The sequence below is a fragment of the Geobacillus sp. WSUCF-018B genome (assembly GCF_002809985.1).
Classification (GTDB): domain Bacteria; phylum Bacillota; class Bacilli; order Bacillales; family Anoxybacillaceae; genus Geobacillus; species Geobacillus thermophilus.
The window spans coordinates 1-98,432 of sequence record NZ_PIJF01000009.1; the positions used below are offsets into that span (position 1 = coordinate 1).

The window sequence follows — 98,432 nt, forward strand, 5'->3', positions numbered from 1 at the left end:
ATGCAACCCCAAGTCAAGGAAGGAGGACGAAGTCCGTTTGCACTTCTGGGGAGTTGCAAGCCCCCACTTCAAGCGTTAGCTAAGTGGGGGTAGTTGACGTGGTACGTAACCCCCTATGTATAGTTGGCCCCTATGCCCCCGCGCATCGGTGCAACGCTGGCTGCGCCGATGCGCCGATGCATATGGGCATAAAAAACAGCCCCTTTTCGGGACTTAGTTTGGCATTTTTGATTTCAGATTCAAGATTTCTTTTTCATGATCGATCAGTTTGTCGAACATCACATCGGATCGGCGCTGCAAGTACGAGACGGTGACATCGACGGATTTTCTTATGCTGGTGACATCGTTTAAAATGAGCGCTTGATTGTGTTTGGAAACGCGCAGCTCTTCGAGGATTCGCTCTTGCATCTGCTTCATGCCGGCCATCTCGTGTTCTACTATTTGTTGGCCTTGTTGCAGCTGGGTGATGTCTTTTTGGATTTGAGAGACCGTCGTTTCCAATGTCCGTTGGCCTTCTTGCAGTTGGGCGACATCACGCTGCAACGCATTCTGGCCTTCTTGCAACTGGATAATGTCTTTTTGAATTTGGGAAACCGTCGTTTCCAATGTCCGTTGACCTTCTTGCAGTTGGGTGACTTCCTTCTGAAGCTGGGATACATCTTGCTGCAGCTGCGATACGTCTTGACGAATGTGCCCGACTGCGCCTTCCAACCGTTCGAGCCTGTCGTGGACTGGTTTCAGTTCTTCTTGCAAGACGGAACGAAGCAATTCTTTCAGCTCTTGGCTCATGGCTTCACCTCCTTGACGCCATTATAGCATGGCGCGGCAGGGAAACGTTACAACGTGTATTCTCCTTGTCCGGAGTCATTCAGTGGAATGCGTTGTTGAGGAACTTCATGCCCCAATTCGAGGTTATTCATCCTCTCCATCCTCTTCCCCGATCTGGAATGCATACGTCTCTTCATTCAACTGCCAAATGACTTCATTGAACGTTTCCGCCGGAAAGCCGTTTTCGGTCGGAATGAGCGGCGTGATGATCGTGTCTTGGCCTTGCATGCGGAACTGGTACGCCCTCACCTTTTTCGGATCAATCGCGTCCTCATCGACATAGCCATACGTTTTCATCAACTGTTCTCTCTTTGGATGCTGGTGAAGTTTGATCAAATTGTTCACCTGTTGGAACAAAATATCGCTATGGGTGGTCAACCACACCGGCATGCCTCGGTTGGCCAACTTGACAAGCGCTGTCGCTAATATGCGCTGGACGCGTGGATGCAGATGCGCTTCTGCCTCTTCAAAAAAGAGTGAACGGTACGTTGCTTTTGATTTTAAAAACAAAATGAGCGGCGACAGTTCAGTTACAAGCGACGATGTGACGTATAACGGCAAGCGCTCTTGTTTGCCTTGTGGGCAATAGTAGAACGATGGAATCGGTCCTTTTTCTTGGTCCATGGTTCCGTTGGCAATCTCGGTTTCAATAAATCGTCCGATGTCCGCATATTTCGACTGTCCGCTTTCCTCCAAACGCAACAACGCTTGCAAGAATCGATAGACAGGCAACGTGAAGTCAAGGGATGGTTCCTCATGTTCTTCGTTGATCATCCGTTCCATCATCTCTTGCACCAGCGCCTTGTAAGACAACATGAACCCTGTTCTCGAAGCGGGCAAATACAGCGCTTCGCCAATGGCCCGCCCTTGGATGCCGCCTTGTCTGGATGGTGGGTAAAACGGCGATGTAAGTCCATCCATCAGCAAATTCCACGTAATGTATTGAGCCATGCGATACCGCTCTGTCGCTTGTCCCTTGCTTCGATCCGTATACGGGATGCGAATATAGTGTTTCCCCGTCGAAAAACGAGCGCCTTGGAGCGAATCTTTCTTTTCAAAGATGATTCGCAGCGGTTCAGAACGGCGGTACCGCTCGATGCTTAACGAACCGATCGGGATTTTGCGCCGAAAAATCGTTCGAACCAACTCGCTTTTTTTGTTTCTGAGAACATCATTAAACCATTGGACAAACAGTTGCGCTTCACGGTCTTGGATGAGGCAGTCATCGCCGATAGACGATTCAAGAAAGCGATCGATTTCCTTGTACGTGGACGTGTTCGGAGGGTCTTTTGGAAACAGCTTGCGCCCCTCGGACAACACCCCCCAAAGAAGCGACATCAGATAGCTTTTCCCACTGTTGTTGTCGCCGACAAACAACATCAACGGGGCAATATCGATTTCCCCCTGTTTGATCTTTCCAAATCGCTCAACCTTTAACGCCCAAGTTTGTTCCATGCGCGTATCGCCTCTTTTCACAGATTACGGATCCTCTATCTTTCTATTATAAACGATACGCCTGACTCATAATCACTGAATTAGATAAAAACGAGTGAAAAATCGGGCATCTAACCCGCCCTCACGCCACACCCTCGACGACTAGCGTCTAAGGTGCCAGGACCGTCATCGTCCCCACCCACGGCATGGCCGAGTGCCTCCGTTGATAACGGTAAGGAGACATCACCGAAGGAGATCAAGCAGAAAGGCCCTTCTTGAAGAAAGGGCCGCTACGGGGCGGCCGTACTTGAGCCGCCAAACGACACTATCACGCATGGCTCTGCAGCAAAACAAGCCATATTTCGACACCGAAAAGGCAAAAGAAGACGCCCTTTCTTCGCCTGTTCATGTTGCGCCAAGAAAGGGGGTCAAAAGAGGCCGAGGAGCTTTTTCTTTTTCACCCGCTGTGGTTCGTCGCGGAACACGGCTTGGCCGCGAACGAGCAGCTCGGCGTTCTCTTGGAAGTAGTACACCATGTCTGTCCCGTATTCTTTCCGGATCACCTCGTACGCCTCGCAGAGACGAAACGGCCGCGTTTTCGTGTTGTGGGCGTCCGAGGCGATGAAATGGGCCAAGTTCGCTTCGATCAGCTGAAACGAGAACGTTTTGATTTTCTTGCCGAAATGGCCCGTAATGCTTGATGTCGTCAGCTGGGACAAGGCGCCGCGTTTGACGAGCTGGTAGAGCCGCTCGGGGGTTTCGATGATCTCGGCGTTTCGCTCCGGATGGGCGATGATCGGGATAAACCCTTTCACTTGGGCATCAAAGAGGAGTTGCTCCGCATATTTCGGCACATGATCGGGCGGAAATTCGATCAACATGTATGATGTGTCGGCAAGCGTCATCACCTCGCCTCGGGCAAGGCCGTCAAGCAAGTCGCCGTGGATGCGCACTTCTTGGCCTGGAAACACGTTCAAGGCGATGCCGCGCCGTTTCAATTCGTCATTTAGTTCCGCCGCCAAGGAAAGGACGGCTGATCTTGGGTTGTCATACGTTCCATTTTGATGATGGGGAGTGGCGATGATCGTCGTGATTCCTTCCTTGGCTGCAGCCTGCGCCATGGCGATGGCGTTCTCCATCGCCGCCGCTCCGTCGTCAACGCCGGGCAAAATATGGCTGTGAATGTCGATCATCGTCCACTCCTCCTTTTTTCGCTCTACTAAACACCTATTATGTTAACATAGAAAAAACAAGCTATCAATGGGCGATATTTGTCGAACATTATCGAAATAGAAGGCAAATTCCACCGATTAGTGGGCAAGCTGGAACGCCCGCCAATGCGGCTGTCAGTTGTCTTCTTTTCGAAAACGGTCTATAATCGAAATGGTATGCACGAAAATTTCTGAATGGAAAAGGAAGAGTGCGCATGAGAGCAGAACGTCGAAAAAAGAAGAAAACATGGCTCCGCTGGGTGACGGGATTGCTCGTCGTGTTATTCGCTGGAGCAGGAATATTCGCCTATTCCATTTATCATCATGTGAAACAGACGGCGAACCAAATGCACGAGAACGTCAACTGGAAGTCGGAGAAGCGGAAAGAAAACGTTTCGTTTGAACGGAAGACGCCGATTTCCATTTTGTTGATCGGCGTTGATGAACGGAAAGGGGATAAAGGACGCGCCGATACGCTCATCGTCATGACGGTGAATCCGAACAAGCAGTCGATTGAGATGGTGAGCGTGCCGCGCGATACGAGAACGGAGATTATCGGAAAAGGGACGAAAGATAAAATCAACCACTCGTACGCCTTTGGCGGAGTGGAGATGACGATGGCGACGGTCGAGCATTTCTTAGATATTCCGATCGATTATTACATTAAAGTCAATATGGAAAGCTTCCGCGACATCGTGAATGCCGTCGGCGGGGTGACGGTGAACAACCCGTTCGCGTTTACGTATGAAGGAACGCACTTCCCGAAAGGCGAGATTACGTTAAACGGCGATGAAGCGTTGAAATATTCGCGCATGCGGAAAGAGGACCCGCGCGGCGATTTCGGGCGCCAGGACCGGCAAAAGCAGATCATTCAAGCGATTATTGAGAAAGGCGCCAGCTTCTCGTCGCTCACGAATTACAGCGATGTGCTCGCAGCGATCGGGAAAAACGTGAAAACGAACTTGACGTTTGAGGAAATGAAAGAAATTCAAGCGAATTACAAAGACGCCCGCAAGCACATTAAGCAGCTGCATATTACGGGACAAGGGACGAAAATCAATGGCATTTATTACTTGATCGTGCCGGAGAGCGAACGGCTGGCGATTTCGAATGAGTTGAAAGAGCATCTGGAGCTGAAAGCGACGGCGGCGAAGTAAATGAGACGCGCACCTTAAGAGGTGCGCGTTTTCATTGGGCGATGAAGCGCTTGGCGAGCGCATCGGCCCACACTTTGGCGCCTTCTGCAGTCGGCAAGTCGGTTTGCGGGTCGACGTAGCGGTTCAGCTCTTCGCTTTGATCGTCAGGCCAGGCGGGCCAATGGTTGAGGTAAGGATAGCCGTTCTCTTTGGCAAACGCTTCAAGCTGCTCGACTTGGCGCGGGTAGTAGGTCGCGTTGTAAATCGGGTTCGGCGGCTGCAAGATCACGACCGCATTCGGGGCCGCCGATTTGAGCCCGGCGAGGATCGCTTGGATGTGGGCGAGCGTGTCGTCGATCGTCACGACTCCGTTGTCGTTTAATAAAAACGGTTCAAGCAAGACAAGATCCGGCTTGTCCTTGACCCAGTCGGCGGCGATGCGCTGCCGATCGGCGTCGGCGGTCGTCAAACCCTCGTATTCGTGGACGGTGATGTGAAACACGCCTTTCCCGTACGCTTTGTCGAGCGCCTGTTTTAATAAATCAGGCCAGCCGCCGTTCTCTGGCGTTGATTCGGAGCCAGCGATGACAAGGCGGATTGGGCGATTCTCCTCCACCGCCCGCCTGATGGCAGCTTGTGCGGCCGCGGGCAGCTGCCTAGCGCGGGCGAGGATCGCTTCCGTTTGGCTCGTCTCCGTTTCCTGCTTGGCGGATGTTTCGACTTTCGCCCGCGCCGCCTGCACGGTGGCGTCGATTTTTCGCTCCCAGTACAAATGCCCGGTTATGATGAAGGCAAGGCAAGCGGCGGTGAGCAAAAGGATGAAGACGAAGTTTCTCAACGGTTCTCTCCCCTTTTCTCTATCAGAACGGCTTCCCGCGGTCGGGAAGCCGTTTGTGGTTACTTGTATTGATAGTAGTAATAGTACCCGCCGTCACGGTGCTTCCGCTTGTTCAAGACAACGCCGAGCAGTTTGGCGTTGGCCGCTTCGAGCAGTTCTTTCGCCTTGACCGCCGCTTCGATTTCGGTGCCGCCGCTTTCGATGACCAAGACGGTGCCGTCGCATTGATTGGCTAAAATTTGCGCGTCTGTCACGGCCAAGACAGGCGGAGTGTCGAAGACGACAAGGTCAAACGTCTCATACAGCTGTTCGAGGCATTGCGCCATCGCTTTCGAGCTGAGGAGCTCGGCAGGGTTCGGCGGAATCGGGCCAGACGTTAAGATTGATAAGTGGTCGATTTCGGTCGCTTGGCACGTCGACAACAGCGGCGCCGAGCCCGTCAAAACGTTCGTTAATCCCATGTAGTTGTTTAACCGGAAGGTGTAATGGACCGTCGGTTTGCGCAAATCAGCATCAACAAGTAGCGTCTTTTTCCCTTGCTGGGCGAAGACGACCGCCAAGTTCGCCGCGGTGGTCGTCTTTCCTTCGCCAGGCCCCGTTGACGTGACAATTAAGGAACGAAGCGGCGCATCAATGAATGAAAATTGGATATTCGTCCGGATCGTCCGATATTGCTCTGCGATGGGCGATTTCGGATTGTCAAATGTGATCAGCCTCCGCTCCGCTTTGCGGATCGATGTTGCTGGTTTACGAGCCAATGGTTTCACCTCTTGTTTGTGGAATGGCGGATTCGCGTCTCGCTTTTTGGCCGCCTTCAGCCGTGATCAAACTGACCGCGCCGAGCACCGGCAGGCCGAGATGTTTTTCGACGTCTTCTTCCGTCTTGATCGTGTTGTCCAAATATTCAAGCAAGAACGCAAGCCCTACACCCGTCATCAAGCCGACGACAAAGGCGATGGCCATGTTCAGCAATGGCTTCGGCTTGACCGGGGCTTGATGTTCTTTCACTTCCGCTTTCGAGAGAATGGTGACGTTGTCGATGTTCATGATTTTGACGATTTCGTTTTTGAACACTTCCGCGGTTTTGTTGGCGATCTCAGCCGCCAAGGCAGGATCGGGATCTTGGACGGTGACGGAGAACACTTGCGAGTCTTTTTCGCTTGAGACTTGAATCTGTTCGTTCAGCTCGTCGATCGTCCGGTCAAGGCGGAGCTCGTCTTTCACTTTTTCCAAAATGGTCGGGCTTTTGATAATGACGCTGTACGTGTTGATGAGCTGCACGTTCGTTTGGATTTCATTGAAGTTGTAGAGCTGCTGCTCCGATTTCGCTTGGTTGACGAGAATTTGTGTCGATGCCTGATAAATCGGCGTTAATAGAAAATAGCTGACCACACCGCTTACAACAGTCGCTAGCGCGGTGATCAGGACGATGAGCCAAAGCCGTTTGCGCAACGTTTCGAACAGTTCGCGCAGGCTGATTGTTTCTTCCACCAGTATTCCCCCTCTCTTGTCTGTCTCCTTCTTGGTTGACGTTCGCGGTACGTACGCCCCCTCTGATGCAAAAGGGAAGGTTGTACTGCTGTTTCCTCCGCAAGAACATCCCGATGTTCGACCTCTGTCCCGATCTTTCGAACATGAATCGACATTCCCATTATAGCGAATGAAGCGAAACATATCTAGCCGAAATCGGTACTAATTTTGGCGAAACGAAAAGGCCGCCTCGATCGGCAGCCTTTTTTCGTTATTCGTCTTTATTGTCTTTGTCGTTAGCGTCTTGCGGGTCTTCAATTGGGTCTTCGCGGTCCGGAACAGTATCGCGCTCATCGTCGCCCGGTCCGTTGTTCGTGTCGTCTCCCGGCGGGAGTTGATTGTTTTGGTTGTCGTTCAAATCGGTATCGCGGTTGTCCGGGATACCGTCATTGTCTTTGTCGTTGTCGACGTCATCGTTTTGGTTGATGTCATCGGCCGGGTTCACGTCTTGGTCGTTGACATCGTTTTGATTGTTGTTTGGCGGCGGCGGATTGTCGTTGTCGTCATTGCATCCGGCCGCTAAAAAGAGGGCGACAAGAGCGCTGAACAGTTTGAACAGCAACGCCTTGTTTTTCATGGCACCTTCTCCTTTCTTCGTGTTGTTGTGACCTTATGTAAGACCGGTCCTTGTTTATCTTTCCCAGAAGAGCGCATTTCATGCAAGGGGAATGAAACAAATGCGGGGGTGGCGTTTAGGGGAATGAACATACGCGCCCCGCAAAGGAGCGCGCGTTGGTCAGCCGTTTGTTTTCTCACCAAGGGCGAACATGAGCTCTGTTTCGCAGACGAGTTCGCCGTCGACGGTGGCGGTGCCTTTGCCTTTGCCGATGGCGCCGCGGGCGCGGAGGATTTCGACTTCCAGGCGAATTTGGTCGCCTGGTTTCACTTGCCGCTTAAAGCGGCAGTTGTCGATGCCGGCGAAAAAAGCGAGGCGGCCGCGGTTTTCTTCGCTTTGCAGGAGGACGACGGCGCCGACTTGGGCGAGCGCCTCGACGATCAACACGCCGGGCATGACCGGGTATTCGGGGAAGTGGCCGGCGAAAAACGCTTCGTTGGCGCTGACGTTTTTGATGCCGACGGCGCGCTTTCCTTCTTCGATTTCCAGAATGCGGTCAACAAGCAAAAACGGATAGCGGTGCGGGATGATCGCTTGGATTTGTTGGATGTCAAGCATAGAAACACTCCTTTTTCATGATCATCAAGACGATGACGCGGCGAGGTGCTGCTTACGTCCCTTTTTCGACAAAGTCGAGGATGTGCTGCCACGTCGAGGGGCGGAACACGTCAATCCACGCTCCGTCGCCGATGGCGCTGTAGCCAACGACCGCGCCGGCGGCGAGGCTTAAGGCCATCAAGGCGGCGACGATGATGAGCCGAAGCCCAATCCGGATGAGCCGGGTGCGCGCGAAACGGCGCGGCGCGGCCGCCTCCTCTTCAGCCGGAAGGGCTTGGGCTTCCGGTTCGGCGGGAGTCGGCGGGCTCTTTCTTACTCGGCCTTTCCGCCTCGCCATCCGGGAAGACGGCGAGCGCATAGGTTCTTGATGCCTCTCGTCACTCATCGCGATCCTCCTTATGAGGAGCGCATGCCGTTAATCAGCCCGAGCATTTGTTCCGAAATGGAAATGGCGCGGGCGTTCAGCTGATACGCTCGGCTTGTCGCCATCAGGCCGACCATTTCCTCGCCAAGGTCGACGTTCGACTGTTCCAAGGCGCCTTGCTTGACGCCGATTTGGCCACGCAAATTGCCGTTGAGCTCCCGAGCGGCGCCAGGGACATCCGGCAAGGTGAAGACGTTGTCGCCCTGGGCTTCGAGAAGCTGCGGACGATCAATGGCGGTGACGCCAAGGTTCACGCGGGCAACAACCGCACCGCTGGCATCAGTGGCCGTCAGCGTTCCGGTTGGGGAGAGCTGAAAGCCGGTTGTGCCGGTGGGAAATTCGATGGGCCGATTCGCTTCATCGAGCACCGGGCGGCCGTCGCTTGTCACGAGGGCAAGACGCCCGTCCATAGGAGTGACAGAAAAGTTGCCAGCGCGGGTGTAGCCGATCGTTGTGTCACCGTTGGCATTGGCGACTTGAACGCGAAACCATTGGTTGGCGGCGGTGAAGGCGAAATCGAGCGCGCGGCCGGTCTCGACGAGCGTTCCTTGAGCAGACACAAGCATTGTCGAAGCGAGGCGCGCCCCGTTGCCATAGCGCACGCCCGCTGGCGTCTCACGTGGCGCTTCGTCGGCGGGGAGGCGGTCGACTTGCTGGGCGAGGAGCTCAGCGAAGCTCGCTTCGCGCCGTTTAAAGCCGACGGTGTTGCTGTTGGCGATGTTATGGCTGATCGTATCGAGCCGCTCTTGCAAGGCGTTCATCGTGTTGGCGGCGGTGAGCATCGAACGAAGCACGGGCTTGTCCTCCTTTTGTCATCATTTCAGGCGGCCGACTTCATTGACGGCCTTGTCCAAGCTGCGGTCGTACGCTTGGATGATTTTTTGGTTTGCTTCAAACGTTCGGTAAGCCGCGAGCAAGTCGGTCATCGTCCGCTCAACGTCCACGTTCGACCGTTCGAGAAACCGCTGCTTGACGGTATACGTGACATTGCCGGGCGCCTGCGGCAACGGCCCTGCCGTGCTGCGGAACAGGCCGTTTCCTTCCTTCACCAATGTTTGCGGGTTGGCGGCGAAGGCGACGCCAAGGCGGGCGATTTCCCGGTTTCCGGCGATGATCGTCCCGTCGTCGCGGACGGCGAACGTTTCATTCGGAACGGCGATGCGCTCGCCGTTGCCATCGAGCACATACCAACCGTCTTGCGTGGTTAAATAGCCGTCCGGGCTCACGGTGAAATGGCCGTTGCGCGTGTACCGGATGTCGCCTTGGCCGTTTTCGACGGCAAACAAGAGCGCCCCGCGCTGCCCGCTTGCCGGGTCGACCGGGACTTGTCCATCGACTAAGGCTACATCAGTGGAGAGACCGGTTTCTTTAATATCCCCTTGGCGGAAGTTCGGGATGAGTTCTTGCATATAGACACCCGTCTGGAGCGGCCCGATCGCCGTTTGCGTCAGAATGGCGCGCGGCGGGGCGGTCGGGATCGGCTCGTCCTCGAGGCGGCTCATCAACAGTTCCGGAAACGCTCTCATCGCTCCTGCATCAGCTTTGTATCCCGGCGTTTCGGCGTTCGCCAAGTTGTTGGTCAGCATCTCGACGCGCCGCTCCTGGGCGAGCATGCCGCTCGCGGCGGTATACAATCCTCTTAGCATGACAGCTCCCTCGCTTGTCCATGAAAATTCGTGGCAGAAAGCCGCTGCCGGCGTTGGCGGGCGGCTTGTTGATTCCATTATAGGCGGGCGGGGGCGGCAGCCGCATCCCCTGCTTTTCCTTTTTTACACCAACTGCGATTTCGGCGCGCGGTCGATGTTCTCAAGCATCAGCCCGGTGCCAAGGGCGACGCAGTCCATCGGATTTTCGGCGATGAACACCGGCAGCTTCAGCTCTTCGGCAAGCAACTGATCGATGCCATGCAAGAGGGCGCCGCCGCCCGTTAAGATGACGCCTCGGTCGATGATGTCGGCCGACAGTTCCGGCGGCGTGCGCTCGAGCACGCTTTTCGCGGCTTGTACAATCAAGGACACCGGCTCGCGAAGCGCCCGTTCGATCTCCTCCGAACGGACGGTGATCGTGCGCGGCAGTCCGGTGACGAGATCGCGGCCGCGGACGTCGATTTCTTCGGTCCGTGCGCCTGGGAATACCGTTGCGACTTTGATTTTAATCTCCTCGGCCGTTCGTTCCCCGATGAGCAGCTTATATTCACGCTTAATGTAGTTTAAAATTTCCATATCGAACTTGTCCCCGGCCATTTTAATGGAAGAGGCGGTGACAATGTCCCCCATCGAGAGAACCGCCACGTCGGTCGTGCCACCGCCAATATCAACGACCATGTTTCCGCACGGCTGAAAAATGTCCATTCCGGCGCCAATGGCTGCGACTTTCGGCTCTTCCTCCAAGTACACTTTTTTGCCGCCGCTTTTTTCTGCTGCCTCTTTGATCGCTTTCCGTTCGACCGATGTCGTGTTCGTCGGGCAACAAATCAAAATGCGCGGTTTGGCGAAAAAGCCTTTTAGGTCGAGCTTGCTTAAGAAATGCTTCAGCATCGCTTCCGTAATGTCAAAGTCGGCGATGACGCCGTCTTTGAGCGGCCGAATGGCAACAATATTCCCAGGAGTACGTCCGACCATTCGTCGTGCTTCTTCGCCCACTGCGAGCACTTTGTTCGTGTGTTTATCGATCGCCACGACGGACGGCTCATTGAGCACGATGCCTTTGCCTTTGACGAAAATGAGGACGTTCGCCGTGCCTAGGTCAATGCCGATATCTCGTGAGAACATACATGCTCCTCCTTGCCTCTGCCCTAAAATCATTCCTAATAGATTATTCTACCATATTTGCCTCCCGGAATGATACTGCAAACGGCAGATGGCAAGGAAAAAGTCAGTTGTTTTTCACTGCTTGCTTTTTATACTTTTTCTTCGTTGCTTCCCCGCCGCGCAAATGGCGGATCGATTTATGGTAATCGAGGATTTGCTTCACTTCTTGGGCCAGTTCCGGGTTGATTTCCGGCAGCCGCTCGGTCAAGTCTTTATGCACGGTGCTTTTGGATACGCCAAATTCTTTCGCGATGACGCGAACGGTTTTCCTCGTCTCCACGATATACTTGCCAATCTTGATCGTACGCTCTTTGATGTAATCGTGCACACCACTCGCCCTCCCTAAGTTGGATGTGAGAAGTGAGAAGTGTGAAATGAGACTCGTCTTGCCAATGATGGGCGCCGCTTTCGTTGGATGTCTTAGAAGCGTCTTCATCGCGTCGCTTGCCGGTTGTGAACGATCCCCACCTCAACCACTCTCATTGCTGTTCAATTTGTAACATTTTATTAGACAAATCGGGCATATATACCAGAAATATCAAGGCGGACAACGGTTTTTTCACAATTTTTTTGCGGTTTGTAACGGAAGGGAAATGGGAAACGACTATATGTATAGAGAGGAAAAAAGGAGGAGCTGGCATGGGCAAAGGAAAAATGATCGGCGTCGCAGCCGTGTTGGCCGGGGTGGCGGCGGCGAGTGCGCTGTTTATGTATAATAGCGGCAACGAGCGCCCGCAGGCGAAAGATGATTTGCTTGGCCCCGCTCCAGCGGGCAAACCAGCGCCCGCAGGCGGGAAAGGGATCATCGCCGGAACGTTGGAGCCGTCGCTCACATACGAAAAGCAAAACGATGCTTACGTGTTTACGTTTACGGTCAAAAACCAAACGGAGCGCGTGCAAACGGTGACGTTCACGAGCTCGAAAAAGTATGACTACATTTTGTACCGCGATGGCCAAAAGGTGAAGCAGTACAGCGAAGGGAAGATGTTTGCACAAATTTACGAAGAGCGCACGTTAAAACAAGGGGAAGAACTGTCCTTTCAGGAAACGTTCCGCGGCCTGGAGCCCGGAACGTATACGCTTGAGTGGTGGCTCGCCGACCAAAACTGGCCGAACGCGCGGGCGAAAGTGACGTTTACGGTGCAGTGAGGCTTCGGGCGAATGACAAGTCAAACGGCCGGCCGCATGCGGCGCATGCCAAACGCCGCTCGTGCCGAGTTGGCCAACAGCCCGGTGAGAGAGGGCGCCCGTTCGCCTGTCAACGGCAACAATGACGACAAGAGGGAGGCTTCCGTCACTGTGAGGAAGCATCCCTTCCATCTTTCTTTAGCCATAGAGGCCATTCATGGCGAGAGAAACACCGCCCCGTACACGAGCGCCAAGGCGATGACGTACGCCGGATGGAGGCGCCATTTGCCGAACATCAACAAGGCGCTGGCGGCAGCGAGACACACCATTTGGACGAGCCCGGCTCCTTCGTACGACTCGCGAAAAAAGTCGATCGCCATGATCCCAAGCATGACGGCGATCGCCGGGCGGATGTAGGCGGTGAGCCGCTTTACTTGCGGCGCGTCTTTCCATTTGTACAAGAGCTGCAAAAGAGCCATCAGCAAAATAAGCGACGGGGCGACGCTCGCAAACACGGCGACGGCGGCGCCAAGAATGCCGGCTTGTTCATAGCCGATATAGCCGGCCATTTTCGTCGCGATCGGGCCGGGCAACGAGTTGCCGATCGCCAGCACTTCACTGAATTCATTGACCGTCATCCACTGATAGCGATCGACGACTTCGTGCTCGACAAGCGGGATGGACGCCGGGCCGCCGCCATAGCCCAAAATGCCGGGCCAAAAAAAGGCGAGAAACAGCTGCCAATAAATCATGACGACGCCCTCCTTTCTCCGCCTTTGTCTCGATCCGCCGCCTTGGGCTTGCTTCGGCCGACAAACGCCGCCACCAGCAAAATGGCGACGACAAGCGCCGGATGAAGGCCGAGCCACTGCAAGGCCAAAAAGCAGGCAAGAAGGAGCAGAGCGGCCGGCCAAATGCCGAGGGCGGCGCGCGCCTGCTTGGCGAACTGCCACGTCATTTCCGCCAACATGACCGCCACGACCGGCAACACCGCTTTTGTCATCCCGGCCACCCACGGCGTGTCTTTGAACGACGACAGCGCGGCCAGCAGCACGATCATCAGCACGACCGTCGGGGCGGTCGTCGCCAAGACGGCGTTCACTAAGCCGAGCGCGCCGCCGACACGGTAGCCGATATAGCCAGCGAGCTTCGTCGCGATCGGGCCGGGCAAGGCGTTGGCAATGGCGAGAATTTCCGCAAACTCTTCATCGGTCATCCACCGGTATTTTGTCACCACTTCGGCGCGCACGAGCGGGATCGAGGACGGCCCGCCCCCGTACCCGAGCATGCCGACGCGGAAAAAAGCAAGAAATAAATGCCATTGGTTCATCGAAGTCATCCCTTTATCGTGAGTCTCACCAAGCGGCGACCGCCCCGTCCGTGCGCGGCTCCGTCCCGGCGGCAAGCACGCCGGTGTCAGGATCGCGCCAAATGATTTGTCCGCGGCCGAACGGACCTCCGTCTAAGGCAAAGCGAATGTCATGCCCTTTGCGGGCGAGCGCTTCGGCGATATGGCGCGGGAAGTGCGGCTCAACGAGCACCGTTTTTCCTTCCATCCACTGCCAGCGTGGCGCATCGAGCGCCGCTTGCGGGTTCAAGTCAAAATCGATGGTGTTCATGATCACTTGCAAATGCCCTTGCGGCTGCATAAATCCACCCATGACGCCGAACGGGCCGACCGGCGTGCCGCCTTTGGTCAAAAAGCCAGGGATGATCGTATGGTACGGCTTTTTCCGCGGCGCCAGCCCGTTCGGATGGCGTTCATCGAAGACAAAGTTATGGCCGCGGTTGTGCAAGGCGATGCCCGTGCCTGGGACGACGAGGCCGGAGCCGAAGCCCATGTAATTGCTTTGAATATAGGACACCATATTCCCTTCGCCGTCGGCGGCGGCTAAATAGACCGTGCCGCCTTTGGGCGGCGTCCCCGGCTCCGGCGTGAGCGCCTCCGCGCCGATTTGCGCCCGGCGCATGGCGGCAAACGACTCCGACAACAGCTCGTCTGGGCTGCAGCTCATATAACGGCGGTCGGTGATGTACGCTTTGCCATCGGCAAAGGCCAGCTTCATGGCTTCGATTTGCCGGTGGTGCGTCTCGACATCCGGGACGCTTGGCACGTCAAACCCGCTCATGATGTTGAGCGCCATCAACGCGACAAGCCCCTGCCCGTTCGGCGGGATTTCCCACACTTCATAGCCGCGATAGGAAACGGAGATCGGCTCGACCCATTCCGGTTCGTACTCGGCGAGGTCGTCCGCCGCCAAAAAGCCGCCGTATTGCTTCGAGAAGGCGGCGATTTTTTCCGCCAGCTCGCCGCGGTAAAAGCTTTCTGCCTCCGTTTCGGCAATGGAGCGGAGCGTCGCCGCATGATCCGGAGACGCCCACACTTCCCCGATCTTCGGCGCGCGGCCGCCCGGCGCAAACGTCGCAAACCACGAGGCGAACTCCGGCCCATTCAGCGCTTCTTTGTACACCCGATAAGCGTTCGCCCAGTATTTGCCCAGCACCGGCGATACTGGGTAGCCGTTTTCCGCATAGGCGATCGCCGGAGCGAGCGTTTCGGCAAGCGGCAGGCGGCCGAAGCGCTTCGCCAGCGCTGCCCACGCCGCCGGCGCGCCCGGCACCGTCACCGGGGCAAAGCCGTACTTTGGCATCTCGGTATAGCCGCGCTCTTTCAACGCTTCGATTGAGATCGCTTTTGGCGCATAGCCGCTCGCATTCAGCCCGTACAGTTTCCCATTCGTCCAGACGAGAGCGAACGCATCGCCGCCGATGCCGTTCGATGTCGGTTCGACGACCGTCAGACAGGCGGCGGCGGCAATGGCAGCATCGATGGCGTTGCCGCCCTTTTTCAGCACGTCAAGCCCCGCCTGGGCCGCCAGCGGCTGCGACGTTGCGACGACGCCGTTTTTCGCAAACACCGTCATCCGCTGCGATGGGTAGGGGTGGTATAAGTAGTCCATGGCCGGCATGCCCCTTTCTTTTGTTAAGCAAATTGGATCAAGTTCTTAACAAACGGAGTATTTCCTCTTTCCATCCATTTTAAAAGAACACAGGCACTATTTCCAGCATTGTTTAAAAAATAGATCTAATATTCTGATAAAGTTTTTTGCTTCATAGCCCGCTACAACTTCAACCCCGTCCGGCTCTTGAAGCGGCGAAGCAAAATATGACTCTCCACTCTCGTGATGCCTTCTAACGCATACAGTTCATTGTTGATGAATTTTTCGAGGGCGGCAAAGTCTTCGACAAGGACGTGCATATGGAGCGTGCTTGGGCCGGTCATTTGGTAGCAGCTCGCCACGTTCGGATTCTCCGCCAGCTTTTGCGCCACTTCGACCAAATACGCCGGCTCGCAGTCAACCTCGAAAAACGCCGACACTTGTTTGCCGAATTTCTCCGAATTGATGACAACGGTAAACTTTTCAATGACGCCGTGTTTGACGAGCTGGTTGACCCGCTCGCGGACGGCGACGCGCGAAAGGTTCAGCTTTTTGCCGATGTCGACGTACGACATGCGGCCGTCTTCAATCAACAGTTCCAGAATTTTGCGGTCAATGTCGTCTAGTTTCACTGCCTTGTCACCCGCCTGCGCATCCATTTTTCTATCATTATATCGGTTGAAGCGGTGCGTGGGAAACCTTTTCTTTCCGTTGCGCTCCTCTTGAACGAGAAAAAGACCCTCTGTTTGTCTTGCAAACAGAGGGTCTTTTCCTTTTGTCAGGCGCTATGTCGATCAAGCTCTCGCCATGCCGATCGAGGCATCTGGCGTTTTGTAGGAAGACGTGTCATCATGTTGGTCTTGCTCATGGTCGCTTGGCGCCGTTTTGTTGTCATCAGCCGGCGTTTGTTCGGTTTCCTCGGCCGGGCTTTGTTCACTCGGCGCGGTTTCGTCGCTTGGCGTCACGTTCTTCTCTTCGCTTGCGTTGGCGTTATCTGTTCCAGCGTTGTCTTCGGCTTTGTCGGTCAAGGCGGTCAACGGTTGATCAATATAATCGATCGGGTTAACCGGTTGGCCGTCTTTGCGAATTTCAAAGTGGACGTGGATGCCTGCTTGTTTGTTAAACTCGCTTTGCCCTGCCTTGCCGATCACTTCGCCTTGTTTCACCGTATCGCCTGCTTCCACTTTCACGTCAGCGAGCGATTGATAGACGGTCGTGACCCCTTGTTCATGATTGATTTCCACAACGTAGCCTAAAATCGGATCTTTTTCCGCTTTCGTTACCGTGCCGCTTAACGCAGCCGTAACGTCAAACGTTTTGCCGTCTTGGCGCACAAGGTCGATCCCTTGGTTCGGATGGTACGTATGATCGTAAAAGACGAGGGCTGCTTCCTGTTCCTGTTCTGATGATTTGTCATCATAGAACGGTGTTTTGACTTGCACGGCGTTCGGGTCAAGCACAGGCATCGCGATGTTTTCGACCGTTTCATTGACCGGAACAGCCGGGTTTTCCTGCTGGGCGGTGCCGTTTTTCACGGTGTCGTTTTCACCCGACTTCTCTTGTTTGCCCGCTTGAAACCAAAGTGCGCCCGCGACGATCAACGCTGCGCAAGATAGATAAATAGCCGGAAATACCCAACGCTTGCGGAAGAAACGCTTCAGCGACGGTTGTTTTTGTTCCTCTCTCATGTTCATCACCTCAGCAACCATTTTGAACAGAAAGAGGAAAAGATATACACGCCGAATACAATTTTTTTCACTTATTTTTTGATATTCCCCCGCATTTTATGCAAAAAAAATCGGAGCGGACGCCCCGTCATTGTTTGGCGGTCAACTTGTTCAAAAAGGCGGTCGCTGAAGAGATGCGGACGCCTCGGTAATAATGCTTCACGATGTCGGCGTACGTTTTTCCTTCCTGGGCCATAAAATTGGCGCCGTATTGGCTCATGCCGACGCCATGGCCGTAGCCTTTCGTCGTGATGATGATGTTCTCGCCTTTCCGCACCCACGTAAAGTCGGTCGACGGCAAACCGAGCCGTTCACGCACTTCGCGGCCCGTGAACGTCTTTCCGCCGATTTTCACCTCACCGACTCGACGGCCGGGCGTGCGCGACAAAATGACACCGACGGATCCGTCTTTTGGCAGCACGATTCCGAGCCTCTGCTCAAATTCAACGACAGACATCGTTTTTCGCTGATAAAACTTCGGGGATTGTTTGTCCCATGGGCTGGCGACGCTTTTTAAATACGGGATATCGTTTTGCCAGTACGATTCGGAATTTTCTGTATACCCGTTGCTTGTGGAAAAGAAGAGCGCTTCAATCGGTTCGTTGTTGTACGTTAAAATTTGCCCGCGCGTATCCAGAACCGCTTTGGTCACTTTTTTGATCTTCCAGTCGTAATCGCTTCCCCATAACTTCCGCAGTTCGTCATCGCTGTAATACACTTGGTGCGCCACTGTGTCGGTCACATTCGCCCCTTGCGGCAGGCGGAACGGCTGGTTGGCGAGCATCTGTTTGACGATGTACGTTCGTGCCGTTAAGGCCTGCGCCCTTAACGCCTCGAGCTCAAATTCGGCCGGCATTTCCGCCGCCACCACTCCGATGACGTACTGTTCAAGGGGGATTTTTTCCACGCGCTGTTCTTTGCTTCGGTAAACCGCCACGTCAATGGACGGCCCTTCGGCTGCCTGCGAACGCTGGAGTTGTTCGTGCTTCTGCAACTGTTCCGTCAATTTCGCCACCTTCCCGTCGTAAAACGGCAGGACAAGCGCGGCAGGAATGACGAGGATGGCCACAAACAGGCATAGTGCAAGTACGATGACCGGTTTCAGTCGTTTCACCATAGCCGAGCCCCCAATATGCATTTTCTAAGCCCAAGCGGACATGATCAATCAATGCCTGCATGGCTTCCGTTCGTTACTTATAGTTATGGGCTCGGACAAGTATATATGACTGTTTTCTTTCGCGTCTCCTCCTGTCCTTGAACGAGCGGATGCGCGCCCTCCTCCGTGCAGCGGAAAGCGGAGAGCCGGCATTGGCCGGCCAAGCGGGGGGAGAGAATGCAAAAAACGACCGTTCGATAAGCGTCAATTCCCGTTTTTAAGTCTGGGCGTGAGAGAATGCAAAAAAAAAAACGACCATTCCCCGCCGAAACAAGCAGTTCACGGTCGTTTTTTCGCCATTATCCGTTCCATTCGATCGCTTGGATCGGGTCGAGTTGTTCTGTTTCGTCCCGAACGCGTTCAATGTCAGCGCCGAGCGCGGCCAGTTTTTCATGAAAGCGGACATAGCCGCGGTCAAGATGACGAAGCTCGGTCACGCGCGTGTAGCCGTCCGCCGCAAGTCCAGCCAAAATCAAAGCGGCGGCAGCGCGCAAATCGGTGGCCGCTACTTCAGCGCCTTGCAGCTGGCACGGACCGTTAATAATGACAGAGCGCCCTTCAATTTTAATATCAGCGTTCATCCGGCGGAATTCTTCCACATGCATGAAGCGGTTTTCAAAGACGGTCTCGGTGACCATGCTCGTGCCTTCCGCTTTTAACAGGAGCGCCATCATTTGCGATTGCATGTCAGTTGGAAAACCTGGGTATGGCATCGTTTTAATGTCGACGGCTTTCAACGTTTCCGGACCGATGACGCGCACACCGTTTTCTTCTTCGATAATCGTCACGCCCATTTCTTCCATTTTGGCAATGAGCGAACTTAAATGCTCGGGAACCGCTCCTTGCACGAGGACGTTGCCGCCGGTGATGGCGGCTGCCACCATAAAGGTGCCAGCTTCAATGCGATCCGGGATGACGGTGTGGGACGTGCCGACGAGCTCGTCGACCCCTTCGATGCGGATCGTGCCGGTCCCGGCGCCGCGCACTTTGGCGCCCATCGCGTTCAAAAAGTTCGCCAAATCGACAATTTCCGGCTCTTTGGCGCAGTTTTCGATCACAGTTGTACCTTCCGCGAGCACCGCGGCCATCATAATATTTTCCGTTGCCCCAACGCTTGGAAAGTCCAAGTATACTTTGGAGCCGCGGAGACGGCCGTTCACTTCTGCATCGATAAAGCCGTTGCCGACTTTCACGGAGGCGCCCATTGCTTCAAATCCTTTTAAATGTTGATCGATCGGGCGCGAACCAATGGCACAGCCACCCGGCAAGGCGACGCGGGCGCGGCCGTTGCGGGCCAACAGCGGTCCCATGACGAGCACGGAAGCGCGCATTTTCCGCACATATTCAAACGGCGCTTCCACCGTCAGCGGAGCGGTCGCATCGACCGTTACCGTATTGCCGGCGATTTGCACATCGGCGCCTAAATAGCGGAGCACCTCACTGATTGTATATACATCGGAAAGAGCAGGCACATCATGAATCGTGCTAGTTCCTTTTGTCGCTAATAAGGTGGCAGCAATGACGGGCAAAACGGCATTTTTTGCGCCTTCCACTTTGACGGTGCCGCTCAACCGGTTTCCGCCACGGACGATGATCTTTTCCAAGGTATTCCCCTCCGCGTCCAATTTCTCTATATTAATATTCAATGGTAATGATTGGGGTTCCAACAACGACGCGCGTCTTGCCGCCCAATCTTTCCCTCAAGGCGAGTTGCAGGTTGATCGGCTGTTGCTTGGCGGCCGGGAGAACGTTCTTCCACTGCCCAGTATATGCAGACAGGGAAACGAATGACTCTTCCCGCAGCCACTCGACCGGTTTCGCTTGAAAGTCGCGCACCAGCCGAGAAGCCTGATCGAACAAACCACCTTTCATATTACCATTGAACTCGCCTTCAATACAAGCATAAAATGTAGGGTCGTTCACAAATAGGCCGTTCGTCTTCATTTGAATGCGGCGTGCTGCTTCTTTCCACCCAATCCGGCTCCATTTGGGGCCCGTTGCTTCATAGAGGATATACGTTTGCGGCGTGCCGTTTGTGACGGTCATCACGAGCTGGATTTGTTCTTGGAAGAAGGCGTGCTCGTTTTTGCCGATCGCTTTTTGCCAATGTCCGCTTTTGGCAAACGACCAGTGAAACGAACGATATGTTTGTTTCAATTCCTCCATTTTTTTGAAAAAGTCCGCATCATTTTGAATATCGTGGGCATACTCTCTTGTGTAAATGACCCAGCGGCCAAGCGAAGCACCGTGTTGCGCCAGCGTGTGCGCCATCGTTTCCATCGGTTTTGACCATTCGTCCCCCTGCGCGCCTTCCGTCCGGTATTGCCAGGCGGCGAAAAACAGGCTGGCCAGCATGAGCGCCAACAGCCATTTCATCCGGTTTTTTCTCATCTTCGTTCCCTTCCTCTCCTTACTTGTTATTGTTGCCACCAGGACAGGGAACATACGTCCAAAAAATCGACAACCGGCGATTTTTGAAATCGTTTTCATGCATAAAAATAGAGTGGACGGATCGTCCACTCGGCCGAAAAAGACCCGACCACCCATGCAGATCAATGGCGCCATATGGAAGATGCGTCGGCAGCGCGCGGCCGATCGCATAGCCTGTTGCGGCCAAAACGAGCGTGTCGGCGGCATGAAGCCTGCCCTGCCGCGGACGGGGCGCTGCTAGTCGCGAAACAAATACGGCAAATCGGTCGACCATGCCCAATAGTCGAGGAAAAAGTTCGCAACCGTTGAGCCGATCGCAATCGTCAATAAAATGTACAGCAGCCGCCCTTGGACGACGCGGTTCGGCTTCAGAAGCACTTCAAGCCGGACAGCTTGCAGCGTCCACCACGTCACCGCCATGAACACTAAATGAATGATAATCGACAGCAGCGCCTGTTGACCGATGATGGGCATCACCGCGCTCCACCTCCTCCTAAATCATGCAAACGTCCCCCATCCTCTTGATGAGGCGCTTTCCCCTCTGTTTAACCAAAAAGAGGAGAGGGTTCCCTCTCCCCTTATTGTACCGTTACGGCAAAAAATCGCCAAAATGCCCAAATTGGGCGAGCACATCGTAGGCAAGCCCCGGCATCCAGCCGATCGCCAGCGTTCCGAGCGCGCATACGACGACAGCGGCCGACAGCCCGGCCGGCAGCCGGCCAAGCGGCGCGAGGGAAGCCGGACGGAAAAAGAGTTGAACGAGCAAATTGAAGTAGTATACATACGAGATCACCGTCGTCACCGCCATCACCGCCGCGAGCACGTAATGGCCCGGCTCGGTGACGACAAGGCCGATGAACAAATGGAGCTTGGCGATAAAGCCGGCCGTCCCCGGAATGCCGGCGAGCGAGAGCAAAAACAGCCCGAGCGCCGCGGCCAAAAGCGGACGGTGTCGGTATAAGCCAGCGAGCCCAGCTAAATCATCAGAGCCGGTTTCGTTAACGATATGCGCCACGATGGCAAATGCCCCGATATTCATAAACACATAAGCAAGCAAGTAAATCCAAAGCGAATCGATCATCGCCCACGACATCGCGGCAACCCCGGCGAGCAAGTAGCCGGCGTGGGCGATGCTTGAATAGGCGAGCAGCCGCTTTAGGCTCCGCTGCCGGAGCGCTACAACGTTGCCGACGATCATCGTCAATCCGGCCAAAACGGCGATCGCCGGCTGCATCGACAACAAGAGCGACGACGGATCCCGACCGGCAGCCGGCGCGGCGGCAAACATCGTCACAAACAGGCGGAGCAAAAGGATGAAGCCCGCCGCTTTCGACACGACGCTGAAAAACGCTGTCGCCGGAACCGGCGCCCCTTCATATACATCCGGCGCCCACATATGAAACGGAACGGTCGCCAGCTTAAACGAAACGCCGATCAACAAAAGGAGAAAGGCGAAACCGAGCACGTACGGCTCGTTCGTCTCTTGCAGCCGGCGCGCAATGTCGCCCAGGTTTGTCGTTCCAGTCAAACCGAACACATAGCTCATGCCAAACAGCATGATAGCGGTGGCGATGCCGCCGTTAATGACGTATTTGAGCGCCGCCTCGTTGGACGCCGTTGCCGTTTTGCGCAAACCGGCCAAAATGTAAGACGAGACCGTAAGCAGCTCGATGCTGACAAACAGTGTCAACAAATCGCCGCTTGAGGCCACCATCATCGCCCCAAGCAAGGCAAACAGCATCATGTAGGCAAATTCGCCGCGGTAGCGGCCGCCTTCTTTCGGCTCCCAATCGGCGACCAGCAGCAAGGCGAGCGCTCCTCCAGCCAGCAGGATGAGCTTGAATGCCTTGGCAAACCCATCGAGCCGGAACGTATCATGCAAAATCGAAACCGGATCGGCCGGAATCATCGCCGCCGTCGCCGCCAACGCAATGACAGCGGTAGCCGCCGCGCCCCAGGCGAGCGGGCGGCGGCTTCTTTCGCTCGGCATCGCCAAATCGATCAACAACAGCACAACCGCCGCCGCAAGGATGACCCATTCGGGCGCCATCATGCCCCAATCTGCCTGCCATACGTCGTTCATATCGATCAACCTCCTAATCCGTTCATCATCGTCTCAAGCGCGGCGGCGAGCGGCGCCGCCAACAGCTGCGGATAGACGCCAACCGCCACAATCAAGGCGACGAGGATGAACGCTGGCACGGCTTCTTTTGCGCGCAAGTCGGCAGCATCCCTTTGCGCTTCACGCAAACTGGGCGCCTGCGGCTCACGAGTGCGGCCGAACGTAATCTCAAGCACGGCCCGCAGCGAATAGACGGCGGCAAAAATCAGTCCGAGCGCCCCGGCGGCCGCCAACGCCGGCTTCGTGGCAAACAGCCCGAGAAAAGCGGTGAATTCGCCGACAAATCCGGCAAGGCCCGGCAAGCCGAGCAAGGCGAGCGCGGCGGTTAACAAGTACCCGGAAAAGACCGGCATCGCTTTCGTCAGCCCTCCAAGGCGGTTCAGTTCGGTCGTCCGCATCCGCTCCGTGAGAATGCCAACGAGCAAAAACGACAAGGCGGCGATCAGCCCGTGGGCGACCGATTGAAAGACCGCTCCTTGGATGCCGGCTTCATTGAGCGCCCCGAGTCCGACGAGCACCACGCCCATGTGCGACACGCTTGAATAGGCGAGCACATGTTTCAACTCGCTCTGCCGGAGCGCCAACAGCGCGCCGTACAATACGTTTATGACTCCCACCACCGCGATGGCGCCAGCAAACGTGCGAAACTCGTCCGGAAACAAGCCGATCCCGAAGCGGATCATCCCGTACGCCGCAATCTTCAACAGCACCCCGGCGTGAAGCATGACGACCGGCGGCGGCGCTTCGACGTGCACGCGAATGAGCCAGCGGTGAAGCGGAACGGCCGGCAGCTTGACGGCAAACGCCAACAACAGCCCGCCAAGCAGCCAATGCCGCCCCTCTTCGGTGAGCGGGGCGATCAGCTGCCCTTGAGCGACCGGGTTATGTAACATCTCACGGAGCAACGCGAAGTTTGCGGTCCCGGTGCGGGCGACAAGGACGGCGATCACAACAAGCAGCAGCGCCGAGCCGAGCCCGTTATACACCAAGTAGCCGTAGGCCGCCCGTTCGCGCTCAAACCCGCCCCATTTGCCGACGAGCAAAAACATGGCGACAAGCGTCACTTCGAGGAAGAGGAAAAACCAGATGAAATTGGCGGCTGCAAATACGCCGAGCATGCCGATCTCCAATGCGAGCAGCCACATAAAATATCCTTTTTTCTCCGCTTTGACCAACAAGGACGCGGCAGCCGCCAAAGTCGCCAACACGGCGGTCAAGACGAGAAACACAAGCGACAGCCCATCGATGCTGAGCTCATAGCGGATCACATACGCTGCATCCGTTAAAAACGGAAGGTTGGCAAGCCGCACCCAATCGTGCGCCTCATCGAGCTGCTCAAGGCGAAAGCCGCGCCCCGACTGGATGAAGGCAAACAGCGCCAAAAAGAGCGGCGGCACGGTGGCGGCGGTTCCGAGCCATTGAATCGTTTTCGTATCCGTTTTGCGGACAAACGCTAATAAAAGGATGCCTAACAGCGGTGAAAAGACAAGCAGCGATAAAAAGATCATAGCCAGTCTCCCCCTGTCAACGCGAAGATGACGACCAAAATCGCCAATCCGGCCACCGTCACCGCCCCATACGTCTGCGCCTGCCCGTTTTGCCCGCGCGACCCAGCCGAGGCGGCCGCGCCGACAATGCCGGCGGCAAGCCGGGCGAGCCCTTCTACAAGGAAGCGGTCGACATACGCAAGCAGGCGGCTAACGAATGACACGAACGCCACAATCGTCCACCGGTATAGTTCATCGATGTAATAGCGATGGCGCAACAATTCATACGTGTGCGGAGCGCGCGCCGACAGCCAGTCGCGCGGCACTGCCCGCTTCCCATACATGAGCCAGGCAAGGAAAATCCCGGCGAGCGACACAATGGTCGCCACCACCGCGATCCATCCTGGCGCCGCTTCATGATGGTAGGATCCGTCCGTCAGCCACTCGCCGAGAAACGAACCGAACCACGGCGTTTGAATGTACCCAGAAGCGACCGACAGCACGCCGAGCACCGCCATCGGCCCGACCATGGACGCCGGCGCTTCATGTGCCTCGCCTTGATGACGCGCCGGCCCGGCAAAGACGAGGAAAAAGAGCCGGAACATATAAAACGACGTCAACAATGCGGCCGCAACCGCGAGCCAAAAGAGGAGGCGCGGCCCGTTCGTCCAGGCGGCGGCCAAAATTTCGTCCTTGCTGAAAAAGCCGGCAAACAGCGGAACCCCGCTGATCGACAGCGCCCCAATGAGGAATAGCGGCGCGGTCCATGGCAGCCGCTGCCAAAGTCCGCCCATTTCCTCGATGTTTTGCGTACGGACGGCATGAATGACGCTCCCGGCGGCCAAAAAGAGGAGCGCTTTAAAGAACGCATGCGTCGTCAAATGGAAGATGGCCGCGACATAGCTGCCGGCGCCAAGCGCCAACATCATATAACCGAGCTGGCTGACGGTCGAATAGGCGAGAACGCGCTTAATATCCGTCTGCACCAATCCGATCGTCGCGGCAAAAATGGCCGTCACCCCGCCGATCGTCGCCACGGTCATCATGGCTGCATGGCTTGCCTCATACAGCGGAAACAATGCCGCCACAAGGTACACACCGGCCGCCACCATCGTCGCAGCGTGGATGAGCGCCGACACCGGCGTCGGGCCTTCCATCGCGTCTGGAAGCCATGTATGGAGCGGAAATTGCCCCGATTTGCCGATGGCGCCGATGAAAATCAAGATCACAGCGAGCGTCGTCATCCCCGGCGACAGCGTGCCGTCGCCGACGGCGCGGAAAATGTCATCGTAATCAAAGCTGTGCGTTTGCCAAAAGAGCAACATCATGCCGATAAAAAAGCCAACGTCGCCGATGCGCGTCATGATGAACGCTTTTTTCGCCGCCGCTTTTGCTTCTTCCTTATAGAAGTAAAAACCGATCAGCAAAAACGATCCAAGCCCGACGAGCTCCCAAAAGATGTACGCCTGCAGCAAATTCGGCGACAGCACAAGCCCAAGCATCGCAAACGTAAACAGCCCTAAGTACGCATAAAAGGTCGAAAACCGCTCGTCTCCCGCCATATACCCTTGCGAATAAATATGGACGAGCCAGCTGACAACCGCGACGACTGCGAGCATCCAGGCGTTTAACGCCGTAACGGAAACCCCGGCTGTGAGCGTCACGTCGCCGACGGTCATCCATGTCCAATTCACCTCATGCGTCGTCCCGCCGAGGCGGTCGGCGAGCACACCAATGGCCGCCAACATCGACAGCAACGTAGCCGCGATGCCGACATAGGCGCTCGCTTTCTTCCATTTCCGCCCAAACAACAGCAGCAAGACAAATGAACAAAGCGGGAAGAGCGGCACAACCCAAGCTAGGTTCATCATCGTTCCCCATCCCCTTTTCTAATGTTTCAATGAATTGGCTTCATCGACTTGAACCGTCTTCCGGTTGCGGTAAAAAGCGATGAGCGCCGCCAAGCCAACGGCTGCTTCCGCCGCCGCCACGGCGATCGCAAACAGCGCGAATACATGCCCGTGAACGCCGGGATGGGGGCCGTATTTGGCAAAAGCCACGAAATTGAGGTTGACCGCGTTTAACATCAGTTCAATACATATGAGCACAATGACCGTATTTCGCTTCGTCAGCGCCCCATACAAGCCGATGCAAAACAAGATGAGCGCCAACGCCAAGTAAGCCGATAACGTCATTCGTCCCCCGCCTCCTTGCCGTCTTTTTTCGCCAGCACAATCGCCCCGACCAAGGCGACGAGCAAAATGACGGACACGATTTCAAACGGAATCGTATAATACGAGTAAAGCGACTTGCCGATCGCCTTCGCGTTGTCGCCCGAAAGCGCGCTGCCGTCAGCGCCGAAGTCGAGCTGGCGGATGCCGAAGTAGACGGCAAGGCCAAAGGCGATAACCGAGATGGCGGCAACAGCCCGATGCCAGACGCCGCCGGTCGTTTGGCGCTCCCTTTCGTCTGTGTGATGGCGCGTCAACATGATGGCAAACAGCATGATGATCGTGATGGCTCCGGAATAGATAAGCACTTGCACAACAGCGACAAATTCGGCGGACAACAGCACGTACAGCCCGGCAATGCCTACAAATGTCATGACGAGGGCGATGACCATATGGACGACGTTCGTCAGCTGGAGCATCGTCACCCCGCCGGCAATCGCCGCGAGGGCGAGCAGGAAAAAGGCGATGTCGGTTCCGCTCACGGCTTATTCTCCCTTCTTACGTTCGTATCGTTTTCATCCAGCCAGGCCAAATCTTTGTACAACGCATCGCGGCTGTATTCGGCGAGCTCGAAGTTGTTTGTCATGACGATCGCTTCCGTCGGACACACTTCAGTGCATAAGTCGCACAAAATGCAAATTTCGAAGTTAATATTGTACGTCTCAATCACTTTTCCTTTTTTCGTCGGATCCGGATGCTTCTTCCCAGTCAGCTGGATGCATTCGGTCGGGCAAATGTTCACGCATTGGTTGCAGACGATGCATTTTTCCGGATAAAATTTTTGAATGCCGCGAAACCGGTCCGGGAGCGGGAGCGGTTCGTGCGGGTAATCGTACGTCACTTTTTCACGCGTCAACTCTTTTAACGTATACGCCAATCCTTTCATTAATCCGATCATCGGTCTCCCCCTCTCATGGGAACATGGCGTTCCGGCATAACCGTCCCCTAAAGCGCAGGGCGGCCATGCACATCAGCGCGGCTGCCTCCTTGCCTAAGCCGGATTGGGCCTCGTCCACTTTTCGATTTAGAAGGCCGGTGACAAACTGCTGTTACGAGCAAATCAACGGCATTTCGCCAAAAAAGAAGGCTGATTCCACAGTTTTTCTCTAATTGAGAAACAGGTGGAGCTAGCAGTATTTTGTACTAAATCACCAACCTCTTAGAAAAACCACGACTTGATCAGCGCCGTCAGCACAATGTTGACGAGCGAAAGCGGAAGCAACACTTTCCAGGCGAACTCCATCAGCTGGTCGGCGCGCACGCGCGGAAACGTCGCCCGAAACCAAATGAGGACGAAAACAACTGCACAAAATTTCAACGCAAACCAAACCGCTCCGGGAATCCAGCCGAGAAACGCGACCGGATGCCAGCCGCCGAGAAACAAAATCGTCACAAGCGCCGCCATGGCAAACATGTACACATACTCGGCAAGCATGAAAAACGCCCATCGGAATCCTGAATATTCAACATGAAACCCTGCGACAAGCTCGGACTCCGCCTCCGGCAAGTCAAACGGCGTCCGGTTCAATTCCGCCACCGCTGCCACAAAGAAAATCAAAAAGGCGAGCGGTTGGGCGAAAATGAACCATAGATCGTCTTGCGCTTTCACAATGTCCACTAAGTTCATGCTTCCGGCCAAAAGCACGACGCCAAGCGCTGACATGACGAGCGGAATTTCATACGAAATCATTTGCGCCGCCGCGCGCATGCCGCCAAGCAGAGCGTATTTGTTGTTCGACGCCCAGCCGCCGGCGACAACGCCGATGGTCGTCAAGCCGGAGACAGCGATATAATACAGAAGGCCGACGCCGATATCGGCGAACCGGAACGAATCGGTAAACGGCAATACCGCCAGCACCATAAACGACGGCGTAAAGGCGATGATCGGCGCCAACACGTACAGCGGACGGTCGGCTGCTTTCGGGATCGTATCCTCTTTCAAAAGCAGCTTCAACACATCGGCAACGGTTTGCAACAGTCCGAAGCGGCCGCCGACTTGGTTTGGGCCGATGCGCCCTTGCATAAACCCCATCACTTTCCGCTCGGCCAAAATGCCGTATGTGACAAACCCGAGCACGACCGCCAAAAGCAACGCCCCAAGCCCGAAAAACAGGGCGATGTTCGACCAACTTGGCGTCGATTCAAGCCATTGCTCCATCATCCATCGACCTCCCCGAGCACAATGTCAATCGACCCGAGAATGGCAATGACATTGGCCAAGTTTTGCCCTTTGAGCAACTTCGGGAGTATTTGCAGATTGTAAAACGACGGACGCCGGAATTTGAGGCGGTACGGCTCCTTTTTGCCGTCGCTCGCAATATAGCAGCCGATCTCGCCGCGCGGCGCCTCGATGCGGACGAACGTCTCGCCCGGCGGCGCTTTAATGATGCGGGGCACTTTTCCCATGATCGGCCCCTCAGGCGGAAATTGCTCGCACGCCTGCTCGATGATGCGAAGCGACTGCTCAATTTCCGCCATCCGGCATTCATAGCGGGCAAGGCAGTCGCCGCCCTCGCGCACCGGCACATCAAACTCAAAGCGGTCATAGATTGAATACGGTTCATCTTTGCGCAAATCCCATTTGACGCCGGTCGACCGCAAGTTGACGCCGCTGAGCGAATAGCTGATCGCTTCTTCTTTCGTATACCGCCCGACGCCTGTTACGCGCTCGCGGAAAATTTCATTGCCGGTGACGAGGTCGTGGTAGCCGGCCAATTTCTCCCGCATGTACGGGACAAACTGCTTCACTTTGTCGATCCAGCCGTCCGGCGCGTCCCATTTAACGCCGCCGATGCGCATGTAGTTGAACGTCAGCCGCGCCCCGGACAGCTCATTTAATAGATTAATAATCATTTCGCGTTCGCGGAATGCGTACAAAAACGGGCTTGTCGCACCAAGATCGAGCAAATACGTCCCCCACCAAACGAGGTGGCTGGCGATCCGCCCGAGCTCCATCGCAAGAACGCGCAAATACTCGGCCCGCTCCGGCACTTCAATGCCCATCATCGTTTCGACCGCATGGCAAAGCACATAGTTGTTCGTCATCGCCGACAAGTAGTCCATCCGGTCGGTGTACGGGATGATTTGCGTGTATTGCAGCCCTTCGGCGATTTTTTCCGTCCCTCGATGCAAGTAGCCGATGACCGGCGTCGCCTCTTGAATGATCTCGCCGTCAATTTTTAAAATGAGGCGGAACACCCCGTGCGTGCTCGGATGCTGAGGGCCGACGTTTAAAATCATTTCTTCTGTGCGCAGCATCATCTACACCTCCGCATCATACGGCTCGTAATCTTTGCGCAACGGATGCCCGACCCATTGTTCGCCGAGGAAGATTCGAATCAAGTTCGGGTGTCCGCGGAAACGGATGCCAAGCAAATCGTACGCCTCACACTCCGGCCAGTTCGCCCCCGGCCAAAGCGGGACGAGCGAATCGACTTCCGGGTTGTCGCGCTCGATTTTGACTTTCAACGCCACCGGCTGCCGGTTCGGATAGGAATACAAATGGACGTACACTTCCATGTGCGTCTGAAAATCGGTTCCGTGCAGCTCGGACAAGTAGTCAAACCGGAGCTGTTCATTGTATTTTAAAAACTCGGCTACTTTGTAGTACGCCTCTTTTTTCACGACAAGCGTCGGCACGTCTTTCGCCAGCCGGTTGATATACGCGTCTTCGAGCACATCCGGCCCGAGATGTTCCTCAATGATCCGGACATATTTTTGCAGCAGCGGATCGTTCGGCGATGAAGCAGATGGCTTCGCCGCCCCGCCATCCTCCCCAGCGGCTGCGGCCTTCGCCCGGGCAGCCGCTGCCGCTTTTTGTTTCGCCCCCTCATCGCCAGCGCCGCCTTGTTGCTTCGCCAAGGCCGCCGCCCGCGCTTTTGCCGCGGCCGCAGCTTTTGCTTTCGCCGCGGCGGCCGCTTTTTGCTTGGCTAGCTCGTCATCGTCGCCCGACGCTTCAGCGGCTTTTTGTTTGGCTAATGCAGCAGCTCTCGCCTTCGCGGCCGCAGCTGCCTTTTTCTTCGCCAACTCAAGATCATCCTCCGCACCGCTTTCCGCCGCCTCGCGCTGACGACGCAGTTCGGCCGCTTTCGCCCGCGCTTCTTCCGCCGCTTTCTTCTTCGCCGCCTCAAGGTCGTCCCCGGCCCCCGCTCCCGACGCCGCCTCGCGCTGACGACGCAGTTCCGCCGCCCTCGCCCGCGCTTCCTCCGCTGCTCGTTTTTTCGCTGCTGCGAGATCTTCAGCTGATGCCGGCTGCGCTGCATCCGTCTCTTTGTTTGCCGGTTGGGTGGACAAATCCGAAGGCGCTTTCACACCGTCGTCAGGGACGCTGTCGGATGACTTGGCTTGTTCAGTTGCTTGCCTGGCGGCGAGCTTTTCGCGCGCCAACTGCTTCGCCCGTTCCGCCGCTTCTCTTTTTCGCTGGGCCAAATCTTTTTCCTCATCCATCGGTTACAACACCTTCTTCCCTGTTTTGGCTTCAAGGCGAATTTTTTCTTTTAATTTATGAATGCCGTAAATGAGCGCCGCAGGGTTTGGCGGACAGCCAGGTATGTACACGTCAACTGGGACGATTTGGTCAACCCCTTTGACGACGCTGTATGATTTCACATACGGCCCGCCGGCTGTTGCACACGAACCCATGGCGATCACCCATTTCGGCTCCGGCATTTGCTCGTACAACCGGCGCAACAGCGGCGCCATTTTTTTCGTCACCGTTCCCGAGACGATCATGACGTCTGATTGCCGCGGCGAGGCGCGGAAAAACGAGCCAAACCGGTCGAGATCGTAATGGGCGCCGCCGACCGCCATCATCTCAATCGCGCAACAGGCAAGGCCGAACGTCAGCGGCCAGAGCGAATTGCTGCGCGCCCACCCTTTTAACTGCTCGAGCGTCGTCAAAAAAACGTTGCGCTTCACTTCTTCCATTTCCGCTTGCGAGAAGCCATCCCATTTTACATCCATCGTAACACCTTCTTTTTCCAAGCGTAGATCAAACCAATGGCAAGCAAGAAGATGAAGATCACCATTTCAATCAAGGCAAACAGGCCGAGCTGGTCGTAAACAACCGCCCAAGGATATAAAAACACCGTCTCGACGTCAAAAATCACAAATAGCAAGGCAAATAAATAATAGCGGACTTGAAACTGGATGCGCGAGTCGTGAAAGGGTATGTTACCGCTTTCATAGGTCGTTGCCTTCGCCTCGTCCGGCACATGCGGCCGCAACAAGCGTCCAACCGCAAGCGCCCCGATCGGCAGCAGCACCCCGAGGCAAAGGAAGACGAAAATAATCAAATAACTGTTCGCATAGACGTTGCTCAACACGCTCGCCCCCCTTCCGGTTTACTACATACGTATGGTGTTAATGATGAAATTTTTCAATAATTCCTTCGATTTCATTATAACATTTATATCCAGCCGTGTCAGCAAAACTTCGGGTTATCTCTATCAACATGATGGCAAAGCTCTGCGGAGTATGATGCCAATGCCATGGCTGCAATGATGCCCCTTGATCGTTGCCGCCTCAAAGGGGAAAGGAGGAAAGGACGAGGAATGACGCATGTTTCGGCTTGCAGAAAGACCGCAACGCAGAGAAGAAAGCCGCGGCTTCAAGTGATCTGGCAATAAAAAAAGCAGAGGAACATCCGCTCCTCTGCTTACTTCATTTCCGCTACATTCAAGCGGTTCAAGGCGCGTTTTAACGCCAGTTCGGCCCGCTTGAAGTCGATGTCATCCTGCTGGCTTTGCAGGCGGCGCTCCGCCCGCTCTTTCGCCGCTTTGGCGCGGAGGACGTCAATGTCCTCCGCCCGTTCAGCAGCTTGAGCCAAAATCGTCACGTTGTCCGGGCGGACTTCCAAAAAGCCGCCGCTGACGGCAATGTATTGCGTTTTGCCGCCTTTTTTCAGCCGGGCCGCGCTGATCTCGAGCGGGGCGACAAGCGGAATGTGCCCCGGCAAAATGCCGAGCTCGCCGCTTTTCGCTTTGACGCTGACCATCTCAACATCGTCTTCGTACACCGGGCCATCAGGAGTAACGACGCTCACGTGGATCGTTTTCATTGTCCAATCCCCCTATCCCGGGTCACACTTCGACACCCATCGCTTTCGCTTTTTCAACGACTTCTTCAATGCGGCCGACTAAGCGGAACGCATCTTCCGGAAGATGGTCGTATTTGCCTTCCAAAATTTCTTTAAAGCCGCGCACTGTTTCTTTCACCGGCACGTAGGAGCCCGGTTGGCCCGTGAACTGCTCCGCCACGTGGAAGTTTTGCGACAAGAAGAACTGGATGCGGCGGGCGCGGTGGACGACGAGTTTGTCTTCATCAGACAGTTCATCCATCCCCAAGATGGCGATGATGTCTTGCAATTCTTTATAACGTTGCAGCGTTTGCTGCACTTTGCGGGCGACTTGGTAGTGCTCCTCGCCGACGATTTCCGGCGCCAACGCACGCGATGTCGAAGCGAGCGGGTCAACGGCCGGATAAATCCCCATCTCCGCGAGCTTCCGCTCCAAGTTCGTCGTCGCATCCAAGTGCGAGAACGTCGTGGCCGGAGCCGGGTCCGTATAGTCGTCGGCCGGGACGTAAATCGCTTGAATCGAGGTGATCGATCCTTTCGCCGTCGACGTGATCCGCTCTTGCAATTGACCCATCTCCGTCGCCAATGTCGGTTGGTAACCAACAGCCGACGGCATGCGGCCTAACAACGCCGACACTTCCGAACCGGCCTGCGTGAAACGGAAGATGTTATCGATAAAGAGCAACACGTCTTGGCCTTGTTCATCACGGAAGTATTCGGCCATCGTCAAGCCGGTCAAGGCGACGCGCATCCGCGCCCCCGGCGGCTCATTCATTTGTCCGAACACCATGGCCGTTTTGCTGATGACGCCGGAATCTTTCATTTCATGGTACAAGTCGTTCCCTTCGCGCGTCCGTTCGCCGACGCCAGCAAAGACGGAAATCCCGCCGTGCTCTTGGGCGATGTTGTGGATGAGCTCTTGGATCAAGACCGTTTTTCCTACGCCAGCGCCGCCGAACAAACCGATTTTTCCGCCTTTAATATACGGGGCAAGCAAGTCAACGACTTTAATCCCCGTTTCCAAAATTTCGACTTCGGTCGCCAATTCCTCGAATTTTGGCGCCGGACGGTGAATCGGGTCGCGGCGGGCGTCAGCCGGAATGTCGCCTTCGAGGTCGATCGGCTCTCCCAAGACGTTGAACACGCGGCCAAGCGTCACTTCGCCGACCGGCACCGAAATCGGTGCACCGGTATCGATGACTTCCATGCCGCGGATGAGGCCGTCTGTGGACGCCATCGCGATCGTCCGTACTGTATCATCGCCAAGGTGCAAGGCGACTTCCAATGTCAAGTCGATGTCGACTTCGTTTTCGTTGCGCGCTTGATGTTGAATTTTCAGGGCGTTGTAGATCGCCGGCAAGTGGCCGTTCTCAAACTTGACGTCTACAACCGGACCCATGACTTGGATAACGCGTCCTCTTGTCATCGTTTTCCCTCCTAACTTGCTAGTCCGCTATTGCAAGGCGTTTGCTCCGGCGACAATTTCCGTAATTTCTTGCGTAATCGCCGCTTGGCGAGCGCGGTTGTAGGAAAGCGTCAATGTGCGAATGAGCTCGTTCGCATTGTCCGTTGCGTTCTTCATCGCCGTCATGCGGGCGGCGTGTTCGCTTGCTTTTGCATCGAGCAATGCGCCGTAAATGAGGCTTTCCGCATACTGCGGCAACAAAACGTCCAAAATTTCTTCTTGCGACGGTTCAAATTCGTACACCGTGCGCTGCTTATTCTCCGCCAAGTCAGTGAGCGGCAGAAGCTTCCGTTCCGTCACCTCTTGCTGGATCGCGCTCACGTAATGGTTGTAATACATATACAGCTCGTCAAACGTACCGTCGGCGAATAACCCAACCGTTTTGCGGGCGATTTCTTTAATATCAGCAAACGACGGCTGGTCCGGCAAGCGCGTGATGTCGAGAATGACCGGCATGTTCCGCTTGCGGAAAAAGCTCAACCCGACGCGGCCGATGACGATGATCGCATATTCGTCCGGAGAAGCATGGCGTTTTTGGATCGTTTGGTACACGAGGCGCAGCACGTTGCTGTTGTACGCGCCAGCCAGACCGCGATCCGACGTGATCACGAGATACCCGGTCTTTTTCACCGGGCGCGAAACGAGCATCGGATGCGAAGCCCCCCCGGCGCCAAGCGCGACGTTGGCCACGACTTCTTGAATCTTCTCCATATATGGAACGAACGATTTCGCGTTTTGCTCCGCTCGGTTCAGCTTCGACGTCGAGACCATTTCCATCGCTTTTGTAATTTGGCTTGTCTTCTTCGTCGCATTGATGCGCGTTTTAATATCGCGTAACGATGCCAAAGGTTTCACCACCTTTTTGCTGCACGGGTTCTAACAGGCATGAGGGGGCGATATGCCCCCGCCGGCCTTATTGTGAAACGACAAACGTTTTCTTGAACGCTTCGATCGCTTGATTGAGATCGTCTTCGTTCGGAAGATCTTTCGTCGTGCGGATGTGCTCAAGCAAGTGTTGGCCGTTTTGGTCGAGCCACAAGTAAAACTCTTTCTCGAAACGGCGCACATCTTCAACCGGAATGTCGTCCAAAAAGCCGCGCGTCAATGCATAGATGATCAACACTTGTTTTTCGACCGGAATCGGCTGATGCAAATCTTGCTTCAGCACTTCGACCGTGCGCGCCCCGCGGGCGAGCTTCGCCTGCGTCGCTTTATCGAGGTCGGAGCCGAATTGGGCGAACGCTTCGAGCTCACGGTAAGCGGCCAAGTCCAAACGGAGCGTCCCGGCTACTTTTTTCATCGCTTTGATTTGCGCTGCCCCACCGACGCGCGAAACGGACAACCCTGCGTTGATCGCTGGGCGGACGCCGGAGAAGAACAAGTCCGATTGCAAGAAAATTTGCCCGTCCGTAATCGAGATGACGTTCGTCGGAATGTACGCGGAAATATCGCCCGCTTGCGTTTCGACGAACGGAAGCGCGGTCAAGGAACCGCCGCCTTTGGCATCGCTCAATTTCGCTGCGCGCTCAAGCAGGCGGGAGTGCAAGTAGAAAATATCCCCCGGATACGCTTCACGGCCCGGCGGACGGCGAAGCAAGAGCGACAATTCACGGTATGCCGCGGCTTGTTTCGATAAATCGTCATAGACCACTAACACGTGTTGGCCTTTATACATGAAATACTCGCCCATCGCCACACCGGCATACGGCGCCAAGAACAAAAGCGGAGCCGGCTGCGACGCCGAAGCGGTGACGACGATCGTATAGTCGAGCGCGCCGTGTTTGCGGAGCGTTTCGACAACGGTGCGGACCGTCGATTCTTTTTGCCCGATGGCGACATAAATACAAATCATGTTTTGGTCTTTTTGGTTGATGATCGTGTCAATGGCGACGGACGTTTTCCCCGTTTGCCGGTCGCCGATGATGAGCTCGCGCTGGCCGCGGCCGATCGGCACGAGCGCGTCGATCGCTTTAATCCCGGTTTGCAGCGGCTCATGCACCGATCTCCGGTCCATAACGCCCGGCGCCGGGCTCTCGATCGGGCGCGTTTCGGTCGTTTCCACCGGGCCTAAGCCATCGACAGGCTGGCCGAGCGGGTTGACAACGCGGCCGATGAGCGCCTCCCCGACCGGCACTTCCATGATCCGGCCCGTACGGCGCACTTCGTCTCCTTCTTTGATGCCGGTATACGGCCCTAAAATAACAATCCCGACGTTGTTTTCTTCCAAGTTGAGCGCCATGCCCATCACGCCGTTGGCAAATTCAACAAGCTCGCCGGACATGACGTTATCAAGCCCATGAGCGCGCGCGATCCCGTCGCCGATTTGGATGACGGTGCCGACATCGCTCACTTGGATTTGCGATTCGTAGTTTTCAATCTGCTGCTTAATGAGCGCGCTGATTTCTTCCGCTCTAATGCTCATGCCTTTCACCCCTGTCTCCAAATGTTAACCAATGAGCTGCCGCTGAATCCGTTCAAGCTGCCCGCTGACGCTGCCGTCATAAATGCGGTTGCCGATGCGCAGCTTCACGCCGCCAATCAGTTCCGGGTCGACGATATTTTCAATGTGGAGCGTTGCTTTGCCAACCTTTTTGGCAAACACGTCAGAAAGCGCCTGCAGTTCTTCGTCCGTCAACGGGCGCGCCGAATAGGCGATCGCTTCAGCGATGCCGCGCGCATCGTTGGCAAGGGCGATAAACTGGTCGGCCAGTTCAGGCACAAGGCCGAAGCGATGGCGCTCAAGAAGAAGCAAAAGCGTGTTTTGCACCGGAGCAGAAACGCCGGCGAACACTTCACGAACAAGCGCTTTTTTCTTTTCTAAAGAAAGATTCGGGTTGGAAAGAAGCGATAAAAACTCGCCGTTTTCCGCCAACGCTTGGCGTACGGCGCGGACGTCTTCCTCGATCCGGTCAAGCTGCTGTTGTTCGAGCGCGATTTGGAACAAAGCGGATGCATACCGTTTGGCGATCACTTCTTGGTTCATCGCGCTCCTCCTACCTCTTGCACATCTTTAATGTACGCTTCGATCAGCTTGCGTTGATCTTGCTCGGTCAACTCTTTTTCAATCACTTTCGAGGCGATGAAGACAGACAACGACGCCACTTGTTCGCGGAGCGCGGCCATTGCCTGTTCTTTTTCGCGCTCGATTTCTTGTTTCGCCGTTTCTTTTACCCGTTCCGCTTCCGCACGGGCCGAGGCGACGATTTGTTCTTTCTGCTCTTCGGCAAGCTTGCGCGCATTTTCGATGAGCGCTTGCGCTTCTTGACGCGATTGCTTCATCAGTTCACGCTGCTCTGCCAGCAGTTTTTCCGCTTCTTGGCGGCGTTTTTCCGCTTGGTCGATTTCGTTCGCGATATGCTCCTCGCGCTGTTTCATGACGCCCATAAGCGGTCCCCATGCAAACTTGCGGAGCAAAATCATCAGCAAAATGAAAGCGACAAGCTGAAAAATGATGTCCCCGCTATTGACCGCCCCAGCAGTTGCGCCGAGCGCCCATGTTTGTCCTGGTGCCAACATGTTTCGTTCACTCCTTTCGGCCTTATCTCCTGACCGGACATTCCTTTCGCGCAGCTATGCATTAGGTGAATATACAAAAACTGATACATATACATAAAGCAATGGCGAAGGTTTCCAACTAATCTTCGCCATTTATTTTTTAATCTTCCATGTTGTGGAAGGCGCTTGTTAACATTCCGTTAACAAGCGCTCCTCATCCGTTATTGTCCTTGCACCATAAACGCGATAACCACCGCGATGATCGGAATCGCCTCAACAAGCGCAACCCCGATAAACATTGTCGTTTGCAACATGCCGCGAGCTTCCGGCTGGCGTGCAATTCCTTCAACTGTACGAGAAACGATTAAACCGTTGCCGATACCCGCGCCGAGCGCGGCAAGACCAATAGCGATTGCTGCAGCTAATACACCCATCTGTGAAATCCTCCTTATTGATCAAAAGTTGATATTTAAAAAAAATATTATCATTAATGGTCATGGCTGACTTTATGCGCCATATAAACCATTGTCAACATTGTAAAAATAAACGCTTGAATAGCCCCGACGAAAATACTGAACGCCTGCCATACCATCGTCGGAATGATCGCGGCGATCGTTCCGCCAACACCTGTAGCCAAGCCGCCGACAAGCAATGCAAGCAAAATTTCGCCGGCAAAAATGTTTCCATAAAGACGAAGACCGAGCGTCAATGTGTTGGCAAACTCTTCAATGATTTTAAGAGGAAACATAAACCACATTGGGCTCGTAAAACCTTTTAAATACTCGGAAACGCCGCGCAACTTAATGCCATAATAGTGGGAAAGGGCTACAACCATCATGGCCAGCGCCAATGTAATGGCCGGGTCAGCCGTCGGTGATTTCCACCATAGTTCATCATGGACAACGACAGAAAATGGAAGACCTAACATATTAGCGACAAATACATACATGATCAACGTTAAGCCAAGTAAATGGAAGCGTCCCCCTGTCTCCCAGTCCATGTTGCTTTTGATAATTCCTTTCACAAAATCGACAACCCACTCCAAAAAGTTTTGCAAGCCTGTTGGTTTCATGGAAAGGTTGCGCGTCGCCGCAATGGCGATAACCAGCACGATGACACAGGTGATGGTCACCATTAATACGTTGGCCAAGTTAAATGTAAGGCCAAACAGTTCGTAAAGCGGCGCCTTATGATCCACCAATACTCACCTCGCTTTCTACACAGCTGATTAGTCATTATGTAAAAAATGATTTGCTACCAATAGGATATATGGGGTGGCCAAGCCGATGACGACCGGCATAACGGACAAATGTTGGGGATACCGGGACACAAACAGCGCAACGGCGGCAGCCAGCGCAAATCGAATCATGGTCCCAAGCGAAGGAGGGCGCCGTCCCTCGGCCATCGCTTCTCCTGCTTTTATGACACGCCGGGCCAGCAAGCGAATGCTGTACAGCCCTGTTGCTGTTCCAATGAGCAAACTAAAAAACCACGCTTCATAACTGGTCAATATCCATCCTACCGCATAACCCACCATTAGCACCGACGATTGCTTTTGTATTCGTTTTATGATCCTATCAATCATTGCTTCTTATTCCCCAAAAAAACGCCGAATTGTTTTCAGCGTGGCGAACACTCCCGCTGCTAAGCCGAGCAACAAACCAATAACAAGGAAAAGCGGTTCACTGTCCAATTGTCGGTCAACCCATCTGCCGCCAAATAAACCAACTAATGTACAGCCGACTAGCTGTGATGTGATCGCTGACATCAAGCCGATGGCCCGAAAAGGATGACGGTTATTTTTTTTCATAATGGTTACCATACCTCGCCCGTTTAGACCAGAGATCATTTCCGACAGTGAAAGCCTTCTCAATCTACCCCTTGTAAGCATACAATACCGCTTGGTCAATGTCAATGTGTTCCCACATAAAACATCATTCACACAGAGCAAATATTAATAATTTGTGACAATTTCTCATTTTCTTTTCACAAAAATGGTGTATAATGATATATTTTTGTTTTTGGACACTTCCCTGCCTACAGCAACCGACTCACTCTGGACGCGTCCCTGTTTCGATGTCGAAAGAGGGGCTCCGTTTGGACGCGGCCCCCTCTTTCGACCGTACAGGCAACGGCCTGCTTCGGGTTATTTCGTGCCAAACAACCGGTCGCCGGCGTCGCCGAGGCCGGGGACGATATAGCCGTGGTCGTTCAGCCGCTCATCAAGGGCAGCGATGTAAATGTCCACATCCGGGTGCGCGGTTTCCACCGCTTTAACCCCTTCCGGCGCGGCGATGAGGCACATGAACTTAATGCTTTTTGCCCCTCGCTTTTTCAGCGCTTCGATCGCCGCCACCGCCGAGCCGCCGGTCGCGAGCATCGGGTCGACGATGATGAAGTCGCGCTCCTCAACATCGCTCGGCAGTTTGACGTAGTATTCGACCGGCTTTAACGTTTCCGGATCGCGATACAAGCCGATATGGCCGACTTTCGCTGCCGGGATGAGCTTCAAGATGCCGTCGACCATGCCGATGCCGGCGCGCAAAATCGGGATGACGCCGAGCTTTTTGCCGGCAATCACTTTCGCTTTCGCTTTGCTGACGGGGGTTTCGATCTCGACTTCCTCAAGCGGCAGATCGCGCGTAATTTCAAACGCCATCAACGTCGCCACTTCATCAACCAGCTCGCGAAACTCTTTCGTGCCGGTGTGCTTGTCGCGAATATACGTCAATTTATGCTGGATGAGCGGATGGTCAAACACATACACTTTTCCCATAAGTCATCTCCTCTTCCGTATGTATGCGGTACACTTCTATACATTCTACTGGAAAACGAGCGCCTGTTCAACTGGCGAACGAATGAAAAAGGCATACCGCCAGGCTGATGCGGCGGTATGCTTTCATTTGCCCCATTTTTAGTCTTGGTAGAGCGGGAATTTTTCCGTTAAAGCCGCGACGCGTCGGCGCGCTTCTTCAAGCGCCTGTTCATTGTCCGTGTTTTTCAGCACAAGACCAATAATGGCGGCGATTTCGTCCATTTCTTCGAGGCCGAAGCCGCGCGTCGTCACCGCAGCCGTGCCGATGCGGATGCCGCTCGTGACAAACGGGCTTTCCGGATCGTACGGAATGGTGTTTTTATTCACTGTAATGCCAACTTCATCCAACACTTTTTCCGCCGTTTTTCCGGTCAGCTGCTGCGGGCGCAAATCGACAAGCAATAAATGGTTGTCCGTGCCGCCGGATACGAGGGTGAACCCTTCGTTTTGCAGGGCGGAGGCAAGCCGTTTGGCGTTATCGACAACGCGCTTCGCGTACGCTTTAAAGTCGTCCTGCAACGCTTCGCCGAACGCCACCGCCTTGGCGGCAATGACATGCATCAGCGGCCCGCCTTGAATGCCAGGGAAGATCGATTTATCGATTTGTTTCGCAAACTGTTCTTGGCATAAAATCATCCCGCCGCGCGGGCCGCGCAACGTTTTATGCGTCGTCGTCGTGACGAAATGGGCGTACGGCACCGGGTTCGGATGGAGACCTGCCGCAACAAGACCGGCAATATGGGCCATGTCGACCATTAAATAGGCGCCGACTTCATCGGCGATTTCCCGGAATTTGGCGAAATCGATAATGCGCGGATAGGCGCTCGCGCCGGCGACGATCAGCTTCGGCCGATGAAGGCGCGCTTTCTCGCGCACGTCGTCATAATCGATGACATGGGTTTCCGGGTCGACGCCGTATGCGACAAAGTTGTATTGCACACCGCTGAAGTTGACTGGACTGCCGTGCGTCAAATGGCCGCCGTGCGACAAATTCATGCCAAGCACCGTGTCGCCGGGTTTCAGGACGGTGAAATAGACGGCCATGTTCGCCTGCGCCCCCGAATGCGGCTGGACGTTCGCATGCTCCGCCCCGAACAATTGCTTCGCCCGCTCGCGCGCCAACTCTTCGACGATGTCGACGTACTCGCAGCCGCCATAATAGCGGCGGCCCGGATAGCCTTCCGCGTATTTGTTCGTCAGCACCGATCCTTGCGCTTCCATCACCGCGCGGCTGACAAAGTTTTCCGAGGCGATGAGCTCAATCTTGGCATGCTGCCGTTTCCGCTCTTGCTCAATGGCCGCAAACACTTGCGGATCTTGTTGTGGCAAGTAGTTCATCAATAGCTCCCCCTTATGCGAAATCAGTGAATATTCGTTTTTATTTTATCAGCTTCAGCTAGGCAAGTTCAAAGGAAAAATGAATGAAATTGTTAGAAAGAACAGAAATTGTTCGGGTTTTCTAACGTATAGACGGCGCGGGCGCCACCGATCAGCTTTGGCCGCGTCTTCGCCAGCGTGACGTACGCATGGCCGACATGTTTCACCGAAACACGCACTGGGACGGCGACCGGTTTTAGATGCATGCCGATCAACGTATGCCCGATATCGATGCCGGCATCGGCGCGGACCGCTTCGACAACAACGGGATCTTCCAGCTGCCGGTAGGCATACGCGGCCATCGCTCCGCCCGCTTGCGGCACTGGGATGACGGACACGATCTCGAGGCCATGGACACGCGCCGTTTCCCGTTCGACGACGAGCGCCCGATTCAAATGTTCGCAACATTGAAAGGCGAGCTCGATCCCCGTTTCGCGCCGCCATGCATCAAGTTCAGCAAACAACATGGCTGCCACATCCGTCGACCCGGCGGTGCCGATTCGTTCACCGAGCACTTCGCTCGTGCTGCAGCCGACCACCGCGATCTGGCCGCGGCCAAGCGGCGCCTGCCGGCGAAATTCGCGCAAAATCGTTTGCCATTGCTGCTGCCATTCGGTCAATCGTGCGTCCATGTTCCCCCTCCTTCTCTTCGGGCGCGCTGCAAACGCCCGCTCATTCCGCCCAAACAGCCAAGCCTCGACCGTTTCTTAGCGTCCGTTTTCATACTCGGCGATTTTGCCGATCCGCCGCGCGTGGCGGCCGCCTTCAAATTCCGTTTCGAGCCACGCTTTGGCAATTTCGCGTGCCAATCCCGGCCCGATGACGCGCTCGCCCATCGCGAGGATGTTGCTGTCGTTATGCATGCGCGTCAGTTTGGCGCTGTAGACGTCATGGCAAAGGGCGCAGCGCACTCCTTTTACCTTATTGGCGGCGATCGTCATGCCGATGCCGGTGCCGCAAATCAAAATGCCGCGGTCAAATTCGCCGCGCGCCACTTTTTCCGCGACAGGGAGCGCGTAATCCGGATAATCGACCGATGTTTCGCAATCGCAGCCGAAATCGGTGTACTCGATTCCCATTTCATCCAACAGTGCTTTAATTTCCTCACGAATGCGAACTCCACCATGGTCAGAAGCAATCGCAACTTTCATCACGTTCGGGCGAGGAACCCTAGGCTTCGCCGTGATAGCGAAAGCCAGGGAGGAATCGCCCTTCCTCCTTTCGATAAATCATATTTGCCTGTGCATCAACGGGTGCGAAACCGGGCGACAGCCGCCTGCAATTGTTCGGCCTGTTCCACCAACTCGCCAGCCAGTTTATGCACATCGTTGATCGATGCAGCCTGCTCCTCGGTCGCCGCCGCCACTTCGAGCGCGCCGGCGGACGTCTGCTCAGCAATCGCCGCCACTTCTTGCGTTTGCGCCGCGGCCCGCTCCATATGCCCCATTTGACGCTTCGCCAGCTCAGCGATGTCATGGACGGCGCGGATCACTTCATCAGCTGAGGCCGCCATGGCCGCAATGGCCTCATTCGTGCGCTCCCCTTTCGCCGCCTCAGCGTTGGCAGCAGCCACCTGCTTGTCCATTTGCGCCACCACACGGGCGACTTCATTTTGAATGTTGCCGACCAGTTCCGCGATTTTCTTGACCGCCTTGGCGCTCTCATCCGCCAGCTTGCGCACTTCCTCGGCGACAACGGCAAACCCCCGGCCGTGCTCGCCGGCGCGGGCTGCCTCAATGGAAGCATTGAGCGCAAGCAAGTTCGTCTGTTCGGCGATGTCCGCGACAAGCAACGTAATGTTGCCGATTTGATTGGCGTGTGCTTCGAGCTGCTTGACAGCCGCCCGCGACCGTTCTTGATCGTCAGCCAGCTGATCGATGCCGCTAATGAGCGAATCGGTGATATCGCGGCTTGCCTTCAACGTTTCGGCCATCCCATATACCGACTGTTCCGCTCGCTCGGCTGTTTCTTTGACTTGCACGGCGATAGCAAGCACATCCTCGGCCGCCGCAGCCGCTTCTTGGATCGCCTCGGCCGAAGACGCCGCCCCTTTGGAAATGTCGTCAATCGTCGCTGCAATATCGCGTGCACGGCTTGACGCTGTTTCGGACGCCTGCCTCATTTCCGCTGTCTTTTCCGTCGTGCGCGCTGCGCTCTCTTCCACATTGGCGACGACGGCGCGCAAATGGCCGAGCATCCGGTTGAACGCGACAGCCAGCGAGCGGATTTCATCATGGGAAGAGGGCAGCGGAACATCCTCATCGATATGCCCTTCTGTCGCCTTTGCCGCCGCTTCCTCGAGCCGTTGCAGCGGCCTTGTAATCCAGCCAGCGGCCAAATAGGCAAGCACTCCGGACCAAAAGATGCCAAGGAGCAGCACGATCATCGTGAACACGCTTTTGTTCCATGAGGCGAACCACTGATCATACAAAACGTACAAGAAAAAGGCGCTCGTTGAATACGTGATCAGCGCCAACGCTGTCGTAAAAACGATGAGCTTCAGGCGCAAACTGAACTTACGACTTGTCCCCCCCATTTGTGTTCCCCCTCACTTCTTTACCTCATTGTTCTGTTTGCAACTTTTCCGCCAAGCGGTCAATGAGCGTCTCCAGCTCATCGCGCGCCGCCCGGTACACTTCAATCGGCCCGCCGAACGGATCGGCGATGTCGCCGTCTGTTCCCGAGACGAACTGCTTCAACGTAAACGTTTTGTCCTTCGCTTCTGGGAAACGCTCGACGATCATGTCTTTATGGCCGGATGTCATCGCCAGCACGTGCGTCGCCCAGTCGATATGCTCTTTTTTCAGCTGCGAGGAGCGGTGGGCCGCTTCGATTCCTTTTTCCTTCAACACCGTCTTGGCGTGAACCGACGCCTCGCTCCCTTCCGCCGCAAACACGCCAGCCGATTTCACCTCGACGCCTGGCAGCTGCTTATTCTCCAGCAGCGCAGCGGCCATCGGGCTCCGGCATGTATTGCCCGTGCAAACGAACAAAATGCGATATGGCATACAACCACCTCTTCACATCAATGACTTACCATCAATATACCATAGGGAAAAGAGCAAAAAAAAGCAGGCAGCCCGCTTTTTCCCCGACTGGGAAGAAAAAACCGGTCCGTCCCGTTTGTTAAGAAAAAAGCAGCTTCAGCCCGAACGCGAGCAAAATGCTGCCGCCGAGCGCTTCGCTGTACGAGCCGAGCCATTGCTGAAAATGACGGCCGACAAAGAGCCCAAGCCATGTCAGCACCGTGCTGAACAGGCCAAACAGCAAAATCGTCACCATCGTCCGCGCTCCGAAAATGCCGAGGCTCAGCCCGACGGAAAAGCTGTCGAGGCTGACGCTGAACGCAAAAAAAAGCAGCCCGGCGCCGTGCGGAAATAGTTGCGACCCGTCCTCCCGCTGGAACGAAGCCATAATCATCTGCGCGCCCAGCCATAGCAACAGCACCCCGCCCGCATATGTCGCGATGCTTCCAAACTCGCGCGACAACAAACGGCCGACCAACATGCCGATTAGCGGCATTACAATATGAAATAACCCGATCGTCACCCCGATATAAAAAATTTGCCGGAGCCGAAGGCGCAGCAGACCCATCCCTAGGGCGACCGAAAAAGCATCCATCCCTAACGCCAGCGCCATCAGCGACAGGGCGATGATCTCGCCGATTAACGCGCCCATTTCTCTTCCCTCCCGGACTGGCCTTACTGCTAGCATATGCGCGTCCGGAGCTCTTTAGAAGCGGCGCGTGGCCCAGCCGCTTCCTGCCAACCCAAAGGCGAATGGCGGCGTTGTCCCGCCCTGCACGCCCACGGAACGGCCGCAGCCCGGCAAAGCAGCGATGGACAAAAAAACGACGATTTCCAAAGGCCGTTGCCACCGCCCTTGAAAACCGTCTCCATTTTGTTGCGAGCCGCGCGGATGAAAGATAGACCGCCCCCAAACCGTCTCCGTTTTGTTGCCGGTTCAGCCCGGCGGCGCCGCTTTTTCTCGCCTGCCGGCCGCGTCATCCATCATCTAGCCGCTGATCACGCGCCCCCCGGCCGCTTTGCGCAGCCGGTTCATAATCGCCGCGCCGAGGCCTTCTTCCGGAAATGCCTCGCTGTAAATGAGATCGACATTCGTTTCATCAAACCGACGCAGCGTGTCGTACAGGCGATGGGCGACGGTCGTCAGCTCGCGGCGCGTTCCGCACGGCAGCACGACATCGGCCGCATACCGGTCCTTGTTTTCCTCGGTCGTCAACACGCCGACCGTTTTCCCTTCCGCCCGGCTTTCGTCCACGAGCTGCTGCAAAAACGCCGGTGGGCCGGCGACAATCCAAAGCGGCGCTTTCGGGGCATAATGCGTATATTTCATGCCGGGCGCTTTCGGCGCTGCCTGTTCGTCCCCGCCGCCGGCCGCCTCGGCGACATGACCAATCACTTCGCTTAACATTTCTTTTGTCACCCCGCCCGGACGCAAAATCACCGGCACGTCCCCGCTGCAGTCGAGCACGGTCGATTCCACGCCAATGCCCGTCGGACCGCCGTCAATCACCCCAGCGATTCGCCCGTTTAAGTCCGCGAGCACGTGCGCGGCTGTCGTCGGGCTCGGCCTGCCGGAGCGGTTCGCGCTTGGAGCGGCAAGCGCCAGACCGCTCGCTTCAATCAAGGCGAGGGCGAGCGGATGGTCCGGCATGCGCACCGCCACCGTCGGCAGCCCGGCCGTCACTCGCTCGGACACGGCCCCCGCTCGTTTCGGCAAAACGAGGGTGAGCGGCCCCGGCCAAAACCGCTCCATTAACGTCTCAGCCACTGGCGGAAGCGGCGTGGCGACCGCCTCCGCTTGCGCACGGCTGGCGACGTGGACGATGAGCGGGTTGTCGCTTGGCCGCCCTTTGGCTTCAAAAATTTTCTCCACTGCCGCCGTATTGGCGGCATCCGCTCCTAAACCGTACACCGTTTCCGTCGGGAATGCGATGACTTCCCCCGCCCGCAGCCATTCGGCCGCCTCTCGTATTTGTGGATAAACTTGCTGTTTATCAACAATATTATCCACAATCCAAACACGTGTTTTCACTCGTTTCACCTTCTCCATCGCCGTGATTCATCTTGAAAATGGCGGATTTTTTTACAAGCGTCAGATCGCCGCCCGATTTCTTTCCACAGTTATTCACAAATTGTGAATAAACTTGTTATTTTTGTGGATAACTTTGTGGATAGATGCTTATGGAATGAGATGGCTGAGCCATTCTTTGAAGAAAAATTTGACTTCCACCGGCTGTTCCGGCTCGGCCATGACGACGAAGGACGATTCTTGACCATCCGTATCCCCTTTGTCCTTCTCGCCATCCGCATGGATGGACGGAACGGCGCGATCTTCGGTTTCCGCCATCGCATCCCTCTCCTCTTTCGGTTCGTCCTGCTCGATGGCCTGCTCGCCGCTTCGCATCGCCTCAGCTTCCGCTTCGGCGGCCTCGCTGTTTTGCGTCGACCCGGCTTCCATTGACCGGACGCTCTCAGCCGACACCGGTTCATTCGTTCCGGCAGGCGATCGGTTCGCCGCCATCATGACCGCATCGCCGTTGGAAAAATCGAGAAAACAAAGCGGTGGAAACAAGACGCACCACCAGTTTGCCCCTTTTCCTTCCCCGAGCGTAATGAGAAGGGCATCATACGTGCCGGCTGGATACACATAATTGCCGTACACTTTCGTCGGAAACTGAACTGAGCCAAACTGCACATGGTACGACTGGCTGCTTTGCTCTTGGCGAAGCACGCGGGCAACTGTTTGCTCGATCTCCGGCAAGTGCGAGCGGATGACGCGCTTCGCTTCGTCCACCGACGTAAGCTCCGCCACCCAGCCGTTGATTTGCGCATTGACCGCATCGCGCACTTTTCGCTTTAGCTGTTGGTCTTTGTCGGCGTCACTGTTCGCCAAGATGCGCAGGCGAATCGCCTCATCGGGAATGGCGACAACGGTGTTTGCCCCGGCGTTCGTCTGCTGGCCGTACAAGTGAACGAGCACACCTGTGATTAATAGAGTGATATATAAACAAATCGCGAGCGAATGTCCCTTGATCACCATGATCGGCACCGTCCTTTCATCTTCCATTGTGGACGGCGCCGCTTCATTTTAAACCTATCAATCTAATTTTTTTCTTGTCATATATACCATCCGCTCTTTGCCGTTCAAATCAACGGCGACCTCAATCTCAGCATCTGGAAACGCTGCAGCCAAGAGCGCCGCCACCGCTTTTCCCTGCCCGGCACCGATTTCAAATGCCGCGAGCGAAGGGACACCGAGCACAAGCGGGAGCTCGCGGGCAAAGCGGCGGTAAAAGTCAAGCCCATCACGGCCGCCAAACAGCGCCGTATGCGGCTCATGCTCTTTTACGACAGGCGAAAGGACCGCCGCATCCATCTCCGGGATGTACGGCGGGTTGGACACGACAACATCAACCGTCTGTCCGCCTTGTATAAACGGCTGCAGCAAATCGCCGCATCGAAATGCGACGCGCGCGCCAAGCCGTTCGGCGTTTTCCTTGGCGACAGCGAGCGCTTCTTTGGAAATGTCGGTGGCGGTCACGGACAGCCGCTCGTTTTCAAGCGCCAGCGTGATGGCGATCGCCCCGCTGCCGGTGCCGACATCAACGACATCGATCCGTCGGCGGCCGGCAAACAGGCGGGGAAGGCGCTCGAGCACCCCGAGCACAAGCTCTTCCGTTTCCGGACGTGGGATCAACACGTGGCGGTTGACGAGAAACGGCCGGCCATAAAACCATTCATAGCCAATCAAATATTGAATCGGCACATGCTCCATTGCATGGCGACGCACATCGGCCGCAAACCGTTCGTACAACGCTTCCTCAACCGGCTCCCGCCAGCGAGCGAACAGCCCGGCCCGATCGACGGCCAAATGATGGCACAGCAGCCACTCCGCCGCCCGTTCTTCTTTTCCATGGGCGCGCAAAAAAGAAGAAGCCCAGGCGAGGACTTCGTGGACGTTACGACGCATCGTTCGCTTGCTCCAATTTTTTCGCCTGATCGTCCAAAATGAGCGCCTCGATAATTTCGTCGAGGTGGCCATCGAGCACTTGATCGAGCTTTTGGATCGTCAATCCGATGCGGTGGTCCGTGACGCGGTTTTGCGGGAAGTTGTACGTCCGGATGCGCTCGGAACGGTCGCCGGTGCCGACTGCCTGCTTGCGCGTTTGGTCATATTCGGCGCGCGCTTCTTGCTGGTACTTGTCATAAATGCGGGCGCGCAATACTTTCATCGCTTTTTCTTTGTTTTTGATTTGCGATTTTTCGTCTTGGCACGTGACAACAATGCCGGTCGGAATATGGGTGAGGCGCACGGCCGACATTGTCGTGTTGACGCTTTGCCCACCCGGTCCGCTTGAGGCGAACGTGTCGACGCGAATGTCTTTTTCATTGATTTCGACTTCGATTTCTTCCATCTCCGGCAGGCAGGCGACCGTCGCCGTCGACGTATGGATGCGCCCGCCTGACTCCGTTTCCGGGACGCGCTGGACGCGATGCGCGCCGTTTTCAAACTTGAGCTTCGAATATGCGCCTCTTCCGTTGACCATAAAAATGATTTCTTTATAGCCGCCGAGGCCGGTCGGGCTCGCTTCGATCACTTCCGTCTTCCACCCTTGCGATTCCGCATAGCGCGTATACATCCGGTACAAGTCGCCGGCAAACAGCGCTGCCTCTTCACCGCCGGCGGCCGCGCGGATTTCCATAATGACGTTTTTCTCATCGTTCGGGTCTTTCGGCAAAAGCAGCACTTTCAGCTTTTCAACAAGCGCCTCTTCCCGTTCTTCCAGCTCGTCAATTTCCTCTTTCACCATCTCCCGCAGCTCCGGATCGAGCTTTTCCTCAAGCATCGCCTTCGCTTCCGCGAGTTGGTCGCGAACCGATTTGTATTCACGGTACGTTTGCACCGTTTCCGCCAAATCAGCCTGCTCTTTCGAATAATCGCGCAGTTTTTTCGGATCATTGATGACTTCCGGATCCATTAAAAGTTCATTCAGCTTCTCATACCGTTGTTCGACAGCTTCCAACCGGTCAAACACATCACTCACCTCTGTTTTTCCACACAGTCTAATTTCAAATTATACCATGAAAAAAGGCCAAACAAAAACTCCCGCTGTTCGCAAGCGGGAGCTTTTAGTTCAAGCGCACAACAATTTCGTATGTCGGAATCGCTTTTGTCAACAATTTGTCGATGCGGCTCGCCTCGCGCCGCCGCTCTGCAGCAGACAACTCATCCGGCACATCGACGGTGACATACATATTGCCGCCGTGAAACCAAACGGAAACGGGGCGATAGTCGGTGTGCCGCTCGATCAGCTGCATTGCTTTGCGCGTATCGGCGCGCTGATTTTCGCTTCCTTCGGTCAAACTGATGAAGTTCGGATTTTGCCGCGTTTTTTCCGGATCGTCAAAGTTGTTGTACAAGTCGCGGTCGGCATCGATTTTCGGCCGTCCATCCGTCATCAGCCGCGTGCCGTTTTTGTCTTCGCTTTGCTGACGGTAGGACGGGTGATCCGGGTTGAGCGAGCAGGCAGAAAGAAGCAAAACAACCCCTAACAGCCAGATGCGTTTCATCATTTCGCCTCCCTGCTGTTAGGATGTCCGCAACAGGCAAGAATATGTACGCCTTCATTCGCCTGCCCGTTCGGAAAGCGGGCGGCCGTACCATTTGTTCTGTTTGCCCGGCACTTCATGGTGATGGCGGCAGCGCGGTTCGTACGCTTCGCTGGCGCCGACCAAAATGACCGGATCATCATAAGAGGCAGGCGCCCCGTTAATGAGCCGCTGCGTCCGGCTGGCCGGGGAGCCGCACACCGTGCATACCGCTTGCAGCTTCGTCACCGACTCGGCGATCGCCATCAGCGCTGGCACCGGCCCAAACGGTTCGCCGCGGAAATCTTGATCCAACCCGGCGGCGATGACGCGATAGCCGCGGTCGGCGAGCGTTTGGACGACGTCGATAATGTCATCAGAAAAAAATTGCACTTCATCGATGGCGACGACATCGGTGGCGGCGGAAATGTAACGAAACATTTCCGCCGGCGTCGCGACCGGAATGGCGATCACCGAATTGCCGTTATGCGACACGACGGCATCTTCGCGGTAACGGTTGTCGATCGTTGGTTTGAACACCTTCACTTCCTGTTTGGCAAACTGAGCGCGGCGGATGCGGCGGATCAGCTCTTCCGATTTGCCGGAAAACATGCTGCCGCAAATGACTTCGAGCCAGCCGGACTGCGTCATCACGTACATCGGGCCCTCTCCTTTCGCTCCACACTGTCATCGAAACGATGAGCGCCCCTGCCAGGCCAGGCCAAAACGGCCGGGGCACCCTGACGACAGGGGCCGTCCATCTAGTTTCACGAAAAAGCAGGCAAGCGGTGCGCTTGCCTGCTTTCGTCCGTCCTTGGTTACTTAAGGCCGTATTTTTTATTGAATTTATCGACGCGGCCCGCTGCCGAAACGAATTTTTGTTTGCCCGTGAAGAACGGATGGCATTCCGAGCAAATCTCAACGCGCAGTTCGTCTTTGACCGAACCGCTTTCGAACTCGTTTCCGCATGCGCAGCGGACGATTACTTTTTTGTACGCTGGATGGATCCCTTGTTTCATCGTTTTCATCTCCTTCCGCCCTGTATCTCATCGAAACAGAGTTATTCGTTCGTGCGGGCTCAGCCAAGCCAAGACTTCTCCCGGTTTGGCCGGGCACCGCGCATGGAACGGCCGGGGCTTCGCGGAAGCGGCCCGGCCGGTGCAGACGGTTCATCGTATGAACACATCGATGTTGGTCCAAACACACATGTTAAGATTATAACAGCTTTTCCGCTCATTTGCAACGGGCGATTCCCGACAAATTCCGCCAGCTTGTTATAGGCGAAGCGGGCCGCCGTTTCTCCATTCTTGCTCAAGCAGCGCGAAAAACTCTTCGTTTGATTTTGTGCGGCGCAGTTTGTTCAAAAACCGCTCGATAAAATCCGGCGAGTCGGCCATCGTTTTGCGAATCGCCCACAGTTTTTCTAAATGTTCTTTCGGGATGAGCAGCTCCTCTTTGCGCGTCCCGGAGCGGCGAATGTCGATGGCCGGGAAAATGCGGCGCTCGGCGAGCGAGCGGTCGAGATGGAGCTCCATGTTGCCCGTCCCCTTGAACTCTTCGTAAATGACGTCATCCATGCGTGACCCGGTGTCGATGAGGGCGGTCGCCAAAATCGTCAGGCTGCCGCCTTCTTCAATGTTGCGCGCCGCGCCGAAAAAGCGCTTCGGCCGATGAAACGCCGCCGGATCGATCCCGCCCGAGAGCGTGCGCCCGCTCGGCGGAATGACCAGGTTGTACGCGCGGGCGAGGCGCGTGATGCTGTCCATCAAAATGACGACATCGCGCTTATGTTCAACAAGCCGCATCGCCCGCTCCAAGACGAGTTCAGACACCCGGATATGGTTTTCCGGCACCTCGTCAAACGTCGAGCTGACGACTTCTCCTTGCACCGACCGCTCAATGTCGGTCACTTCTTCGGGCCGCTCGTCAATGAGCAAGACGATCAACTCGACATCTGGATGGTTCGTCGTAATGCTGTTGGCGATTTCTTTCAGCAGCATCGTTTTCCCGGCTTTCGGCGGCGCGACGATCAATCCGCGCTGGCCGAAGCCGACCGGCGCGATCAAGTCGATGATGCGGGTCGACAGCTTGTCCGGGGTCGTTTCGAGCTTCATTTGCCGGTTCGGATAAAGCGGTGTCAACGCCGGAAAGTGGACGCGTTCCTTGGCGATTTCGGGGTCTTCGCCGTTGACCGCTTCGACATGAAGCAAGCCGAAGTAGCGTTCGTTCTCTTTCGGCGGCCGCACCTTGCCGGATACTTTGTCTCCATTGCGCAGATCAAAACGACGGATTTGGGAAGCGGAAATGTAAATGTCTTCCGAGCTCGGGGAATAGCCGACCGGACGCAAAAAACCGAATCCTTCCGACGGAATGATTTCGAGAACGCCTTCCATGAACGAGAGGCCGTCTTGTTCGGCACGCGCTTTCAAAATGGCAAAAATAAGCTCTTTTTTCGTCAACTTGCTGTAATAAGAAATTTTGTATTGCTTGGCGAGCTCATACAGCTCTTTGAGCTTCATGTTTTCTAAAGCCGCTAACGTTAATTCCATTTTGACACCACACTTTGCAAAGTTTCCTATTCTCCCATCGTGTTTGTTCGGGCATCGTTCGACAGGCGAAGGGATCTCATTTCGTATTAAGAAGATAATGAAGGCTGAAATGAAGTAGAATGGCAGAGCTTATTTTTGCATAAGCAACACGACTATTTTACCCTTTTTTCCGCTTTTTAATCAATCTTTTTTTCGTTCCGGGCAAAGCGGCGCCTCTCGATGCCGGCGCCGCCAAGACGGATGGAAAGGAAAGCCGCGGGATTGTTGTCGTTTGATTCCAATGAGCGGTGTAGGCGCTCCGGCCCGTCGGCGGAACGTCTCACTTAAAGACCAAATTCGGTTTTTTCTTCAAGCTGTGCCGCCCTTCGATAAAGCGGACGGTGCCGGATTTGGCGCGCATGACGACCGAGTGGGTGAGGCCGTACGCCCCCTTGAGCTGAACGCCGCGCAACAGTTCGCCGTCCGTGACGCCGGTGGCGGCAAAAATGGCGTCGTCCCCTTTCACCAGGTCGTCCATGCGCAGCACTTTGTTGACGTCAATGCCCATTTTCTTGCAGCGCTCGAGCTCGGCCTCGTTTTGTGGCAGCAGTTTTCCTTGCAGCTCGCCGCCGAGGCATTTTAACGCAACCGCCGCGAGCACTCCTTCCGGCGCGCCGCCCGAGCCGAACAAAATGTCGACGCCGGTATGGTCGAACGCCGTGTTAATGGCGGCGGCGACGTCACCGTCATTAATCAGCTTAATGCGCGCACCGGCTTCGCGCAGTTCTTGGATGAGCCGCTCATGGCGCGGACGGTTGAGGACGATGGCGACGACGTCTTCAATATCCTTATTTTTCGCCTTCGCCACCGCTTTTAAATTGTCGATGATCGGCGCCTCAATATCAATCATGCCGACCGCTTCCGGGCCGACCGCGATTTTCTCCATGTACATATCGGGCGCATGAAGCAAATGGCCGTGGTCGGCGACCGCGACGACCGCCAAGGCGTTCCAGCCCCCGGACGCGACGATGTTCGTACCTTCGAGCGGGTCAACGGCGACGTCAACGCGCGGGCCGTAGCCGTTGCCGAGCTTCTCCCCGATATACAGCATCGGCGCTTCGTCCATCTCCCCTTCGCCGATGACGACCGTCCCTTTCATCGGCACGGTGTCAAACACATCGCGCATCGCTGAAGTAGCGGCCTCATCAGCTTCATTTTTTTTCCCGCGACCCATCCAGCGGGCGGCGGCGAGCGCCGCCGCCTCGGTCACGCGCACGAGTTCCATCGATAAGCTTCGTTCCATCGCTGTTCTCCCCTTCCCCTTTGCTGTTGGACTATCAAACATTTTTCACTTGCTCGATTTCTTCATCCGTCATTTTTTCGCGCCAAATGGCGGCGCCGAGTGCGGACAGCTTCTCGACTAAGCCGCTGTAGCCGCGGTCGATATGCTCGACGCCGGTAATTTCCGTCACCCCATCAGCCATCAGTCCGGCAATCACAAGCGCGGCCCCGGCGCGCAAATCGCTCGCCTTCACTTTCGCCCCTTGCAATTGGACCGGGCCGGTGACAATGGCCGAGCGGCCTTCCACTTTTACGTTGGCGTTCATGCGCCGCAGCTCATCGACGTGTTTGAAGCGGGCGCTGTAAATGGTATCCGTGACGATGCTTGTGCCGTTCGCTTTTGTCAATAAGGCGGTAAACGGCTGCTGCAAATCGGTTGGGAAACCGGGGTAGACGAGCGTCTTGACGTCAACCGCTTTCAAAACATCAGAGCCGCAGACGAGAATTTGGTCTTCTCCCGTCTCGACGCGCACGCCCATTTCGCGCAGTTTGGCCGTCAGCGATTCGACGTGCTGCGGGATGACGTTGTCGACGACGACTTCATTGCCCATCGCTGCAGCGGCAATCATGTACGTGCCGGCTTCAATCCGGTCCGGAATGATGGCGTGGCGGCAGCCCGATAATTTTTCGACGCCGTCGATGCGGATGACATCGGTGCCTGCGCCTTTAATTTTCGCGCCCATGTTGGAGAGCAGCGTCGCCACATCAATGATTTCCGGCTCTTTTGCCGCGTTTTCGATAATCGTCCGCCCTTTGGCGCGCACCGCCGCCAGCATGATGTTGATCGTCGCGCCGACGCTGACGACGTCCAAAAAAATGCGGGCTCCGCGAAGCTCCTCAGCGCGCAAATAGATGGCGCCCTGCTCGTTCGTGACGGTGGCGCCGAGCGCTTCAAACCCTTTAATGTGCTGATCGATCGGGCGCGGTCCGAGGTGGCAGCCGCCCGGCAGGCCGACAACCGCTTTTTTGAAGCGTCCGAGCATCGCGCCCATCAAATAGTATGAAGCGCGCAGCTTTTTCACCTTTCCGTTCGGAAGCGGCATGGAAACCATGTTCGTCGGGTCGATGACCGCCTTCTTGCCGTCAAATGAAAACGAACCACCGATTTCTTCGATCAAGCTTCCTAAAATGCGCACATCGGAAATGTCCGGCAATCCTTCGATCGTCACCGGCGACTCGGCCAAAATCGCTGCCGGAATCAAGGCGACCGCGCTGTTTTTCGCGCCGCTCACTTTGATTGTTCCCTGCAGCCGATCCCCGCCGATGATTTTGATTTTATCCATCGTCGTCTCCCTTCTTTGCTCGGAAGTGGCTTCACCTTTCGGATGAGAAGACAAGGCCGGGCGGGCTCAGCACCCCACCCCGGGCCGGGCGGGGTGAGCCCGCTTGCCTTTAGAGGCAAACGCCTTATTTTCATTGTTGCCGATTCCAGTCGGCAAGAAACTTCTCGATTCCTTGATCGGTGAGCGGATGGTGGAACAATTGCATCAGCACTTTGTACGGGACGGTGGCGATGTGCGCCCCGCGCAACGCTGCTTCCGTCACATGGTGCGGGTGGCGGATCGAAGCTGCGATGATTTCCGTTTCGATGCCGTGAATGTTGAAAATGTCCGCAATCGTGGAAATGAGCTCTAAGCCATTATGGCCGATGTCATCGAGGCGGCCGAGGAACGGAGAAACGTATGTCGCGCCGGCGCGCGCCGCCAATAGCGCCTGGTTGGCGGTAAACACGAGCGTCACATTCGTTTTAATGCCTTTTTCGCTGAACGTTTTTACCGCTTTTAACCCTTCCGGCGTCATCGGCACTTTAATGGTAATGTTCGGAGCGATTTTCGCCAGCTCTTCTCCTTCCTCAATCATGCCGGCCGCATCGGTCGAAATGACCTCGGCGCTCACCGAACCGGAGACGATGGATGTAATTTCGCGCAGCCGGTCATGGAACGAAACGTTTTCTTTCGCCACTAAGCTCGGGTTGGTCGTGACGCCGGCCAAAATGCCGAGCTCATGGGCGTGTTTAATTTCTTCCAAATTGGCGGTATCAATGAAAAATTTCACTACGTATCCCTCCTTGTCATTATTTGGACGCAGGCAGGCAAGCCCGGGTGACGACCGAAAGCTGCCTGCCAGGCCGATCTTGCCGTTTGCTCGTTATTGCGCCGCTTTTCCGGACGAGCCGAATTCGCGCATTTTGCCGATGACCGTCGCTTTGATCGCGTCGCGGCCCGGACCGATAATTTTGCGCGGATCGTAGACGTTCGGGTCTTTGGCAAGCAGTTCACGGACCACTTTGGTAAAGGCGATTTGGTTTTCCGTATTGACGTTGATTTTCGATGTGCCAAGGGAAATGGCGCGCTGAATTTGTTCAGTTGGAATGCCGGTGCCGCCGTGCAAAACGAGCGGAATGCCGGTCAAATCGCGGATTTGCTCCATTTCGGCAAACCCGAGCTTCGGCTCCCCTTTGTACGGGCCGTGCACCGAACCGAGCGCCGGAGCAAGGCAGTCGATGCCTGTCCGTTTGACAAGTTCTTCACATTCTTTCGGATCGGCGTAAATGACGCCTTCGCCGATGACGTCATCTTCCTGCCCGCCGACAATGCCGAGCTCGGCTTCAACCGAGACGCCGCGCGCATGGGCGTACTCTACGACTTGTGAGGTAATGCGGACGTTTTCCTCAAACGGATGATGGGAGGCGTCAATCATGACCGAGGTGAACCCAGCATCGATCGCCGCTTTGCATTTTTCAAAGCTCGAACCATGGTCAAGATGGATGGCGACCGGAACGGTGATGTTCATGTCTTCCATTAAGCCTTTTACCATGTTGACGACCGTTTTAAACCCGCCCATGTAACGGGCCGCCCCTTCGGAGACGCCGAGAATGACCGGCGATTTTTCTTCTTCGGCGGCCGCTAAAATCGCTTGCGTCCATTCCAAGTTGTTGATGTTGAATTGGCCGACCGCATATTTGCCGCGCAGCGCCTCGTTGAGCATCTCTTTCATCGATACTAACGGCATGGTTACATCCTCCTTAGTTGATCGTCGTCTTTGTCGCCATGGCGAAACATAGGCCGACAGGCGCAAAATGCATCTACGTTAATAAGCATACCAACTTGCCGGCAAAACAGCAACCATTCCCTTCGTTAGTGCAGCTGACACAAAAAAGAGCTTTACGAAGAAAGATGGCTTTTGACGGCGGCGCGCAAGTCGTCGATGTCAAATGGCTTGGCAAAATGCATGAGCGCCCCAAGCTCTTTCGTTTCCTGAATCATATCCAGCTCGCCGTACGCGGTCATAATGATCACTTTGATGTCCGGGTCGATGTCTTTGAGCCGCTTTAAAATTTCAATGCCGTCCATGCCGGGAATTTTCATATCGAGAAGCACGAGGTCGGGATGGTGTTTGCGGACGATTTCCAACGCCTGCATGCCGTTGGCCGCCTGATAAGTCACGTACCCTTCCCGCTGAAACACTTCATTTAACAAGATGCGGATGCCGTACTGGTCGTCGACGATTAAAATTTTGTTGCCCACATTTATGCACCTCTATTCCCTGTTTTCTCCCTATTAATGTTTCGCATTTCCCGAACGTATTTCCTGCTTGCTTTTCGGATCATTTACGGATTTTGTATAATAGCGGCGAAAGGAGGCCAAATGATGAAAATTTTGGCGACGCAAACGATCGGGCTGCTGCAAAAAATCGCGGCGGACGAGGAGTGGGCGCTTGAGGACGGGGCGCGCCTGCTCGCCCAGGCGGTCGTCGGCGACGGGCGCATCTGGCTGTACGGAGCAGGCGAATTGGACGCGGTTGTCACCGCCGCGCTTCTCGGTCCGGATCGGCTGCCAAAGGCGGCGCGCATCGAATCAAGGGAAGCGGGCGATTGGAACGAAACGGACCGGGCGCTCGTATTCGCCCGTTTTTCCAACGACAACGAAGCGATCCGCCTCGTGGAACAGCTGCAGGGGCACGGCGTTGATACGGTCGCCGTCTCAGCGCTCGTCAAAGACGAGCCGGGCTTGGCGGAGCTGGCCGCTGTCCATATCGACAGCAAACTGTCCCGCCCGCTCGTGCCGACGGAAGACGGGCGTCGCATCGCCATGCCGACCGTGACCGCCGCTTCGTTCATCTACTATGGGCTTGTCGTGTTGCTTGATGACATTTTGCAAGAATATGCCTAAAAAGAGAGGGTGTCCCGTTGCGTTGGGACACCCTCTTTCTTGCTGCGCCGCCGGAGGCTATACCGTCCCCTTGCCTAGGGCGGCATATCCTTCTTTTGATTGCAGCGCCGCTTTGACAAACTCGCGGAAGAGCGGCTGCGGCCGCGTCGGGCGCGAGGTGAATTCAGGATGGAACTGCGCGGCGACAAACCACGGATGGTCTTTCAGCTCGATGATTTCCACAAGCCGTCCATCCGGGCTCGTGCCGGAGAAGACGAAGCCATGCTCTTCTAATAGATGGCGGTATTGATTGTTGAATTCATACCGATGGCGATGGCGTTCGTAAATGACTTCATCGCCGTACGCAGCGTAGGCGAGCGTTCCTTCCTGCAGCTTGCACGGATACAGGCCGAGGCGAAGCGTGCCGCCTAAATCTTCGACATCCTTTTGCTCTGGAAGCAAGTCGATGATCGGATGCGGCGTATTCGGGTCAAACTCGGACGAATGGGCGCCAGACAACCCGACAACATGGCGGGCAAATTCAATCGAGGCGAGCTGCATTCCTAAGCAAATGCCCAAAAACGGCACGCGCTGCTCGCGGGCGTAGCGGATCGCCTCGATTTTCCCTTCCACGCCGCGGTCGCCAAACCCGCCCGGAACCAAAATGCCGTCCGCGTCTTTCAGCAACTCCGCCACATTGTCGCGCGTGACGTGCTCCGCATTCACCCATTGGATCTCAATGTCTGTATCAAATGCATAGCCGGCATGGCGAAGGGCCTCGACGACCGAAATGTAGGCGTCCGGCAGTTCAACATACTTGCCGACGAGGGCGATTTTCGTCGTTTTCGACAAGTTTCGCACTTTCTCGACGAGCGCTTTCCACTCCGTCATATCTGCTTCACGGCAGTTGAGGCGCAAATGTTCACAGACGATTTGATCGAGCTTTTGTTCTTGAAGCATAAGCGGCACCGCATAGAGCGTGTCCGCATCGCGGCACTCAATGACTGCCTTCGGGTCGATGTCGCAAAAGAGAGCGATTTTGTCTTTCATCTCTTGCGGCATCGGCATTTCTGTACGGACGACGATGACGTTCGGCTGGATGCCGAGGCTGCGCAGTTCTTTCACGCTGTGCTGCGTCGGCTTCGTTTTCATTTCCCCGGCTGCCTTGATGTATGGCACAAGCGTGCAATGAATGTACATGACATTTTCGCGGCCGACGTCGCTTTTGATTTGGCGGATGGCTTCCAAAAACGGCAACGATTCAATGTCGCCGACCGTGCCGCCGATTTCCGTAATGACGACATCGGCGTTCGTTTCCCGGCCGGCGCGGAAGACGCGCTCTTTGATTTCGTTCGTGATGTGCGGAATGACTTGCACCGTGCCGCCGAGGTAATCGCCGCGCCGCTCTTTGCGGATGACGGCGGAGTAGATTTTCCCGGTCGTGACGTTGCTGTATTTGTTCAAATTAATATCGATGAACCGCTCATAATGGCCTAAGTCCAAATCCGTTTCCGCGCCGTCATCGGTGACGAACACTTCGCCGTGCTGATACGGGCTCATCGTTCCCGGGTCGACGTTAATGTACGGGTCGAACTTTTGAATCGTCACGTTCAGGCCGCGATTTTTCAAGAGCCGCCCGAGCGACGCAGCTGTGATCCCTTTCCCGAGCGAAGAAACGACACCGCCCGTCACAAAAATGTATTTCGTCATTTTGTCTTCCCCCTTGCCGAAGTTACAATAACAGTGTTTGCGAAAGGGCAAATAAAAAAACGCTCCGCTTACCATATGTAAGGGAGCGACTGATGAATTCGTCCATTTTTCAAGAGCCCAACACACATTGTACCGAATTCCTCAAACAAAGTCAAGCGGTTATTCGTCTTCCTCCGCTTCCTCGAGATCCAGCTCTTCGTCAAGCGGTTCATCGTCCAAATCAAACGGTTCGTCGTCGAGAATGTTCTCATCGTCAAAAGCAACGTCTTCGTCCAGATCGAATTCCTCGTCTTCGAGCAGCTCTTCGTCGTCAAGCTCGAGCTCTTCCTCATCGTAGTCATCAAGATCGTCGTAATCGAGATCCTCTTCGTCAAGCAGCTCTTCGTAATCATCGTATTCATCATCAAGCGCTTTTTTCTTCTTCTTCGGCTTGACGATCGTCACCGTTTCGTCTTCCGTCTGGTCAAACGGATACCACGCACGCAGCCCCCAGACGTTTTCCCCAACGCAAATAAACCGCCCGTCGATGTTTAAATCGGTATAATATTGGGCAAGCCGCGCGGCGATGTCGTCTTCCGCCATGCCGGTTAATACCGCGGCTTCGCGGACGATTTGGTCGAACGGCAGCGCCTCGCGCTTGTCAAGCAAAATGAGGTTCGCCAGTTCGACGAACGACATCTCCTGCAATTCCTCTGGCGAGTATTGCTGCTGCAGGCTCAAGTTCAGCACTCCCCTTCTATATAATGAAACAAATGAATGCAAGTGGAATACATACCATTCATTATAAACAAATTGTCGGGGTTTATGCTACATATTTGGCGAAAAAAGCAAAAGAGAGCCGCCCCTGCAGGCGGGACGGCCTTCGTTCCTCTTGAACCGGCGTCTCTTCCTTTTCTCCTCTTGGCAACGTTTGCGCCGTTCTACATATTCCGCCGGTATTGCCCGCCGACTTCGTACAAGGCGCGGGTGATTTGCCCGAGGCTGGCGACTTTCACGGTTTCCATCAATTCTTCGAAAATGTTGCCGCCGCTTGTCGCCACTTGCTTCAGCCGTTCGAGCGCTGGACCGGCTTTGTCTTTATTCCGCTCTTGGAATTCGCGCAAATTGCGGATTTGCGTCTCTTTTTCTTCATACGTCGCCCGGGCGAGCTGGATGTTGTTCAGCTCCTCCTCTGACGGCGGATTCGGGTTTAAGAACGTATTGACGCCGATGATCGGCAGCTCGCCGCTATGTTTTTTCGTTTCGTAATAAAGCGACTCGTCTTGAATTTTGCCGCGCTGATATTGCGTCTCCATCGCCCCGAGCACGCCGCCGCGGTCGTTCAACCGTTCGAACTCTTGCAGCACCGCTTCTTCCACTAGGTCGGTCAGCTCTTCGATAATGAACGACCCTTGAAGCGGATTTTCGTTTTTCGCCAAGCCAAACTCTTTTGTAATAATGAGCTGGATCGCCATCGCCCGCCGGACCGACTCCTCGGTCGGTGTGGTGATCGCTTCGTCATAGGCGTTCGTGTGCAGCGAGTTGCAATTGTCGTAAATCGCCAACAGCGCCTGCAGCGTCGTGCGAATGTCGTTAAAGTCAATCTCTTGCGCGTGCAGCGAACGGCCGGACGTTTGAATATGGTATTTCAGTTTTTGGCTTCGTTCGTTGGCGCCGTATTTTTCGCGCATGACGACCGCCCAAATGCGGCGCGCAACGCGGCCGATGACCGAATATTCCGGATCGAGGCCGTTGCTGAAGAAAAACGACAAGTTCGGCGCAAAATCGTCAATGTGCATGCCGCGGCTCAAGTAATACTCGACATACGTAAAGCCGTTCGCAAGCGTAAACGCCAGTTGCGTAATCGGGTTGGCGCCGGCTTCGGCGATATGGTAGCCGGAAATCGACACCGAATAATAGTTGCGGACGCGGTGCTTGATGAAATACTCTTGGATGTCGCCCATCATTTTCAAGGCAAAGTCGGTTGAGAAAATGCACGTATTTTGCCCTTGGTCTTCTTTTAAAATATCGGCTTGCACCGTGCCGCGCACCGTTTGCAGCGTATACGCTTTCACTTGTTCGTACTCTTCCGGCGTGAGCGGGCGGCCAAGCTCGGCCTCTTTTTTCTCGACTTGCTGGTCAATCGCCGTGTTCATAAACATCGCCAGCAAAATCGGGGCCGGGCCGTTGATCGTCATCGACACCGAGGTGAGCGGATCGCACAAGTCAAATCCTTTGTACAGTTTTTTCATGTCATCGAGCGTACAAACGCTGACGCCGCTTTCGCCGACCTTGCCGAAAATGTCCGGCCGGTAGTCCGGATCTTCGCCGTAAAGCGTCACCGAGTCAAACGCCGTGCTGAGCCGTTTCGCTTTGTCTTCTTTGCACAAATAGTGGAAGCGGCGGTTTGTGCGCTCCGGCGTCCCTTCGCCCGCAAATTGCCGTTTCGGGTCTTCGCCTTGGCGCTTGAACGGGAAGACGCCGGCTGTATACGGGAACGAGCCGGGGACGTTTTCTTTATACACCCAGCGCAAAATTTCCCCGTAGTCTTTGAATTTCGGCAAGACGACTTTCGGAATGTCCAAACCGGACAACGTTTTCGTCGTCAGTTCGGTGACAATTTCTTTGTCCCGCACTTTTGTCACGAATGTCTTCGCCGCATATTTCGCTTTCGTCTCTTCCCATGTCGCCAAAATGCGCTTCGATTCGGGCGTCAGCTTCGCTTCGTAATCGGCTTTGAGCGTTTCGAGCGCGCGGATCACGTCTTCAGCTTCGTCCCGTTCCTTCGCCGCTTCGATGGCCCCTTCGATTTGGAAGAGGCGTCGGGCCACCTCGACTTGCTGCTCGGCGCGGCGGTGGTACGAGCGGACCGTCTCCGCGATTTCGCGCAAATAGTAGCGGCGCTCATTCGGGATGATGACGTTATGCTTTTCAACGTTGGCAACGGTTTTCAAATTCGTCTTCCAGTTCGTTCCCGTTTTCCGGTTGATCGTATCGACAAGTGCGACAAAAAGCGTATTCGTGCCCGGGTCGTTAAACTGGCTGGCGATCGTGCCGTATACCGGCATTTCCGATAGATCGCGGTCAAACAGCTGATGGCTTCGTTGATACTGCTTCTGCACTTGCCGTTTTGCATCTTCCGAGCCTTTGCGTTCAAACTTGTTAATGGCGATCAAATCGGCGTAATCGATCATATCGATTTTCTCAAGCTGCGTTGGCGCTCCGAATTCGCTTGTCATCACATACATCGAAACGTCGCATACTTCGGTAATGGCGGCATCGCCCTGGCCGATCCCGCTCGTTTCGACAATGACGAGATCAAAACCGGCCGCTTTGACGACCGAAATGGCGTCGCGGATCGCCGGCGACAGCTCAGAGCGGGAATGGCGCGTCGCAAGGCTCCGCATATAGACGCGCGGCGAATGGATGGCATTCATCCGGATCCGGTCGCCTAACAGCGCCCCGCCCGTTTTTTGTTTCGTCGGGTCGACGGACAAAATGGCGATTTTGATATCCGGAATTTCATTTAAAAAGCGGCGCACGAGCTCATCGGTGAGCGAACTTTTCCCCGCCCCGCCCGTGCCGGTGATGCCGAGGACCGGCACACGCTTTTCCATCGTCTTCACTTGCGCAATCGCTGCTTCAGCGGCGGCCGCCGCCTCATCCGTCGCCTCGGCGCGGTATTCGCACAGCGTGATGAGCCGGGCCACGGCTTGCACATCGCCGGTTTGGAGCCGTTCGATTTCATCGGTCACGGCAGTCACGGTCGGAAAATCGCATTCTTCAAGCATGACGTTAATCATTCCTTGCAGGCCGAGGCGTCGGCCGTCTTCCGGCGAGAAAATGCGGGCGATGCCATACTCGTGCAGCTCCTTGATTTCCCGCGGGATGATGACGCCGCCCCCGCCGCCGTAAATGCGGATATGGGATGCGCCCCGCTCTTGAAGCAGGTCATACATATATTTAAAAAACTCCATATGCCCGCCTTGGTACGAGGAGACGGCAATGCCTTGCACGTCTTCTTGAATGGCGGCGTTGACGATTTCTTCGACCGAACGGTTATGGCCTAAATGGATGACCTCGGCGCCGCTCGCCTGCAAAATGCGGCGCATAATGTTGATTGAGGCGTCATGGCCGTCAAACAAGCTCGATGCAGTCACAAAGCGGACGTGATGCTTCGGACGGTAAATGTGCGCCATCGTTTCTTCTCCCCCTTTTAGACTCGCTGTTTCTCCATAATCCCCCTTAATAAAAACTCGGTTTGCAGTTCGATATATTCATCGAGTGTATACATTTTCCGCAGCACCCAACGGCGGAACGCCCACATTTGCCCAAGAACGACGATGTTGTGGGCGAACAGGCGGATTTCGCTTTCAGAAAGCTGCAACGCCCCGCTCTCAACGCATGCGCGCAAAATATGTTCGAAAATCGCCGCCATATCGAGTTCTTTATTCAACACATACGGCAGCGATTCTTTGCTTAGCGCTTTCACTTCTTGATACATGACGAGCACTTCATCATCGAGTTCATCAACAACGCGGAAATAGTGGGCAATGGCGCGCCTTAACCCTTCGATCGTGCCATGGTGGGCACCGAGGTCTTGTTCCGTCCGCTCCCGCACTTCGTCGTAAATGCGGTCGCACACGAGATAGAGGACGTCTTCTTTCTTGCGGATGTACTCGTACAACGTGCCGATGCTAAATCCGGACGCTTTGGCGATCTCCCTTGTCGTCGTTTGGTGGAAGCCTTTTTGTTTAAACAGCGAAATGGCGCCTTTAATCATTTCATTGCGCCGTTTTTTCACAAGCTTTTCGTCTTTGACTGAGGCGATTACTTCCCGCTTTTTCATGACCGGTTCCTCTCCCCCCTATCCCCGTTTGGCGGCGAAGCGGCGCCCGCTCCCCCCGCCGTTGGTGCGGGCGCTAAGAGTGCAAAGCGGAATGGACGGCTTCGCCAGTCCATCGATGTGCCGAGCGGTGCGCAAACGGCGGCCAGCCGCCGCGGCGCCGCTGAACAGAGGCGCGGCGTTAATCGCGCGTCAACGCGCGCGAGATGACAAGACGCTGAATTTCCTGCGTTCCTTCGTAAATTTGCGTAATTTTCGCATCGCGCATAAACCGCTCAACTGGATAGTCTTTCGTGTAGCCGTTGCCGCCGAAAATTTGCACCGCCTCAACGGTCACTTTCATGGCTGTGTCGCCGGCAAACAACTTCGCCATCGCCGACGCTTTGCCGTACGGCAGGCCGTTTGACTCAAGCCATGCCGCTTGATACGTCAAGAGCCGCGCTGCTTCAATCGCCGTCGCCATATCGGCGAGTTTAAAGGCGACGCCTTGCTGCTCGGCAATCGGTTTGCCAAACTGGACGCGCTGCTTGGCGTAATCGACCGCGGCGTCAAGCGCCCCTTGAGCGATGCCGACCGCTTGGGCGGCAATGCCGTTTCGGCCGCCGTCAAGCGTCATCATGGCGATTTTGAACCCTTCTCCTTCTCGGCCGAGCAAGTTTTCTTTCGGGATGCGGCAATCTTCGAAAATCAGCTCGGTCGTCGGCGACGAACGGATGCCGAGTTTCTTTTCTTTTTTGCCGATTGAAAAGCCCGGCGTCCCTTTCTCGACGATAAAGGCGCTGATTCCTTTATGCCGCTTTTCCGGGTCGGTGACGGCAAAGACGACGTAAATTTCCGCCTCGCCGCCGTTGGTGATCCATACTTTCGACCCGTTTAACACGTAATGGTCGCCGTCTTTTACAGCGCGCGTTTTCATCGACGCGACGTCAGACCCGGCCCCCGGCTCGGACAGCCCGTACGCCCCGAGCTTTTCCCCGGTCGCCAAGGCGCGCAAATACTTCTGCTTTTGCTCTTCCGTGCCGAACTTGTAAATCGGCCAGCTGGCGAGCGAAATGTGGGCGGAGAGCGTCACCCCGGTTGAAGCGCAGACGCGCGACAGTTCCTCAACGGCGATGACATACGCCAAATAGTCGCTGCCGATGCCGCCGTACTCTTCCGGCCACGGAATGCCGGTTAAGCCGAGTTCCGCCATTTTGTTGAAAATGCTGCGGTCAAACCGCTCTTCTTCATCGCGTTCAGCGGCTGTCGGCGCCACTTCGTTTTCAGCAAATTCGCGCACCATTTTTCGCAGCATTTCATGTTCTTCGCTCAATCGAAAGTTCATCGTTTCATTCCCCCGTTTTCCTATATAAGTTGCAATTTTGTTTTACATGGCATTGTTCGCTCTTCTTGTCACCGTGCCAGCTTGTTAGGTGATAAAGTAAAGACGGGACATGGAGGTCGGATCCGAAATCCTCGTCCCCCGTGCCAGCGTGATCACCATCTTCCAGATACAGACATAAACTTGTTGGTGAGTTCCCGTTGCACCACAAAACGCCGCAAAAGACAGAGCCCCATGTTTATGCCTCGATCCCTGAAAGCGGCGTTGTTCGGTCTTCCGAAAACCCGGCGCTTAGAGCTATTTCCACCATTTCATTCGATCGCCAATCATGAGCTGGCTGAACACAAGCTTTTCTGCCTCTTTCCTCGAACAAGAACGCCAGCGGGCAAATGCCATTTGCCCGCAAAACGTCCATTGTTCGAGGAGGGCATGCTGTCGCATGCCCAGTCGGCAAGCGAACGGCTTGCCGACTACGGCAGAAAAGCTAGGAACAGAGCCTTCTCATCTGGTTCGGATTGGTTCATCAGCATGCCTGACTACAAATGCTTGCTGATGACGATGCGTTGGATTTCGCTCGTTCCTTCGTAAATTTGCGTAATTTTCGCATCGCGGAACAGCCGCTCGACGGGATAATCTTTCGTATAGCCGTTGCCGCCGAACACTTGCACAGCTTCGATGGCGTTGTCCATGGCGGCTTGTGAAGCGAACAGCTTTGCCATCGACGCCTCTTTGCTGCACGGCAGCCCTTGGGCGCGCAGCCAGGCGGCGCGGTAGACGAGCCATTTCGCCGCCTCGGCTGCTGTCGCCATATCGGCGAGCTTAAAGGCGACGCCTTGCTGTTCGGCAATCGGCTTGCCAAATTGCACCCGCTCTTTTGCATAGGCGACGGCGTGCTCGACGGCTGCCTCGGCGATGCCGAGCGCCTGGGCGGCGATGCCGATTCGGCCGACGTCAAGGTTCGCCATCGCAATTTTAAACCCTTCTCCTTCCTGGCCAAGCAAGTTTTCCGCCGGCACTTCCGCATCCTCGAACGTAATCGTCACCGTGCGCGACCCGTGCAGCCCCATTTTTTTCTCGTCTTTGCCGATCGCCATCCCTTTCGTTCCTTTTTCGACGATGAACGCCGAGATGCCACGGCTGCCCGCTTCATCCGGATTCGTGCGGGCGAATACGATATACGTATCCGCTTCGCCGCCGTTTGTAATGAAAATTTTCGATCCGTTCAAGACGTACACATCGCCGCGGCGCACCGCTTTTGTCTTCAAGCTTTTTGCGTCCGAGCCGGCGCTCGGTTCGGTGAGGCAAAACGCCCCCAAATATTCGCCTCGGGCAAGCTTTGTCACGTATTTTTGCTTCTGCTCCTCGGTGCCGAAGTACAAAATCGGGTTTGTGCCGACCGATGTATGCACCGACAAAATGACGCCGACTGTCGGGCTTACTTTCGAAATTTCATGAATGGCGATAATGTAGGAAATGAAATCCATGCCCGCACCGCCGTACTTCTCGGGAACCGTGATCCCCATCAAGCCGAGTTCCGCCATTTTCTTTAAAATCGGGCGCGGAAATTCCCCTTGCTCCATGCGCTCGACAAACGGGGCAATTTCCGCTGCGGCAAACTCGCGCACCATTTGCCGCATCATTTCCTGCTCTTCGGTAAAGCGAAATTGCATGAGATGGCCTCTCCCTTCCTCTTGTTGCTGGCTCGATGTTGCATTTGGCGCCGCCCGCCTCGCCGCCGCATGCATGGCTTAGGCGGTTCAACGGCATATGGGCGAAACCGATTGCCGGCTGATGCCGCCGCGCTTATTCGTACGTGTAAAATCCGCGGCCTGTCTTGCGGCCGAGCCAGCCGGCTTTCACATATTTGCGCAAAAGCGGGCACGGGCGGTATTTGTCATCGCCAAACCCTTCGTGAAGGGTTTCCATAATGTACAAGCATGTATCCAGCCCGATAAAGTCGGCGAGCGTGAGCGGCCCCATCGGATGGTTCATGCCGAGCTTCATCACCTCATCGATGGCTTCCTTCGTCGCCACCCCTTCATATAAGGCATAAATGGCTTCGTTGATCATCGGCATTAAGACACGGTTGGAAATAAACCCTGGAAAATCGTTCACTTCGACCGGCACTTTGCCGAGCTTCCGGGTGACCGCCTCGATCGTTTCGTATACGTCATCCGCTGTCGCCAAGCCGCGGATGATTTCGACCAGTTTCATGACCGGCACCGGATTCATAAAGTGCATGCCGATCACGTTCTCCGGCCGCTTCGTCGCCGCTGCGATTTCCGTGATCGGCAGCGACGACGTATTCGAGGCCAGGATCGCCTCCGGGCGGGCGATTTCGTCGAGCTCCGCAAACAGCTTCGTTTTCACATCCATGTTTTCGACGACCGCCTCAATGATGAGATCCGCTTTGGCGGCATCACGCAGGTCGGTGGAACGGACGAGCCGCGACAGCGCGGCGTCTTTGGCTTCGGCTGTCATCTTGCCTTTTTCCACTTGGCGGCCGAGCAGCTTGTCGATAGTGGCCAGCCCTTTATCGAGTTGGGCTTCGCTAATGTCGTATAACAACACGTCATAGCCGGCGACAGCGCATACTTGGGCGATGCCTGACCCCATCTGTCCGGCGCCGACGACCATAATCGTTTTGACGTCCATCACTCGATCCCCCTATATAGAAAAATTCGCAAACGCTCTTGTTCGTTTATTGGCTCCGTCCCGGGACAACTCAGATCGCAAACTAGCGGCCGCAGCGCCCAAGGAGGCGGCAGGCCATCCATATTCCAAAACCGCGGCCGCCCCACCGCCAAGCAAACCGCCTCCTGTATGGCGACAACGCCGTCAGGCGGCATGACGCGTCACGCCTCGACGGCGCGCGGCCGCGATGACGCGGCAGGCCATGCTTTATACTTCGATTAAGATGGCGTCGCCTTGACCGCCGCCGCTGCAAATCGCGGCAATGCCCAGCCCTCCGCCGCGGCGCTTCAACTCATGGGCGAGCGTCAAGATGATGCGCGCCCCGCTCGCGCCGATCGGATGACCGAGGGCGACAGCGCCGCCGTTGACGTTTACTTTTTCCGGATCAAGCCCGGCGATTTGAATGGCGGCAAGCGCAACCGCGGCAAACGCTTCGTTCACTTCGAACAAGTCAATGTCGTCAACGGTCTTTCCTGTTTTGCGGAGCAGTTCGTTGATGACAAGCCCCGGCGTTTTCGGGAAATCTTTCGCCTCGACGGCGATGGCCGTGTGGGCGACGACCGTCGCCAGCGGCTCGAGCCCCTCGCGGGCGGCGCGCTCCTGGCTCATCAACACAAGCGCGGCAGCGCCATCGTTGACGCCTGGGGCGTTCCCGGCCGTGATCGTGCCTTCGGGGTCAAACACCGGTTTCAGTTTCGCCAACGCTTCAAGCGACGTATCTTTGCGCGGCGCCTCGTCGCGTTCAACGACAAGCGGCTCACCTTTGCGCTGCGGAATCGAAACCGGCACGATTTCTTCCGCCAGCCGCCCGGCTTCGATGGCGGCAATGGCGCGCATATGGCTGCGGTACGCCCACTCGTCTTGCGCCTCCCTCGTAATGCCGAGCTCTTTCGCCGTATTCCCGCCGTAGACGCCCATATGAACGCCGGTGAAGCTGCACGTGAGGCCGTCATACACCATTAAATCTTTCACCGTGCTGTCGCCCATCCGCAGCCCCCAGCGCGCTTTCGGAAGCACATACGGGGCGTTGCTCATCGATTCCATCCCGCCGGCGACGATGATATCAGCCTCGCCTAAACGGATGAGCTGATCGGCAAGCGTCACGGCGCGCATGCCGGACGCGCATACTTTGTTCACCGTCTCGGTGCGAACGTGCCACGGAATGCCGGCATGGCGCATCGCCTGCCGCGACGGAAGCTGCCCTTGTCCGCCTTGCAAGACGGTGCCCAAAATGACATGATCAACTTGTTCGGCGCTCACGTTGGCGCGGACAAGCGCCTCTTTGACGGCGACGCCGCCGAGCTCAGGCGCTGACAGCGCTTGCAAGGCGCCGCCCAATTTTCCAAACGGGGTGCGCACCCCGCTCACAATCACTGTTTTCCCCATGGTTCCTTCTCCCCCTTTTTCGAATAAGAAAGCGATTACAAAAACACAGACTGAACGCTCGCTCGATAGCAGTGCGAAAGAGAAGGCGTACCGCTGTACACCTCCCCTTTCATTATACTTATTATTTTAAAAAATATAAATTGTCTATGCAACTATTTTTATGATGCGGCTTCTTCTTTTTCCTCGCCAAACACCGATTTCGCCAACAGTTCGGCGACATCGTACGTCGCGACGCGATCTTCCACTTCCTTCGCTTTCGTGCCGTCCGACAGCATTGTCAAGCAGTACGGGCAGCCAGAGCTGATGACCGTCGGATTGACAGCAAGCGCCTGCTCGGTGCGAGCGACGTTGATCCGGTTGCCGGTCGTCTCTTCCATCCACATGAGGCCGCCGCCGGCTCCACAGCACATTCCTCGCTCGCGGTTGCGCTCCATTTCAACAAGCTCGACGCCCGGGATGGCGCGCAAAATTTTCCGCGGTGCGTCATAGACGTCATTGTAGCGCCCTAAGTAGCACGAGTCATGGAACGTAATGCGTTCATTTACCGGATATTTTGGCACCAAGCGCCCTTCTTCAATGAGCTTGGCGAGCAATTCGGTATGATGGTACACTTCGGCGTCCAGTCCGAAGTCCGGATATTCGTTTTTGAACGTGTTGTAAGCGTGCGGGTCGATTGTGACAATTTTCTTGACGCCCGCTTTTTCAAACTCGGCGATATTGTTCGTCGCCAGCTCTTGGAATAAAAATTCATTCCCTAACCGGCGCGGCGTGTCGCCCGAGTTTTTCTCCTTGTTGCCTAAAATCGCAAATTTGACGCCTGCTTCATTCAGCAGTTTGGCGAAGGCGAGGGCGATTTTTTGGCTTCGGCTGTCATACGACCCCATCGAGCCGACCCAGAACAAATACTCGATTTCCTCTCCTGCTTTCGCCGCCTCTTTGACGGTCGGCACATGCACATCATCGCGCAGCTCACGCCAGTTTTCCCGCTCTTTCCGGTTCAAGCCCCACGGGTTGCCTTGACGTTCGATGTTCGTCATCGCCCGTTGCGCATCCGGATTCATCCGCCCTTCCGTCAACACGAGATAGCGGCGCAAATCGATGATTTTATCGACGTGCTCGTTCATGACCGGGCATTGGTCTTCACAGTTGCGGCACGTCGTACAGGCCCAAATCTCTTCTTCGGTGATGACGTCGCCGATGAGGCTCGGCATTTCAATCGCCGCCGCCTGCTCGGATGCCGCAGCGAACGCCAGCTGGTTGCCTTTCGTGTTTTTAAAGGCGAACACAGGCACCCACGGGGCCCGCGACGTGACGACCGCCCCTTTTTCGGTCAAATGGTCGCGCAGCTTCAAAATCAAATCCATCGGCGACAACATTTTCCCCGTGCCGGTCGCCGGGCACATGCTCGTACAGCGGCCGCACTCGACACAGGCGTACAAGTCGATCAATTGCTTTTGCGTAAAATCTTCAATTTTGCCGACGCCAAACGACTCTTGGCTTTCGTCTTCAAAGTTGATCGGCGAAAGCTTCGGCCGCGTCAGCCGGCTGAAAAAGACGTTGATGGGCGCCGCAATCAAGTGGGCGTGCTTCGACTGCGGAACGTATACAAGGAACGTCAGCAAAATCAACAAATGCACCCACCAGGCGATAAAGAAGAGCGCCGCAGCCCCCGTTTCCCCAACCCAGGAAAACGCGCCAGCGATGAGCGAGGCGACCGGTTCGCTCCATGTCGCCTCTTCGCCGTGCCAAATTCTGCTCATCCCGTTGCCGAACAAAACGGACAACATGAGTCCGCCGATAAAAAGGAGCACAAGTCCGGCTTTGAAATCGCGCTTTAAGCGGACGAGCTTTTCAATATAGCGACGGTAAAAAGCGGCAAACACCGCGATCAAAATGAGCAGGGTGACGATTTCCTGGAAAAACGTAAACCCTGGATACAGCGGCCCAAGCGGCAAATGCGCCCCCGGCGCAAGCCCTTTGATGATAAAATCGATGGCGCCAAACTGAACGAGAATAAACCCATAGAAAAAGACGACGTGAATGATCCCGCTTTTTTTGTCCTTGAGCAGCTTTTTCTGACCAAACACGTTGACCCAAATGTTACGCAGCCGCTCATTCACTTTTTCATCAAACTCGACCTTTTTGCCGAGCTTAATGTACATCGCCCGCGTTTTGACAACATACGCAAACAAATAGACGGCGTAAGCGGTTACAAGCAAAAACGCGAGCCAGTTCACCAACAATAAGGCGTTCATCTTCTCTCCCCTTCCCCCGCTTTTCAGCGAATGTATTGCCATAACAAAAGAAATTTTCGGAATTATACTTACGTCTATTTTACAAATGAATGAGCGTTCAGTCAATAGCCTTTTTATGAGAATTTTGCCGTTGCCGGGCCCGTGCAGCGGAACGTCAAGCAGCGAAGAACGAGGACAGGGCGGAAGCGGGTGTCCGCTCTGCTATTTTTGCGCGTTGTAGGACACATTAATAAGTACTGAAGCGACGCACAGGAGGGAAAAATATGCTCATCATTGCCGTTATTGTGATCATATTCGCACTCGTTTATCTTGATGACAAGCTTGGCCGGCTGATCCTCCGCAACGGGCGCAAAAAAGTCGTGTACCCAAAGCGGCGGAGCGATATGGCCTTGTATGTGAATGGACGGCATTTATTTGCCGATTATTTTGCCGAGCTGCGCCGCGCCCGCGATCATATCCATATTTTGTTTTATATCATCAAGCATGACGAAACGACGGCGCCATTTTTCCAACTTTTAAAGGAAAAAGCGGCGGAAGGGGTGGAAGTGCGCTTGTTGACGGACTGGGTCGGCAGCCTCGGGTTGCCGAAAACGCTCATCCGTTCGCTGAAGGCAAGCGGCGTCGAATTCGCCTACGCCCGCCCGCCACGCTTTCCGTTTTTCATTTACCGCCTCAACCGCCGCAACCACCGAAAAATTACGGTCATCGATGGAAAGGTCGGGTATATGGGCGGTTTTAACATCGGCCGCGAATACAGTGGAAAGGACGCTAACATCGGAGAATGGCGCGACTATCACTTAAAAATCAGCGGAGAAGGGGTGCACGACTTGCAAGAACAATTTTTGCACGATTGGGAGGAGGCGACGGGCAAAACCGTCGCTGACAAACGCCGCTACTTCCCACCCCTTCACGCCGGCGCCATCCGCCACCAGCTTGTCGCGACTGACGGCGCCGCGCTTGAAGAGCAGTATATCGATGCGATCCGGCAGGCAAAACGAGAAATTATGATCGGCAGCCCCTACTTTATCCCGAGCCGGCCGTTGTTTGACGAGCTTATGCGCGCGATCCGGCGCGGGGTGCGCGTCACGGTCATTGTGCCGCTGCGGGCGGACCATTTATTTGTCCGCGAGGCCGCTTACCCGTATTTTTATCAAATGCTGAAGGCCGGAGCGCGCATTTACCGCTTTTACCAAGGATTTTACCACGCCAAAACGATTGTCGTCGATGAGGAATGGTGCGATGTCGGCACCGCCAACTTTGACCGGCGCAGTCTGTTTCTCAACGGCGAAATCAACTGCTATGTATTCGACCGCGCGTTCACGCAGGTGGTCAAGCGGGCGATCCAACGCGACCTGACGCGCGCCGAGCCGCTGACGCTCGATTTTTGGCGGAAGCGTTCGCTCCTTGACCGCGGCAAAGAATCGATTTCCCAGCTGATTTCCGCCTGGTTGTAGGCAACACGAAAAAAGCCGGCGATGTTCATCACCAACCCGCCTAACAGCGGCTTTCCCCGAGGAGGAACTTGGCAAAATCAGCCTTTTTTCGTGCAAAACCCGGCGCTTGGACGAACGCCCGGACAAAAGGGCAAAGGAATCCCGGCCGAAACCGCCAAACAAAAAACCCGGCCGGCTCCATGTTGGCGATGTGAGATCGCTGCGGGCGCCGGCCGGGATTGAATCAGTTGGCCATCCTGTATCTTCTATTCATTTCCAAAACAATGTCAACCATTGAAACAGCCGCATCCCGAGATACACTCCAACAATGCCGGCAATGCCAGCCAACGCCGGAGGGGCCGGAATCGGCAGGCGGAACAGCGTGAACAAAAAACCGACAACGATGCCGGTGACAAGCGACAGCGCCACTTCTTTCACAAGCAAATCCTCCATCGTTGTTTTTCCTTATGATGCCCAGACAAAAAGGGAAGCAGTCGCTCCCCTCCTTTGTTGCATCTGTTACATTTGTTCCGGGGCGGAAACGCCGATCAACGCCAACGCGTTTTTCAGCGTAATTTGCACCGCCTTCACCAACGCGAGGCGGGCTTTCGTTTTTTCGATGTTGTCCAAATCAAGCACTTTTTCCGCGTTGTAGAAGCTATGGAGCGCCGAAGCCAGCTCAAACGCATAGGCGGTGACGCGGTGCGGCATCCGCTTGAGCGCTGCCTCGGCGACGACGTCCGGGAAGTCGCCGAGCACTTTGAGCAGCTCGATTTCTTTTTCCGTCTCCACTAAATGATGCAAAGCGAGGTCGCCTTCGTACGACACGTTTTGCTCTTCCGCTTGGCGGAGAATGCTTGAGACGCGGGCATGCGCGTATTGGACGTAGTAAACCGGATTTTCATTCGACTGCGACACGGCCAAGTCCATGTCAAAATCCAAATGCGTATCGCCCGAGCGCATCGCAAAGAAGTAGCGGACGGCATCGACGCCGACTTCTTCCATCAGCTCGCGCATCGTCACCGCCTTGCCGGTGCGCTTGCTCATTTTGACGCGCTCGCCGTTTTGGTATAAGTTCACCATTTGGATGATTTCGACTTCGAGCGCCTCCGGATCGTAGCCGAGCGCGGCGATCGCCGCTTTCATGCGCGGAATGTAGCCGTGGTGATCCGCTCCCCAAACGTTAATCAGCTTGGTAAATCCGCGCCGCAGCTTGTCTTGGTGGTAGGCGATGTCCGGAAGCAAGTACGTATACGTGCCGTCCTGCTTAATTAAGACGCGGTCTTTGTCGTCCCCAAACGCCGTCGAACGGAACCATGTCGCCCCGTCCTGCTCGTAAATGTAGCCGCGCTCGCGCAAAGTGGAAAGCGCTTCGTCGATTTTGCCGCTTTCATAAAGCGATGTTTCCGAGTACCAGACGTCGAACGGAACACGGAATGCGGCCAAATCTTGTTTAATTTTGTCGAGCTCATAACGAAGGCCGTATTCGCGGAAGAAAGCAAGCCGTTCCTCTTCATCGGCGTGGACGAACCGATCACCATATTCCTCAGCAAGTGTTTTGCCGATTTCGACAATGTCGTCGCCGTAATAGCCGTCCTCCGGCAACGGCATATCGACACCGAGCGCCTGGAAATAGCGGGCTTCGACCGATTTCGCTAAATTGTAAATTTGCTTGCCGGCGTCATTAATATAGTATTCACGCGTCACGTCAAACCCGGCTTTCGCCAAAATGTTGCAAAGTGAATCGCCGACCGCCGCGCCGCGGGCATGGCCCAAATGCAAGTCGCCGGTCGGGTTGGCGGAGACGAACTCCACTTGCACTTTTTCCCCGTTGCCGACGTTCGATTCGCCATACGCTTGTCCCGCCTGCAAAATCGCCGGCACGACCGCCGTCAAATAGCGGTTGTCCATGTAAAAGTTAATAAATCCCGGCCCCGCCACCTCAATGCGCGCCACCGATACGCGCTCGCGATCAAGCTGCCCGACGATGGCTTCGGCAATCGCCCGCGGCGGCTTTTTCGCAATGCGGGCAAGCTGCATGGCGATGTTCGTCGAGTAATCGCCATGCGCCTTGTCGCGCGGCACCTCCAGCAAGACGTCCGGCAGCTCATCAGCCGAAACGAGCCCGGCTTTCACCGCCGCCTGGCGAATTTCTTCTTTCAGCTGTTCTTTCATTTGTCCGACAATGTTCATCGGCTTATACCCCCTTAAATGTCAACGTCAACGTATGGCGTCCGCTCCGCTCGTTTTGCAAGAAAAGCTCGTAGGAGAGAAAGAGCCGCCCCCGCTTCCGCTTATCGTCATAGTGAAACTCGATCGCATCCGTTTTCGCCGCCATCGCCCACCGCCCAAACACCGTTCCGTAATGGCCCGGCGTTTCTTGCCGGCGGCGGAACGTTTGCCGCATCTCGACCGCTCCGGAGCGAAGGATGGTCACCTCGTCAGGCGCGATTTTCACAATGTTGTTCACCCGCCCGAGTTCGTTTTCCTCCTCAAACTGCAAATAGCCTGTTTCCCCTTTTATGTAATACACCCCGTCCGCCTCAAGCACAACCGTCTCTTGGCGCGGACCGTCGCGAATGACAGCCACTTGGCGGAGGCGCGCCGGGATGCCGTTTGTTTCCTTCATATCGATAAACACACCTTTGCGAACAAACAGTCATAGTTTATAGTATAATGAACTGTTCCGCTCCATTCAAGAGGGGACAAACCCGATGGCAGATTTCCGCTCCAGTGGGCAAAAAAAGGGGCTGGCCCAAAAGGTTGTTTTTCCTTAAACAAAACACAACATATCGTTATCTTAATGATTGTTTTATGCCTACATACGGTAATAAGAAAAGGTGTCCCGATCCTTTTGGGACACCCTCTGTTCCATCGGTATTTTATGATGACGCCCGAACATTTTTTAACACGTTAATAGCAAAAAGAATGACACCTATCACGACGAGCACCCCGCCAATCGCTGTCACCGGCACGAACGCTTCGTTACCGTAAACGACGAAAATGAGACCGATCATCATGACCGGCAGGCCGATATTGTGCAGCCAGAAATGCACTTTCGCCCATTTCGTCGCCGCCGCTTGTGGAAATAAATGATAGATGATGCCAGCAAGCGTCAAGGCCGTCCAGCCAAGCAAGTTGATATGGACATGGACCGGGGTCAGCGCAAACGAATGGGTCATCGACATGCCAAGCCCCATACAGACGCCAATGACAAAGTACACAACGGAAATTTTGATCAGCTTCACGCCCATCTTCATTCCCCCTCTCCTTTTTCTGTAAATACATTACATATTATTACGCTCCGTACGCTCATATTCCTGCATCTTTTGTCCCACCAAAGAAAAAAGCGCCCTCGCAAACTTGCGATTTAGGCGCTTTTTCTCATTTTTCACTTCGCCACCCAGCCAAGCAGCATTTCCCGCACAAGCTTGCTCGCCGTATTAACCGTTTGTTCGGAATGGTCATAAATCGGCGCAACTTCCACCAGATCGGCGCCAACGACTCGCACGTCGGAGCGGGCGATCTCGTGAATGGCCGAAAGCAGCTCTTTTGACGTAATGCCGCCGGCATCGACCGTCCCAGTGCCTGGGGCATGGGCCGGGTCAAGCACATCGATGTCGATCGTCACATACACCGGACGGCCAGCGAGCTTCGGCAACACGGAGCGGAGCGGTTCAAGCACCTCAAACTTGGCGATGTACATACCGTTTTCTTTCGCCCACTCAAACTCCTCTTTCATACCGGAACGGATGCCGAACGAAAAGACATTCGTCGGGCCGATCAAGTCAGCGACTTTGCGGATCGGCGTCGCGTGCGACAGCGGCTCGCCTTCGTAATGTTCGCGCAAGTCCGTGTGCGCATCCATGTGAATGACGGCCAAATCCGGGTAATAGTCGTACACCGCTTTGATGACCGGCCAAGAGACGAGATGTTCGCCGCCGAGGCCGAGCGGAAACTTGCCGGCGTCAAGCACCTTTTTCACGAACTGCTCAATCAGCTCTAAACTGCGGGCCGCATTGCCAAACGGCAGCGGAATGTCCCCAGCGTCAAAGTAGCGGATGTCTTTGAGTTCGCGGTCCAAATATGGGCTGTACTCCTCAAGCCCGATCGACACTTCGCGGATGCGGGCCGGGCCAAACCGCGAGCCAGGCCGGTAGCTGACCGTCCAGTCCATCGGCATGCCGTAAATGACGGCTTCGCTCTCTTCGAAGTTCGGGTGGCTGCCAATAAACACGTTGCCCGAATAAGCTTCATCAAAACGCATCGATCTGCCCCCTTATTTCACTAGGTCCGCGACAAATTTTGGCAAAACGAAGCACGCCTTATGCAATTCTTTCGTGTAATATTTCGTCTCAATGTCATGGAACCGGTCGTCGCTCACCGCAAGCGGGTCGTATTGTTTCGAGCCGAGCGTAAACGTCCAGAGCCCGCTCGGATACGTCGGAATGTTCGCCGTATACAAACGGGTGATCGGGAAAATTTCTTTCACATCGCGGTAGACGTTGCGGATCAAGTCTGCTTTAAACCACGGGTTGTCCGTTTGAGCGACGAAAATGCCGTCCTCTTTCAGCGCGTTGGCGATGCCGGCATAAAACCCTTTTGTGAACAAGTTGACCGCCGGGCCGACTGGTTCGGTTGAGTCAACCATAATGACGTCATACTCGTTTTCGCTTTTGGCGATATGCATAAACCCGTCATCGACTTTCACTTCGACGCGCGGATCATCGAGTTTGCCGGCAATCTCCGGCAAGTAGGTTTTCGAGCACTCGATCACTTTGCCGTCAATTTCGACAAGCGTCGCTTTTTTGACGCTTGGGTGCTTCAGCACTTCACGAATGACGCCGCCGTCGCCGCCGCCGACGACAAGCACGTTTTCCGGATTGGGGTGGGTGAACAACGGCACGTGGGCGACCATTTCATGGTAGACGAATTCGTCTTTTTGCGTTGTCATGACCATGCCGTCTAGAATGAGCATGTTGCCAAACTCCGCCGTTTCGACCATATCAAGTTTTTGGAACGGCGTCTGTTCTGTATGTAAAGTGCGGATGATGCGTGCGGTGATGCCAAAATGCTCCGTTTGCTTTTCGGTAAACCAAAGTTCCATTCGGTAACATCCTTTCTCCGGGCGTTGCTTACTATACAAGTTTTCCTTAGCCAACGAAAAACTAAACATGAAAAAGTATAGAGCAATCTAGCAAAAATGCAAGAGGAACAAGTTTAAAATAAAAAATTTTTTTTTATACTGGTAAGAAAAAGCGGAAAACCTCGCTGGCGAAGCCTTGACAAAAGCAAGGCGGCGCATTCAGCCGGGCGTCCGCCCGCATGTCTAAAACAACGCCAAAACCGTTGAGGTGATGCGCAATGGAACCGATCCCGGGCAGCCGTTTTCGCGGCACGTGGAAATATGTGCGCGCCGCCGTCTTTATCGGCTTTTTTCTCGCCATCTTTGCCTTCGCCGCTCTCGGGAGCTTTGTGTTGTTCGCGAAAATCGAAGGCGCCCCGCCGGTCGCCGTGCCGCAGACGACGATTTTTTATGCGGACGACGGCCGCAAAATCGGGGAAAGCGACCATGGACAAAAGCGGTACTGGGTTCATCTCGGTGACATTTCCCCGCACGTCATCGAGGCGACGATTGCCGTTGAGGACCGAAAGTTTTACGAACACCACGGATTTGACTTGAAACGGATCGCCGGCGCGGTGCTCGCCAATCTCGAGGCCATGGACAAAGTGCAAGGAGCGAGCACGATCACCCAGCAATATGCACGCAACTTGTTTTTAACACATGAGAAAACGTGGTCGCGAAAAATCCAGGAAGCGTTGTACACGATCCGCCTTGAAGCCAACTACAGCAAAGATCAAATTTTAGAAGGCTATTTAAATACGATTTACTACGGCCATGGCGCCTACGGCATCGAGGCAGCAGCGCGCTATTATTTCGGCAAGCACGCGAGCGAGCTGACGCTGAGCGAGGCGGCGATGCTCGCCGGCATTCCGAAAGGGCCGTATTACTACTCGCCGCTTGTCAACGAGGCGCGGGCAAAAGCGCGGCAAAAAATCGTGCTCACCTCCATGGTGGAAGCCGGCTACATCAGCCGCGAAGAAGCGGAGCGGGCGTACCGTGACAAGCTCGTTTACATCCGCCACCGCGAACGAGAGCAGCCTGTGGCCCCGTATTTCCAAGATGTTGTGAAACAGCAGCTGCGCACGAAGCTTGGCCTTGATGAGCGGACGATTGAGCTCGGGGGGCTGCGCGTCTACACAACGCTCGACCGACGCCTGCAGCGAATCGCCGAAGAACAAGTTAAGCAAGTCATCAGTCCCCATTCTGCCATCCAGGCGGCATTGGTGGCCATGGATCCGCGCACAGGGGAAGTAAAGGCGCTCATCGGCGGACGCAACTACGAAGAAAGCCCGTTCAACCGGGCCGTGCAGGCGGAACGCCAGCCAGGGTCGACATTTAAGCCGTTTTTGTATTACGCGGCGATCGAGCAAGGATTCACCCCATCGACCCAACTGCGCAGCGAACTGACCACCTTTACGTTTGACGGGGGCCGATCGTCGTACACCCCCCATAATTACAATGACTACTATGCCAACGGCCCGATCACGCTCGCCGAGGCGCTCGCCGTATCCGACAACGTCTTTGCGGTGAAAACGCTCCAGTTCATCGGCGCCGACAAACTCGTCGACACAGCGAAAGCGCTCGGCATCACAAGCAGATTGAAAGCAGTGCCGTCGTTGGCGCTCGGCACCTCGCCCGTGAAAGTGATCGACATGGTGGCCGCGTACAGCACGCTCGCCAACTACGGCAAACAAACCGAACCGGTGTTTATTCAAAAAGTCGTCGACGCAAACGGAAACGTGCTGTATGAACATAAGCCGGAGAGCCGGCAAGTGCTCGACCGCGACGCGGCGTTTGTGACGACCCATTTAATGACCGGAATGTTCGACCCAAAGCTTAACGGCTATACGACCGTCACCGGGCAATCGATCGCCGATGAAATGACGCGCCCGTACGCCGGCAAGTCCGGGACGACGAAAACGGACAGCTGGATGATCGGCTTCGCCCCGCAACTAGTCGCCGGCGTCTGGACCGGCTACGACCGCGGCGAAACGATGAGCCGCTTTGACGAAAAGCAATACGCGAAACAAATATGGATCCGCTTTATGGAGAAAAGCCTCGCCGGCGAGCCGAAAAAATCGTTCAAGCCGACCAAAGGCGTCATCGGCGTCTACATCGACCCGCAAAACGGCAAGCTGGCCACCGACTCCTGTCCGGTGAAACGAAAAACGTACTATCTCATCGGTACAGAACCGACCGACTATTGCACCGACCATTTGGAAAAGAAAAAGAAGAAAAAAGAAGACGGAAAAAGCTGGTTCGAGAAATGGTTTCCATGGTTTTAAACAAGAAAATCCCCTGCGTTTGCCCGCAGGGGATTTTCTTGTCCTAGTTTTCCTGTGTTATACATGTAGATTTAGTTTATCCTTTTTTCCAGATAAGAACAAGCCCTTAGGCAAACATGTTCACAAAACCGTCACAATTCGCCTTCGAGTCCTTTTTTCAGTTCATCGCTCGAGCGGTTCCACATCCCGATGTCATGCCCTTTCAAAAAGTCGGCGAGCACCCGCTTCGACTTAGCGTCCATATGATCGACGATGATATGCCGTTTCAGCGATTTATCGAGCCGGTTCACATGTTCCGGCAATAACTTATAACCGCGGCGCGCCTCACGGTCGATCGTCATTTCGCACGCCGTCACCCCGGCGTAATACGGACCGTCCTCGCGGCGCTCGATCGTCACCCAGACGATCCAATACGGCTTGCCGTTTGGCACGGCGGAGCGATCCGGCAAAAACTTGATGCCGCGCTCAACAGAGCTGCGGGCATGCATCGCCCCCATATCAACGAACGCTTCACCCGCTTCGACGTCAATGATGACCGGCGACACGTTTTCTAGGCTCAACGCCCCGGCGCCAAAGCCGCGGTGCCCGTCGGTCGGGTCGTCTTTGATGATATTAAAGCCGATGTTTTTTTTCTTTTTTTGCTCCATCCGCTTGTTCCTCCTTCCTACATAAACAAGCTGGCCACAAGTGACTGCAAGTTCTCAAGCACAAACGGCAGCGCCACTTGAAACACCGGCTCAATCGTATAGCGATCGAGCGGCGTCAGCACGAGAACAAGGAAAATGAGCGCCCCGTACGTTTCCCACTGCGTCATTTTCGCCCGCAGCCCATCCGGGGCCAAGTCTTCAATAATACGATACCCATCAAGCGGCGGAAACGGCAATAAATTAAACACAAACAAGACGGCGTTCAAGCTGATAAAAATTTGGAAAAACAGATCAAACCCGGCCGCAAACCAATCCGGCAGCGCCCGCATGAGGCCGAAATCGATCATCGCGTACCAAATGACAAATCCAAGCGCGGCAAGCACGAGGTTGCTCAGCGGTCCGGCAACCGACACGAGAATGCCGGCAAGGCGCGGATTTTTGAAATAAAAGCGATTGACTGGCACCGGGCGCGCCCAGCCGAACCCGGCCAAGAAAATGAGCAGCGTGCCAAGCAAATCCAAATGGGCAAACGGTGATAACGTCAGCCGCCCTTGGTTTTTCGCCGTCGGATCGCCGAACTTGTAGGCGACGTACGCATGGGCGAACTCATGCACGGAAAATGCTAACGCCAGCGTCAAGAGCACGTACGGAATTTCACTTAACGAATACGGCAAAATTCGATCCACTTCATAAACTCCTTTTCCCTATATTCACTATCTTTAGTATACATGATTAGCAGAAAAAAGTGGACTGAACTTCCTCATCCCGTGGTATAATAAGCGCGACAGCACTCGACAATGAAATGGGGGGACAACCGTGCCGTACGTAACGATCAAAATGCTCGCCGGCCGCACGGATGAACAGAAGAAAGCGCTTGTTGAAAAAGTGACGGACGCCGTTGTGGAAACGACGGGGGCGAAAAAAGAGAGCGTTGTCGTTTTTATCGAAGAAATGACGAAAGATCATTACGCCGTCGCCGGAAAACGGCTGAGCGACGCGGAGTGAAGAAGCGATGGGGGCGCCTGAAACGCCCCCGTTGCATTTTTAGGGAAAAACGAATATTATTATAATGGTTTCTAACATTGTTCGTTTTTAGGAGGTCGCCCATGATTCGTTTCGCAGAAAAACAGACTGACCGCAAGACGGAAATGCTCGCCGGTTTGACCACGTTCCTCACGATGGTGTATATCATCGTCGTCAACCCGGTTATCTTGTCGGACGCCGGCGTCCCGTTTGAACAGGCGTTCACCGCCACCGTCATCGCGACCGTCGTCGGCACGCTATGGATGGCCATCTTTGCCAACTATCCGATCGCCATTGCCCCCGGCATGGGGCTGAACGCCTATTTCGCCTATTCCGTCGTCGGCTCGCACGGCGGCATTTCGTACGAAACCGCGTTTTCCGCTGTGTTTGTGGCCGGGGTGTTGTTTTTGCTGCTGTCGCTCACCCCGCTCCGCAGCAAGCTGATCGAAGTGATCCCCGACAGCTTAAAACATGGCATCACCGCCGGCATCGGGCTGTTTATCGCCTTTATCGGCCTGCGGCTGACCGGAATCATCCAAGCCCATCCGCAAAATTTGGTCGCGCTTGGCAACTTGCATGCCCCGTCGGCCGTGTTGACGCTCATCGGCCTGGCGGTGACGCTCGTTTTCATGATGCGCGGCGTCAACGGCGCGCTCTTTTACGGCATGGTCGCGACCGGCGTCATCGCCTACGCGACCGGGCAGCTTCACTTTGACAAAGGTATCGTCTCGCTGCCGTCGCTGCCGGAAGGGCTTGTCGCCGCCAATCCATTGACGGCCGTTGGCGATGTCATCAGCCACAGCTTGTACGCTGTCGTCTTTTCCTTTTTGCTTGTCACGCTCTTTGACACGACCGGCACGATGATCGGCGTCGCCCAGCAAGCGGGACTGATGAAAGGAAACACACTGCCGCGCGCCCGCGAGGCGCTCTTGGCCGACTCCGTCGCGACCACGATCGGCGCCATGTTCGGCACGAGCCCGACATCGGCGTACATCGAGTCGTCAACCGGCGTCGCCGCCGGCGGCCGCACCGGCTTGACCGCGCTCACGGTCGCCGTCTTGTTCATCGCAGCCGCCTTTTTCAGCCCGCTTGTCGGCGCCGTCGCCGGGCTTTCTGCCATCACCGCCCCGGCGCTCATTGTCGTCGGCAGCTTGATGATCAGCAACATCGCCCATATCAATTGGCGCGAACTGGACGAAGCGTTCCCAGCCTTTCTCATCATCTTAAGCATGCCGCTCACGTCCAGCATCGCGACCGGCATCGCGCTCGGCTTCATCTCGTACCCGCTCTTAAAAATCGCCCGCGGCCGCTGGCGCGATGTGCCGTTGCTGCTGTACGTGCTTGCCGTGCTGTTCTTTTTGCAGCTGGCGTTTTTGCCTCATTAATCCAAAAGAAGAAGGTGTCCCGGAAACAATGGGACACCTTTTCGTCTATGGCCAACTGACGATCCGTTGAAACCGCATTTTCCACCCGTCTACACACAAGCGCTCTTGTGGCATCGGCTGCGCAGCGCCTCAATATACGCATACGCCTCTTCGATCTCGTCCTCCGTATAGCGCTGCTTGCTTTTTACGACAGCGATTTTCTCTTTTACCTCATCTTTTGACAAATGTTCAAAATAGAGCACCGTGGAGACAAGCTCCAAAAAGCGTGCGTTTTGTCCGTTCATCGCCTGCATGCATTCGGCAAGGCCCGGCATCTCCCAGTCGTAATGGCGCAAAAACTGTTCGCCCGCTTCGGTCAGTGTATAGCGGTATTGCACATAGCCGCTCTTTTTCTCTTTCACTTCATGCAAAAAGCCGAGCGCGCACAGCTCTTCGATGCGGCACGTCAACTCTTCCGAATACGGGCCGTAAAAGTGGAAGTCGAACTTCTCATAAAACGGAAAGTCGAGCTTTTTGGCGATGTAAATCATTTTTTGCAGCTTTTTGCGGCCCGCTATTTCCCCGGCGGCCGCCAACGCCTTCATCACTTTCGCATGCTCTGTGAGCACTCTCCGTCATCTCCTAACCCTTTAAAATTTCCATAATCTTTTTCTTCACTGTCCGCTTCGTCGACATGTCTTCAAGAAAATCAGCGGGGAAATAGAGCTTATGGTCGGTGCGCCGCTTGCCGGAAATGGCGTCAACCAACACCGATTCGCGCGACAGCTCGCGCAGCTCCCCGTTTGGCATCAACAAATAAATCGGCAGGCGCTCGCCTTCCTCGCCCGGCCGGTAAAAATCGTACGGCAAGTCGGACGATGAATCGACGACTAAGTAATAGTCCGGGTCGATCCCAGCCTTTTTAAACAGGCCGGTCAGCTCGATCAACTTTGCCATTTGCTCGTTTGTCGGATGGAACTCCGTATATTTGAACAGGCGGCGGTGGACAAACCGCCGGCATAAGTCGCTTAAAATCGGATCCCGCTCGTATTGCCATTGCTGGAAGTAAAACAGGATGATTGCTTCATCGAGCGCCAAATAGTCGCCGAGCGTTACATGGCCGGCAAAAAACGATAAAAAATGGGTCGGCTTCGTCGCAAACGTATACCCGTCCTCGTACAGCTTTTTCGCCCGATGCAAAATTTTCGTTAAAATGACTTCCGCACTGCGCGTCACAGGATGGAAATACACTTGCCAATACATTTGGTAGCGGCTCATAATGTAATCCTCGACCGCATGCATGCCGCTTCGTTTGATGACGACTTGGTCTTCGCGCGGGCGCATGACGCGCAAAATGCGCTCCATGTCAAAATAGCCGTAGCTGACGCCGGTGTAGTACGCATCGCGTAGCAAATAGTCCATCCGATCGGCGTCAATTTGGCTCGAAATGAGGCTCACCACAAGCTTGTTCGGGTACGTTTTGGCGATCACTTCCGCCACTTTTTGCGGAAAATCGTCACCCACTTCGCGCAAGGCGGCGTTCACTTCTGTATCGCCTAAAATGATTGCCTGTGTAAAATCTTCGTGGTCGAGGCGAAACACCTTTTCAAATGAATGGGAAAACGGGCCGTGCCCTAAATCGTGCAAGAGCGCCGCGCATAGGCAAAGAAGGCGCTCGCTATGATCCCAATGATCGCGGCCAACAAACACGTCGTCAATGATGCGGCGGATGATTTCGTAAACGCCGAGCGAATGGTTAAACCGGCTGTGCTCGGCGCCGTGAAACGTCAAATATGTCGTGCCGAGCTGCTTAATGCGGCGCAGGCGCTGAAACTCTTTTGTGCCGATCAAATCCCAGATGACTTTGTCGCGAACATGTATGTATCGGTGCACCGGATCTTTAAACACTTTTTCTTCGTCAAGCTGCCCGCCGGAATACATCGCATCCTCCTCTTCCGTCTCCAACATACATCTATTATACGCCGTTTCTTTTGGCAAAGAAATAGTTGACTTTTTTCTCCGTCTTTCTCCATTATTGACGGAAAAAACAAAAAATCACCTTCTTTCGGCAAAGAAGGTGATTCGTCACCGTTTTTTCAGCTTTTCAGCCACTTTTTCAATCAGCTCATCCTCCGTCAGCGCTGCCACCGGGCGGTTGTTGACGAAGGCGAACGTTTTTTTCCGCCCCGGACCGCAATACGACTGGCAGCCGATTTTAATGACCGCATCCGGATCCAGCTTTTTCAAACGCGGAATCAATGTTTTTAAATTCGGCGCCTTGCAGTCGTCGCAAACGCGAAACTCATTTGCCATTATGCGTCATCCCTTTCTGCAGCGTTTGCTTTGTGTATTCTACCGCTTCCCGAAGAAAATTGCAAGTTTGCGGCCTTTCATTCTTTCAACTTGTCAATCCTGTAAACTTGCAACGTATAAATTCATTTTATTTTGTCCATGCTTTTACTAGCATTGAAAGAAGGAGTGGAGAACAGTGAAACAACGGCAAGACGCTTGGACGGAAGAAGACGATTTATTGTTGGCAGAGACCGTATTGCGCCATGTGCGTGAAGGGAGCACCCAACTCAACGCCTTTGAAGAAGTCGGCGACAGGCTGAACCGGACATCGGCCGCCTGCGGCTTTCGCTGGAACGCGGTCGTCCGCCATCGCTACGAAGAAGCATTGCAGTTGGCAAAAAAACAGCGAAAAGAACGGCAACGGCTGCTCGCCAAACAAGGCGGCGCGAAAAAGCGGCGTCTGTACGAGCCGCCGATGCCATCACTCGAAGAGCTGGGAGAGGTGATGCAGCTGCCTGCCGTCATCCCGTCCTCCCCGCCGCAACAAGTGACGCTGGATCAAGTGATCGCTTTTTTGAAAACGTTCCAATCCCATGAACGGAAACGGGAGACGCTGATCAAAGAAAACGAGCGGCTGCGCCGCGAAATTGAAGAATTAAAGCAAAAAAATAAAGAGCTTGAAGAAAAGGTTGCGAAATTAGAAGAAAACTCGTCAACGGTGCAAGAAGATTTCGAGACGCTCGTGAAAATCATCAACCGAGCGCGCAAAATGGTGTTAAAAGAGGAAGAAGAGCGGGGGCTGACCTTCCGTATGGACCCGAACGGCAACTTGGAAAAAATAGCAGAATAAACAAAATGAGGATGCCCTATCCATGGCTGCGCCTTGATCGCACTCTCTCCGGTGCGGCCGAGACACGGGGCATCCTTTTTGCCTGCCGGCGGCGTCAGGCGATGAACGCAGGCTCTTCGCCTGCCGCCGGACGGACTGCTTCCCTTACTCCCCTGCTGAAAGCGCACCGCTGAGCGCCGTTTCATTCCGTTCGACGATGCGCGCCCAATACTGCTCATACCAATTCCATTCGCCGTTCTCGAGGGCAGACGAATACAGCTCGCCGCCAAACGACTGCAGCGTGCGCCAAAGGGCGACAAGCAGCTCATCGATCGACAACTCGCAGCCGAGAAGCTCAGACAGCGACGCCATGACAGTTGGGACAACATCGGGGTAGGCGAATTTCGTTTTCTCTCCTTGGCGGCCGAGCTCATAAAAACGGCGAATAAGCTCAGCCCGCGCGGCTCCGCTCCCGTTGACGCAAAGGTAGATTTGCACGGCAACGCCGCCGCGCACGCGCCGTTGCGAAATGCCGGCAAACTTTTTGCCGCCAATGCTCAAGTCATAGCTCCCCGGACAATACGAACCGACGATTTCCCCCGCCTCAACGCGGGCGCCGTATGAGGCAAGCATGGCGGCCATGAGCGCATACATCGCCTCATACCCTTGCTCGATGGCAATCGTGTTTTTCGTTTCCGGAAAAATGAGCGAAATATTCAACACCCCGCTGTCAAGGACAACGGCCAACCCGCCGGAATTGCGGACGACGACGCGATACCCTTCCTGGCGCAAAAACGAAATGGCCTCATCGATGTACGGAAGCTTCGTATCAGCGGCGCCTAAGACGACGGTATTCTCATGCACCCACGTGCGGACGACCGCATCCGACTGTCCCGCGCCAACCGCGGTGCATAATGCATCATCGATGGCAAACGATTGTTTCGCATCAAACAGCGGACCGAAATGCGACTGGTCGATGACCCGCCATTTCGGCTGCCGCAGCAATTCATGGCTCATCGCAGCAAACCCCTTACGTTGAACGTTCCGCTCTCATTATACCACATCAAACTGGAACGATTATGGCCATTAAAAAAGAAAGCGGCTAAACAGCAGCCAGCCGCCTTCTTTGACACGAATCCATGCATGAAACAAGAGATCGCCCATTCTTTGGCAAAACGAACCGGTTCCGACTCCTCTTGCTCAGTTCGCCGCCTCTTTACTCCCCAAGCGACTGCGCCGCGGTGATGAGCGCGAGCTTGTAGGCGTCTTCGGCGCTGCATCCGCGCGATAAGTCGTTGACCGGCTTGTTCAGCCCTTGCAAAATCGGGCCGACCGCTTCAAAGCCGCCAAGGCGCTGGGCGATTTTGTAACCGATGTTGCCCGCCTCAAGGCTCGGGAAAATAAAGACATTTGCGTCCCCTTGAATGACCGAGTCCGGCGCTTTCTTTTTCGCCACCTCTGGCACAAACGCGGCGTCAAATTGAAACTCACCGTCAAGGATCAGATCCGGCGCCATTTCTTTCGCCAACCGCACCGCCTCAACGACTTTTTCCGTCTCCGGCGACGAGGCCGACCCTTTCGTGGAAAAGCTTAACAGCGCTACGCGCGGCGTAAGGCCGAACATTTTGGCCGTCCGGGCGCTCTCGACCGCGATTTCAGCCAAATCATGACTGTTAGGAGCAATGTTGATGGCGCAATCGGCAAACACATATTTTTCGTCGCCGCGCACCATGATGAACACGCCGGACGTTTTGCCAACGCCTGGCTTCGTTTTAATGATTTGCAAGGCTGGTCGGACCGTATCCGCCGTCGAGTGGGCCGCCCCGCTGACGAGGCCGTCGGCCGCTCCCGTATAAACGAGCATCGTACCGAAATAGTTTTCATCGAAAAGCAACTCGCGCGCCGTTTCTTCTGTCACTTTCCCTTTGCGCCGCTCCACAAACGCCGAAACTAGCTCATCAAACCCGCCGTAGCGGCGCGGGTTGACAATCTCCACCCCTTCAAGCGGCAAGCCAAGCGCCGCCGCTTTCACCCGCACAGCTTGCTCATCGCCAAGGACGATCGGCTGAAGCACTTGCTCCGTCGCCAAACGGCTCGCCGCCGTTAAGATGCGGTCATCGGTTCCCTCCGGAAACACGATTTTTCGACCCGTATCGGTTACTTTCGCTTTTAATGCCGTAAATAAATCGGTTGTCACGATTCATGCCTCCTTCACGGTTGGCCCGCCTGTCTCCAGGCATCAGCCTTTCTCTACATTAAGCATACCGCTTCGATACGAAAACGCAACGATCGTAAGCCCTTCCAATCAATAATTCACCTTTTGGAACAATTCAGTATCTTTTGCTTTATGCACGGACACCCGCTTTTTTGGCCAAACTATGATATAGTGGTACTGTACAATTGATTGAATAAAGGAGTGACGATGATGAGCGAAGCGGCCCAAACGTTGGACGGTTGGTATTGTTTGCACGATTTCCGCACGATCGACTGGAGCGCGTGGAAAACACTTCCAAACGAAGAGCGCGAGGCAGCGATCAGTGAGTTTTTAGCGCTTGTCGACCAATGGGAGACGACGGAAAGCGAGAAGCAAGGAAGCCATGCCGTCTACACGATCGTCGGGCAAAAAGCCGATATTTTGTTCATGATTTTGCGGCCGACGCTGGATGAGCTGCATGAAATCGAAACAGCGCTTAACAAAACGAAACTCGCCGACTATTTATTACCTGCGTATTCGTACGTTTCAGTCGTGGAGTTGAGCAACTACTTGGCGTCCGGCAGCGAAGATCCGTACCAAATTCCAGAGGTGCGCCGCCGTTTGTATCCAATTTTACCGAAAACGAACTACATTTGCTTCTATCCGATGGACAAGCGGCGCCAAGGCAACGACAACTGGTACATGTTGTCGATGGAACAGCGGCGCGAACTCATGCGCGCCCACGGCATGACCGGCCGAAAATACGCCGGCAAAGTGACGCAAATCATCACCGGCTCCGTCGGTTTGGATGATTTTGAATGGGGCGTCACCTTGTTTTCGGATGATGCACTCCAGTTCAAAAAGCTCGTCTATGAAATGCGCTTTGATGAAGTGAGCGCCCGCTTTGGCGAGTTTGGTTCATTTTTCGTCGGCACTCGCTTGTCGGTGGAAAAAGTTCCTTCGTTCTTCCATGTATAAAAAAGAGGGGCCCAAACGCGGCAGGGCCCCTTCGCTTATTTTCCTGTTCTTCAAGCAACCGGCGAGCTCCTCCCCCTGAAAGGTCAGCCAAACGAGCGATTTCTTCCGCCGTCATCCCTTTGCACATCATGTTACGGGTCTTTCTTGCGCAACGGGTTTCCCTTTTTGGTCAACCTCCCCTGTTTCTGTCATATCCAGCCCAACTGCCCCATACATATAAATCAGAAATTCCTCCGAGAAATCGCCTGTCTGTCTGTCACCATTTTCCTGTTCCATCAATAGCCTATTACTGTCGAAATTCACAACGACTGAGGTGACGATATGGGTCAGATCGCTCCCTCCATTGTAGCCCACACAGAAGAGGAAGTGAAGTTGTTGGCTCGGCTCATGCGAGCCGAAGCGGAAGGAGACGGGCGGCTTGGGATGCTCATGGTCGGCAACGTCGGCGTCAACCGCGTCATCGCCGACTGCCTTGACTTCCGCGGCATCCGCTCTATCCGGCAAATGGTGTTTCAAAGCCCGGGCGGCTTTGAGGCGGTGCAAAAAGGGTACTTTTACCAACGGGCGCGCGAAGTGGACATCGGCCTAGCCCGCCAAGTGCTCCGCGGTTGGCGCTACCACCCAGCGACAAACGCCCTTTGGTTTTTTAAACCACCTGAAGGTCAACCGTGCCCACCGCAATGGTTTGGCCAGTGGAACGTCGGCCGCTACAAATCGCATTGCTTTTTTGCACCGACTCCATCCGACTGCCCACGTGTCTATTCTTAATATTGAGGAGGGTTCTTTATGCCGAACAATCCAGAAAATCAATTTTATCCACTTGATGAGGAGCAACAATCATTTTATTATTCGCCGTTCGGTCAAGAACGGCAACAACCGTATGCATCCTATCCATACGGCTATCCGTATCCGCAGCCGTACTATCCGGCGGCGTACCCGTATTATTACTATCCGCAAGCGGCTGCCGCTCCAACGATGACACCGGCGACAGCCGCCGCTCCGACGTTCGGTTTGCAGGCGCCGACGTTTACGGCCCCGACACCGATGCCGACCACCACCGGCCCATCGATTCCAGGGATGCTGCCGATTGAAGAATCGTACATTGAAAACATTTTACGGTTAAACAAAGGAAAAGTCGCCACTATCTATGCGACGTTTGAAAACAACCGTGAGTGGAATGCCAAGGTGTTTCGCGGCGTCATTGAAGCGGCTGGACGTGACCATGTCATTTTAAGCGACCCACAAACAGGCACACGCTATTTGATCCCGATGATTTACCTCGATTACGTCACGTTTGAAGGAGAAATCGCCTACGAATATCCGTTTGCCGGTGCCTCCGCCACGCCGCTCGCCTCCTATTCGCCGCGCTGAGTGCAAGCGCAAAACCGATGTTCGATGAGCAGGCTGCCCCGGGGTAGCCTGCTTTTTTTCATCCGATGCGACGTCCATCACAAGTTGCTGACGCCCAGTTGTCTATCATGGTGGCAAACGAAACAAAAAAGGTGCCTTCTATGATTGGGACGGCGCGTGATTTCCTGTTCGGGGTACACCTTGCCCGCGCTTCGCTTACAGCCATTTCAACGCCGCATAGCCGATCATCACCCAGGCGACCAAAAAAGCGACGCCGCCAAACGGAGTGATCGCGCCAAGCGGCTTAATCTGCGTTACACTTAATACGTACAAGCTCCCGGAAAACAACACGATGCCGGCGAACATCACCCAGCCCGCCGCACCGATCAGCCCGACATTTGGCGCCTTGCCAGCGAGCAATCCGACAACAAGCAGCCCTAATGCGTGGAACATCTGATATTGGACCGCCGTTTTCCAAATCTCCAAATAACGATCCGGAATCTTCCCTTCCAGCCCGTGCGCGCCAAACGCTCCCAATGCGACGGCTAAAAACGCATTGAGCGCGCCGAGAAGGACGAATGTTTTCATAGCTGTTCCGCCTTTCTAATGAAAGATTGTTTTCCCTCATTACATTAATATAATGGAAATGTTCCTCGATAACAAATGACGAATAGGTGTCAGCCGCTTCACTCAACAGAGCCGATCATCGGGGGCGCCACCGGCAAGACCCGCATCCAAGCCGGTGAACCGCTTCTTGTTTTTTGGCGCAAACAAAGGCAAGCGATTCAACGGAGTTCTGTTGATCAACATTCCCCGTGGAGAAGACCGTTTTCCACGGTGTTTCGTTGCCCCCTCAAAAATCCAACAACGACTCCCCGTTCGCCTCATCGTCAATGTCGGGAGAACGTCCTCCGACAGAAACGGCTCCAAGCGAAAGCCCGCCAGCAACCGAAATCGGCCCGCCGACGGCAAGCGACTCTGTCGAGACAGACGGAACGGACGGCTGCGGCTGGCCTGTCGTTTCCAGCATCAAATCGCATAAAACGCGAATGGCAGCGACATGTTCACGCATCCGCTGCGGGTCATGGGCCGCCTTTGCCTTGCGCAATTCGTCTTCCATTTTGGCGACAACCGCCGCCAAAGAGATCGTCATGATGTCTTCCCCCTTTCTTCATTCAGCGCGGGCGCCGATGTTCTCGATTTGCCAATCGATCGGTTCGCGTCCGTGCTTGGTTAAAAACGCGTTCGTCCGCGAAAACGGGCGATGGCCGAAAAAGCCGCGCGCGGCGGAAAACGGGCTCGGGTGCGGCGCTTCAATAATCAGATGGCGCGGATTCGTAATCCGTTCTTTTTTCTCTTGCGCGTTCCGGCCCCAAAGCAAAAAGACGACCGGATCGTCTTTTTCGTTGACGAGCTCAATGACGCGGTCGGTGAAATATTCCCACCCTTTGCCGCGATGGGAGTTCGCCTGGCCGCGGCGGACGGTCAGCACGGTGTTTAACAACAGCACCCCTTGCTCGGCCCATTTCACGAGATAGCCGTTATCCGGTATGTAGCAGCCGAGGTCGTCATGCAGCTCTTTAAAAATGTTCGCTAAGGACGGCGGCACCGGCACGCCCGGCTTGACGGAAAAACTAAGCCCGTGCGCCTGCCCCGGGCCGTGGTACGGATCTTGCCCGAGCAGCACGACTTTGACGTTTGCATACGGTGTATAATGAAGGGCGTTGAAAATATCGTGCATATCGGGATAGATCGTCCGCGTCCGGTACTCCTCTTTTAAAAACTCGCGCAGCTTTAAGTAGTACGGCTTTTGAAACTCCTCTTCAAGCAGCGGAGCCCAGTCGTTTTTGAGAATCGGCATTGCGAGCAACTCCTTTGCCATCGGCTTTTTCCCTTTTATCATTGTAGCCCAAAAGACACCAGCGTCAAAGCGAAGTGAATGTTCAGATTGAGGCAACCATAGCGAAACCTGTTTCCCCAACAGGAAATGCGCCAATCCCCTGCCGCAGCCAAACCGGAACACGCCGGTCGCGGCAGGCGGAATAGAGGACAAAAATCTCCTTTTTTATTCTCTTCGCCCATTGTTTCCATCTTTCCATCATCATGTCCCCTTTTCATTCGACATTCCCTGTTTCAACAAGTATAAAATATGGGTATAGAAAGCGTAAACGCCAAAGGCCGGACAAGCTAAGCCGTCGGCGCCAACGCAACACCGGGATATCCATCAAACGCACAGTGGGGTGAAAGAAATGGATCAGAAACAATTCCGTCTTGTTCATGACGAACAGCCGGATCGGCACGTTGTATACATAAAAGGCGAACTGGACCTGGCGGCAGCCGAGCAATTTCAACGCACCGTCAAACCGCTCGCCGGCGATGCGTCCAAACCGCTCGTTCTTCGTCTCGAAGATTTAACGTATATTGACAGCACCGGGATCGGCATGTTTGTAGCGCTGTTAAAAACGCGGCATCAACTCGGGGCGCCGTTTGCCATTGAAAACGTGCCGCCGAAAGTGCGGCGTCTGTTCGATTTAACTGGAGTATCCTACTTTTTTTCCGAAATGAACGATGCGTCAGAAAGGATCGGAGGCCAATCATGAAAGAGCACGAAACGATCGTACAGCTGTCGATTCCAGCCGATGCACAGTTTCTTGACATCGTGCGTTTGACGTTATACGGGCTGGCTGCCAAAATGGGATTTTCCTATGAAGAAATCGAAGATATGAAAGTCGCCGTCTCCGAAGCGTGCAACAACGTCGTGCTTCACGCCTACAACGGAAGAAGCGGCGATATTCACCTCCGTTTTGAGATGAGCGCCGATGCGCTTTCCATCGTCATTAAAGATGAGGGAAAAGGGTTTGACTACAAACGGGCGATCAAACAGGCGGCGTCGCTGTCCGGCAAGCCACTCCAAGATGTGAAAGTCGGCGGCCTCGGCCTCTTTTTAATGGAAGCGCTCATGGATGACGTCCGCGTCACGACCAAAGGCGGAACGGAAGTCCGCCTGACGAAATTCCGCCTTCACGGCGAAGGAGAGCATGCCCATGACTGTATATCCCCCTCCTCTGTCCAAGAGCAAGCTTGACGCCCTTATTTCCGCCTATCAACAAACGAAGACGGAAGAAGCGGCGACAGCGTTGCTCGTGCGTTTTGAGCCGCTCATTGCGGCCGCAGCGAAAAAAATGGCGCGCAGCCGCCCTGATTTTTACGAAGACTTGTTTCAAGTCGGCCGGCTGTCGTTTTTGCGCCTTCTTGACCATTACGACCCGAACCAAGGAACAAACTTTGAATCGTATGCGATGAAAAGCTTGATCGGCTATATGAAAAACTATTTGCGCGACAAAGCGTGGTATATCCAAGTGCCGCGCTGGGTGAAAGAGAAAGGAAGCAAAGTGCAGCAAGCCATCGACGAACTGACCGTCAAGCTCGAGCGGTCGCCGAACATAGATGAAATTGCCGCCCATTTAGGCTTATCGGTGGAAGAGACGATCGAGATTTTAGCCGGCCGCGACCATTACCAGGCGATTTCGCTCGACGCCCCGGTGCAAGACGGGGAAAAGGATGCGACGACGATCGGTGAATTCGTCGCGGATGAAGCGAACGAAATCGAGTCGCTGATCGAGCGAATGGATTTAGAGCAGGCGATCGGCAAACTGAGCGAGCAAGAACAAATCGTCATCGACGCCGTCTTCCGCCGCGGCGAGACGCAACGGTCGCTCGCTGAACGGCTTGGCGTCTCGCAAATGACGATCAGCCGCATTCAAAAGCGGGCGATCGAAAAGCTGAAACGGCAGCTGGCCGCTGCCTACCCGTCGTAACAGCCAAAAACGCCGCCGCCGGCCGGCTAGGGCGGCATCAGCGGCGGCGGAGCAACAACAACGTCTGGTCGTCTTTTTGTTCGTATTGGTGGTACGCCTTGATATGCTCGTACAAATCGCGGACGATTTGCGCTGCCGGCTGGTCCAAATTGACGCGGGCAACCATCGAGGCGAGGACGGAAAAATCATCGTCCGCCTCTTCGCCGCGTTTTTCGGTCACCCCATCGGTGTACAGCAGCACAAAATCACCCGGCTCGAGCACTACCGACTTCGTCTCAAACGAAAATTGCGGAAACAACCCGAGCGCGCACCCTTTCGCGTGAAGCGGCACGCATTGTTTCGTTTTCGCCCGGTACCAAAGCGCCGGTTCGTGCCCAGCGCACGCGTACGAGAACGTATGCGTCTTTTCGTTGTAATTGCCGACAAACATCGTGACAAACATCGACGGCTCGGTGTAGTCGTAGGCGAATCGGTTCAGCAGGTCAAGATACACGTGCGGCTGCGTTCCGTAATGAACGGTCCGGTCCAGAATAAATTTCATCAGCGTCATGAGCATTGCCGCTGGAATGCCTTTTCCCGATACATCGGCAATGCCGACGGACACCGATGTTTGATGGACAGCAAAGTGATAAAAATCGCCGCTCAACACTCGGGCAGGGACGCTGAGGACGCTGATGTCGACGTACGAAGGCAAATCCGCCTTCGACGATGTCTGCAAAAGCGCCCGTTGCATATTCGCGGCAAGCGACAGTTCAAAGTCGAGCTGTTCCCTCTCGCGCTCGAGCCGCTCTTTTTCTTTTTTCTCCGTCATGTCGCGCAAAACGGCGACAAGCCCTGTCAGCGCACCGTTTTCCATCACCGGCGCCAGCGTGTAGCCGACCGGCAGGCACACGCCGTCATGGCGGCGAAACGGCTCCTCCTCGACGCGAATCACCTCGCCGCTTTTCAGCTGTTTGACAACACGGCGCAGCCGCTTCCAGTCCCACGCGGACCCATCCGGCCCGGCGAGCGAGACAAAGGAAAATAACGGCTTTCCTTTCGCTTCCTCAGGGACGACACCGATCAGCCGACCGGCTTCCGGGTTCATCCAAACGATTTGTCCATCCCGGTCTAACATCATCAATCCCTCGCCAAGGGCGTTCGCCATCATTTCCAGCTGCTGTTTGTGCTGTTTCAGCTCCACATATGGTTTTTCGATCGTTTCCACATACATCGCGCGCACGACATACAAAAATCCGGCCACTTCGTACAGCTGCCCCCATAGCACATGCCCGTTGCCGAGCAGAAGCAGCACTTGGCCAAAGGCAAACAGCAGCAACGCCATCAGCCAGTACAAGAGTGCAGGAGAGCCGCCCTGCCGATAGCGACGCCATACAAGCGCAGCCGCGGCCGCATCAAGCAAACCGACCGCCCCTTCTCCCGCCTGCCACCAAAGCGGCCAGCGGCTCGTCCGATCTTCCAGCCAAAGCGGCGCCGTAACATGAATGAATAGCCCAACCGCCACTGTATAAGCAAAGGCGGCTAAAAACGCCTGCCAACGCTGGCCGCTGCGACGCTCCATCACCTCGTCCGGACGCGAAAATAAAAAGAGCAGCCCCCAAGCGAGCGTAAAGCGAGCGGCAAGCGAAAACAACGACGCCTCACCGACGTCTGAGAATGAAAGGAGAAAATGAAACGAAAACAGCGTCCCTGAGGAGAAAAACAGCGCCCCCATCACAAGCCGTTCCATCGACAGCGTGTGAGGAAACACGGCCCACCCTTGCACGGCGACAAGCCAACAGACGACAACGGCGGCAAGCCCTAAAGCAAGATGAATAGAATGATAGAAACTAGGCGAAAAAGGGAGCCGCCCTGCAACGAACAAAAGCAAGCCAAACAGCATGGCCGCCAACGCTGCCGCCGCGCTGTGCAGACGCACCAGGCGATATCGTTCGTATTCCTTCACCAACGAGGAACCCCCACTCTTCATTCTATATGGTTTATTATACCATACGGCTCCCCACCAGCGTATATGAACGTCACGGCGGTTTGGTTGTCCAATAAAAAAGGAGCCTCTCCGAATGAAGAGGCTCCCGAGCCAAGTTTGCGGCCATTTTCCGCGCAATACCCGTTCTCCCGTTAAAACGTGTGCGCCAAGTCTTTCGCCCGGGCGATGGCGTTCGCTTTGATTTCTTCCGCCTTTTCCGGCACCGCCGCATGCCCTTCGACAAATACCATTCTATTGGTGATGGGAGATATCCTGCAACGACAAAATAATGGGAATGTATAGCGCAAAAAAATATTGCAGCGTGGCCGAACTTTAAGGACAAGATGTGATACAATCATGAGCGTGGCGGTGTGAACTACCCCCACTTAATTTTCTAGCGAAAATTTGAAGTGGGGGCTTCCAAAGAAGTTTGACTGCTTCAAGCAATCCTTATTCTTTGAGGCGTGTC

General features: G+C 55.1%; 104 protein-coding genes and 1 pseudogene. 14 read left to right on the top strand and 91 right to left on the bottom strand.

Annotation, left to right across the window (positions count from 1 at the left end):
• Nucleotides 1-213: 213 nt before the first annotated feature.
• The 3 genes from CV944_RS04175 to CV944_RS04185 all read right to left on the bottom strand — a co-directional run bounded on the left by CV944_RS04175 (nt 214) and on the right by CV944_RS04185 (nt 3,455).
• Nucleotides 214-789 (bottom strand): hypothetical protein, encoded by a 576-nt coding sequence (locus CV944_RS04175; RefSeq protein ID WP_100663881.1) that lies wholly within the window; start codon nt 787-789, stop codon nt 214-216.
• 123 nt (nt 790-912) lie between these two features.
• Complete coding sequence (locus tag CV944_RS04180; protein ID WP_020756702.1) at nt 913-2,283, bottom strand: AAA family ATPase; 1,371 nt, start codon at nt 2,281-2,283, stop codon at nt 913-915.
• A 407-nt stretch (nt 2,284-2,690) separates the two neighbouring features.
• Entirely contained in the window at nt 2,691-3,455 is a 765-nt protein-coding gene (locus CV944_RS04185) for a tyrosine-protein phosphatase (RefSeq protein WP_100663882.1), read from the bottom strand.
• 233 nt (nt 3,456-3,688) lie between these two features.
• Here CV944_RS04185 and tagU point away from each other — a divergent pair, with 233 nt between their 5' ends.
• Nucleotides 3,689-4,630, top strand: coding sequence for a polyisoprenyl-teichoic acid--peptidoglycan teichoic acid transferase TagU (gene tagU, locus CV944_RS04190; RefSeq protein ID WP_100663883.1), 942 nt, complete (start codon nt 3,689-3,691; stop codon nt 4,628-4,630).
• 31 nt (nt 4,631-4,661) lie between these two features.
• Here tagU and CV944_RS04195 read toward each other — a convergent pair whose 3' ends face one another.
• From CV944_RS04195 to spoIIID, 10 genes are all read right to left on the bottom strand, one after another.
• Nucleotides 4,662-5,447 carry an SGNH/GDSL hydrolase family protein gene (locus CV944_RS04195; RefSeq protein ID WP_100663884.1) on the bottom strand — a complete coding sequence of 262 codons (786 nt, stop codon included), beginning with the start codon at nt 5,445-5,447 and terminating at the stop codon, nt 4,662-4,664.
• Nucleotides 5,448-5,506: 59 nt separating this feature from the next.
• On the bottom strand, nt 5,507-6,205 hold the full coding sequence (locus tag CV944_RS04200) for a CpsD/CapB family tyrosine-protein kinase (protein WP_100659039.1): 699 nt from the start codon (nt 6,203-6,205) through the stop codon (nt 5,507-5,509).
• Nucleotides 6,195-6,938 (bottom strand): YveK family protein, encoded by a 744-nt coding sequence (locus CV944_RS04205; RefSeq protein WP_100659040.1) that lies wholly within the window; start codon nt 6,936-6,938, stop codon nt 6,195-6,197. Before CV944_RS04205 ends, CV944_RS04200 begins: the two co-directional genes overlap by 11 nt.
• A 250-nt stretch (nt 6,939-7,188) precedes the next feature.
• Nucleotides 7,189-7,554, bottom strand: a complete 366-nt coding sequence (locus tag CV944_RS04210) for a hypothetical protein (RefSeq protein ID WP_100659041.1) — start codon at nt 7,552-7,554, stop codon at nt 7,189-7,191.
• A gap of 159 nt (nt 7,555-7,713) precedes the next feature.
• Nucleotides 7,714-8,151 carry a 3-hydroxyacyl-ACP dehydratase FabZ gene (gene fabZ, locus CV944_RS04215; RefSeq protein WP_064213655.1) on the bottom strand — a complete coding sequence of 146 codons (438 nt, stop codon included), beginning with the start codon at nt 8,149-8,151 and terminating at the stop codon, nt 7,714-7,716.
• A 52-nt stretch (nt 8,152-8,203) separates the two neighbouring features.
• Nucleotides 8,204-8,536, bottom strand: a complete 333-nt coding sequence (locus tag CV944_RS04220; RefSeq protein WP_100659042.1) for a DNA-directed RNA polymerase subunit beta — start codon at nt 8,534-8,536, stop codon at nt 8,204-8,206.
• A gap of 11 nt (nt 8,537-8,547) precedes the next feature.
• Entirely contained in the window at nt 8,548-9,369 is an 822-nt protein-coding gene (locus CV944_RS04225; protein ID WP_100659043.1) for a flagellar hook-basal body protein, read from the bottom strand.
• 21 nt (nt 9,370-9,390) lie between these two features.
• Complete coding sequence (locus CV944_RS04230; RefSeq protein WP_050367962.1) at nt 9,391-10,221, bottom strand: flagellar hook-basal body protein; 831 nt, start codon at nt 10,219-10,221, stop codon at nt 9,391-9,393.
• Nucleotides 10,222-10,344: 123 nt separating this feature from the next.
• Entirely contained in the window at nt 10,345-11,346 is a 1,002-nt protein-coding gene (gene mreB, locus CV944_RS04235; protein WP_033011787.1) for a rod shape-determining protein, read from the bottom strand.
• A gap of 103 nt (nt 11,347-11,449) precedes the next feature.
• Nucleotides 11,450-11,713: a sporulation transcriptional regulator SpoIIID gene (gene spoIIID / locus CV944_RS04240; RefSeq protein WP_008880665.1), complete on the bottom strand. Its 264-nt coding sequence runs from the start codon at nt 11,711-11,713 to the stop codon at nt 11,450-11,452.
• Nucleotides 11,714-12,024: 311 nt separating this feature from the next.
• On the opposite strand from spoIIID, the gene CV944_RS04245 reads away from it, so the two are divergent.
• Nucleotides 12,025-12,534: a BsuPI-related putative proteinase inhibitor gene (locus CV944_RS04245; protein ID WP_033011785.1), complete on the top strand. Its 510-nt coding sequence runs from the start codon at nt 12,025-12,027 to the stop codon at nt 12,532-12,534.
• 20 nt (nt 12,535-12,554) lie between these two features.
• Here the strand turns inward: CV944_RS04245 and CV944_RS17840 are convergent, their stop codons facing one another.
• The 51 genes from CV944_RS17840 to CV944_RS04495 all read right to left on the bottom strand — a co-directional run bounded on the left by CV944_RS17840 (nt 12,555) and on the right by CV944_RS04495 (nt 57,844).
• Nucleotides 12,555-12,683 carry a hypothetical protein gene (locus CV944_RS17840; RefSeq protein ID WP_255407700.1) on the bottom strand — a complete coding sequence of 43 codons (129 nt, stop codon included), beginning with the start codon at nt 12,681-12,683 and terminating at the stop codon, nt 12,555-12,557.
• Nucleotides 12,684-12,728: 45 nt separating this feature from the next.
• Nucleotides 12,729-13,265 (bottom strand): chromate transporter, encoded by a 537-nt coding sequence (locus CV944_RS04250; protein WP_033011782.1) that lies wholly within the window; start codon nt 13,263-13,265, stop codon nt 12,729-12,731.
• Nucleotides 13,262-13,843 (bottom strand): chromate transporter, encoded by a 582-nt coding sequence (locus tag CV944_RS04255; RefSeq protein WP_100659044.1) that lies wholly within the window; start codon nt 13,841-13,843, stop codon nt 13,262-13,264. The genes CV944_RS04250 and CV944_RS04255 overlap by 4 nt, the downstream gene beginning before the upstream one ends.
• A 25-nt stretch (nt 13,844-13,868) precedes the next feature.
• The gene (locus tag CV944_RS04260; RefSeq protein WP_100659045.1) at nt 13,869-15,473 is read right to left on the bottom strand and encodes a gamma-glutamyltransferase family protein; all 1,605 of its coding nucleotides are present in this window, start codon (nt 15,471-15,473) and stop codon (nt 13,869-13,871) included.
• Nucleotides 15,474-15,634: 161 nt separating this feature from the next.
• Nucleotides 15,635-16,084, bottom strand: a complete 450-nt coding sequence (locus tag CV944_RS04265; RefSeq protein ID WP_015376050.1) for an Lrp/AsnC family transcriptional regulator — start codon at nt 16,082-16,084, stop codon at nt 15,635-15,637.
• 162 nt (nt 16,085-16,246) lie between these two features.
• Entirely contained in the window at nt 16,247-17,140 is an 894-nt protein-coding gene (gene spoIIQ / locus CV944_RS04270; RefSeq protein WP_100659046.1) for a stage II sporulation protein SpoIIQ, read from the bottom strand.
• Between the two features lie 127 nt (nt 17,141-17,267).
• Complete coding sequence (gene spoIID / locus CV944_RS04275; RefSeq protein ID WP_100659047.1) at nt 17,268-18,296, bottom strand: stage II sporulation protein D; 1,029 nt, start codon at nt 18,294-18,296, stop codon at nt 17,268-17,270.
• 338 nt (nt 18,297-18,634) lie between these two features.
• Entirely contained in the window at nt 18,635-19,939 is a 1,305-nt protein-coding gene (murA, locus tag CV944_RS04280) for a UDP-N-acetylglucosamine 1-carboxyvinyltransferase (RefSeq protein WP_100659048.1), read from the bottom strand.
• Nucleotides 19,940-19,970: 31 nt separating this feature from the next.
• Nucleotides 19,971-20,726 (bottom strand): YwmB family TATA-box binding protein, encoded by a 756-nt coding sequence (locus CV944_RS04285; RefSeq protein ID WP_100659049.1) that lies wholly within the window; start codon nt 20,724-20,726, stop codon nt 19,971-19,973.
• Nucleotides 20,727-21,002: 276 nt separating this feature from the next.
• Entirely contained in the window at nt 21,003-21,242 is a 240-nt protein-coding gene (locus CV944_RS04290) for a DUF1146 family protein (RefSeq protein WP_033011771.1), read from the bottom strand.
• A 112-nt stretch (nt 21,243-21,354) separates the two neighbouring features.
• Entirely contained in the window at nt 21,355-22,848 is a 1,494-nt protein-coding gene (nuoN, locus tag CV944_RS04295; RefSeq protein WP_100663885.1) for an NADH-quinone oxidoreductase subunit NuoN, read from the bottom strand.
• Between the two features lie 5 nt (nt 22,849-22,853).
• Complete coding sequence (locus tag CV944_RS04300) at nt 22,854-24,395, bottom strand: NADH-quinone oxidoreductase subunit M (RefSeq protein ID WP_063330497.1); 1,542 nt, start codon at nt 24,393-24,395, stop codon at nt 22,854-22,856.
• Nucleotides 24,392-26,245, bottom strand: coding sequence for an NADH-quinone oxidoreductase subunit L (gene nuoL, locus CV944_RS04305; protein WP_100659051.1), 1,854 nt, complete (start codon nt 26,243-26,245; stop codon nt 24,392-24,394). Before nuoL ends, CV944_RS04300 begins: the two co-directional genes overlap by 4 nt.
• A gap of 18 nt (nt 26,246-26,263) precedes the next feature.
• On the bottom strand, nt 26,264-26,569 hold the full coding sequence (gene nuoK, locus CV944_RS04310; RefSeq protein ID WP_033011766.1) for an NADH-quinone oxidoreductase subunit NuoK: 306 nt from the start codon (nt 26,567-26,569) through the stop codon (nt 26,264-26,266).
• Nucleotides 26,566-27,087 carry an NADH-quinone oxidoreductase subunit J gene (locus tag CV944_RS04315; protein WP_100659052.1) on the bottom strand — a complete coding sequence of 174 codons (522 nt, stop codon included), beginning with the start codon at nt 27,085-27,087 and terminating at the stop codon, nt 26,566-26,568. Before CV944_RS04315 ends, nuoK begins: the two co-directional genes overlap by 4 nt.
• A complete protein-coding gene (nuoI, locus tag CV944_RS04320) occupies nt 27,084-27,503 on the bottom strand; it encodes an NADH-quinone oxidoreductase subunit NuoI (protein WP_025949605.1) in 420 nt (139 codons plus the stop codon). Before nuoI ends, CV944_RS04315 begins: the two co-directional genes overlap by 4 nt.
• A gap of 261 nt (nt 27,504-27,764) precedes the next feature.
• Nucleotides 27,765-28,766 carry an NADH-quinone oxidoreductase subunit NuoH gene (gene nuoH, locus CV944_RS04325; RefSeq protein ID WP_094239352.1) on the bottom strand — a complete coding sequence of 334 codons (1,002 nt, stop codon included), beginning with the start codon at nt 28,764-28,766 and terminating at the stop codon, nt 27,765-27,767.
• Nucleotides 28,763-29,863, bottom strand: coding sequence for an NADH-quinone oxidoreductase subunit D (locus CV944_RS04330; RefSeq protein WP_033011809.1), 1,101 nt, complete (start codon nt 29,861-29,863; stop codon nt 28,763-28,765). The genes nuoH and CV944_RS04330 overlap by 4 nt, the downstream gene beginning before the upstream one ends.
• A gap of 3 nt (nt 29,864-29,866) precedes the next feature.
• Complete coding sequence (locus tag CV944_RS04335; RefSeq protein WP_100663886.1) at nt 29,867-31,051, bottom strand: NADH-quinone oxidoreductase subunit C; 1,185 nt, start codon at nt 31,049-31,051, stop codon at nt 29,867-29,869.
• 3 nt (nt 31,052-31,054) lie between these two features.
• Nucleotides 31,055-31,567, bottom strand: a complete 513-nt coding sequence (locus tag CV944_RS04340; protein WP_050367976.1) for a NuoB/complex I 20 kDa subunit family protein — start codon at nt 31,565-31,567, stop codon at nt 31,055-31,057.
• Entirely contained in the window at nt 31,558-31,926 is a 369-nt protein-coding gene (locus CV944_RS04345; RefSeq protein ID WP_033010835.1) for an NADH-quinone oxidoreductase subunit A, read from the bottom strand. The genes CV944_RS04340 and CV944_RS04345 overlap by 10 nt, the downstream gene beginning before the upstream one ends.
• A 335-nt stretch (nt 31,927-32,261) precedes the next feature.
• The gene (locus CV944_RS04350; protein ID WP_044745367.1) at nt 32,262-32,663 is read right to left on the bottom strand and encodes a F0F1 ATP synthase subunit epsilon; all 402 of its coding nucleotides are present in this window, start codon (nt 32,661-32,663) and stop codon (nt 32,262-32,264) included.
• Nucleotides 32,664-32,685: 22 nt separating this feature from the next.
• On the bottom strand, nt 32,686-34,107 hold the full coding sequence (gene atpD, locus CV944_RS04355; protein ID WP_025039365.1) for a F0F1 ATP synthase subunit beta: 1,422 nt from the start codon (nt 34,105-34,107) through the stop codon (nt 32,686-32,688).
• 27 nt (nt 34,108-34,134) lie between these two features.
• Complete coding sequence (gene atpG / locus CV944_RS04360; RefSeq protein ID WP_011232826.1) at nt 34,135-34,992, bottom strand: ATP synthase F1 subunit gamma; 858 nt, start codon at nt 34,990-34,992, stop codon at nt 34,135-34,137.
• A gap of 67 nt (nt 34,993-35,059) precedes the next feature.
• Nucleotides 35,060-36,568 carry a F0F1 ATP synthase subunit alpha gene (atpA, locus tag CV944_RS04365; protein ID WP_044745368.1) on the bottom strand — a complete coding sequence of 503 codons (1,509 nt, stop codon included), beginning with the start codon at nt 36,566-36,568 and terminating at the stop codon, nt 35,060-35,062.
• A 24-nt stretch (nt 36,569-36,592) separates the two neighbouring features.
• Nucleotides 36,593-37,129 (bottom strand): F0F1 ATP synthase subunit delta, encoded by a 537-nt coding sequence (locus CV944_RS04370; protein WP_044745369.1) that lies wholly within the window; start codon nt 37,127-37,129, stop codon nt 36,593-36,595.
• A complete protein-coding gene (atpF, locus tag CV944_RS04375; RefSeq protein ID WP_033010833.1) occupies nt 37,126-37,662 on the bottom strand; it encodes a F0F1 ATP synthase subunit B in 537 nt (178 codons plus the stop codon). The genes CV944_RS04370 and atpF overlap by 4 nt, the downstream gene beginning before the upstream one ends.
• 200 nt (nt 37,663-37,862) lie before the next feature.
• Nucleotides 37,863-38,075 (bottom strand): F0F1 ATP synthase subunit C, encoded by a 213-nt coding sequence (atpE, locus tag CV944_RS04380; protein ID WP_033010834.1) that lies wholly within the window; start codon nt 38,073-38,075, stop codon nt 37,863-37,865.
• 53 nt (nt 38,076-38,128) lie between these two features.
• Nucleotides 38,129-38,839 carry a F0F1 ATP synthase subunit A gene (gene atpB / locus CV944_RS04385; RefSeq protein ID WP_033027747.1) on the bottom strand — a complete coding sequence of 237 codons (711 nt, stop codon included), beginning with the start codon at nt 38,837-38,839 and terminating at the stop codon, nt 38,129-38,131.
• 30 nt (nt 38,840-38,869) lie between these two features.
• A complete protein-coding gene (locus CV944_RS04390; protein WP_033008385.1) occupies nt 38,870-39,226 on the bottom strand; it encodes an ATP synthase subunit I in 357 nt (118 codons plus the stop codon).
• 6 nt (nt 39,227-39,232) lie between these two features.
• On the bottom strand, nt 39,233-39,451 hold the full coding sequence (locus tag CV944_RS04395) for an AtpZ/AtpI family protein (protein ID WP_033008425.1): 219 nt from the start codon (nt 39,449-39,451) through the stop codon (nt 39,233-39,235).
• Between the two features lie 336 nt (nt 39,452-39,787).
• On the bottom strand, nt 39,788-40,417 hold the full coding sequence (gene upp, locus CV944_RS04400) for a uracil phosphoribosyltransferase (protein ID WP_033008386.1): 630 nt from the start codon (nt 40,415-40,417) through the stop codon (nt 39,788-39,790).
• Between the two features lie 138 nt (nt 40,418-40,555).
• Nucleotides 40,556-41,794: a serine hydroxymethyltransferase gene (gene glyA, locus CV944_RS04405; protein ID WP_033008387.1), complete on the bottom strand. Its 1,239-nt coding sequence runs from the start codon at nt 41,792-41,794 to the stop codon at nt 40,556-40,558.
• Nucleotides 41,795-41,886: 92 nt separating this feature from the next.
• Nucleotides 41,887-42,465: a TIGR01440 family protein gene (locus CV944_RS04410; RefSeq protein WP_100663887.1), complete on the bottom strand. Its 579-nt coding sequence runs from the start codon at nt 42,463-42,465 to the stop codon at nt 41,887-41,889.
• Nucleotides 42,466-42,540: 75 nt separating this feature from the next.
• Nucleotides 42,541-42,984 (bottom strand): ribose 5-phosphate isomerase B, encoded by a 444-nt coding sequence (gene rpiB / locus CV944_RS04415; protein ID WP_033008391.1) that lies wholly within the window; start codon nt 42,982-42,984, stop codon nt 42,541-42,543.
• A gap of 95 nt (nt 42,985-43,079) precedes the next feature.
• Complete coding sequence (locus CV944_RS04420) at nt 43,080-44,369, bottom strand: methyl-accepting chemotaxis protein (RefSeq protein ID WP_033008393.1); 1,290 nt, start codon at nt 44,367-44,369, stop codon at nt 43,080-43,082.
• Between the two features lie 25 nt (nt 44,370-44,394).
• Nucleotides 44,395-44,841: a low molecular weight protein arginine phosphatase gene (locus CV944_RS04425; RefSeq protein ID WP_063330113.1), complete on the bottom strand. Its 447-nt coding sequence runs from the start codon at nt 44,839-44,841 to the stop codon at nt 44,395-44,397.
• Between the two features lie 118 nt (nt 44,842-44,959).
• Nucleotides 44,960-45,511 (bottom strand): manganese efflux pump MntP, encoded by a 552-nt coding sequence (locus tag CV944_RS04430; RefSeq protein WP_033017319.1) that lies wholly within the window; start codon nt 45,509-45,511, stop codon nt 44,960-44,962.
• A 336-nt stretch (nt 45,512-45,847) separates the two neighbouring features.
• Entirely contained in the window at nt 45,848-46,909 is a 1,062-nt protein-coding gene (locus CV944_RS04435; protein WP_193443063.1) for an L-threonylcarbamoyladenylate synthase, read from the bottom strand.
• A 129-nt stretch (nt 46,910-47,038) separates the two neighbouring features.
• Entirely contained in the window at nt 47,039-47,926 is an 888-nt protein-coding gene (gene spoIIR / locus CV944_RS04440) for a stage II sporulation protein R (RefSeq protein WP_100659059.1), read from the bottom strand.
• A gap of 30 nt (nt 47,927-47,956) precedes the next feature.
• Nucleotides 47,957-48,829, bottom strand: coding sequence for a peptide chain release factor N(5)-glutamine methyltransferase (gene prmC, locus CV944_RS04445; RefSeq protein WP_033017325.1), 873 nt, complete (start codon nt 48,827-48,829; stop codon nt 47,957-47,959).
• On the bottom strand, nt 48,819-49,895 hold the full coding sequence (gene prfA, locus CV944_RS04450; protein WP_095860120.1) for a peptide chain release factor 1: 1,077 nt from the start codon (nt 49,893-49,895) through the stop codon (nt 48,819-48,821). Before prfA ends, prmC begins: the two co-directional genes overlap by 11 nt.
• Nucleotides 49,896-49,989: 94 nt before the next feature.
• Nucleotides 49,990-50,430 (bottom strand): hypothetical protein, encoded by a 441-nt coding sequence (locus CV944_RS04455; RefSeq protein WP_033008404.1) that lies wholly within the window; start codon nt 50,428-50,430, stop codon nt 49,990-49,992.
• 54 nt (nt 50,431-50,484) lie between these two features.
• Nucleotides 50,485-51,108: a thymidine kinase gene (locus tag CV944_RS04460; RefSeq protein WP_100659061.1), complete on the bottom strand. Its 624-nt coding sequence runs from the start codon at nt 51,106-51,108 to the stop codon at nt 50,485-50,487.
• A gap of 158 nt (nt 51,109-51,266) precedes the next feature.
• On the bottom strand, nt 51,267-51,467 hold the full coding sequence (gene rpmE, locus CV944_RS04465) for a 50S ribosomal protein L31 (RefSeq protein WP_008880715.1): 201 nt from the start codon (nt 51,465-51,467) through the stop codon (nt 51,267-51,269).
• 255 nt (nt 51,468-51,722) lie between these two features.
• A complete protein-coding gene (gene rho / locus CV944_RS04470; protein WP_033008408.1) occupies nt 51,723-52,997 on the bottom strand; it encodes a transcription termination factor Rho in 1,275 nt (424 codons plus the stop codon).
• Between the two features lie 319 nt (nt 52,998-53,316).
• On the bottom strand, nt 53,317-54,279 hold the full coding sequence (gene glpX, locus CV944_RS04475) for a class II fructose-bisphosphatase (protein ID WP_100663889.1): 963 nt from the start codon (nt 54,277-54,279) through the stop codon (nt 53,317-53,319).
• Between the two features lie 34 nt (nt 54,280-54,313).
• Nucleotides 54,314-55,600 carry a UDP-N-acetylglucosamine 1-carboxyvinyltransferase gene (locus tag CV944_RS04480; protein WP_100659062.1) on the bottom strand — a complete coding sequence of 429 codons (1,287 nt, stop codon included), beginning with the start codon at nt 55,598-55,600 and terminating at the stop codon, nt 54,314-54,316.
• Nucleotides 55,601-55,730: 130 nt separating this feature from the next.
• Nucleotides 55,731-56,372, bottom strand: coding sequence for a fructose-6-phosphate aldolase (gene fsa / locus CV944_RS04485; protein ID WP_033008413.1), 642 nt, complete (start codon nt 56,370-56,372; stop codon nt 55,731-55,733).
• Nucleotides 56,373-56,465: 93 nt separating this feature from the next.
• Nucleotides 56,466-57,329, bottom strand: coding sequence for a class II fructose-bisphosphate aldolase (locus tag CV944_RS04490; protein WP_033008415.1), 864 nt, complete (start codon nt 57,327-57,329; stop codon nt 56,466-56,468).
• Between the two features lie 152 nt (nt 57,330-57,481).
• Nucleotides 57,482-57,844 (bottom strand): response regulator, encoded by a 363-nt coding sequence (locus tag CV944_RS04495; protein WP_033008416.1) that lies wholly within the window; start codon nt 57,842-57,844, stop codon nt 57,482-57,484.
• A gap of 123 nt (nt 57,845-57,967) precedes the next feature.
• Here CV944_RS04495 and CV944_RS04500 point away from each other — a divergent pair, with 123 nt between their 5' ends.
• A complete protein-coding gene (locus CV944_RS04500) occupies nt 57,968-58,489 on the top strand; it encodes a DUF2529 domain-containing protein (RefSeq protein ID WP_033008417.1) in 522 nt (173 codons plus the stop codon).
• Between the two features lie 57 nt (nt 58,490-58,546).
• On the opposite strand, the gene CV944_RS04505 is transcribed toward CV944_RS04500, so the two are convergent.
• The 9 genes from CV944_RS04505 to CV944_RS04550 form a co-directional block, all read right to left on the bottom strand.
• Nucleotides 58,547-60,178 carry a CTP synthase gene (locus CV944_RS04505; RefSeq protein ID WP_044745379.1) on the bottom strand — a complete coding sequence of 544 codons (1,632 nt, stop codon included), beginning with the start codon at nt 60,176-60,178 and terminating at the stop codon, nt 58,547-58,549.
• Between the two features lie 159 nt (nt 60,179-60,337).
• Nucleotides 60,338-60,898, bottom strand: coding sequence for a DNA-directed RNA polymerase subunit delta (rpoE, locus tag CV944_RS04510; RefSeq protein ID WP_100659063.1), 561 nt, complete (start codon nt 60,896-60,898; stop codon nt 60,338-60,340).
• A 200-nt stretch (nt 60,899-61,098) separates the two neighbouring features.
• Nucleotides 61,099-64,356, bottom strand: coding sequence for a fused isobutyryl-CoA mutase/GTPase IcmF (gene icmF, locus CV944_RS04515; RefSeq protein ID WP_100659064.1), 3,258 nt, complete (start codon nt 64,354-64,356; stop codon nt 61,099-61,101).
• Nucleotides 64,357-64,373: 17 nt separating this feature from the next.
• Nucleotides 64,374-65,006 carry a TetR/AcrR family transcriptional regulator gene (locus CV944_RS04520; RefSeq protein ID WP_063210992.1) on the bottom strand — a complete coding sequence of 211 codons (633 nt, stop codon included), beginning with the start codon at nt 65,004-65,006 and terminating at the stop codon, nt 64,374-64,376.
• A gap of 178 nt (nt 65,007-65,184) precedes the next feature.
• A complete protein-coding gene (locus CV944_RS04525) occupies nt 65,185-66,327 on the bottom strand; it encodes an acyl-CoA dehydrogenase (RefSeq protein WP_100663890.1) in 1,143 nt (380 codons plus the stop codon).
• A gap of 533 nt (nt 66,328-66,860) precedes the next feature.
• Nucleotides 66,861-67,994 (bottom strand): acyl-CoA dehydrogenase, encoded by a 1,134-nt coding sequence (locus CV944_RS04535; RefSeq protein ID WP_033010749.1) that lies wholly within the window; start codon nt 67,992-67,994, stop codon nt 66,861-66,863.
• A 133-nt stretch (nt 67,995-68,127) separates the two neighbouring features.
• Nucleotides 68,128-68,979 (bottom strand): 3-hydroxybutyryl-CoA dehydrogenase, encoded by an 852-nt coding sequence (locus CV944_RS04540; RefSeq protein ID WP_033010748.1) that lies wholly within the window; start codon nt 68,977-68,979, stop codon nt 68,128-68,130.
• Between the two features lie 246 nt (nt 68,980-69,225).
• Nucleotides 69,226-70,404: an acetyl-CoA C-acetyltransferase gene (locus CV944_RS04545; RefSeq protein WP_033010747.1), complete on the bottom strand. Its 1,179-nt coding sequence runs from the start codon at nt 70,402-70,404 to the stop codon at nt 69,226-69,228.
• A 158-nt stretch (nt 70,405-70,562) separates the two neighbouring features.
• A complete protein-coding gene (locus CV944_RS04550) occupies nt 70,563-72,659 on the bottom strand; it encodes a (Fe-S)-binding protein (RefSeq protein ID WP_100663892.1) in 2,097 nt (698 codons plus the stop codon).
• 263 nt (nt 72,660-72,922) lie between these two features.
• Here CV944_RS04550 and cls point away from each other — a divergent pair, with 263 nt between their 5' ends.
• Entirely contained in the window at nt 72,923-74,113 is a 1,191-nt protein-coding gene (cls, locus tag CV944_RS04555; RefSeq protein ID WP_033010745.1) for a cardiolipin synthase, read from the top strand.
• Nucleotides 74,114-74,362: 249 nt separating this feature from the next.
• Here cls and CV944_RS04560 read toward each other — a convergent pair whose 3' ends face one another.
• The 6 genes from CV944_RS04560 to speE all read right to left on the bottom strand — a co-directional run bounded on the left by CV944_RS04560 (nt 74,363) and on the right by speE (nt 79,199).
• Entirely contained in the window at nt 74,363-74,530 is a 168-nt protein-coding gene (locus CV944_RS04560; RefSeq protein ID WP_100659073.1) for a XapX domain-containing protein, read from the bottom strand.
• Between the two features lie 81 nt (nt 74,531-74,611).
• Nucleotides 74,612-76,285: an arginine--tRNA ligase gene (gene argS / locus CV944_RS04565; RefSeq protein WP_033010744.1), complete on the bottom strand. Its 1,674-nt coding sequence runs from the start codon at nt 76,283-76,285 to the stop codon at nt 74,612-74,614.
• Between the two features lie 4 nt (nt 76,286-76,289).
• Nucleotides 76,290-76,721: a YwiB family protein gene (locus CV944_RS04570; protein ID WP_033010742.1), complete on the bottom strand. Its 432-nt coding sequence runs from the start codon at nt 76,719-76,721 to the stop codon at nt 76,290-76,292.
• A gap of 253 nt (nt 76,722-76,974) precedes the next feature.
• On the bottom strand, nt 76,975-77,352 hold the full coding sequence (locus tag CV944_RS04575) for a hypothetical protein (RefSeq protein ID WP_011232870.1): 378 nt from the start codon (nt 77,350-77,352) through the stop codon (nt 76,975-76,977).
• 131 nt (nt 77,353-77,483) lie between these two features.
• Nucleotides 77,484-78,359: an agmatinase gene (gene speB / locus CV944_RS04580; protein ID WP_044745357.1), complete on the bottom strand. Its 876-nt coding sequence runs from the start codon at nt 78,357-78,359 to the stop codon at nt 77,484-77,486.
• A gap of 12 nt (nt 78,360-78,371) precedes the next feature.
• Nucleotides 78,372-79,199 (bottom strand): polyamine aminopropyltransferase, encoded by an 828-nt coding sequence (speE, locus tag CV944_RS04585; RefSeq protein ID WP_063330597.1) that lies wholly within the window; start codon nt 79,197-79,199, stop codon nt 78,372-78,374.
• Between the two features lie 257 nt (nt 79,200-79,456).
• Here speE and CV944_RS04590 point away from each other — a divergent pair, with 257 nt between their 5' ends.
• A complete protein-coding gene (locus CV944_RS04590) occupies nt 79,457-81,502 on the top strand; it encodes a transglycosylase domain-containing protein (RefSeq protein WP_100663893.1) in 2,046 nt (681 codons plus the stop codon).
• Nucleotides 81,503-81,633: 131 nt separating this feature from the next.
• Here the strand turns inward: CV944_RS04590 and CV944_RS04595 are convergent, their stop codons facing one another.
• Together CV944_RS04595 and CV944_RS04600 are read right to left on the bottom strand one after the other, a co-directional pair.
• On the bottom strand, nt 81,634-82,149 hold the full coding sequence (locus tag CV944_RS04595; protein WP_063330595.1) for a YwhD family protein: 516 nt from the start codon (nt 82,147-82,149) through the stop codon (nt 81,634-81,636).
• A gap of 17 nt (nt 82,150-82,166) precedes the next feature.
• Nucleotides 82,167-82,835, bottom strand: coding sequence for a site-2 protease family protein (locus tag CV944_RS04600; RefSeq protein ID WP_063330594.1), 669 nt, complete (start codon nt 82,833-82,835; stop codon nt 82,167-82,169).
• A 130-nt stretch (nt 82,836-82,965) separates the two neighbouring features.
• On the opposite strand from CV944_RS04600, the gene CV944_RS04605 reads away from it, so the two are divergent.
• Together CV944_RS04605 and CV944_RS04610 are read left to right on the top strand one after the other, a co-directional pair.
• Nucleotides 82,966-83,154 carry a 2-hydroxymuconate tautomerase gene (locus CV944_RS04605; protein WP_020961553.1) on the top strand — a complete coding sequence of 63 codons (189 nt, stop codon included), beginning with the start codon at nt 82,966-82,968 and terminating at the stop codon, nt 83,152-83,154.
• Nucleotides 83,155-83,255: 101 nt separating this feature from the next.
• Nucleotides 83,256-84,557, top strand: a complete 1,302-nt coding sequence (locus tag CV944_RS04610; protein WP_100663894.1) for an NCS2 family permease — start codon at nt 83,256-83,258, stop codon at nt 84,555-84,557.
• Nucleotides 84,558-84,646: 89 nt separating this feature from the next.
• Here the strand turns inward: CV944_RS04610 and CV944_RS04615 are convergent, their stop codons facing one another.
• The 3 genes from CV944_RS04615 to CV944_RS04625 form a co-directional block, all read right to left on the bottom strand.
• A complete protein-coding gene (locus CV944_RS04615) occupies nt 84,647-85,165 on the bottom strand; it encodes a YwgA family protein (RefSeq protein WP_033011011.1) in 519 nt (172 codons plus the stop codon).
• A gap of 13 nt (nt 85,166-85,178) precedes the next feature.
• On the bottom strand, nt 85,179-86,477 hold the full coding sequence (locus CV944_RS04620; protein WP_015376082.1) for an HD domain-containing protein: 1,299 nt from the start codon (nt 86,475-86,477) through the stop codon (nt 85,179-85,181).
• Between the two features lie 144 nt (nt 86,478-86,621).
• Nucleotides 86,622-86,849 carry a YuzB family protein gene (locus CV944_RS04625; protein WP_025948348.1) on the bottom strand — a complete coding sequence of 76 codons (228 nt, stop codon included), beginning with the start codon at nt 86,847-86,849 and terminating at the stop codon, nt 86,622-86,624.
• Between the two features lie 175 nt (nt 86,850-87,024).
• On the opposite strand from CV944_RS04625, the gene CV944_RS04630 reads away from it, so the two are divergent.
• The gene (locus CV944_RS04630) at nt 87,025-87,678 is read left to right on the top strand and encodes an RsfA family transcriptional regulator (protein ID WP_033011014.1); all 654 of its coding nucleotides are present in this window, start codon (nt 87,025-87,027) and stop codon (nt 87,676-87,678) included.
• 144 nt (nt 87,679-87,822) lie between these two features.
• On the opposite strand, the gene lipL is transcribed toward CV944_RS04630, so the two are convergent.
• A complete protein-coding gene (gene lipL, locus CV944_RS04635; RefSeq protein ID WP_033011015.1) occupies nt 87,823-88,674 on the bottom strand; it encodes an octanoyl-[GcvH]:protein N-octanoyltransferase in 852 nt (283 codons plus the stop codon).
• Nucleotides 88,675-88,873: 199 nt separating this feature from the next.
• The gene (pta, locus tag CV944_RS04640; RefSeq protein WP_033011017.1) at nt 88,874-89,854 is read right to left on the bottom strand and encodes a phosphate acetyltransferase; all 981 of its coding nucleotides are present in this window, start codon (nt 89,852-89,854) and stop codon (nt 88,874-88,876) included.
• A gap of 228 nt (nt 89,855-90,082) precedes the next feature.
• On the opposite strand from pta, the gene hemQ reads away from it, so the two are divergent.
• The 3 genes from hemQ (at nt 90,083) to gerQ (ending at nt 92,200) form a co-directional block, all read left to right on the top strand.
• Nucleotides 90,083-90,829 (top strand): hydrogen peroxide-dependent heme synthase, encoded by a 747-nt coding sequence (gene hemQ, locus CV944_RS04645; protein WP_011232883.1) that lies wholly within the window; start codon nt 90,083-90,085, stop codon nt 90,827-90,829.
• A 321-nt stretch (nt 90,830-91,150) separates the two neighbouring features.
• Nucleotides 91,151-91,597 (top strand): cell wall hydrolase, encoded by a 447-nt coding sequence (locus tag CV944_RS04655; RefSeq protein ID WP_011232884.1) that lies wholly within the window; start codon nt 91,151-91,153, stop codon nt 91,595-91,597.
• Between the two features lie 18 nt (nt 91,598-91,615).
• Entirely contained in the window at nt 91,616-92,200 is a 585-nt protein-coding gene (gerQ, locus tag CV944_RS04660) for a spore coat protein GerQ (RefSeq protein ID WP_044745350.1), read from the top strand.
• 195 nt (nt 92,201-92,395) lie between these two features.
• Here the strand turns inward: gerQ and CV944_RS04665 are convergent, their stop codons facing one another.
• The 3 genes from CV944_RS04665 to CV944_RS04675 form a co-directional block, all read right to left on the bottom strand.
• On the bottom strand, nt 92,396-92,767 hold the full coding sequence (locus tag CV944_RS04665; protein ID WP_015376087.1) for a DUF423 domain-containing protein: 372 nt from the start codon (nt 92,765-92,767) through the stop codon (nt 92,396-92,398).
• Nucleotides 92,768-93,032: 265 nt separating this feature from the next.
• On the bottom strand, nt 93,033-93,332 hold the full coding sequence (locus CV944_RS04670; RefSeq protein ID WP_063167150.1) for a YwdI family protein: 300 nt from the start codon (nt 93,330-93,332) through the stop codon (nt 93,033-93,035).
• A gap of 18 nt (nt 93,333-93,350) precedes the next feature.
• Complete coding sequence (locus CV944_RS04675; RefSeq protein WP_011232888.1) at nt 93,351-94,040, bottom strand: uracil-DNA glycosylase; 690 nt, start codon at nt 94,038-94,040, stop codon at nt 93,351-93,353.
• Between the two features lie 388 nt (nt 94,041-94,428).
• Between CV944_RS04675 and CV944_RS04680 the strand changes: the two genes are divergently transcribed.
• Genes CV944_RS04680 through CV944_RS04690 form a run of 3 tightly spaced genes read left to right on the top strand, consistent with a single transcriptional unit; the run spans nt 94,429 to nt 95,997 of the window.
• Nucleotides 94,429-94,779: an STAS domain-containing protein gene (locus tag CV944_RS04680; RefSeq protein WP_100659071.1), complete on the top strand. Its 351-nt coding sequence runs from the start codon at nt 94,429-94,431 to the stop codon at nt 94,777-94,779.
• On the top strand, nt 94,776-95,264 hold the full coding sequence (rsbW, locus tag CV944_RS04685) for an anti-sigma B factor RsbW (protein ID WP_011232890.1): 489 nt from the start codon (nt 94,776-94,778) through the stop codon (nt 95,262-95,264). The genes CV944_RS04680 and rsbW overlap by 4 nt, the downstream gene beginning before the upstream one ends.
• Entirely contained in the window at nt 95,224-95,997 is a 774-nt protein-coding gene (locus CV944_RS04690) for a sigma-70 family RNA polymerase sigma factor (RefSeq protein ID WP_100659072.1), read from the top strand. The genes rsbW and CV944_RS04690 overlap by 41 nt, the downstream gene beginning before the upstream one ends.
• 37 nt (nt 95,998-96,034) lie before the next feature.
• Here the strand turns inward: CV944_RS04690 and CV944_RS04695 are convergent, their stop codons facing one another.
• Nucleotides 96,035-97,942, bottom strand: a complete 1,908-nt coding sequence (locus CV944_RS04695; RefSeq protein ID WP_044745354.1) for a SpoIIE family protein phosphatase — start codon at nt 97,940-97,942, stop codon at nt 96,035-96,037.
• 173 nt (nt 97,943-98,115) lie between these two features.
• Nucleotides 98,116-98,211 (bottom strand): annotated as a pseudogene (locus CV944_RS04700) (FMN-dependent NADH-azoreductase); the annotation flags it as partial.
• Nucleotides 98,212-98,432: the final 221 nt, after the last annotated feature.

What these genes read in the sequence shown, in the direction of transcription:
- CV944_RS04655 (WP_011232884.1), top strand. Translation starts at nt 91,151, where the DNA reads ATGGGTCAGATCGCTCCCTCCATTGTAGCCCACACAGAAGAGGAAGTG.
- CV944_RS04430 (WP_033017319.1), bottom strand. Translation starts at nt 45,511, where the DNA reads ATGGGCGCGTTAATCGGCGAGATCATCGCCCTGTCGCTGATGGCGCTG.
- CV944_RS04675 (WP_011232888.1), bottom strand. Translation starts at nt 94,040, where the DNA reads ATGCCGATTCTCAAAAACGACTGGGCTCCGCTGCTTGAAGAGGAGTTT.
- CV944_RS04210 (WP_100659041.1), bottom strand. Translation starts at nt 7,554, where the DNA reads ATGAAAAACAAGGCGTTGCTGTTCAAACTGTTCAGCGCTCTTGTCGCC.
- CV944_RS04330 (WP_033011809.1), bottom strand. Translation starts at nt 29,863, where the DNA reads ATGCTGCGCACAGAAGAAATGATTTTAAACGTCGGCCCTCAGCATCCG.
- CV944_RS04610 (WP_100663894.1), top strand. Translation starts at nt 83,256, where the DNA reads ATGATTCGTTTCGCAGAAAAACAGACTGACCGCAAGACGGAAATGCTC.
- nuoN (WP_100663885.1), bottom strand. Translation starts at nt 22,848, where the DNA reads ATGAACGACGTATGGCAGGCAGATTGGGGCATGATGGCGCCCGAATGG.
- CV944_RS04255 (WP_100659044.1), bottom strand. Translation starts at nt 13,843, where the DNA reads ATGAACCAATGGCATTTATTTCTTGCTTTTTTCCGCGTCGGCATGCTC.
- spoIID (WP_100659047.1), bottom strand. Translation starts at nt 18,296, where the DNA reads ATGGTGAAACGACTGAAACCGGTCATCGTACTTGCACTATGCCTGTTT.
- glpX (WP_100663889.1), bottom strand. Translation starts at nt 54,279, where the DNA reads ATGGAACGAAGCTTATCGATGGAACTCGTGCGCGTGACCGAGGCGGCG.
- lipL (WP_033011015.1), bottom strand. Translation starts at nt 88,674, where the DNA reads ATGAGCCATGAATTGCTGCGGCAGCCGAAATGGCGGGTCATCGACCAG.
- nuoL (WP_100659051.1), bottom strand. Translation starts at nt 26,245, where the DNA reads ATGATGAACCTAGCTTGGGTTGTGCCGCTCTTCCCGCTTTGTTCATTT.
- nuoH (WP_094239352.1), bottom strand. Translation starts at nt 28,766, where the DNA reads ATGATGGAGCAATGGCTTGAATCGACGCCAAGTTGGTCGAACATCGCC.
- CV944_RS04665 (WP_015376087.1), bottom strand. Translation starts at nt 92,767, where the DNA reads ATGAAAACATTCGTCCTTCTCGGCGCGCTCAATGCGTTTTTAGCCGTC.
- CV944_RS04425 (WP_063330113.1), bottom strand. Translation starts at nt 44,841, where the DNA reads ATGCCATATCGCATTTTGTTCGTTTGCACGGGCAATACATGCCGGAGC.
- atpE (WP_033010834.1), bottom strand. Translation starts at nt 38,075, where the DNA reads ATGGGTGTATTAGCTGCAGCAATCGCTATTGGTCTTGCCGCGCTCGGC.
- CV944_RS04620 (WP_015376082.1), bottom strand. Translation starts at nt 86,477, where the DNA reads ATGTATTCCGGCGGGCAGCTTGACGAAGAAAAAGTGTTTAAAGATCCG.
- CV944_RS04575 (WP_011232870.1), bottom strand. Translation starts at nt 77,352, where the DNA reads ATGAAGATGGGCGTGAAGCTGATCAAAATTTCCGTTGTGTACTTTGTC.
- CV944_RS04535 (WP_033010749.1), bottom strand. Translation starts at nt 67,994, where the DNA reads ATGCAATTTCGCTTTACCGAAGAGCAGGAAATGATGCGGCAAATGGTG.
- spoIIR (WP_100659059.1), bottom strand. Translation starts at nt 47,926, where the DNA reads ATGGAAGATGAAAGGACGGTGCCGATCATGGTGATCAAGGGACATTCG.
- glyA (WP_033008387.1), bottom strand. Translation starts at nt 41,794, where the DNA reads ATGAACTACTTGCCACAACAAGATCCGCAAGTGTTTGCGGCCATTGAG.
- prmC (WP_033017325.1), bottom strand. Translation starts at nt 48,829, where the DNA reads ATGCGTCGTAACGTCCACGAAGTCCTCGCCTGGGCTTCTTCTTTTTTG.
- CV944_RS04250 (WP_033011782.1), bottom strand. Translation starts at nt 13,265, where the DNA reads ATGATTTATTGGCAGCTGTTTCTCGCCTTTTTTTGGCCCGGCATTTTG.
- speE (WP_063330597.1), bottom strand. Translation starts at nt 79,199, where the DNA reads ATGGAACTTTGGTTTACCGAAAAGCAAACGGAGCATTTTGGCATCACC.
- gerQ (WP_044745350.1), top strand. Translation starts at nt 91,616, where the DNA reads ATGCCGAACAATCCAGAAAATCAATTTTATCCACTTGATGAGGAGCAA.
- CV944_RS04570 (WP_033010742.1), bottom strand. Translation starts at nt 76,721, where the DNA reads ATGAAGGAAACAAACGGCATCCCGGCGCGCCTCCGCCAAGTGGCTGTC.
- rpmE (WP_008880715.1), bottom strand. Translation starts at nt 51,467, where the DNA reads ATGAAACAAGGGATCCATCCAGCGTACAAAAAAGTAATCGTCCGCTGC.
- CV944_RS04455 (WP_033008404.1), bottom strand. Translation starts at nt 50,430, where the DNA reads ATGAAACGCATCTGGCTGTTAGGGGTTGTTTTGCTTCTTTCTGCCTGC.
- tagU (WP_100663883.1), top strand. Translation starts at nt 3,689, where the DNA reads ATGAGAGCAGAACGTCGAAAAAAGAAGAAAACATGGCTCCGCTGGGTG.
- CV944_RS04350 (WP_044745367.1), bottom strand. Translation starts at nt 32,663, where the DNA reads ATGAAAACGATCCACGTGAGCGTCGTTACTCCTGATGGCCCGGTGTAC.
- CV944_RS04590 (WP_100663893.1), top strand. Translation starts at nt 79,457, where the DNA reads ATGGAACCGATCCCGGGCAGCCGTTTTCGCGGCACGTGGAAATATGTG.
- rpiB (WP_033008391.1), bottom strand. Translation starts at nt 42,984, where the DNA reads ATGAAAGTTGCGATTGCTTCTGACCATGGTGGAGTTCGCATTCGTGAG.
- CV944_RS04395 (WP_033008425.1), bottom strand. Translation starts at nt 39,451, where the DNA reads ATGAAAAAAAATAACCGTCATCCTTTTCGGGCCATCGGCTTGATGTCA.
- rho (WP_033008408.1), bottom strand. Translation starts at nt 52,997, where the DNA reads ATGGAATTAACGTTAGCGGCTTTAGAAAACATGAAGCTCAAAGAGCTG.
- upp (WP_033008386.1), bottom strand. Translation starts at nt 40,417, where the DNA reads ATGGGAAAAGTGTATGTGTTTGACCATCCGCTCATCCAGCATAAATTG.
- CV944_RS04480 (WP_100659062.1), bottom strand. Translation starts at nt 55,600, where the DNA reads ATGGATAAAATCAAAATCATCGGCGGGGATCGGCTGCAGGGAACAATC.
- atpA (WP_044745368.1), bottom strand. Translation starts at nt 36,568, where the DNA reads ATGAGCATTAGAGCGGAAGAAATCAGCGCGCTCATTAAGCAGCAGATT.
- CV944_RS04245 (WP_033011785.1), top strand. Translation starts at nt 12,025, where the DNA reads ATGGGCAAAGGAAAAATGATCGGCGTCGCAGCCGTGTTGGCCGGGGTG.
- atpF (WP_033010833.1), bottom strand. Translation starts at nt 37,662, where the DNA reads ATGTTGGCACCAGGACAAACATGGGCGCTCGGCGCAACTGCTGGGGCG.
- CV944_RS04690 (WP_100659072.1), top strand. Translation starts at nt 95,224, where the DNA reads ATGACTGTATATCCCCCTCCTCTGTCCAAGAGCAAGCTTGACGCCCTT.
- argS (WP_033010744.1), bottom strand. Translation starts at nt 76,285, where the DNA reads ATGAACATTGTCGGACAAATGAAAGAACAGCTGAAAGAAGAAATTCGC.
- rsbW (WP_011232890.1), top strand. Translation starts at nt 94,776, where the DNA reads ATGAAAGAGCACGAAACGATCGTACAGCTGTCGATTCCAGCCGATGCA.
- CV944_RS04285 (WP_100659049.1), bottom strand. Translation starts at nt 20,726, where the DNA reads ATGAGAAAAAACCGGATGAAATGGCTGTTGGCGCTCATGCTGGCCAGC.
- CV944_RS04230 (WP_050367962.1), bottom strand. Translation starts at nt 10,221, where the DNA reads ATGCTAAGAGGATTGTATACCGCCGCGAGCGGCATGCTCGCCCAGGAG.
- speB (WP_044745357.1), bottom strand. Translation starts at nt 78,359, where the DNA reads ATGCGTTTTGATGAAGCTTATTCGGGCAACGTGTTTATTGGCAGCCAC.
- nuoK (WP_033011766.1), bottom strand. Translation starts at nt 26,569, where the DNA reads ATGACGTTATCGGCTTACTTGGCGTTGGCGCTCATCTTGTTTTGCATC.
- fabZ (WP_064213655.1), bottom strand. Translation starts at nt 8,151, where the DNA reads ATGCTTGACATCCAACAAATCCAAGCGATCATCCCGCACCGCTATCCG.
- nuoI (WP_025949605.1), bottom strand. Translation starts at nt 27,503, where the DNA reads ATGATCGGATTAATGAAAGGATTGGCGTATACGTTAAAAGAGTTGACG.
- hemQ (WP_011232883.1), top strand. Translation starts at nt 90,083, where the DNA reads ATGAGCGAAGCGGCCCAAACGTTGGACGGTTGGTATTGTTTGCACGAT.
- CV944_RS04410 (WP_100663887.1), bottom strand. Translation starts at nt 42,465, where the DNA reads ATGGACGCACGATTGACCGAATGGCAGCAGCAATGGCAAACGATTTTG.
- mreB (WP_033011787.1), bottom strand. Translation starts at nt 11,346, where the DNA reads ATGTTCTCACGAGATATCGGCATTGACCTAGGCACGGCGAACGTCCTC.
- CV944_RS04340 (WP_050367976.1), bottom strand. Translation starts at nt 31,567, where the DNA reads ATGGATGTAAAATGGGATGGCTTCTCGCAAGCGGAAATGGAAGAAGTG.
- CV944_RS04505 (WP_044745379.1), bottom strand. Translation starts at nt 60,178, where the DNA reads ATGACGAAATACATTTTTGTGACGGGCGGTGTCGTTTCTTCGCTCGGG.
- CV944_RS04540 (WP_033010748.1), bottom strand. Translation starts at nt 68,979, where the DNA reads ATGGACGTCAAAACGATTATGGTCGTCGGCGCCGGACAGATGGGGTCA.
- CV944_RS04545 (WP_033010747.1), bottom strand. Translation starts at nt 70,404, where the DNA reads ATGGGGAAAACAGTGATTGTGAGCGGGGTGCGCACCCCGTTTGGAAAA.
- cls (WP_033010745.1), top strand. Translation starts at nt 72,923, where the DNA reads ATGCTCATCATTGCCGTTATTGTGATCATATTCGCACTCGTTTATCTT.
- CV944_RS04370 (WP_044745369.1), bottom strand. Translation starts at nt 37,129, where the DNA reads ATGAACCAAGAAGTGATCGCCAAACGGTATGCATCCGCTTTGTTCCAA.
- CV944_RS04525 (WP_100663890.1), bottom strand. Translation starts at nt 66,327, where the DNA reads ATGAACTTTCGATTGAGCGAAGAACATGAAATGCTGCGAAAAATGGTG.
- CV944_RS04550 (WP_100663892.1), bottom strand. Translation starts at nt 72,659, where the DNA reads ATGAACGCCTTATTGTTGGTGAACTGGCTCGCGTTTTTGCTTGTAACC.
- CV944_RS04180 (WP_020756702.1), bottom strand. Translation starts at nt 2,283, where the DNA reads ATGGAACAAACTTGGGCGTTAAAGGTTGAGCGATTTGGAAAGATCAAA.
- CV944_RS04625 (WP_025948348.1), bottom strand. Translation starts at nt 86,849, where the DNA reads ATGGCAAATGAGTTTCGCGTTTGCGACGACTGCAAGGCGCCGAATTTA.
- CV944_RS04490 (WP_033008415.1), bottom strand. Translation starts at nt 57,329, where the DNA reads ATGCCGTTAGTATCGATGAAAGAGATGCTCAACGAGGCGCTGCGCGGC.
- CV944_RS04680 (WP_100659071.1), top strand. Translation starts at nt 94,429, where the DNA reads ATGGATCAGAAACAATTCCGTCTTGTTCATGACGAACAGCCGGATCGG.
- CV944_RS04335 (WP_100663886.1), bottom strand. Translation starts at nt 31,051, where the DNA reads ATGGATGAGGAAAAAGATTTGGCCCAGCGAAAAAGAGAAGCGGCGGAA.
- CV944_RS04435 (WP_193443063.1), bottom strand. Translation starts at nt 46,909, where the DNA reads ATGGAGAAGGTGAAACGAGTGAAAACACGTGTTTGGATTGTGGATAAT.
- CV944_RS04595 (WP_063330595.1), bottom strand. Translation starts at nt 82,149, where the DNA reads ATGGAGCAAAAAAAGAAAAAAAACATCGGCTTTAATATCATCAAAGAC.
- CV944_RS04220 (WP_100659042.1), bottom strand. Translation starts at nt 8,536, where the DNA reads ATGAGTGACGAGAGGCATCAAGAACCTATGCGCTCGCCGTCTTCCCGG.
- CV944_RS04300 (WP_063330497.1), bottom strand. Translation starts at nt 24,395, where the DNA reads ATGATCTTTTTATCGCTGCTTGTCTTTTCACCGCTGTTAGGCATCCTT.
- CV944_RS04670 (WP_063167150.1), bottom strand. Translation starts at nt 93,332, where the DNA reads ATGACGATCTCTTTGGCGGCGGTTGTCGCCAAAATGGAAGACGAATTG.
- spoIIQ (WP_100659046.1), bottom strand. Translation starts at nt 17,140, where the DNA reads ATGAGAGAGGAACAAAAACAACCGTCGCTGAAGCGTTTCTTCCGCAAG.
- CV944_RS04520 (WP_063210992.1), bottom strand. Translation starts at nt 65,006, where the DNA reads ATGAAAAAGCGGGAAGTAATCGCCTCAGTCAAAGACGAAAAGCTTGTG.
- CV944_RS04260 (WP_100659045.1), bottom strand. Translation starts at nt 15,473, where the DNA reads ATGGACTACTTATACCACCCCTACCCATCGCAGCGGATGACGGTGTTT.
- CV944_RS04460 (WP_100659061.1), bottom strand. Translation starts at nt 51,108, where the DNA reads ATGTACGTGATGACGCAGTCCGGCTGGCTCGAAGTCATTTGCGGCAGC.
- atpD (WP_025039365.1), bottom strand. Translation starts at nt 34,107, where the DNA reads ATGACAAGAGGACGCGTTATCCAAGTCATGGGTCCGGTTGTAGACGTC.
- CV944_RS04500 (WP_033008417.1), top strand. Translation starts at nt 57,968, where the DNA reads ATGAAAATTTTGGCGACGCAAACGATCGGGCTGCTGCAAAAAATCGCG.
- CV944_RS04175 (WP_100663881.1), bottom strand. Translation starts at nt 789, where the DNA reads ATGAGCCAAGAGCTGAAAGAATTGCTTCGTTCCGTCTTGCAAGAAGAA.
- CV944_RS04185 (WP_100663882.1), bottom strand. Translation starts at nt 3,455, where the DNA reads ATGATCGACATTCACAGCCATATTTTGCCCGGCGTTGACGACGGAGCG.
- CV944_RS04420 (WP_033008393.1), bottom strand. Translation starts at nt 44,369, where the DNA reads ATGGGGGGGACAAGTCGTAAGTTCAGTTTGCGCCTGAAGCTCATCGTT.
- CV944_RS04390 (WP_033008385.1), bottom strand. Translation starts at nt 39,226, where the DNA reads ATGATTGATAGGATCATAAAACGAATACAAAAGCAATCGTCGGTGCTA.
- icmF (WP_100659064.1), bottom strand. Translation starts at nt 64,356, where the DNA reads ATGGCGCACATTTACCGTCCGAAGCATCACGTCCGCTTTGTGACTGCA.